Raw genomic sequence first — 114,088 nt, 5'->3', positions numbered from 1 at the left:
TGCCGAAGCCGGCTATATCGCGGCCTACAAGCAGGGTAAGTCAGTCATCGAGGTCAGCAATCTCGAGCCGGTGCTGAAAGCCAAGGGCCTGGTCGTCGATATCTGAGCCTCAGCCACAATCGTCGGCAGGCGACGGTTTCTCTTCGGAAAGAATTTCGATGACTTACGGATTGTTTGATCTTTCGGGTCGGCGTGCTTTGGTGACGGGTTCGTCGCAGGGGATTGGGTTTGCTTTGGCCAAGGGGCTGGCTGATCACGGCGCAGCGATCGTCCTGAATGGCCGCGACACCGGCAAGCTTGAGGCCGCCTCGCGGCAGTTGCAGGAGGCGGGGGCCGTCGTTTCGGTGTCGGATTTCGACGTGACCGATCCCGAGGCGGTCAGGCGGGGCGTGGACGCGATCGAGGCCGGGATCGGGCCGATCGACATCCTGGTCAACAATGCCGGCATGCAGTTCCGCAGCCCGCTGGAGGAGTTTCCGGTGGACCGCTGGGAGCAGCTGATGAAGACCAACGTCTCCAGCGTCTTTTACGTCGGCCAGGCGGTGGCGCGTCACATGATCGGCCGCGGGCAGGGCAAGATCATCAACATCGCCTCGGTGCAGAGCGAGCTGGCCCGCCCCGGCATCGCCCCCTACACGGCCACCAAGGGCGCGGTGAAGAACCTGACGCGCGGCATGTGCACGGACTGGGCAAAACACGGCCTGCAGGTCAACGCGATCGCGCCGGGCTATTTCAGGACGCCCTTGAACCAGGCGCTGGTCGACAACCCGGAATTCTCGTCCTGGCTGGAGAAGCGGACGCCGGCGGCGCGCTGGGGCAATGTCGAGGAACTGGTGGGGGCCGCGGTGTTTCTCGCCGGCCGGGCGTCCTCCTTCGTCAACGGCCACACGCTCTATGTCGACGGCGGCATCACCACCTCGCTTTAGGAGCCGTCCGGGCCAGCGGCGCTTCCAGGCGGGCAGGGGAAACGTCATGACCGTCGGGACCGGCCGGCCCTGGTGAGGGCCGGCAGCGGTGGCCCGCATCGCATCCATATCGCGTCCATGGCCGTACGCCATGGCGACAAACCATCGAACAACATCACCCTGGAGGACACAATGGCCAAGCCGGACATCCTGCTCGTCGGGCCCTACCCGGAATGGGATCTCGTCGAACTGGAAGCGCAGTACAACGTGCTGAAGCTTTACGAGGCCGAAGACCGCGACGCCTTCGTCCGCGATCATGCGCAGGGCATCCGCGCCATCGCCACGCGCGGCGAGCTCGGCGCCTCCGCCGACCTGATCGGCAGGCTGCCGAAGCTCGAAGTCGTCTCGGTCTACGGCGTCGGTTACGACGCGGTCGATCTCGACGCCTGCCGGGCGCGCGGCATCCGGGTCACCAATACGCCGGACGTGCTGACCAACGACGTCGCCGACCTTGGCGTGGCGATGATGCTGGTCCAGTCGCGCGGCATGATCGGCGCGGAAACCTGGGTGAAGGACGGCAGCTGGGTGGAGAAGGGCCTTTATCCGCTGAAGCGCCGCGTCTGGGGCCGCAAGGCCGGCGTGCTCGGGCTTGGCCGCATCGGCTTCGAAGTGGCCAAACGGCTGAAGGGCTTCGACATGGACATCGCCTATAGCGACGTCGCGGAAAAACCCCATGGCGAAGGCATGACCTTCGTCGCCGATCCGGTCGAGCTCGCCCGGCGCTCGGACTTCCTGTTCGTGACGCTGGCGGCATCGGCCGCCACCCGCCATATCGTCTCGAAGGATGTCATTGCCGCTCTCGGCCCGGAGGGGATGCTGATCAACATCTCGCGCGCGTCGAATATCGACGAGGAAGCGCTGCTCGAGGCGCTGGAAAGCGGCGCACTGGGTTCGGCGGCGCTCGATGTGTTCGAAGCCGAGCCGAAACTCGATCCGCGGTTCCTGAAGCTCGACAACGTTCTGGTCCAGCCGCACCACGCATCCGGCACGATCGAAACCCGCAAGGCGATGGGCAGGCTGGTGCGCGACAATCTCGCCGCCCATTTTGCCGGCGCCGCCCTGCCCACGCCCGTCGTCTGAAGCGCGTTGCGCTTCGGACCTTGTTTTGACGCATGCCGTAATCGCAAGGCCGTTTTACACCCTTGCGCGGCGGCCTGCCTTTAAGAGGAAAAGCCCATGAAAGCCGTCGTCATCCATGCCGCCAGGGACCTGCGCATCGAGGAGCGCGAGGTCGAAGCGCTCGGCCCCGGCCAGGTGGAGGTGGCCATCGAGGCCGGCGGCATCTGCGGCTCCGACCTGCATTATTACAATCACGGCGGCTTCGGCACGGTGCGGCTGCGCGAGCCGATGATCCTCGGCCACGAGGTGGCCGGCACGATCGTCGCCCTTGGCAAGGCATTGGGGGAGGGCGTGTCTGCCCTTGCGGTCGGAGACCGGGTGGCGGTCTCGCCGAGCCGGCCCTGCAATGCCTGCGACTATTGCCTGAAGGGGCAGCAGAACCATTGCCTCAACATGCGCTTCTACGGCTCGGCGATGCCGATGCCGCATATCCAGGGTGCGTTCCGCCAGCGGCTGGTGGCCGAACCGTGGCAGTGCCACAGGATCGCGGACGGCGTCTCGATCAACGAGGCGGCGATGGCCGAACCGTTCGCGGTGACGCTGCATGCGGTCAACCGGGCCGGCTCGCTCGCGGACAAGCGGGTGCTGGTCACCGGCTGCGGCCCGATCGGGGCGCTGGCGATCATCGCCGCGCGTGCCCATGGCGCCCGCGAGATCGTCGCGACCGACGTGATGGCCGCGGTCCTCGACAAGGCGCTGGCGATCGGCGCCGACCGGGTCATCGATGTCGCCAGCCATCCGGAGGAGCTTGCCGCCTATTCGGCCAACAAGGGTTACTTCGACGTGCAGTTCGAGGCGTCGGGCAATGAGCGGGCCGTCCGCTCCGGCCTGGAGGTGCTCAAGCCGCGCGGGGTGCTGGTCCAGCTCGGGCTTGGCGGCGACGTCGCCATTCCCCAGAACGTGGTGGTCGCCAAGGAAATCGAGATGAAGGGCACGTTCCGCTTCCACGAGGAATTCGGCCTCGCCGTCGACCTGATCGGCAAGCGCCGCGTCGACCTCAAACCGCTCCTCACCGCAATCTTCCCCATCAACGACGCCGTCAACGCATTCGAAACCGCAGCAGACAGAACAAAATCAATGAAGGTCCAGCTCGCGTTCTAGCCCCTCGGTTGCCAATGAGCCGGGAGTTGATGCGCATCAAAGAACGCTGTGACGGAAGGGCGCATAGACAGACATGACTGCGCCGTGCCAGTAACGGGTGTCCAAACCGGACATCCGGGGCTGCCGCAGCTGATGAGGGGATCGTGAAAAACCGCAGGACACCTGCCTCAAGTATTGTCTTCACGATGATCGTGGCCTACGCGCTCGTCTTGCAGATGCTGCTTGGGTCCGTGCTTCTCGGCTCGACGGTCGCGGCTCCCGTCCTCGACGATTTTGGAAACCCGCTTTGCATCACCCATGCCGACATCGGCGGCAAGTCCGATCATAAGGACGGATCAAAGCTGCCCGAATGCTGCACCCAGGCGTGCAGTATTCTCGCTCCGGTGCTTGCACCGCAACTTTCCGACAATTTTCTGAGCAACCGGCTGGAAGCCAGTTCCAGACTGGTTCCGATCGAAGCGGATACAGGTCCCTTCGAACGTCCCGAGACCTCCCCCGGAAATCCCCGCGCGCCACCTCAGGCCGCCTGAACGGATGCCGCGCAAGACGTTCGGCGTCTTGCGATATGGCATGCAGACCGGAGATTTAAGCGAGGCCCACGCGAACCTGAAGGCTCGCCAGGCGCTCTCGGTCGGCAATCCCGCGCGCTTCTGTCTCGTGATCTCACCCGAGGGCCAATCGGCAACGGCGCAGTGAAAGCCGTTGCAGCTGCCGGCGACCGGCAGACGGAAGCATGGGCGGGATCGCCCTTTCAAGCCACCAACCCATATCGGACTGGAGCCATGCTGGCTGCCGGCCGCTCGAGACCAGGCCGCCCATGGCGCGGCCACGTACGGAGAATTTACATGTTGAAGAAAATCACCATAGCCGCCGCCGTCCTGATGTTCGGCAGCACCGCCGCGCTGGCGCATATCACCCTGGAAGGAAAGGAAGCTCCCGCAGGTTCGACCTACAAGGCGGTGCTGCGCGTGCCGCACGGCTGCGAGGGCAAGCCGACGAACACGGTGCGCGTCCAGATCCCGGAGGGTTTCTACGGCGTCAAGCCGCAGCCGAAGGCGGGCTGGACGCTCGACAAGGTCAAGGGCGCCTATGCCAAGGCCTATGACAATCACGGCTCTCCCGTTACCGAAGGGGTGAAGGAAGTGGTCTGGAGCGGCGGCAATCTCGGTGACGACGAGTATGACGAGTTCGTCCTGCGCGGTACGATTGCCGCCGATCTGAAGCCCGGCGACATGCTCTATTTCCCGGTGATCCAGGAGTGCCCGGAAGGCCTCAAGGAACGCTGGATCGAGGTGCCGGCCGCAGGCCAGAAGGCTTCGGACCTCGAACTGCCGGCGCCCGGCGTCAAGCTTCTTCAGAAGGCTGGCAACTGAACGATCCGTCCACGCGGGAGCATGAAGGCCGATGACGCCGCTTTGCGACAAGGCAATTTCCCTGACCGGCATCTTGCCGCGGTTCGTGTCCACGATCCTGCTGTGGCTGGTCATGGCGGCGGCGGCATGCGCCCATGCATCCCTCAACACGACCGAGCCGCGGGACGGCTCGGTCGTGTCCACGGCGCCGCGCGTGATCACGCTGACGTTCAGCGAGCCCGTCTCGCCGACCAGTCTCAAGCTCACGCGACCTGACCGGAGCACCGTGGTTCTCAAAAACGTCGTCCTCAAGGACAGGACCATCGAGATCACGCCGCCCGGCGACCTCTCGGGCGGCAGTTATCTCCTCTCCTGGCGGGTCGTTTCGGAAGACGGTCACCCGATCGGCGGTTCGGTCGTCTTTTCCATCGGGCAGCCGAACGGCAATGCCCGGGGGGCTGCGGCCGATATCGACTGGCCGGTCCGCGCCGGTCTCTGGATTGGCAAGGTCGCACTTTATGTCGGTCTCTTCTTCGGCGTCGGCGGCGTTTTTGCGATCCACTGGTTCGCGGGCGGTTCCGGTAAGGCGCTGAGACAGGTCGCGGTCACTCTTGGCGCAGGTTTTGCCGGTGCCCTGCTTTCGGCCGGCTTCCAGGGTCTCGATACGGTGGGTGAGCCTGTCCCGCGGCTTTTCGCGCCCGGGGTCTGGACGGCGGGAATGACCACGAGTTTCGGCCCGACCGTCATCTTTGCGCTTGCCGCGCTGGCGCTTGCGGGGCTTGCCCTGGCCTGCGGGCCAGGCAAGGACGCCCGCTGGATATCCATATCGGCCGTCATGACGGCGGCATTCGCCCTTTGCCTCAGCGGGCATGCGAGCGCCGCAGATCCGCAATGGCTGATGCGCCCGGCCGTCTTTCTGCATGTCGCGGCCATCGCGATCTGGGCCGGTGCGCTGCTGCCGCTCCTCGCCGAGTTCAGAAAGGGCGGTGAAGCGGCAGGCGTGGCACTACACCGCTTCTCGGTCTTCATACCATGGGCCGTTCTGGTGCTTGCCGCGGCCGGCGGCGTGCTCGCGGTCGTCCAGGTCCGCACACCGGCCGGGCTGGTGACGACGGCTTACGGGATCGTTTTCCTCGTCAAGCTCGCGCTGCTGATCCTGCTGTTTGCCCTGGCGGCCTTCAACCGGTGGAAACTCACGTCCGGTTCGGAAAAGGGAGAGCCGGGCGCGATCCGTCTGCTGGTTCGTTCGATCGCGGTGGAAACGGTCGTTCTGCTCCTCATCTTTGCCGTGGCTGCGACATGGCGGTTCACGCCGCCCCCACGCGCCCTGGTCGCCGAAGTCGAAAGGACTGCCGTGGTTCGCCTGCAGACCGGCAAGGCCGTGGCCGATGTCAGGATCACGCCCGCCCGGGTCGGGGACGTGGCGATATCGGCGGTCATCGCCAAGGGCGACGGGTCTCCGCTCGACCCTCAGGATGTGACGGTTGTGCTGTCCAACCCCGGGGCGGGGATCGAGCCGATAAGGCGCAAGGCCGCGAAAGGAAAGGACGGCTGGACGGTGCCCGATATCGTGCTCCCTCTTCCCGGGCGATGGCGGCTTCGCCTCGACGTGATCATCAGCGATTTCGAGATCACCAGGATGGAGGGGGAGGCCGAGATCGCGCCCTGATCTCGGCCCGACGGGCCGCGCCGGACGGGACGGGCCGTCGGGATCGATAGTCCCTATCCTTCCGCCACCCGCCGCCTTACGCGGATCAGCATCGGGCCGTATTCGAGAACAAAAAGGCCGAAAGCGGCAAGCCATGCGATGCCGGACAGCGAATAGATCAAGCTCGCAAATTCGGGGAAAAGGCCGGCGCTGGGTCTCAGGAATGCGCAGAGCACGATCGCCGCATAGGAAGCGATCGTCGTCGGCGAAGCGGTGAGCACCCGTCCGGTATGGCCCCGGCTCGCCCTTGTCATGACGGCGAGCATCATCGTGGTCACGGTTCCGACACTCAGGACGTGGATTGCCGACGTCTCGTCGAAAAGGTTCACGGCTGCCAGGCCGATCGCCAGGAAACCCAGCGGCACGAACAGGTAGGCGACATGCAGCACCGTCACCAGTATTTCCGCCGTCGTCGTCCAGCCCCGCCAGCGTGCGAGCCGGACCGCATGCATGACGGCCGCCAGTCCCGCCGCTCCGGCGACGAGCCTTCCGTCGTCCAGAACGATCCAGGCTGCCAGGGCGGCGACCCCGCACAGGATGGCGGCCGTGTCGAAGCGGTCATAGGCGGCGGGAAAATCCGTCCGGCCGGTCTTGTTGATCCAGTTGCGGGTAAAGCTCGGAATGATTCGGCCGCCGACGACCAGGATCATTGCGGTATAGGCCGAAAGGGCAAGCTTGATCCCCAAGGATGGATGCTGCCCGGCGGTCACCGCCAGATGATAGAGGACGTTTGCGACCGAGAGGGCCATCAGTCCCGCGACGACTTTCAGATCCTTCCACTTCCGGCCGGCGACCACTTCGCGCACGCAGATGAAAAGAAGAAGCGGCAGAAAGACGCTGTCGGCCAGAATGGCGGCCGTAGTCCCGATATAGTCCGACAGAAGCAACGCCAGCCTGCCGGCGACCCAGACGAGGAAAAGAAACACCAGCGGCCACCCGGACACCGGCAATCTGCCGGTCCAGTTGGGCACCGCGGTGAGCAGGAAACCGGCAAGCACCGCGCTTGCATAACCGAACAGCATCTCATGCGCATGCCAATGGACCGTGCCGTAGGTCTCGGCCACATCGGTCAGTCCCGCCAGGCTCGTTATCCACAGCAGCATCGCGACGATCGCCCAGAGCGCCGCGGAGAGAAAGAACGGCCTGAAGCCGTAGGAGAATATGATCGGGGCTGTCGTGGAAAGTCCCCTGGGGACGCCGCCAGGTCGCCTTGCCGCCGGAATTGTCGTCATCTTCGGAGCTCCTTGATTTCCGACAGTCTTATAGCGGCGGCGATGTCACCCTTCTTTGCGGCGTCGCAAGCAAACAGGGAATGTCTGTTGCAGGTGAAGTGCTCGCCGCGCAGTGGGAGCGTCCCCGCGATACCGGTTTGATCGGTGGAATGTCGGGGCGCGGCAATACCGCATCTTCGATCCCGGCACGGGTTATGCTAGGGTCCCATCGACCCCTAGCGGAGCATAAGCCGTTGAAGATCGATAAGAGCCTCGTGAAAAGTTTTCCCCTGTTCGAGAGAATGGAGGATGCCGATACCGACGCCCTTCTCACGCATGCAACCTCCCGCAGGGTGCCGGTCGGCGAAGCCGTGTTCGAGCAGGGCGCGGCCGCGACGCATTTCTATCTGCTTCTGCATGGAAGGCTGAAAGTCACGCAGGTCACCGAGGACGGCCAGCAGATCATCGTCCGCGTCGTCCATCCGGGTGATCTGTTCGGTTTCGCCAAGGCGCTTCAACGGATGGACTATCCCGGCACGGCCATGGCCGTGGCCGAAAGCATCGCGCTTTGCTGGCCGACCGAGCTCTGGCCCCAGTTCGTCGATCGCAATCCCCGCCTTGCGGTCACGGCGATGCAGACGATCGGGCAGCGCCTGGAAGAAGCCCATGCCCGGATCCGCGAAATGTCGACGCAGGAGGTCGAGCAGCGTGTCGCCCATGCCGTGCTGCGGCTGATCAAGCAGGCCGGCCGCAAGGAGGGGGACGCGGTGCGCGTCGATTTCCCGATTTCCCGGCAGGACATCGCCGAGATGACCGGCACCACGCTTCATACCGTCTCCAGAATCATGAGCGCATGGGAAGCGAAGGGGCTGGTCGAAGGCGGGCGCCAGAAGCTGCTGGTCAAGGATGCCGACGGCCTGCTGGCCCTGGCGGAAAGCACGAAGGACTAACGGGAGCGGGACAGAAGGCCACCAAGGCCTTCTGAAACGGATGATGCGGGATTAAAGGGGCTGTGTCAGAAATCCCGGGCGACCGACTCGCTCAGACGCTCGATTTCATCGATGATGAACAAGGCCGGGTCGTCCGCTGTGCCGGCCGCGATCATCTCGTAGACGGCAAGACGCTGGTCCTGGACATTTTTCGCATCCGGGGAAAGCCGCGACATATCCTGGTCCCGCGTTTCTTTCCACCGCCTGATCAGTTTCGGAAGCTTCATGACGTCATCATCGAAGGGTTCCACGGCGGAGTGTAGGTCAGCGCCACCTCGACACTCCGGACACCCGAGACCGACGCGGCACAGGCCTGGACTGCTTGCGTCAGAAAGGTCGAGGCGGGGCAGCCTCTTGTCGTGGTGGTCATCATTATGTGCATGTCGCCGGCCTGATCCGCCTCGATGAGGTAGATCAGGCCCATGTCCACGACGCTGCGGCCCATCTCCGGGTCGATGACCATGGAAAGCTGTTGCCTGACGCGCTCGGTCAGGTTGGCGTGGCCGGATGCGTCAGGCATTGGACGCCTCCTTGCCGATGCGGATCATGATCCGGTAGGCGCTGCCGTCCCGGTCGAAATTGCCGACCCATTGGTGGCCGCGGCGCGTCAATTCGGGGAACAGGAAGACCGGTTCGCGGGCAAGCACCGCGAAGATCACCTTGCCCGGGCTCAGTGCCTCGGTCTGCGCCAGAATTCGCTGCATCGGTTCCGGCGGATCGAGGTCGGAAAGGTCGAGCTGTACGGACGGTTCCGCCCACAGTTCAGGCGAGACCGCGTTTTCGGAGAGTGCGACCGCTTCTTCCTGGCGCGGCGTGAAGCGCACTTCGAAGTCCCCGCCCTCGAGTTCCAAGACGGCGTGATCGAAGCCCTTGGCATCCATGACGCGATAGAGCGGTTGCGGCTTGAAGGGCGCAAACAGCTTCAGCCCCTGGCCGGGCTGCAGCGCACCGACCGCCGTCATGATCGCTTCGAACGGCTCGCCGCCGTTTTTCAGAATGGGCCTGACGTCGAGTTCCTTGAATTCCTGGGTCATCGTGACCTCCCGTTGAAGCTTGGTAAGAAGAGCCGTCGTGCGGCGATGCCGGACGGAAGTCTGGTTGCGGCCGGAACCATGGCGAGGCGGCGGGCCTGGATGAACTCGAAGCCCAGCGCGCAGACGGCCGTGAGCTGGACGAGGGCAGCCCCCCTGACCATGTCCGGTCTGTCGAGGAACAAAGCGGCGGTCGCTGCGGCAGTGGCTCCGAAATAGAGCAGGAACCATGCGGATGCGCGCCGCTCGTTGACCAGGTCCTGGACGCGCGGGACTGGCGCCCGCCCGAGAACGGGACCGTAGAATTCCAGCCAGGTCATGAATGCCACGATCTTGTAGAGCTGCCCGAGGCCGAGCCCGGTCAGCCAGCCGAACGTGAAGAGATAGGCAATCGGCATCATCATTTCGGCCGGATTTCCGACCGCGATCGAGGCGGCGAAAAGAACGAAGCAGAAGACCAGCATGCCGATCGCAACGAGGCTCGCCATCACGTTCAGTTCCACGGATTTCCGTTTCCGTTCGCGGAAGATCGCGTGGACATCCGCCGCGTAGAGAAGAGCGGCAAGCCCGGAGAGGGCGATCGCCAGGTAAAGCGGCCAGTCCGCGGGCAGGCCGGCTCCATCGAGGACGATACTGCAGCCGACCGTGAGAAGAGCGGCAGCCAGCAGCCAGCCGATCGCCCGACTTGTTCCGCGCGTCCTTTCAGGCGACAGCAGGAACATGGTCAGGAGGCGGTAGCTGACGCCGATCGCGGTGACGGTCATCCATCCGTAAAGGCCGAGATAGGCATGTGCCCGCCCGGCCGAAAGCACCAGGCCGACGAGATGCGGATTGTCGGTAAGGCCCGAGAGGGGAAGGGTGAACAGCATCCCGAGCACGGCCGTGCCGATCATGGCCAAGCAGCCGAGTGCCACGAACTTTGCCGGCAGCGAGTACGGCCGGGCTGCTGCGAGCGTACCCGCGACCATCCAGCAGAGGCCTGTGAATGCCAGCGTCAGGAGGATGCCTCCGGCCGGGAGTGTCCATGTCCAGAAGGGCGCGATATCGGCCATCCCCAGGAACCCCGTCAGCAGCAGGAGCAACCCGATCACGGTCAGGAGCAGCGCGGGCAGGGCGAGATAGGGTGATCGCAGCTGCTGCGAGGCGATCACCGGCACGAACTGAAGCAGCGATCCGGCGAACAGGAGACCGAGCCAGCCGATCGCGATCAGATGAACGATCACCAGCGAGGCCGGATCCTCGATGGGAGCGGATGGATATCCGAAACCCGATGTCATCAAGGCCAGCCCGGCGACCAGGCAGACCAGCGCCGTCGCGAAATAGGACATTGTCCAGCGGGAAAGGGTGGCGCCGGGCATGGCTTTCGTCTTTCAGTGACCGCAGCAGCAGTCGCAGCCGGAACCCTGCGCCCGCTGGATTTCGACGCGCCAGACATCCGGGCCCTGTTCGAGATATTGCCAGTCGAACTGTTCCGGATACCGGCTCTCGATCTGGTAGTGCAGCGGACGAGGATCATGGTCGCTGGTGACATGCATGATGCCGCCCGGGATGAGGGACGTCAGCACGCCAAAAATCTTCGGGTGGCGTTCGGCGGGAGCGAGCGTCCTGACATCGATGGAAGGGATCTGAATATCCGACATGGTGTGTTCTGGGCCTTTCAAGCTGGGGCTGCGGCCTGGCCGATCCCTGCCGCCTTCCTGATTTAGCAGCGGCGCATCCGGGGAAATTTGCGTCGGGACAAATATTTTGCAAAAACGCGGCGCTGTCGTTGACTTTGCACAAAGAGGGGCCGGCGCCGGGCAGATAAATGCTTTCCGATGAAAACCGGAAAGGAGCCCGACATGTCCGCAGCGATAATCGAGAAATATGGCGATGCACGGCTGCCGCGCTACACGAGCTATCCTACGGCTCCGAACTTCAGCCCGGAGTTCGACGCCCTCGATTATCTGTCCTGGCTGAAGGCCTTGCCCGAGGGACAACCGACTTCGCTCTATATCCACATCCCCTTCTGTCGGTCGATGTGCTGGTATTGCGGCTGTCACACCACGATTACCGAGCGCGACCGGCCCATCCTCGACTATGTCGAGACATTGCACCGGGAGATCGAACTTCTGGCATCCGCTCGAGCCGACAGTTTCAGTGTCGGCGAAATCCATTTCGGCGGCGGCACGCCTACCATCATCAAGCCGGAGGAATTCATCGCGCTGATGGATGCGTTCCGCAGCCGTCTCGGCTTTGCGCCGGTCGTCAATGCGGCGGTCGAAATCGACCCGCGCACCTTGACCGGGGAGATGGCGGCTGCGCTCGGTCAGTCGGGCGTCACCCGCGCAAGCCTTGGCGTCCAGAGCTTCGACCCGAAGGTGCAGAAAGCGATCAACCGCATCCAGAGCGTCGAGACGACGATGGAGACGGTGGAACACCTCCGCCGCAACGACATCAACGCGATCAACTTCGACCTCATCTACGGGCTGCCGTTCCAGACGGTCAGGTCCTGCGTCGAGACCGTCGAAGCGGCCGTCCGCATGCGGCCGGATCGGCTCGCGGTCTTCGGTTATGCGCATATACCGAGCTTCAAGAAACACCAGCGGCTTATCGACGAGGCAGCGCTTCCCGATGCGCGGGAGCGCGCGCTCCAGGCATCCGCGATATCAGATGCCTTGGTGGCCGCGGGTTATGTGCGGATCGGCCTCGACCATTTCGCTCTCCCCGGCGACGACCTTGCCGTGGCGCAGACCGAAGGCCGGCTGCACCGGAATTTCCAGGGGTATACGACGGATGCGTGCGAGGCGCTGATCGGGCTCGGCGCGTCCTCGATCGGCAAGCTGCCGCAGGGCTATATACAGAACGAGGTTCCGCCAGGCCTCTATGCGACCCGGGTATCGAAAGGCGAACTGCCGGTTGCCAAGGGTTACCGCCTGACAGCGGAAGACCGTCTGCGCGGCGACGTGATCGAAAGGCTGATGTGCGATTTCGCGGTGGATATTGCCGCCCTTGCGGCGGCGCACGGCTTCGATGCCGACCTGCTGCTGCAGGGCAATGATCGGCTCGACGAACTGGAACGGGACGGGCTGATCGAGCGCCGAGGCGGGGATATTCGCGTCTCTGAGGATCACCGGTTCATCGTCCGGGCCGCAGCTTCGGCGTTCGATGCCTATCTGAACAAGACCGGCAGGTCGTTCAGCAAGGCGGCATAGGTTCTGAGCGGATAAATGGAGGTCCGGCGATCCGCCGAGCCGGACCTCCCGCGCGGCCGGGATCCCCTTATCCCGTCAGGCCGCGATAGATGGCGGGCAGAGCCGCCGGAAGTTTCGAGATGTCGGCCACGACCGCATAACCGTTGCGGCCGAACATCGTCGGCAGATAGGATTTCGCATCCTTGTCCACCGTCACGGCGAATACGTTGACGCCGAGGCGCTTCGCCTCCTGCACGGCGCGGCGGCTGTCCTCCATCGCGAAACGGCCCTCGTAGTGATCGATGTCGTTGGGCTTGCCGTCGGTCAGCACCAGAAGCAGGCGCGTCCGGTTGGGACGTTTCGCCAGATCCGCGGTGGCGTGCCGAAGTGCTGCGCCGAGGCGGGTGTAATATCCGGGCTTCAGGCCGGCGATGCGGTCTTCCACGGCTGGCGAAAGCTGCTCGTCGTATCCTTTCACCGTCTCGACCCGCACCCAGGAGCGGCGGCGGGAGGTGAAGGTGAGGATGGAGTGGTCCGTGCCGCAGGCGCTCAAGCCCTGCGAGAGGACGAGAAGCGCTTCCTTCTCGACATCCAGAACCCGCCGGTTGTCGATCCAGGCATCGGTGGAAAGCGAGACATCGACGAGGATTGTGACGGCGAGATCGGGCGTGCGCGGCCGGCTTGCGAGATGAATACGGTCGGTTGCCTGCCCGCCGGCCAGGAGATCGGTCCGGCGCCGGACGACAGCGTCGAGATCGAGTTCCACCCCATCCAGCTGCGATTTCAGCATTTCCTGGCGCGGCCGCAGGATCTCGAACTGCTTGCGCACCTTCCTGACCAGGGCCTTGGTGTCATCGGATGTTTCAAGGTGTTCCCCCGTCGCCGATGTCGGGACGGCGAGAACCCGGCAATGGCTCTTCAGATAGGTGGCCTTCCGGTAGTCCCATTCGGGATAGGTGAGTTCGGCGGCGATTTCCTTGAGGTCTACCATTTCCGGCGGAAGATCGAGGTCGAAGTGGAAACGGGAAGAGGGGCGTTCCCTCCGATGCCCGAGAACCATTTCGTCCAGGTCCTCGGCCGCCTTGCCGTCCTCCTCGGGCTTGTCGTCGGTCGGCCGGTCGACATTGACCATTTCCGTCATCGCCAGGATTTTCTCGAAGCGGTTGAGGATGAAGGGGCTCCGCTCGGAACGCGCCTCGTCCTCCCGCTGTCGCTCGGCGCTGAACCGCCTCTTGCCGGCCGCACCCTGCGGATCAGCGAGCGGGCTTTCCGAATCCTCCGCCGAGGAACGGCTTTCCTCCCGGGGGAGGAATTCCGGCCAGAGCGGCACGTCCATCATCGGCTGATAGCCGGGCGGGGCATGGCGGGGGAAGATGGCGCTCAGTGTGTCGTCCGGCAGGCCCGCGCCTGCCCGCAGAAGGCTGACGATCCTGCTTTCCAGCAGCCGTTCCACCGAGGGAAGCCGGCCGCGGTGACGCTCGGCAAGCACCGCCTGGCAGAGGCTCCGGTAGACGGATCGCAGGCCGGGAAATGCGGCAAGCGTCGCCTCCACATTGGAGATTGCCATATGCAGCCGCTCTCTATCCCTTGCGAGAGGATCCAGCGCGGTCGGCCTGGTCTCCGGCAGCGTGGCGATGGCTGCCGTCAGCCAGATGTAGAGGGCCCGGTTGAGGCCGAGGTCCGGAAAGAAGTCGATGACATCCGGAAGCATCGCGCGGGCGAAATCCCGACCCGACCGGGCAATCCGCTCCTCGCCCAACCCGACGAGCTGGCGAAGCTTCAGGCGATGTTTCGAGGTGCGCTGGTGGGCCGCCACGAGCTGGACCGCGTGATCGCCTCCGAAGCCGCGGAAGCAGGATGCGAGGACGGGTTTCATGTCGTCCAGCGCCACCGCCTGCTCGGGATAGCGCGGCAGGCTTCGTGTCTGGCCGACCAGGCGATGCCAGGCCTTGCCGACGGTTTCTTCCAGCTCGAGAAAATCCAGCATCAGAGCACCTCAGGCAACAATGGCATTCGCCACTTCGATCAGCGCGGCGCGCACGTCCGGATCGTCCGTCAGCGGCTCGATCATGGCAGCCCGTATCGCATGGCGCGGGGCAAGACCGCTTTCGATCAGGGAGGCGCAATAAACGAGCAGGCGTGTCGAAACGCCTTCCTCCAGGTCGTGACCTTTAAGGGCCCGCAGGCGGTGGGCAAGGGTGACCAGCGGCACGACATGCCGTTCGGAAAGACCGCTTTCGGCAGCAACGATCGCCACTTCCTGTTCCCGGGGAAGGAAATCGAACTCGATCGCCACGAAGCGCTGCTTGGTGGAAGGCTTCAGCGCCTTGAGGATGTTCTGATAGCCGGGATTATAGGAGACGACGAGCATGAACTCTTTTGGCGCCTCCAGCACCTCACCGGTTCTTTCGAGCGGCAGGATGCGGCGGTCGTCGGTCAGCGGGTGGATGACGACGGCGACATCCTTCCGCGCTTCGACGATTTCGTCCAGATAGCAGATGCCGCCGCCGCGCACCGACTTCGTCAGCGGGCCGTCCACCCAGATGGTCTCGCCGCCCTTCAGGAGGAAGCGGCCGGTGAGATCGGCGGCGGCCAGATCGTCATGGCAGGAGACGGTGGCGAGCGGCAGTTCGAGACGCTCCGCCATATGGGAGACGAAACGGGTCTTGCCGCAGCCGGTCGGACCTTTCAGGAGCAGCGGAAGCTGCCGCTTCCAGGCCATTTCGAACAGTTCGCATTCGTTGCTGGCGGGGATGTAGTGCGGAATCGCGGCTGCCTCGACGGGCTTTATCGGAGAAGCGATGGTCATCGGGATGTCCTTGGTCTCAAAGGATGGGGATCTTGAAGGGGTGGAAAGCGCGGCTCCGCCGGCGAGACGGAGCCGCGTCACGTCATTCGGCGGGCTGGACGCTCGTCGTGCCGGCGGGCTGCCGTTCACGGCCGGGGACGAACAGGGCCCAGAGGAACATCAGCGCCGAGATGAGCACGAAGACACCTGAGCCGAGCCGGATCCAGTAGAAGATCGCCAGCTGGTCCTGGACATCCATGTAGCCCTGGCCGAGGACGCGCTGCAGGTGAACCTGAAGGACGCCGGCAAAGGTCAGGGCGAAGGTCATGACGGACATGGCCGTGCACATGATCCAGAAGCTGACCATCGAAAGCCACTGGTTATAGGGGCTGCGGCCGCGAAGTTCCGGCACGGCATAGGCCATGACGGCGAGGTTCAGCATCACATAGGCGCCGAAGAAGGCGAGGTGGCCATGCGCTGCGGTGACCTGGGTGCCGTGGGTGTAATAGTTGACCGACGACAGCGTGTGCAGGAAGCCCCAGACCCCGGCGCCGAAGAAGGCCATGACCGAGCAGCCGATCGACCAGAGAAGGGCGGCGCGGTTCGGATGCTTGCGGCCGGCCTTCCAGGTCATCACGAAGGTGAAGATGACCATGGTGAAGAAGGGCGCCACTTCCAGCGTCGAGAAGAGCGAGCCGATCCACTGCCAGTAACCGGGAGCGCCGATCCAGTAGAAGTGGTGGCCGGTACCGAGAATGCCGGAGAAGAGGGCAAGGCCGACGATCACATAGAGCCATTTCTCGACCACTTCGCGGTCGATGCCGTTCAGCTTGATCATCAGGAAGGCGAGCACCGAGGCCATGATCAGTTCCCAGACGCCTTCGACCCACAGATGGACGACGTACCACCAGTACATCTTGTCGAGCGCGAGGTTGGCCGGGTTGTAGAAGGCGAACAGGAAGAAGATCGCCACGCCCCAGAGGCCGAAGATCAGGATGTTGGTGACGACCGTCTTGCGGCCCTTGAGCACGGTCAGCGTCACGTTGAACAGGAACATCAGCGCGACGACGACGATGCCGACCTTGATGACGAACGGCTGTTCGAGAAACTCGCGGCCTTCATGATAGTGGAACAGGTAACCGACCACGGCGATCGCCGCCGCGATGAGGAAAAGCCAGAACTGCACGACCGCGATCCTGGTGCTGAACAGCTCCGTTTCCGCCTCCTCTGGCAGGAGGTAATAGGTCGATCCCATGAAGCCCATCAGCAGCCAGACGATGAGCGCATTGGTGTGGATCATCCGCACGATGTTGAAGGGCAGGAGTTCGGACAGCGTGTTCGGCAGGACGTAGATCGTTCCTGCCAGAACACCGAACAGGACCTGGGCGATGAACAGGCCGAGCGCGCCGTAGAAATACAGCATCGCGACCTTCTGGGTTTGATATTTCATGTGTTTTTCCCTTCCCGTGAGATCAGCCGGCATCGTTCGGCGGCCAGTTCTGGGTCTTGATCCTGCTGGTCCATTCGAGGAAGTCGGCCAGATCGTCGAGTTCCTGTTCCGTCAGGTTGAACTGCGGCATCTGCCGCCTGCCCTCGATGCCGCTCGGCTGCGCGGCCATCCAGGCCTTCAGTGTCGAACGGGCGGTGTCCGGATCGGTATCGCCGCCCCAGCGCTTCCACACATTGCCGAGCTCGGGGGCGAAATAGGCGCCTTCCCCGAGGATCGTATGGCAGTTGATACAGGCGTTCTTTTCCCAGACGTGCTTGCCGCGCGCGACGGAATCGGTGAGCGTGGCCTCGTCGGTGGACGTGGTTCGCATGTAATAGTGACTGTGGGCGGTCAGCCCGAGAAAGATTAAGAAGAAGAACGCGGAGCCGCCGTAAAAGACGTTACGTGCCCCGGTCTTTGTGAGGCGTTCTGCCATCCTCATGTCCCCTTTGTGCGGATGCCTTGCGGGTTGCTGCGGGGCCGGTCGACATTAAGGCGACCAGACCCCCGGGGACTTCTATGAAGGGATTTTCGCCGGCCTTCTTTGCGATTTACCAAACAAAAAAGCGGTGCCGGAGAAGCCCGCCAGTTTTTGAAATGTAAGTATTTGCTTTCCAATCGGCGCGGGCGACCGTGGGCCAGGCTTGTGTTCAGGCAGGGAAAGGCGAGAGGAAGGCCGGGCCTAGAGAATGGCGGCCAGGACGACCTTGCCGAGCGAGAGGGCGGAGAAAAAGACCGGCCAGACCATCAGCGCCCTGGCGAGATTCGGCCGCATCCCCCGCAGGCCCATGAAGTCGAGCACGATGAGCCTTATCTTCGCAACGGCCATGACGAGGATGACGGCAAGTGCGACCGCCGGTATCACCTCGTGCTTCCATTGCGCGGCGATCAAAGCGCCGGCAATGCCGAGCATCATCACCCAGTTGGCGCTGCCGAAAAGTCTTGAATCGTCCATGGGAATGTCCTTTGCTCTAGCTCAGGTAGATCAGCGGGAACATCACCAGCCAGACGATGTCGATGACGTGCCAGATGGTTGTCAGCGTGACGATCGTCGAACGCTCGAGCCTGATTGCCGCCAACACGAAGAGAAGGCCGACGAAGGCGACATGGGCGAGGTGAAAGCCGGTGATGAGAAAGTAGAGTTCGAAAAAGGTCTGCAGGTTCTGATCGCCCGTCGCCGCCCATTCGGACCGGTATTCGGCGAATTTGAGGGCGACGAAGAGGAAACCCAGAAATGCGGCCCCGAGCAGGAAGAGGCGTTGCCGGCGAGGTTTTCCCTGGGAACCGACGGCCAGCGCCGCCAGCCAGCTGCTCGCCAGCAGCACGACAGTATTGAGCCCGGCCAGCCGCGGCGCGAGATGCAGCCTTGCGAGCGCAAAGCTTTCCGGATGCAGCATGGACATGACGACATAACCGGTCAGCAGGATACCGAAAGCCGCGAGTTCGCCCCAGACGAGCACCCAGAGAAGAAGGTCGCCGCCTTCATCCCTCTCCTCGGTCGTCGTGATTGCCGCCATTCCGAAACCTCCGGTATTGTTCCGCAAGGGAAGATGAAGGCAATACAGATCCGGCTCTTTGTCATATCGCAAAGAAACGGCCGATAGAGGGGTTAGGATGGCGGTAAACCAAGGATTTGCCATGTCTGATGCACAAGTCGGCCTGCTGATGGCCGCCCCGATCATTGTCATATTCGCCATCGCCCTGAAACGGATGGGCGTCCTGCAGGGTTACAGCTCGCTCGCCGCGGTGGTCTTTTCGGTCGCCATCGCGGGCGTTCTCTTCTGGCAACAGTAGCGGCCTTGCCATGGCGCAGTTTCTGCTGGCTTTCGGGGCCTTCATCGCCCTGCATTCCATCCCTGCAATCCCGAAGATCCGCGGCACGCTGATCGGGTGGACGGGGCATGGGAGCTATATTGCCGGTTATTCCGTCGTTTCCACGGCTGCCCTTGCCTGGCTTATCCTGTCCGCGCTGAGCCTCGACTATGTGGAAATCTGGCAACCCAGGCCATGGCAGGCCTGGCCAACCTTCGTGCTTTCGCCGATCGGGCTTTTCCTGGTTCTGGCAGGCCTCTTCAGCCGCAATCCCTTCTCGATCTCGTTCCGCAAGGGAGGCGAGGCGGATGCGATCGTGGCCGTCACGCGCCATCCGGTTCTCTGGGGTTTCCTCTGCTGGTCGGTCGGGCACATTCCTCCAAACGGAGATCTGCGTTCGCTGCTTCTGTTCGGCGGCTTCGCCGCCTTTTCCGCCGGTGGTTTCTTCATGCTCGAAAAGAGGGCGCGTCGGTCGCTGGGGTCGGCCTGGCCATCGGCCTCTTCGCGAACCTCCGTCATTCCATTCGCAGCGGTCATCAATGGTAAGGCAAAAATTACAATAGACGTGCCGATGGCTGCTGCCCTGCTTTGCACGGTGGCGTCACTGGTCTGGCTTCTCGGCGGCGGGCATGCGGCATTGGTGGGTGCGGACCCGCTTCTCTTTCTTGGCGGCTGATCGGCACTCGGGGGAAGCGCCGTAGTCCCTCAAGCTTGCCCATGGGCCGTATCGCGGGCACGTGCGACCCAGGCCGCCCCTTCGCGGGCATGGTGAAAACCGTTCGACAACGGAGCCGCCGGATAGATTTCGCGCAGCTGCATGATCGCCTCGTCCGCGTCCAGCGCGTCGTCGAGCACGGCGCGATAGAGCTTTGCGACCGCCACCATGTCGCAGTCCTGCGGCGACAGGCGGATCGCCGAGATGCCGCAGGCGGTGAGGCCGGCGAGTTCGCCCAGCAGGGCCTGGCAGGTGTGCGACACGGTTTGCACACCGTTGAGCGCGAGGAATGATTGCCGGTCGAGGGTCTTCACCGGCAGTCCGTCCGGGTCTTCGCCGCAGACGAACTGGCAATTGTCCTTGATCCTGCCCTTGGACCTCGCATGCGCGCATCGCGCGGAGGTGGCGAGCGGCATGCGGCCGAAGGCGAAGACCTCGAATGCGATGGCCGGCGCCTCGGCGACGATCTTCTCGACCGACGTGAAGGGCAATTCTGGCGGCAGGCAGATGCTGTTCGCTCCGCGTCCGGCAAGCAGCCTGGCCGTCGGCGCGTTATAGACATTGACCAGCGGACCGATGCTGTGGGGCCTGCCGTTCAGCAGGCCGAGGGCGGAGAGGTCGTTGGCCTCGATCAGGTGTTCGCTGTCGGCGACGAGCTCCCGGATCTGCCGGCTCTCCCGCTCCAGGGTGACGAGCGACAACGTCGAGAGGACCACGGTCTTGCCGGCGGCTTCCAGCCTCTCGATGACCTCGGCGATATGCGGCTCGATGAAATGCTGGCGCTTGGAACAGACGGTCTCGCCGATCACCACCCGATCGACCGGCGCCTCGTCGGCGATGCGGAAATGGAAATCGCGCCATTTGGGGCCGTCCCAGAGATAATAGACGGGTCCCATCGTCAGGGATGGGGAAGTGGTGCGGCTCATGCTCATCTCCAGCGCTTCTCATAGGCGCCCGACGTGGTCTTCTGGCCTTCGCTCAGGCCGCGCAGGCGCGCGAGCAGGGGCGCTCGCTGGGCGGGGCTCACCGACAGGGCCTTTTTCAGGGTCGAGACGACTTCGGCGACATAGGCCTTGCCGCGCTGGCGGCCTTCGATCTTCAGGGCGCTGACGCCCGCTGCCGAAAGTGCGTCGATCTCGCCCATCACATCGAGGGAAACCGGGTCCTCGAACGCGTAGGCGGGGCTGTCGGCAATGTCGAAACGGCCCTTGCACAGCGTGGGATAGCCCGCCGCTTCGCCGGCAGGAAAGCGGTTGATCGTATAGTTTCCGAGTTCGGAAACCAGTTCCTTGCCCTCCTGGCGGTAGCGCACATGGCTTGCCGGCGAGCAGACGCCGTTCATGTTCGGCGACTTCCCCGTCGCGTAGGAGGAGAGGGAGCAGCGGCCTTCTGCCATGACGCAGAGCCCGCCGAACACAAAAACCTCGATCTCGCAGCGGATCTTTGGCGCGATACGGGCGATGTCGGCAATGGTGAGCGTTCGCGGCAGGACGACGCGCCTGGCATGGAAGGCGTCGACGAGGAAGTTGATCGCATCGACATTCGAGGCGGAAGCCTGGACCGAGACATGCAGGCGCTGCTCGGGATAACGCTCGGCCACATGCGCCATCAGGCCGAAATCCGCGAGGATCAGCGCATCGGCCCTGAGGGCGACGGCGTCCGCGGCGGCGCGATACCAGATTTCCTCGTCGCCGGCGCGCATGAAGGTGTTGAGGGCGACGAAGGTCTGGGTGCCATGCCGGCGGGCGTAGGCAATGGCGTCCCGCAGTTCGTCGCGGCTGAAATTGAGGCCGGGAAAATTGCGGGCGTTGGTTTCGTCGCGGAAGCCGCAATAGACGGCGTCGGCGCCTGCATCGACGGCCTCGCGAAAGGCGGCCGGCGTTCCGGCGGGGCAGATCAGTTCCATGAAGAGGTCTCGTTGTTCAATGCACGGCGCCGGACGTCTTGCGCCATCCGTCCGAAGAGGGGCGCAAGAGGACCGGCGAGCTTCGACAGGTCGCGCGGGAGATCGATGTCGGCGCCATCGAGCGCATTGCGCATCGCCAGCATCGCCTCCATGTCGCCGGTGACGGAAAGGTCGCGGGAGAAGAACAGCGCATCCGCATCGCAGCGGCCTTCGAGCAGCGCAAGCAGCAGAAAGAGCGGCCCCTCGACGGAAGCATCGGCGAGGTCCTGCGTTGCCGGTTTGCGCATCACGCGGATGGATGGCCCTGCCGGCTCCACGATGAAGGCAAGCGGCAGGTCGCTCGGAAGAAAAGCAAAGCGCTTCGCCCTGTATTCGCCCAGCCGCTCGAACAGGTCCGGATGTTCCTTCAGGACCCGCGTGAACAGCAATCCCGTCGCTCGTTCGATCGCCGCCAGCGGCATGTAGTTCAGGGGGACGGCGAGCAAGCGGGGAAATTCCATATTCATGCATCCTGGCAATATGCGGATGCAGGCTATCGGCTGCGGGGATTACCGTGTTTGACCTGGCGCAAAGAGGATGACGGTTCTTTCGAGAGAACCGGCAGGGCTGACCGAAGGACGCCCGTGGGCGGCCGCGTCGGCGTCAGGAGCCGCCGGATCGGCCTCTCCCGCGAACGAAGGTCACGGTTTCGTTCTGAACCTCGCCTTCGCCGTTCAGGACGGCGCGCCACAGGCGGTTTCCGAGACGAACGCTCAGGCGGGACGTTCCGATATCCTCGGCTTCGCCCCGCTCGACCGTGCTCGTCACGAGACCTTGGCGAATTCTCAGCCGGAAATCGTCGCGGGAAAGCCCAAACCGGGCGGCGATCTCGCCGGATTCCAGGATAAAGTCGCCGTTCGGGTCACATTCGATATGCATCGCTCCTCCTCAGATCGACGATGTCGCGGCGAGGTTCGCCGCTTCCTCCACGTTCTACGATACCGGTTGAAATCTCGGAAACAGCACTTCGTTTTCGAGATGCATATGGACGACGAGGTCATCGGTGAATTTGCGCAGCCCCGTATAAAGCGCCGTCCACGATCTGCAGGCGTCGTCGGGCAGGGTAAGGCCGCGCGTCACATGCTCGATCGTCTGCAGATGCTGCGCCTCATCCTCGTGTTCGTTTCGCATTTCGGCGATCGGATGGGCAATCATGGCGCTGCCTCCGCGTCGCATCATCGGAAAGAGCATCTGCTCCTCCTTGATCATGTGGTCTTCGAGTTCGTCGCGGACCTGTGCCAATATCTCGGAAAGTCCGATCGGAGCGGAGGGGTGGCTGGCGTGTACGCGCTCGACTTTCCGGGCGAGAGGAATGAGCCAGTCCAGTTCCTCGCGATGGGCGGCGTGATATCTGGTGAGAATGTGCGCGATCAACGCCAATGTTTCCTGCGGCGCATCCCGTCCCGATGCCTGTTCGAGGGCCTTGAGATCGGCGATCAGCGCGGCCGGCGCGAGGCCTGCCTGCTCTGCGGCCATGGAGAGCGGTATATCGCCGCCGCAGCAGAAGCTGATGCTGTGCCGGCGGAAAAGTTCTGCGGCTCCCGGCAGTTCCGTGGCGATCGCTGCGACCGTCGTGTCCGGGGCAATGTCAGTCATGATGTACTCCTCGTCGATGATGGTTTCGGGATTGGTTTGGCGTCGGCGATTGGCCGGCGGGCAGCTTCGGCTCGGTGCTCCGCAAATGATGTGTCATGACGAGCCCTCGCCGAGGCCGAGCGAGGCCCATATCCGGTCGACCTTTTCGATGATCTCGGGAGACATTTCGAGAACCCGCCCCCATTCCCGGGTCGTCTCGGAACCGATCTTGGTCGTAGCGTCCAGCCCGAGCTTGCCGCCGAGGCCCGATTGCGGAGAGGCGAAGTCGAGGTAGTCGATCGGCGTATTGTCGACGACCATGAGGTCGCGGCTGGCATCGAAGCGAGTGGAAACCGCCCACATGACATCCGGCCAGTTTCGGACATCGATGTCGGGATCCACGACGATGATCAGCTTGGTGTAGCTGAACTGCGGCAGCATCGACCAGAGACCCATCATGATCCGCCGGGCATGGCCCGGATAGCGCTTGTCGATCGAAACCACCATGGTCCGATAGGAACAGGCTTCAGGCGGCAGCCAGAGATCGCGGATCTCGGGGAACTGGCGCCTGACCAGCGGGATAAAGAGCTCGTTCATGGCTTCGCCGAGCCGCGACGGTTCATCGGGAGGGCGGCCTGTGTAGGTGGAAAGATAAAGCGGATTGCGGCGCATGGTGATCGCCGAAAGCGAAAGCACCGGGAAACGCTCGACGGCGTTGTAATAACCGGTGTGGTCGCCGTAGGGACCTTCCTCGGCCGTCTCGGTGGCGGAAACCGTGCCCTCGAGGACGATCTCCGCCTCTGCGGGAACCGGCAGCGGCACCGAAAATCCGGGCGCGACCTGCTGACGCCTGCCTTTCAGCACGCCGGCGAAATTCAATTCGCTGATCGCGTCCGGCAGCGGCATGACGGCGGCGAGGATCGTCGCCGGATCGGCGCCGATGACGACCGCCACCGGCATGTCGCGCCCGAGCGCCTGCCACATCCTGTGGTGTCTGGCACCGCCGCGATGGGCGAGCCAGCGCATGATCAGGCGGTCCTTGCCGAGTTTCTGCATCCGGTAGACGCCGACATTGACATCCGTCGGATCGTCCGGCGCCTGCGTGATCACCAGCGGCCAGGTGACGAGGGGGGCGGGCTCATCGGGCCAGCAGGACTGGATCGGCAGCCGGTCGAGATCGAGATCAGCGCCTTGCCAGACGATCTCCTGGCATGGCGCGTTCGAGACTGGACGGGGGTTCAGCGCGAGCGCCGCCTTCAGCTGCGGAAGCTTCCGCCATGCATCGCGCATCGATTTCGGCGGCCGCGGCTCGCGCAATTCGCCGAGGAAATCGGCAAGGCCGGAAATGCCGCCGGCTGCGAGCCCCAGGCCCCACTCGATCCTCTCGCGGGTTCCGAACAGATTGGCGAGAAGCGGTATTGCGAGCGTATTGCCGCGGGCATCGACCGGTTTTTCGAAGAGCAGAGCCGGTCCTTCCTCCAGAAGCACCCGGCGGTGGATCTCGGTGATCTCGTGAACCAGCGAGACGGGCTGCGATATCCGCTTCAGCCGGCCCCTGCTTTCCAGCAGGGCGGCAAAATCCTCAAGATTGGCGTAGCGGCGGGGAATCGGGACATCTGCTTTCATCCCCCCAGATTGATGGGAAAGAGACGGCTGTCTTTGCGCTCGCGCAAACGGCCTGACGCCGCCCGGGTCCCTCAGAGCCTCTGGCCGGTTGCCTTGTCGAAGAGATGGACCCGTTTCTCGTCGATCGAGACGCCCACCGTGTCGCCGAAGCGGATGTCGATGCGCTCGCGGAAAAGGCATGAGAGTTGCTCGCCGCCGCAATCGAGCTTGGCAAAGATTTCCGAGCCGGTGCCTTCGACGATGGTCGCTCGGCCCTGGATGCCCTGGTCGCTGGCGCGGATGTGCTCCGGCCTGATGCCGTATACGAGCGGACGGCCGCCCGCGCTGGCGGGGGAAAGGTCCGCCGGGAGCGGCAGGATCAGCCCCTTGTCGGTGCGGAAAACGCCTTCTTCGATCCTGCCGTCCAAAAAGTTCATGGCCGGCGATCCGATGAAACCGGCAACGAAGAGGTTGGCCGGCCGGTCGTAGAGTTCCAGCGGGGCGCCGACCTGCTCGATATTGCCGTCGTGCAAGACGACGATCTTGTCGGCCATGGTCATCGCCTCGATCTGGTCGTGTGTCACGTAGATGGTCGTCGTGCCGATGCGCTGGTGCATGGCCTTGATCTCGCTGCGCATCACCACGCGCAGCTTGGCGTCGAGGTTCGACAGCGGCTCGTCGAAGAGAAACACCTGGGGATTGCGGACGATCGCCCTGCCCATGGCGACGCGCTGGCGCTGGCCGCCGGAAAGCTGGCGAGGGTAGCGGTCGAGCAGGTTTTCCAGGCCGAGGATCGCAGCCGCCTTCTTCACCCGTTCCGCGGTATCGGCGGGATCAGCCTTCTTGAGCTTCAGCGCGAAGCCCATGTTGTCCTCCACCGTCATATGCGGATAGAGCGCGTAATTCTGGAAAACCATGGCGATGTCGCGGTCGCGGGCCGGCAGGTTGCTGACCTCGCGTGCGCCGATGAGGATCTCGCCGCCGCTGACCTCTTCGAGGCCGGCGACCATGCGCAGCAGCGTGGACTTGCCGCAGCCCGAGGGGCCGACGAGAACCACGAATTCGCCGTCGGCGATATCGACGCTGAGGTTCTCGATGACGTTGACCGCGCCGAAGCGCTTCTGGATGTTCTGGAGAGTGACGGTTGCCATGAAATTCAATCCTGTTTGTCTTTGCGCCGGCGCATGGCGTTGTCCCGAAACCGGCTTCCACTTTCGGGCGCCATGCGATGTTCAGCCGCCCTTGACCGCGCCGGCCGTCAGGCCCGCGACGATCTGCTTCTGGGCGAACATGGTGAGTACCAGCACGGGGAGGGTGACGATCAGCGCAGCGGCGGCGAGCGGCCCCCAGCTGACCTGTTCGAAGGAAAGCATGTTGTAGACGGCGACCGGCAGCGTTCGCGTGGTGCGGCTGGCGAGCACGATGCCGAAAACGAAGTTGTTCCAGGAGAAGATCAGCGCCAGGATGAAGGCGACCACGATGCCGGGCTTGGCGATCGGCAAGGCCACGAGGCGGAACACCTGCCAGGGCGTGGCGCCGTCGATGCTGGCGGCCTCCTCGAGTTCCATCGGCGTCGTTTCGAAATACCCGATCATGATCCACACGACGATCGGCACGGTGACGACGAGATGGATGATGATCTGCGGCCACAGCGTGCCGAGCAGGTTCAGCCACTGGAACAGCAGGAAGAGCGGAATGAGGAAGGAGAGGCCGGGTGTCATGCGGGCGATCATGATGACGATCGCCGCCTTCTCGGCCTTCAGCCGGGCGATGCCGTAGCCGGCCGGCACGCCGATGATCAGCGCCAGCAGGGTGGCCGCGCCGGTGACCAGCACTGAGTTCCAGAAATAAAGGAAGAAGTTGTTCTCCTTGAACACCTGCACATAGTTCGCCCAGGCAAAGTTTTCCGGAATGAGGATCGGCGGGTAGGCGCCGTTGTCGATCTCGTATTTGAGCGACAGCGAGATCATCCAGAGGAAGAACAGCACGACCGGCGACACCATGACGAGGGCCGCGAACAGAAGGCCGACGCGATCGAGCGTCCTGCGTTTGATAAACGGGCGTTTGAGGGGGGTGCGTTCCATCAGCGCGTCTCCATGTCCGACCAGTTCGCCCGTGCGCGCACCATCATCAGAGCGAAGGAGAGCGCGACGATGATGACGAAGAAGACGACCGCCATCGCCGAGCCGTAGCCGATGTCGTAATAGGAGAAGGCGGTGTTGTAGAGGTAGATGTTGATCGTCTCGGACGCCGTGCCCGGCCCGCCCTGCGTCATCGCGTAGATGATGTCGAAGCTCTTGATCGCGTCGATCGAGCGGATGATGACGCCGATCATCAGGAAAGGCGCGATCATCGGAAGCGTCAGGTAGCGGAATTTCTGCCAGGCGTTGGCGCCGTCGATCTCGGCGCTTTCATAGGGTTCGCGCGGGAGGGCGGCGAGGCCGCCGAGCACGATCAGCATGATCAGCGGCGTCCATTGCCAGGTCTCGACGAGGACCAGCGAGGGGATGACGCTGTAGCGGTTATAGATCCATTCCTGCGGGCCGATGCCGACCAGCGACAGGAGATAGTTGAGCACGCCGAGCTGCGGGTGGAACATCATGGTCCAGACGAGGGCGATGGCGACCGGGGTCGCCATCATCGGCATGACGAAGACGCCGCGCAGGAAACCCCTCCCCGGGAACTGTGCATCGAAAATCAGGGCTGCGAGCGTACCGAGAAACAGCGGCGCCACGACCGCCAGCACCGTGAAGATCAGCGTGTGCCAGAGCGATTCCCAGAAGCGGAAATCGGTCGCCAGCCGGATGTAGTTGTCCAATCCGGCAAAGGTCTGTTCCTGTCCCAGCGTCCAGCTGTTCACGCTCATCCAGAGGGTGAAAACCCACGGGAAGACGATGACCGCGCCGATGACGATCAGGGCCGGAACAACGAAAGGCCAGTAGTTGGGAGCAAGCCGGCTCGGCTTGCTCCCCTTGTTACCGGTTTCCGTCCGTGCTGTTTCGATGCTCACGGAGGCCATTATCCCTCGCTCTTGGCAAGGACCGGTTCGAACTGCGCCGTTGCGGTCTTCAGTTCCGTCGCAGGGTCGGCGCCGCCGATCATGTTGGTCAGGCCGACGCCGTAGATGTCGCGGAATTCCGTGACCGGAATGATGACCGGCAGCGCGAGCTGCGAGACCTTGCCGGACGCGGCGACCGCATCCACCCAGGCGCCCGGCATCGTGACACCCTTGCGGACTTCCGCATCGGCGAGGATCGACTGGCGGAAGGGAACGCCGGCACCGGCCTGCAGCAAGCGTGCGCCCATCTCCTTGGAGATGACCCACTGGCAGAACAGATAGGCCGCTTCCTTTTTCTGGCTGGCCGCGGTGACGGCGATGCCGTCGCCGGTGGTGGCGGCTGCCTGCGCCTTCGGTCCCTTCGGCATGACGCCGTAGCCGACCTTACCGACCACGCGGGACTTGGTCGGGTCTTCGAGCGGCGGGGCGAAGCCGACGCCATCCAGCCACATGCCGACCTTGCCCTGCAGGAAGGCCGACTGGGATTCCGCCCAGTTGAAGCCGGAAATGCCGGCCGGTGCCGACTTGGTCATCAGGCGCTGGTAGAGCTTGGCAGCTTCGACGGCCTCGTCGGAGGTCGTGCGCAGCTTGCCATCCGGACCGAGCGGCGTCGCGCCGTAACCGAGCATGAGCGTCGTCCAGACCGGAACGTTGGCGTTCTTCAGGCCGCGGGCGACGAAACCGTAGGTATTGGTGCTCTTGTCGGTCAGCGCTTCGGCTGCCGCCGCCATCTCATCGAAGGTCTTCGGGTAGGCGAGGCCCTTCTTCTCGAAGAGTTCCTTGTTCCAGTAGACGATCCAGTAATCGACCGAGAAGGGCAGGGAGCGCAGCTTGCCGTCCTTGTCCTTGGCAAAGGTGAGGCCGGCCTCGGCGAAATCACTTTCCGTCAGCGACGGGTCGGTGAGCGACGGATCCTTCAGGAAGCCGCTGATATCGGCAAGCCAGCCGCCCTTTTCGAACTGGCGCTTCTGGACGTGGTAGCTCAGATGGATGACGTCGAAGCTCGGCTTGCCGGACGAGAGCTCGATCGTCGCCTTCTGGCGTTGCTGCTGTTCCGGGGTAGCTTCGGCATTGACCTTGATGCCGGTCAGGGCCTCGAACTCGGCCAGGTACTTGATGATGGTGTCGCCGCGCGGGCTCTTGACGAGGTTCACTTCCAGCGTCGTGCCGTTGAAGCGCTTCCAGTCGACGGCCGCCGACGCCGGGCGCGAACCGACCAGTCCGGCTGCGCCGAGCGCGGCCGAGCCGGCCAGGAAGCCGCGGCGGGTGGGATTCCAGAACGAAGATGACATGCTATTCCTCCTCCTATTGTGCCGGATACCCTTGTCTCCGGCTGCTTTTTCTAAAGTCTGATCGCGCGATCCCTCGCGTGATTGATATGGGCGATGAGTGCCGCGACCGCTTCCTCCACGGAGCGCCGCTCGATCGCTTCGAGCACTTTCAGATGCTCGCTCATGACGGGGCCGACCCGGCCGTCGATGCGGAACCGCTCCTGCCTGATCAGCCGCATCTTGATGGAATTGACCCGGTAGACGTTCGAGATGATCGTGTTGCCGAGCGCGTCGATGAAGGCGTCGTGCATGCCCCAGTCGACGGCCTGCGCGCGCAGTTCCAGCTCCCGGCTGTCATTGCCGCCCTGGATCGCCTCGGCGATCTCGCGATGCTCCCTCAGCAGTTTCCCGACCGTCTCTTCGGAAGCCGTATGCACGAAGAGCGCGACGGCCTCCTTTTCGAGAAAAAGCCGAAGCTGGAAGGCCTCACGGATGAGGTTCAGGTCGATATGGGCGATCTGCAGGCCGCGTTGCGGTACGGTCTTGATCAGCCCCTCGGCCTCCAGCCTCGGAACGAGTTCACGGATGGCGCCGAGCGTCAGGCCGGTCAGTTCCACCAGCCGGCGCTGCGAGACGAACTGGCCCGGGCGAACGTCACGGGCCAGAAGATGGCGCGTGAAGCTCTCGTAAGCCTTCTCCCTCAGCGTCGACGGCTCCTCGACCGGACTTTCCGTGGGGCGCGCCTGATCCATGACCTCAGGCCGCCTTCGAACGGAACAGGGTGTCGAAAGCCGAACCCAGGAGGCGCTGTCCTTCTTCCGTGATCGACAGAAGCGGCGGCCGCACCCTCAGCCAGGACGGATCGCCCGACAGATGGGCGATCATCGCCTTGACGGCCGGGGTCACGGGATATTTCAGCAATTCGAGGACGAGATCGACGATCCGCTGATCGTCCTCGCCATCGACGGCCATGCGGCGGACTTCGCGCGGGGCGAAATTCGCGACGCCCGAAATCGCGCCCTGTCCGCCGAGGCGCACGCCCTGGGCCAGATGCCGCTCGTCACCGATCAGGATGATGAGGTCGCCATGGTCCTTGAGCAGCTTTTCGGTGAAAGCCCATTCGCCGCCGGAATCCTTCACGCCGGTGACGACGCCGGGAAATGCCTGGCGGAGCCGGCCGATCAGCGCGTGGCTCAGCGGCACCATCGTGACCGAGGGGATGTGGTAGACGATGATGTCGCGGGCCTTGTCGCCCAGAAGCCCGAACACGGCGGAGTACCAGCCGAACAGGCCTTCCTCGCTGACATTCTTGAAATAGGATGGCGGCGCCAGCAGGATGTTGCGCGCTCCCCTGGACAGGGCGTGCGCGGCCTGTTCGGCGGCATCCTCCGCCGCATCGACGAGCACGCCTGCCACCATCTGATGCGGCGCGATGCCGCCCGAAATCATGGCGGAAAGGACCGCCTCCCGCTCACGATTGCCGATCGAGCAGCCTTCGCCGGTCGTGCCGAAGATCGTGGCGCTGGCGCAGCCGGCATCCAGGCTGCGGCGAGCCTGGGCGACCATGGCGTCGAGCGCAATCCGGCCGTCTTTGTCAAAAGGAGTCGCGAGTGCGACGGAGAGCCCGAACCTCATATTGGATTATCTATCCTCCCAGTGTTGGAATTAACATTGGCATACTGACATGTCAGAAATCAACTAGGTATTTTAGGGGATTTGCGCGGAATGCGGGCTGGAGAAACTAGGTGGCCGGTTTGTCCTCTGCGCTCAAGCCAACCGGCTCTGGCTCTGGCCGCAGAAACTCACCTCGATCCCGAGTTCCGCAGCCAACGCGGCCTTGGCAAGGGCGGCGCGATCGGCTTCGCGCGGCGAGTTGGCATAGGCGACCTGGATGTGGTTCGCCTTGTGGCGGGCCATCATCTGGTCGCGGCTGACACCGGTCAGCACGCCGTGCATCATCGGCCATTGTTCGTTGGTGGATTTCCAGCGGCGTTCGGTTTCCTGCCTCGGCAGGGAAATGGCCCGGCCGCGGCCGATATCCATCTTCAGCCTGCTGTCCTCGACGAAGACGCGCGACCAGACGATCTCGCCCGGGCGGGCGATGCCGCGCAGCGTGCCGCCGCCGGCCGGGAAGAACATCGCCGGCTGACGCAGGCTGTCTGAGCCGGCCCAGCCGCCCTCGTTATGCGACGGGGGAACCGCGCCGGAAATCTCGAACACCCAGACGAAATCGTCGACGGAGCCGGAGGCGTCGCGGTCGCCCCAGCGCAGGTCGTGCAAGGTGTTCTCGACCGGCTGGCCGAGCGCGCGGTGCAGCCGGTTGGTCATCAGTCCGTCGAGGCCGGCGCATTCGTCCACCTCGTTGAAGTGGACGATCGCCTGGCCCTTGCGGATCACCTGTCCACGCCTGTTCCTGACATCCGGCCGGCCGTCATCGTTGAGGATGCCTTCCACCAGGTCGGAGGCGGGGAGAAGATCCTTCAGCCCCTGCTGATACTGGATTCCGATCGCCTCGCAGCCGAACTCTTCCGCCATGCGGACCGCGGCGATGTACATGCGGCACTGGTCGATCACCTGCGTCTCGGTCAGCTCGGTCTTCGGATCCGAGCCGAGATGGAAGGTCATGCCCTTGGCGACGAGGTCCCGGTAGATGGCCCTGCCTTCCTCGACCGGCACCTGGGTGGTGGCGTAATAGAGGCTGGATTGCGACAGGCGCTCCTTGAAGATGCCGAGCGGCATCAGCAGTTCGTCGGGAATGATGGCGTTGTACATGCCCATGCAGCCCTCGTCGAAAATGCCGAGGATGACCTTGTTGCGGCGGAAATCGTCGGCGATCTCTCTCGCCAGCGCCTTGAGGTCGGCGGGCAGGGCCGCGGCATCGAGGGGCGTCACATGGGACGCGTCGTGCCGGATCGTTTCCGTCTCCAGCCATTCCTTCAACCCGTCGAGGAAGAAGGTATCGTCGAAGGCTTCGCTCCAGAGGGTGGAATAGGGGACACCGGCCTTGGTCAGCGATCCGTTGAGGTTCAGCATGCCGACTAGGCCCGGCCATTGGCCGGACCAGTTGGCGACCGTGAGGATCGGTCCCTTGTGCGAGGTCAGGCCCGCGAGCACGTGGTGGGAATATTGCCAGACGGCTTCGGCGACGATCACCGGCACATCCGGGTCGATCGCCGCGAAGGCATCCATGCCCTCGCGCTGGGACGAGAGGAAACCATGCTTTTCCTCCGGCTTGTAGGGATGGGCGCGCCTGACGGCGTAACCCATCCCGGCGAGCACGTCAGCGAGCTTTTTCTCCATTGCCTCCTGGGCCGCCCAGCATTGCTGGTTGGCGCTGAGCCGCAGGTCGCCGCTGGCAAAGAGCGCAATTTCCTTCGTCATATCCTCATCCTCATTCGATCACGAACCGGCTGGTCGTCGTTATCCCGCCATCAGCGCCGCATAGGCGGCAAAGTCCTCCTGCATGCGGCGGAAGACCCGGTATTTGCGGTCATGGTAGGCGGCGATTTCGCCGCCGCGCGGTTCGACCACCGTGCCTTCGCCACTCATCGCGGCCATGGCTTGGGGCAGGTCGGCGTAGTGGCCCGCAGCCACTGCACCGAGCATGGCGCTGCCGGCGAGCACCGGTTCCTTCTGGTCTGGCACGACGATCAGGCAGCCGGTGGCGTCGCCATGTTCGCGCAGGAAGAGGCGGCTCTGGGCAAGCCCGCCGCTCACCACCAGGGTCTCGACCGTCACGCCGTTGGCGCGCATCTCCTCGATGATGTGGCGGGTGCCATAGGCAAGGGCCTGCAGCGTGGCCAGGTAATCGAGGGCGAGGTCGTCGACGCCGCTATCGAGCGAGAGCCCGACGATCGCGCCCTTGCGCAGCGGATCGGCAAGCGGCGAGCGGTTGCCGTGGAAATCCGGCTGGACATGACGGCCGGCCGTCAGGAGCGCGGTTTCTCCCTCGTCGCCTTCCGTCGCCATGGCTTCCAGACGCCGGTCCAGCAGGTCGAAAAGGCTGACGCCCTTTTCGGATGCAAGCCTTTTCGCCTCGGCTGCGGCGCCATGGCCGTCGATCACCCTGTCGATCAGGGCGCCGGCAGCGGACTGACCCGCCTCGTTGGCCCAGAGGCCGGAGAGCAGCACGGAATAATAGGGGCCCCAGACGCCCGGCACGAAGGGCGATTCCGGGCTGACGGTGATGTGGCAGGAAGAGGTGCCGGCGATCAGGGCCAGGCGGGTGTCGAGAGGGCCATGTTCCATGCCGACACCGAGCGTGCCGAGGGCGCCGGAATAGGCATCGATCAGGCTCGCGGCCACCGCCACCCCCTCCGGCAGGCCGAGTTCTGCCGCTGCCCTGGCCGACAGCACGCCGACCTTGTCACCGGGCGCGGCGAACCGCTGCCCGATGGCCGCGAAGCCGTCCTTCGCCAGGTCGCCGAGGCCTATCGTCTCGAGGAAACCCCGCCCCCAACCTTCCCCGCTCAACCCTTCCTGGCCGAGATAGGTCCATTTGCAGACCGTGCTGCAGAGCGAGCGGGTTTGTGAGCCGCTGGCCCGATGGACCAGCCAATCCGGCAGGTCGAAGAAGGCGGCGGCGCGCGCCCAGCTTGCCGGCATTTCCCGCTTCAGCCAGCGGAGCTTGGGCATTTCCATTTCCGGGGAGATGACGCCGCCGACATAATCGAGCACCCGTCCGCCGAAGCCGTTGATGGCTTGCGCGTCGCCGATCGCCCGGTGGTCCATCCAGACGATGACGTTCCAGTCGTCCTCGTCGGTCGGGCTGACCGTCACCGGTCCGCCGTCCTCATCCACCACGACCAGCGAGCAGGTGGCGTCGAAGCCGATGCCGGCGACCTTGCCGACATCGATCGCTGCTTCGGCGCAGGCGCGGCGCACGCAATCGCATACCGCGTGCCATATGTCGCGGGACGACTGTTCGACGAAATCTTCCGCTGGCTTCAATGTCGCGATCGGCCGCGATGCCGATCCCAGCAGCCGGCCGGCCGCGTCGAACACGCCCGCCCGCGCACTGCCCGTGCCGACATCGACGCCCACGAAATACGTCATCGCCAAATCCCCCGATGTCGCCTCAGTTCAGGTCGAGGACGAATTGTTGCCCGCCCATGTTCACTTCGATCCTGCCCGGCTCCGCGACCGGGATCAGTCCGCACAGCGTCCCCGTCGTCATCACCTGTCCGGCCTTGAGCATGGAGAAGGAGGAGAGCTGCGTCTGGTTCGCCAGCACGACCATGGTCTTCAGCGGATCGCCATCGGCATGCGCCGCGGGCTTGTCGAAGCCGATCTGTCCGTTGATGATGACCGACAGCTGACCGATCGATGCGCCCTCATCGAGCAGGCTCCGATCGAGCGACGGGCCGAGGACATAACCGATATTGCTCATCATGTCGGCCGCGGCGAGGGCCGGGTCGCCCCGGGAGCCGCCCTGGTAGCGGCTGCGGAGAAGCTCCACGCCGATCCGCACCGAGCCGATCGCGTCGACGATATCCTGGCGGGTCACGCGGCCGTCGCGGGCCACGACATCCTTGCCTAGCACGAAGGCAAGTTCGACCTCCAGCGAGATGCCCGGCTGGTGGGCATGGGCGGTTTCCTCGCTGACGGACAGGAGCGGCGCGCTCTGGCAGAAATCGCCCTTGAGGGTCAGCTTGGCGCCCTTGAACGGCTGGCCGAGCGCGCGAAACACGTCGGTCTGAACCGCGTAGGCATCCGCCAGTGGCAGACCCAGGAAAGGTTCCGGATCGAGCACGGTCCTCGACTGGATGGCATTGCGAATCGCATCCGCGAGGCGGGTCGGGCGGGTGTCGGTGGACGTATCAGGCATGGGCTCAGTTTCCTTGGTTCGAGATGGACGCCGCGTGGCGTTCACAATCAGTACCAATAGCCGAATTCTCGGGCATCCCAATAAAATCAATGGATTTGGCGCGCCTAAAAAAGCGCCTGCCGTGGTCGGGCATCCGTTCCTCCATCCCATCCTGCCGCAACATGCCGCAGCGGAGGACTGATGTAAATAGACATTTGACGACTGATTATGATACTGATTATATCAGTCCTATAACGAGGAGCCCATTATGTCGAATGCTGCCCTGAAAGGCATTGTCGCCGCCTCCGTCACGCCGGTGACGGCCGATTTCCGTATCGATACCATCCGGCTGAAGGCGCATGTCGATCATCTCCTGGCAAACGGCTGCAGCTTCATCTCGACGTTCGGGACGACAGGCGAGGGTGCCTCCTTTTCGACCGCCCAGAAGCTCGCGGCTCTCGAAACCCTGAAGGCGGGAGGGGTCGACATGGGCCGCCAGCTGCCGGCGATCATGACGGCCAGCTTCGATGACGCGGTCACGTCGCTGATCGCCTATGGAGAGCTTGGCTGCCGGGCGGCTCTCGTACTGCCGCCCTTCTATTATGGAGCGAGCGAGGACGGCGTCGCGGCTTTCTTCGATGCGCTGATCGAGCGGACCAAGGCGCAGACGCAAATCGATCTCGTGCTCTACAACATTCCGCAGCTCAGCCGGATCCGCTTCACGCAGCCGCTGATCGCGTCCCTGTTGCGCAAGCACGGTCGTCGCATCGCCGGGATCAAGGATTCGACCGGAGATCTCGATAACGGGCTGATGCTGGTGAAGTCTTTCCCCGAGCTCGCCGTGTTCACGGGCGACGACCGGGTTCTGCCGACCCTCGTCAAGGCCGGCGGCGCCGGCATGATCGGCGGCATGCCGAACGTCTTTGCCAGCGACCTGAGGGCGCTTTACGACAATCCCGACGATGCCGGTCGTCTGGAGAAGCAGTCGCGGCGCATCGAGGCAGTGGATGCCTACGGTTCGCTCGTTGCCCTCAAGGCCGCTCTTGCCCATTATCGCAAAGACGAAAGTCTAGCATATGCGGTGCCGCCGCTGGTTGCTCTCAACCAGCGGGATCGTGTTATGCTCATTGAATTGTTTGAGCGGACGGGTTATCGCGCCGCTGCTTGACCCGCCCGGCGCCTGCCGGCGATAGGAGACCGATGAGCGCACGTACTGCACCGCCCGGCACCGAACAGCCAGAGCTCCGCTCGGTAAAACAGGTCGCCTACGACCGTTTTCGCGAGGCGCTGTTCGACGGCCGGCTTCGGCCGGGTCAGTTCGTGTCCCAGCGGGAGCTCGTCGCCCTGCTCGGCCTTTCGATCGGCGCGTTGCGCGAGCTGCTGCCGCGGCTGCAATATGAAGGCCTTCTGGTCGTCATGCCGCAACGGGGCATCCAGATCACCCAGATCGATCTCTCGATCATTCGCCAGGCTTTCCAGGTGCGCATGGCACTGGAGCGCGAGGCGGTGCTGACCGCCGTCCGGCGCATGCCCGACGCCATCCTCGACGAACAGGCCAGACTCCACCAGTCCATTCTCGACGAGGTCCGCAACGCGCCGTCGCCGGATGTGTTCGAGCGCGGCCAGAAGGTCGATGACGGGTTTCACAACCTTCTCGTCGATTCGACCCAGAACGACCTGCTGATCCAGGCCTATGCCGTCAACGCGATCCGCATGCGGCTCATCAAGCTCGACAGGATCAGCCTTTCCGAACAGGTCCTGCCGCCCGCGTTTGCGGACCATCTGGCGATCATCGACGCCATCAAATCCCGCGACGCGCATGCGGCTGGCGACGCCATCGACCGGCACATCATGCATGCCCGAGAGCGGGCGATCGAGCTCTGACGCGGCTCCCTTCGAATTTCCCTCGCTCCGGTACGCGCAACCGCTGCGGCGCCAAAACCCAGCGTTGCCGTCATCGTACTTGATGTATAACTGATCATATCAGTTTATGGAGAAGTTGTCGAACAACCTGTTTACAGGTCTGTTTTTTTGATGCATGGTGAAGCTGTCAGGGTATCTGACACAGTGGGAGAGGCAATCAGGGAGGACCGAGCTTTGGCACGTCTGGAGCTATCCAACGTCTCGAAAAGCTACGGCGCGTTCGACGCCATCACGGACGTATCGCTTGCCATCGAGGACGGAGAATTCGCGGTTTTCGTCGGCCCGTCCGGCTGCGGCAAGTCCACGCTGCTGCGCCTGATCGCGGGGCTCGACCCGATCAGCGACGGTGCGATCACGATCGGCAGGGACGACGTGACCCGCAAGCCGGCCGGCACGCGCAGCGTTGCCATGGTCTTCCAGTCCTATGCGCTTTACCCGCATATGAGCGTTTACGACAATATCGCCTTTCCGCTGCAGATGGAGCGCCGCTCGAAGGGCGACATCCGCCAGCAGGTCGAGAAGGCGGCCAGCACCGTGCGCCTTTCCACCCGGCTCAAGGACAAGCCGGCGAAGCTTTCGGGCGGACAGCGGCAGCGCGTCGCGATCGCCCGCGCCATCGTCCGCAAGCCGAAAATCTTCCTGATGGACGAGCCGCTCTCCAATCTCGACGCTGCGTTGCGCATCGAGATGCGCACCGAACTCACCCAGCTCCACAAGGAGCTCGGCGCCACCATGGTGTACGTCACCCACGACCAGCTGGAAGCCATGACCATGGCCGACCGGATCGTGGTGCTGAACGGCGGCCGGGTCGAGCAGGTGGGCAGGCCGATGGACCTCTATCACCGCCCGGTCAATCGTTTCGTCGCGGGCTTCATCGGCAGTCCGCCGATGAACATGCTGCGCGGCAGGGTGAAGGCGATCGAAAGCGAATACCATTCCTTCGACGTTGCCGGCATCGGGACGATCGTGATCGACGGGCTGGCGGAACGTCTCAAGATCGGCGAGGAGGTCGTCCTTGGCATTCGCCCGGAATTCCTGGCGCCGCATCCGGCCGGCAGCGAGCCGTTGATAAAGATCGGCGTCGTTCCGCGGTCGGTCGAGAGACTGGGCGCCCAGACGATCATCCACGGCGCCATCGAAGGCCAGAATTTCACCTGCGTGTTTGCCGGCGACCAGGCGGTCGAGCCGGGCAGGGAGCTCAGCGTTTATTGCGATGCGGCGAACATCCATGTCTTCGATGCCGCCGGGACTACCGTCAGTCGGAAATAATCGTCGTCGATAAATCGGGAGGAGTTTACGATGAAGAACGATGTCATGCATGCCATCAAACCCACGCGCCGGGCATTCCTGTCAGGCACCGCGGCCGGTCTCGCCAGCCTGCCGGTCCTGATGTCGGCTTCCGGCCGGGCGCTTGCGGCCGACCAGCAGCTGGTTTTCTGGTCGCAGCTCGCCGGCAGCAAGAAGGCCGCCGGCGAGGCGCTCGAAGCCGCCTTCAAGACCGCGCGTCCGGAAGTCGCGCTGCAGTCCAGCCTCTATGCCGAGCCGTCGCAGCTCAATGAAAAGATGCTGACGGCGATCAACGGCAATACCGGCCCGGACCTGATCGTCCAGCATTGGGACTATAACCTCACCTATGCGTCCGGCAAAAAGCTCGTCGAACTCGGCAAGGCATTGCCGAATGTGAAGACGGCGGATCTCGACCCGTCGCTACTCGCCTATGGTCGTATCGACGGCGGCCAGTATTCCATGCCGCTCTACGGCACTTCGCGCGGTCTTGGCATCAATCGCAAGCTCATCAGCGAAGCGGGCCTCAATCCGGACAAGGGACCGCAGAACTGGGCCGAACTTCGCGAATGGGCAAAGGCCGTCACCAAGCGGCCGGGCGGCGGCATGTTGCAGGTCTCCGGCATCCAGCTCTACCAGAACGACCTCGAGGCCTTCGAACTCTTCACGCTGCTGCTGCAGGGCGCGGGCGGATCGCTGCTGACGGCGGACCTGTCGGCACCGGGCTTTGCGGGGCCGGAAGGCATCAAGGCGCTGACCTTCCTGCGCGATCTCGTGGTTACCGACAAGATCACCGATGCGGGCTTCGGCGTCGGCCCCGGCGGCATGGCGAACCCGTTCAACCAGGGACGCGCCGCGATGCTGGTCGCAGGCAACTATTCGACCAACAACGCGCTGAAGGCGGGGATCGAATTCGACGTCGTTCCCTTCCCGAAGGAGAGCGGCGGGTTCACGTCTCTCGTCGATCCCTTCTGCTTCGCCGTCCGGGCGGGCGCGCCGAACCAGGAAGCGGCCCTCAAGTTCGTCGACTTTGCGATGTCGCCGGAACAGCAGGTGGCTTTCGCGGTCGCCAGCAAGAACGTGCCGACCCTGAAGTCCGCCCAGCAGAACAAGGATGTGCTGGCCGACCCCTATCTCGCCAAGTTTATCAAGACCGCGAGCTACGCTCCGCCGACCGCGCCGGCAACGCCGGTATTCCCCCGGATGATGACGCTCGTCGCCCGCGGCGTGCAGGAAGTCATCTTCCAGAAGAATACGCCCGACAAGGCGCTGAAGGCGGCGGCCGACGAAGTGCAGACATTGCTGAAAAAGGGCTGAGGACGAGGTTATGGCGCTTCGGAACTCGACATCCGGACCGGTCAAAACGGTCAGTTTTCATCAGAACTGGAGCGCCTACGCATTCCTCGCCCCCGCGCTCGTCATCCTGTTCCTGTCGCTGCTGCTGCCGGCAGCGGCGACGCTTTTGATGAGCTTTACCGACGTCTCGTTCCTGAAGCCGACGAATTTCGTCGGCTTCGACAATTACGTCAAACTGTTCAACGACACGCGCTTCCAGCAGGCGGTGGGCAACACGATCCACTATACGATCGGCGTGACCTTCCCGACCATGGTTCTCGGACTGCTGGCAGCGGTGGCGCTCAATCAGAAAGTGCCGGGGCGCATGGCGTTCCGGACGATCTTTTACCTGCCGGTCCTGACGTCGCTGATCGCGGCCGCCGTCGTCTGGGCCTATGTCTACGAACCCTATGCCGGTCCGCTGAACGGACTTCTGACGCGGGTCGGCCTGCCGCCGCAGCCATGGTTGCAGAACCCGGGTCTTGCAATGAACGCGCTGATCATCATGGCCATCTGGCGGGACTTCGGCACCGCGATGATCATCTATCTGGCGGGTCTTCAGGATATCCCGAACGACCTCTACGAGGCGGCGCGTCTCGATGGAGCCAAGGGCAAGGATATCTTCCTGCGTATCACCGTGCCGATGCTGAGTTCCGTTACCTTCTACCTGCTGATCATCCTGATCGTGCAGACCTTCCAGGTGTTCGGTGCGATCTATGTGATGACCCAGGGCGGGCCGCTCGGTTCGACCGAAACGGTGGTCTACCAGATGTACCAGACCGCCTTCGGCTACACTGAATTCGGCTACGGCGCGGCCATGTCGACCGTGCTTTTCCTGACGATCCTGGTGTTCTCGATCATCGGTACCAGGATCATGCGGAGGAAAGACGCATGACCGATCTTGCACAGCCGGCAGCGATGGAACGGCAGATCGCCACCCGGGGCCGGGGGCGGGAGTTCCCGCGGTTCGACGTGATGAACGTCATCGGTTACCTGCTGCTCCTGTTTGCGGCGCTCGCCACCGTGATGCCCTTCCTCTGGATGGTGTCGACCTCCTTCAAGGGCGATCAGGAAATCTTCCGGTTTCCGCCGAGCTTCATTCCCGACGGCCTGCGGTGGCAGAATTATATCGATGCCATGGCCTCGCCGGATGCCGGGCGGCAGCTGGTGAACAGCCTGATCTATGCACTCGGCTCGACGGTCTCGAACCTCGTCTTCTGCTCGCTCGCGGGTTACGCGCTCGCCCGCATGCAGTTTTCCGGCCGCAACGTCATCTTCGCCCTCGTCGTCGGCCTCCTGATGGTGCCGGCCCAGAGCCAGATCGTGCCGGTCTTCCTGATCGTCCAGAAGATCCCGTTCGCCGGCGGCAACGACTGGCTCGGCAATGGCGGCACGGGCCTGCTCAACACCTATTGGGGCATGATCCTGCCGACCGCGGCAACCCCGTTCGGGATCTTCATGATGCGGCAGTTCTTTACCCGCATCCCGATGGAATACGAGGAGTCCGCCAAGCTCGACGGCGCATCGCCGTTCACGATCTTCCGGCGCATCCTGCTGCCGCTTGCCCGGCCGTCGCTTGCAGTCCTCGGGGTGCTCAGCTTCCAGAGCGCCTGGAACGACTTCGTCTGGCCGCTCATCCTCAATTCGCACCGGGAGATGGCGACCCTGCAGATCGGCCTGCAGCTCTTGCAGAGCGGACCGGATGCGCGCTGGAACGTCGTCATGGCGATGGCGACCCTCATCACCCTGCCGGTCATCATCGTTTACCTGCTGGCGCAGCGGCACGTGATCGACGGCGCCGTGACGAGCGGCGTCAAGGGCTGATCATCGACAAAGACATGAACGAGACCGCTTCCGCGGCAAGGAGGATTCCTGTGACCAAGCCAAATTCGATCAAGAATATCGAAGTCTACCGGAAAGAGGGTGAATTCGCCGCGTGGCCAGCGAATTACGGTCTGTGGCTGTGGGGCGACGAGGCGGTGACGATCTTTGTCCAGGGCTTTCGCGGCGAGGCGGAGAACCTGCATGCCCGCGACAAGACGCGGCCTTTTATTCCCGTTCAGGCCCGCAGCATGGATGGCGGCGAGACCTGGACGATCGAGCGGTTCAACGCCTTCGTGCCCGGTAGCCAGACGCTTTCCGGCGACGAGCATGTGCTTCCGGAACTCGAGGCCCAGCCGAAGATCGATATCGAACGGGATCTGCGCCCGCTCGATCAGCCGATCGATTTCACCGATCCGGAAACGATCGTCATGTGCGCCCGCACCGGCCTCTTAGGCGGGGCGATCAGCTGGTTCTATGTCAGCAACGACCGGGCAAGGACGTGGCGCGGGCCTTACCGGCTCGGCGATTTCGGCCTGCCGGGCATTTCGGCGCGCACCGACATCGTGCCGCTCGGCAAGCATGACGCGCTCTTCCTGCTCAGCGCCGCCAAGCCGAACGGCAAGGAAGGCCAGGTCTTCTGCGTGCGCACCCGCGACGGCGGCAAGAGCTTCAGTTTCGAGAGCTTCGTCGGCGAGGAGCCGGAAGGTTTTGCGATCATGCCCGCCTCGATCCGCCTGAAGGACGGCAAGGTGCTGACGCTGGTGCGTTGCGCAACCGCCAGCCGTGGGCCGGATCGCAAGGCCTGGATCGACGCCTATGTCTCCGGCGACGAAGGCAAGACCTGGGAGCCGATCGGCCGGCCGGTGCCGAACACCGGTTATGGCGGCAACCCGCCGACGATCAACCGGCTGCAGGACGGCCGGCTGGCGCTGGTCTTCGGTTATCGCGATGCGCCCTTCGGTTTGCGGGCGCGGGTAAGCTCCGACGAGGGCAGGACCTGGAGCGACGACATCATCATCCGTGACGACGGCGGCATGTCCGATCTCGGCTATCCCCGCACCGTGGTGCGGCCGGATGGCAAGCTTCTGAGCGTCTATTACTACAATTACGGCAGCGATCAGGATCGCTTCATCGCCGCCTCGATTTACGAGATCGCACGCTGATCAGGCTTGACCGGCGCAGACTAAGCGGCCGGCAGGACAATCGCCTACGGGGTGCGCGGTGGCGCATCGTCCGTAAGTCTTCCCAACAAGGGCAGGGCAATCCCATGTGGGAACGCGAGCACTATTGGGCAGGAAGTGCCACCAATTCGATGACCAGACATTCTAGAGAGATGTCGTCGGCTTTCGACTTTGCTCGTATTGCTGTAGGCTCGTCGTAGGAGATTGAAGTCCCGCATGAACAGGATGGACGCACTTACGGTGAGGAGACGGGAAGCCCGGCACGAACGGGCGTCCGCAGCCGTCGCGCGTATTCTGCATGCCGCTGAAAGGAACGGGATCGAAATAACTATTATAGGCTCTTTGGCGAAAGGTGATTTCCGCTCCCATTCGGATGTCGATTTTCTCGTCCGCGGGCCGATCGAACCCAAGCGCCGTCATCTGGTTGAACGATTGGTTGCTGACGGCATGCGGCCATCTGCAGTTCCTTACGATCTGATTTTTGAGGACGATCTGACCGAAGATCGTGTCTTGGAGTTACTGCATGACATCATTTAGCCTGCCAGAGTTCGCGAAACTTTCCCCAAGAATCGCCCGCGCAGAGCGTGAGTTGGCACAGATGGAACAGTATTACGCAAGCCATTCGGCTGAGGTGGCAGATGGAGACTGGGGAGCCGTGGCGGCGGTCTCATCGGGCATCCACAATGTCTATAATGGAATTGAGGACATTCTTCTCAGTATCGCGAGAGATGTCGATGATTACGTCCCCACAGGCGGTTCCGCCCACCAAGACATTCTCGATCAGATGGCAGCCGAGATTACTGGAACGCGTCCGGCACTACTCGATCTCGAACTTTATGACGCTCTTTTTGAACTCAAGGGATTTCGCCATCTCGTGCGCCACAAATACGGTTTCGACCTGAAGCCCGATAAGGTCGCCACAAACCTCGAGCTTCTCAAGTCTGCCTTTCCCGCGTTCATTGACGCGGTGATCCGGCTGGAGAGGGCAATGACGAGCGGTGACGATCACGACGGCGGAAATGGCGAGACGTTCAGCGCCGGACGCTAGCGCACCATTTGGTGGCAATGCTACCTAATTCTGGACGCGAGGTGGTGCGGCATTCTTAACCCTCGCCGGTGGTGGCCGGCAGGTGGGGAGGGTCTTTTTCCGTTGAAGGAAGATAACTCCCCAGCCCCTCCGCACAGGGGAGAGGGCTCCATGCGCCGCCCCATGCTCTTAAATACGGTTGCCTGTCGCGCTTCAAAGCAGATCCGGAAATATAGATGACGCTTGTTCGCGACGACTTCGCAAGGAGTCGGCGAACACGGGCATTTCGGATTGACACGTGTCGTAAGACATCATATCTCTTGGATCGCATTGTCCATCAGCCGGGAGGAGAACCGGCGACCCAAGGGAGGATCGGCCATGAAGCCGCTACTGAGAATGATGGGACCCGTATTGCTCGGTTCCACACTGCTTTTCCAGCCCGCCTATGCCGAAACCCCGCCGAATATGCTGGTCGTCGGTTTTTCGATGACCAATATCCTGACGCTCGATCCCGCCGCCATTACCGGCAAGGAGACCGTACAGGTCCTCACGAACATATATGATAACCTCGTTGCGCTTGACGCCGTCAACCGCGCCCAGGTCGATCCGCAGCTGGCGGAAAGCTGGACGATCGCCGACGACAACGGCTCGATCACCTTCAAGCTGCGCAAGGGAGCGACGTTTGCCTCCGGAAATCCGGTCACCTCGGCGGATGTCGTCTGGTCCTTCAAGCGCCTGATGAAGCTCAACCTCGCCCAGGCGTCGTTCCTCAAGACACACGGCTTCTCTGCGGCCAATGCCGATCAGAGCTTTACCGCTCCGGACGATGGCACCGTCGTCATCAAGCTGCCGAAGAAGGTCGATCCGCAGATCGTCGTGCAGACGCTCGGCATCGTCGGTCCGGGTTCCATCCTCGACATGAAGACGGTGATGGAGCACGACAAGGGCGGCGACATGGGGGCTGCCTGGCTTACCAACAATTCTGCCGGTTCCGGCCCGTTCACGCTTGGCCAGTGGCAGTCGAACGAGCGCGTCACGCTCGAGCAGAACCCGAAATACTGGGGTGAGAAGCCGGCCATGCGCCGGATCATGATGCGCCATCTGGCGGAATCGCAGAGCCAGCGGCTGATGCTTGAAAAGGGCGATATCGACATCGCCTATTCCATGTCGGCAGCCGACCTCAAGGCTCTCGAGAGCAGCAAGGACGTCAAGATCCAGACCAACGGCGGCAGCGGCTTCTATTATCTGGCCGTTTCCATGAAGGACGAGAAGTTCCAGAAGCCGAAGGTCCGCGAGGCGCTGCGTTATCTGATCGACTACCAGGGCCTGAACGACAGCGTGTTGCCCTATTTCGGCAAGCTGCGCGATCGTCCCGTTCCGGCCGGCATTTTCGGCGCCCTGCCGAATGCGGGCTACAAGCTCGACGTCGCCAAGGCCAAGGCGCTGCTCGCCGAGGCCGGGTATCCGAACGGCTTCTCGACCTCGCTGCGCGCCATTTCCGACGTGCCGTTCATGAGCCTTGCGACCGCCATCCAGGCGACGCTTGCGCAGGCGGGCATCAAGGCCGAGATCATCACCGGCTCCGGCGACCAGATCTACGGCGCGATGCGCGAGCGCAAATACGAGCTTGTCGTCGGCCGCGGCGGCGGCGGCCAGCTGCCGCATCCCGACTCGAACTTCCGCGCCATCGTCTACAATCCCAACAATGCGGACGAGGCGAAGCTCACCAACTTCCAGGGCTGGCGCACCTCCTTCTATGATGAAAAGATCAACAAGATGATCGACGATGCTCTCGTGGAAGGCAACAAGGACAAGCAGATCAAGGACTACGAGGCCATCCAGACCTATTACGCGGATATGGTTCCGGCCATCCAGCCCTTCTCCGAAGTGGTCGACAGCGTCGGCTTCCGGGCCGACATCAAGGGTCTCGAACTGAACCCGTCCTGGTCGACCCAGCTTCGCACGGTCAAGAAAGCAAGATAATCGTCAGCCGCCGCGGCGCTTGTCCCGAAGCGCCGCGGCGGCTGGTACGATCCTGAGGAAGCCCCATGACAAACGAGCGTCTCACCGCTTTCACGCGGCAGGCCGGCACCATATTGGCGACCCTTCTCGGGTTGCTGGTCCTGACTTTCTGCATCGGACGGCTGATGCCGGTCGATCCGGTCCGCGCCATCGTCGGCGAAGAGGCCGACCAGGCTACATACGACACCGTCGCGGAACGGATCGGCGCGAACCTTCCTCTCTACCAGCAGTTCTTCCGTTATGTGAACGACCTGGCGCATGGCGATTTCGGGACGTCGATCCGCACCGGGCAGCCGGTCATCAACGACATCCTGCACGTCATGCCGGCGACGATCGAGCTTGCGACCTTCGCGATCATCGTCGGGGCGGGGCTCGGCATTCCGCTCGGCATTCTGGCGGCCGTGCGCCGCAACCGGCCGATCGACCACGTCATCCGCTTCCTCACCCTCATCGGGCATTCCATGCCGATCTTCTGGACCGGCATGATCGGCCTGATCATCTTCTACGCGGCGCTCGATCTGGTCGGCGGCGGCGGCCGCCTGTCGGATTATTACATCGGCCTCGTGCCGGAGACGACGGGTTTCCTGCTGATCGACGCGGTGCTGGCCGGCGACTGGGAAGTCTTCCGGGATGCGATCAACCACCTGCTGCTGCCGGCGAGCATCCTCGGTTATTCGTCGATGGCCTATATCACCCGCATGACCCGCAGCTTCATGCTGGACCAGCTGAACCAGGAATATGTCACCACCGCGCGGGTGAAGGGCCTGTCGAAGAACCGCACCATCTGGCATCACGCATTCGCCAATATCCGCGTGCAGCTGGTGACGATCGTGGCGCTCGCCTATGGCAGCTTGCTCGAAGGCGCGGTGCTCATCGAGACCGTGTTCTCCTGGCCGGGCTTCGGCCAGTACATCACCAACAACATGCTGATCGGCGACATGAACGCGGTGATGACCTGCGTGCTGCTGGTCGGTATCATCTTCATCGCGCTCAACCTGCTTTCCGATGCGCTCTACAAGATCTTCGATCCGAGGACGCGTTGATATGGCGGCTCAATCTCTCGATATGCAGGACGTGGCCATGAACGGTACCCGCTCAAATCCCAACTCGGCGTTGCGCCGTCTGCTCGCAGTCATCCGCGAGCTTCTGGGCAACCCGTCTTCGGGTTTCGGTCTCGTGGTCATCACCATCCTGCTCCTGACGGCGATCGTCGCGCCGCTGATCGCGCCCTACGATCCGAATATCGTCAATCTGAGCAACACGCTGAAGCCGCCGGGCGCCGAGCACTGGTTTGGGACCGACGAGCTCGGCCGCGACATCATGAGCCGCATCATCTACGGCACGCGCATCAGCCTGACGATCATCACCATCGTCTCGGTCATCGTCGGCCCGATCGGGCTTCTGGTCGGCACGACCGCCGGTTATTTCGGCGGCTGGTACGACACGATCATGATGCGCATCACCGATATCTTCCTGTCCTTCCCGAGCCTGATCCTGTCGCTCGCCTTCGTGGCGGCGCTGGGGGCCGGCCTCGAAAACGCGATCATCGCCATCGGGCTGACCACCTGGCCGCCGATCGCCCGCCTCGCCCGCGCCGAAACGCTGACCTTCCGCAATGCCGACTATATCTCGGCCTCGCGCATGCAGGGGGCGTCGGCGCTGCGCATCATCGTCAAGTCGATCATGCCGATGTGCCTTCCCTCGGTTCTGGTGCGCATCACGCTGTCGATGGCGACCGTGATCCTGACCGCCGCCGGCCTTGGTTTCCTCGGTCTCGGCGCCCAGCCGCCGCTTCCCGAATGGGGCGCGATGATCGCCACCGGCCGGCGCTACATGCTGGACAACTGGTGGCTGGTCGCCTTCCCGGGCGGCGCCATCCTGCTCGTCAGCCTCGCCTTCAATCTTCTGGGCGACGGCCTGCGCGACGCGCTGGATCCGAAGCAAAGATAGGCCCGAAACAGCGTTAGGATTCCGCCATGGACAACAGCCAAGCACTCCTGAAGGTCGAAAATCTCCGCGTCAGCTATCGCGCCGGCAAGACCTACAACACCGTCGTCAAGGGCGTCTCCTTCGATCTCGGCCGCGAGCGGCTCGGCATCGTCGGCGAATCCGGTTCCGGCAAGTCGACGATCGGCCGCGCGCTGCTGAAGTTGCTGCCGACCGCCAGGATCGAGGCCGACCGGATGGATTTTTCCGGCACCGATCTCATCTCGGCGAGCGAAAAAGAGATGCTGACGATCCGCGGCCGGCGCATTTCGATGATCCTCCAGGACCCGAAATTTTCGCTCAACCCGGTGCACCGCGTCGGCGACCAGATTGCCGAGGCCTACCGCGTCCACACCAGGGCGTCGGCCCAGGCGGCGAGGCAGAAGACGCTGGAAATGCTGGAAGCGGTGAAGATCCGCGACCCGGAACGCGTCTTCAGCCTCTATCCGCATGAAGTCTCCGGCGGCATGGGACAGCGCATCATGATCGCCATGATGCTGATCCCCGAGCCGCAGATCATCATCGCCGACGAGCCGACCTCGGCGCTCGACGTCACCGTGCGCATGCAGGTCCTCAACATCCTGAACGAGCTGGTGACGAACAAGGGCATCGGCCTGATCATGATCAGCCACGACCTCAACCTGGTGCGCAATTTCTGCGACCGTGTTCTCGTCATGCGCCATGGCGAAGTGGTCGAGGAACGCGCCGCCCGCGACATGCGCAACTGCACGCATCCCTATACCCAAGGCCTGCTTGCCGCACAGCCGCATATCGGCGGCAGCCGCAAGCCGCTTCCGGTGCTGAACCGTGAAGTCATCTCGCAGAATACCAAAGAGGTGCCCGCATGACCGCCATCGACGTTCGCAATCTCTCGATCGATCTCGGTTACGGTTCGGCGAAGAAGCGCATTCTCGGCGATGTCTGCTTTTCGGTCGAGGCCGGCGAATCCTTCGGGCTCGTGGGTGAATCCGGTTCCGGCAAGTCGACCATCCTGCGCTGCATCGCCCGCCTCCTGAATGTCTGGGAGGGCGATATCCAGCTTCAAGGGCGGTCGGTCAACGACATGCCTTTCGTCGAATATTGCCGCACGGTCCAGATGGTTTTCCAGGATCCCTACGGTTCGCTCCACCCCCGCCAGTCGATCCGCACGGCGCTTCAGGAGCCGCTGCGCATCCATCGCATGGACCGCCAGCTCGAACGCATGGAACGGGCGCTGATCGATGTCGGCCTCGATCCGGCTTTCCTGTCGCGTTATCCGCACGAACTTTCCGGCGGCCAGCGGCAGCGCGTGGCGATCGCGCGCGCGCTCATTCTGGAACCGCGCATCCTGCTTCTCGACGAGCCGACCTCCGCGCTCGACGTCTCGGTGCAGGCGGAAGTGCTCAATCTGCTCGCGGACCTGCGCGTAAAACGCAAGCTGACCTATCTCTTCGTCTCCCACGACCTTGCGGTGATCGACCATATGTGCGAGCGGCTGGCGGTGATGCAGCACGGCCGCGTGGTCGAGGTGATGAGCCGGGACGTGCTGGCGACGGGCCAGGCGGCGGACCCCTATGCCCGTGAACTGATACAGGCGAGCCTCGAATACGACCACGCTGTCTGAATTTCCCGTCTTTGACGCCATGGAGGTGCCCCGATGACAGCCGAAGCCCAAGCCTCTACCTGGCGTCGCAGGGAGACCCTGAGTTCGCAGGTGGTGCGCATGATCACCGAGCGCATCAAGCTCGGGGAATATCCGCGCGGATCGAAGCTGCCGACGGAGAAGGCGCTGATCGACGAACTGGGCGTCAGCCGCACGGTCGTCCGCGAAGCGATCGCCAATCTGCGCGCGAGCGGGCATGTGTCCATCCATCACGGCATCGGCGTGTTCGTGCGCGAGGATGCCGGCGTCGCGCCGTTCCGGCTCACCGATGAAAATATGATGCGGGTCGAAAGCGTGCTGAAAGGGCTCGAACTGCGCATCGGCATCGAATCCGAATCCGCGGCTCTCGCCGCCGAACGCCGGACCGCCGTCGATGTCGCGGCGATGCATGCCGCTTTTGAATCGATGGACCGCTCGATCCGGCAGCTCGACCGCAGCACGCAGTCGGACTTCGAATTTCACTGCGCCGTCGCCGCTGCCAGCCAGAACGAACATTTCATCGGCATCTTTAATTATCTCGGCGAAACGCTGATGCCGCGCATGCGCATGCAGGCGCATCAGGTCAATGACGAAACTTTCGCCGGCCACCTGCAGCGCGTCAACGATGAGCACAGGGCGATTTTCCTGGCCATCGAGGGCCAGGATGCCGAGGGCGCCCGCGCGGCCATGCGCAGACATCTCTCCGATAGCCGCGACCGGCTCATCGCGAGGTCGCGGAATACGCCATGATCGACGGCGACAACATGTCGGGCCTTGCGAAGAGGCTTCGGGATACCCTCTCGTTCGGATGGAATTTCGATCCTGCAAAGGACGATTTTTCGGCCTGGAGAGAACGGACACGCGACAAGGTCCGCGCGGCGCTCGGCGTCGAACGCATAACTCCCGCCGGCGCTTTCGTGGTGGGCGAATGGAGGGAAGAGGGTTGCAGGGGCCAGGAACTGCAGCTTCATTTCTCCAATGGCGAAATCGCTGGAGCCTATCTGCTGCGGCCGGACACCGACGCCCGGACGCCGGCCGCACTTCTGCTGCACGACCACGGCTCGTTCTTTTCGATCGGCAAGGAAAAGATGATCGGCCGGCCCGGCGAACTTCCCGAGATCGCCGCGGACGTGGACCACTGGACGGCGAGGCTCTACGGGGGCCGGCAGGTGGGCAACGAACTCGCCCGGCGCGGTTACACGGTGCTTTGCGCCGACGCGCTCGGCTGGGGAGGCCGCAAAGGCAACGGCTACGAGGCGCAGCAGGCGCTGGCGGCCAATCTCATGCAGTTCGGCGTTTCCCACGCCTCCGTCATCCTGCGCGAGGACCTAGAGGCGATGGCGTGGCTCTGCCGTTTGCCGGGTGTCGACGGAACCCGTGTGGCGAGCTTCGGTTATTCGATGGGCGGCTCGCGCGCCTGGCAGGTGGCCGCGCTTTCGGACGACGCAAAAGCCTGTGTCGCCGGCGGCTGGATGGGGACGCTCCAAGGGCTCATGCAGCCGGGCAACAACCAGCTTCGCGGCCAGTCCGCCTTTTCCATGCTGCATCCGCCGATCGCGGGAAAGCTCGACTATCCGCATTTTGCGGGGCTCGCCGCACCAAAACCCGCCCTGATCTTCAGCGGTGCCGAGGATCGGCATTTTCCCGAGCCTGCGGCGCTGGCGGCGCAGGAGCAGCTTCATGCGATCTGGCTGGCGGCGGATGCGGAACATTGCCTCGAAACGCGGCTTTGGCCCGGTGCGGCGCATGCATTCCCGGTCGACCAGCAGGACCATGCGATGGATTGGCTCGGGCGGGTGATATGAGGCGAGCAAGCCCTTCGCGAAATGCGGGCTTGGATTTGGTCGAGGCTTGTTTTCCCCTACAGCCTTCCTGAGTGGCGGGGATTGTGCCGTGTGGCACCCCCTCTGTCCTGCCGGCGTTCGGCACTGCGATCGATTCACCGGATCGCGCCTTACTCCCTCAAGGGGGGAGATCGAAGGAGGCTTGCTCAGCGGTTCCTCTCTGATTTGTGCAAGGGCAGGAAGCCGGCAGGAAGTGGAGTTCGGCAATCTCAAGGCTTTTGGTCGGCCAAGACCTTGCTTCTGGCCGATCTCCCCCCTTGAGGGGGAGATGTCCGGCAGGACAGAGGGGGGTAGGCGGGGGACGCCTTCCAATGCTGTCTTTCCATGCTTGTCCCGTGGACAATTCATCATCCCAGCGTAGCGTCTCCAATAACTTGACCTCATCATCATCCCCGCCTTCCAAACCCATGCCTACAATCCTCCCGCTTCCGTCGCCGGAGTGTTTCGCGAGACGTTCGCGGGCAGGCGGGGGCCGGCGCTTCCACCCGAACCGTAACGTGCGGGGATGGTGGAAGAGGTGAAAGCCATGGAGTGCTCGTCGAAAGGCGAACATTCCTATCAAGCCTCCCCCTGGCCGCCGGGCCGGGTTCGGTTGAGCCGTCCAAGTGGCAGGGTTTCCCGAAAGGAAGCCGCGAATAAAGCCACGCAGCGAGGCGAGGTGATCACCTGTAGGGGCCGGAAGCCCCGACAAGACGCCGAAGGCCACGCGAATGCGGAGCCACCTATTAAAATCTATATGAGATTCCGCATTCGTGTGGGCTCTCCGATCTTTGAAAAGCCACGGCGGGAGACTGCGCGGGGCTCTAGAATGCTGGCCGAAGGCCGGAAATCGGTGAATTTACCGAGGGTTTTTGATCGTTGGTGGGTGGATCCTCGGGTCGAGCCCGAGGATGACGAAGGAGAGAGGGGCTATCAGGCGTGCCCCAAGTCGTGGTTTCAGCAAGCGGACGGCGGCTGTTGTCGCAAGCCACTCCCACACACTCGTCATCCTCGGGCTCGACCCGAGGATCCACTCATCGGCGACACCGATGGTAAAACAAAAAGCCCGGCTCCAAAAAGGGACCGGGCTTCTCTTTCCTGCTTGGGAGGCAGGGTCGGTATTATCCGACCAGATTGGCGTTGATGAAGTCGAAATTGATGTCTTCGCCCATGCCGGGCTTGTCGGAGATATGCACGAAGCCGTCCTCGTCCATCGGATCGACCAGGGCGTTCAGGTATTCGAAGCCGTCGTCATATTCGAGGAACGGGTGCAGCAGGCCACGTTCGTACCATTTTGCATTCTTGGTGCAGGCCGCGACGATCAGGTTCGGTGCGCCGTTGCCGTGAATCTCGCAGTTCATGCCGAAAGATTCGGCGAGATGCATGCTTTTCATCGCCGGGCTGATGCCGCCAACGTCGTGGACGCCGGTGCGCAGGATGTCGCAGGCCTTCGAGGTGATCCATTCGGCGCGGCTGAAATGCTTGCCGCCGGCGCTTTCCGGGCCGAGGACCGGAATGTCGAGGTTTTCCGCAAGCCAGGCATAGGAGGCCGAGCTCTGCTCGTCCATCGGCTCCTCGATCCAGGCGAAGCCGAGCTTTTCGAGGCCCTTGCCGAGTTCCAGCGCTTCGGTGCGGGTATACCAGTGGAAGGCATCGATCATCAGGTGGATATCCGGGCCGACCGCCTCGCGGACCGCGGCGCAGGCCTTCAAGTCCATCTTGACGTCGGGTGCCCAGGAAACCGGCGGCATCCAGGTGTGCAGCTTGATGCCCTTGTAGCCGCGCGCCACGAGCTTCTCGCCGAAGCGGCCGTAATCTTCCGGCGTCGCGAGGCCGTTTTCCAGCTCGTCGCCGCACATGATCGAGCCATAGGCCGGGATCTTTTCGCGGTAGCTGCCGATCAGCTTGTGGACCGGCATGTTGAGCTTGCGGCCGGCGAGGTCCCAGAGGGCGCAGTCGACGATCGCGAGCGCGCGGTCGGTCAGCTGCATGGCGCTGCCACGCTGCCAGTGGGCGAGGTCCTGCCACAGGCGCTCTCGCGCGAACGGGTCTTTACCGATCAGCACTTTCTTGACGAACTTGTCGATCACGTGCGGGCGGATGACTTCCGGCGGCGCGAAGCAATAACCTTCGGCGCCGTCGTCATCGACGATGGTGAGCAGCGCCAGGTTGACCTTGTGCGGCGGGCCGGGATGAGCATGGCCGGCGGTATCCTGGTGGCGGCGCGTGGTGTGGGAGAATACCCGCACATTGACGTCTACGATCTTCACGAAATTCCTCCTGTCAGAAGCGGAGGGACGAGCCCTCGCCATTTCATTTCGGGGACCCGGCCGAGGCCGGATCGGCGCCGCCAAACGGGCGGCAACAATCTGTCGTTCACGCCTCGTCGGGGTGGCCGGCCGAGGCGAAGGCACCGCCCTGGTAGATGACGGCCGGATCGGTCGGATCCTCCCTGCCGGCTGCGGCTTCCACTTCCACCCGCCATTTCGCGGATGTATCCTCGGGCTTCCAGCCGAGGAAGGCGGCATTGCGATTGTCCCACCACTGCTCGTCATTGGCCGAGGCGCCGTAGACGATGGTGTGGGCGATCCGCGGCGCCGCAAAGGCGCGCCGGCAGAGCGAGAAGAAATCGCGATAGCTGAGCCAGGTCGCCAGCATGCGGGTGTTGGCCGGTTTCTCGAAGCATGAACCGATGCGGACCGACAGGGACTCCTGCCCGAATTTCTCGAAATAGAGGCTGGCGATCGCCTCACCGAAAACCTTCGAGGCCCCGTAGAGCGAATCCGGTTTCGGCACGACCGTGCTGTCGAGCCGTTGATCGCGCCGGTAATAGCCGATGACGTGGTTGGAACTGGCGAAAACGATGCGCGGCAGGCCGTTGTGGCGCGCGGCTTCGTAGATATTGTAGAGGCCGACGATATTGCCCTGGACAATGAGGTCGAAGGTCTTTTCGACGGAAATGCCGCCGAGGTGAATGATCCCGTCGACGCCCTCGACCAGCCTTGCGACACCCGCGGCATCCGCGAGGTCGCATTGGATGAAGGTTTCGTGCGCTCCCGCATCGGTGATTTCGCCGATATCCGACAGAACGACGTGTTCGGCGATTTCCCTCAGCATCGGCCGAATTGCCCGGCCGACCCCGCCCGCGGCGCCGGTTAAAAGCAGTCTCTTGAGCATTCTTCCCTCGCGGGCGGATCAACGGTGAAAAAGCGCCGATCCGCGACGTCGTAATACCTCATAGGTCATGTCATACTATAGGTCCAGTCCTCGGCGTCAATTAATTTCTTGCCGGACGCTTGACAAGACACTGCGGTTTTACCCCTCTAAGTGACTGAAATGCCAGAGCGACGGGAACGGTGCACCTTGAAGAGAGCTGATAACATGACCGGGGAGACGCCCTCGCGGAAAGGCCGCAATCTGGTCGAGACTGTCGGCCGCCGCATGCGGGACGCGATCGCCAATGGTGAGCTGAAACCCGGCGACAAGCTGCCGACGGAAAGCGGGCTGACGCTGCAATACCAGGTCAGCCGCACGGTCATCCGCGAGGCGATCGCTTCGCTGCGCGCCGACAACCTCGTCGAGGTCCGCCATGGCGTCGGCGTTTTCGTCCTGGCGCCGCAAGGCGGGCTGCAGAGCGGCTTCCGCAGCGTGGATGCCAGCCGCGTTTCGTCGATCATCGAAATGCTGGAAGTCCGCGCGGCCATCGAGATCGAGGCGGCGGGCCTTGCGGCCATCCGATCGTCGCCGGCGCAGCAGGAACTGATCTTCGAATGTCTGGAGACGATCAAGCGCCAGATCGCCGCCGGCGCGGCAACGGTCGAGAGCGATCGGGCCTTCCACCTTGCCATCGCGGACGCCACCAACAACCCGCGTTTCCGGGAACTCCTGGAAGCGATCGGCAAACAGATGATCCCGCGATCGCTGCTGCAGGAGGGCGATGTCGACATTTCGCCGGCTGAATACCTGACGCAGATCCAGAATGAGCACGCCCATATCGCCCGAGCAATCACCGATGGCGATGATTCGGCCGCCCGCGATGCCATGCGCATGCATCTCAAGGGGAGCCAGCAGCGCTACCGGTCGCTGATACGCCGGGCCTGAGATTTCCATAAAGATAATATAAGTATTGACAGTCATAATATGACTTGGTAGCCTTCCGGAAATCAACCAGGAAGGGACAGCCATGTCTATGGATCCAAATGAACTGAAGCGTGCGCTCGGCGCCGGCCTCTTGTCGTTCCCCGTCACGCCGTTCGGCAAGGATGGCCTCTTCAACCGCGAGCCCTATGAAAAGCATGTCGGCTGGCTTGCCGGTTTCGATGCTACGGTGCTGTTTGCCGCCGGCGGCACGGGCGAGTTCTTCTCGCTGGAGCCCTCCGAAATTCCGGAGATAATCGCCGCCGCCAAGGCTTCTGCCGGCAGCACGCCGATCGTTTCCGGCTGCGGTTACGGCACGCGGATCGCGGTCTCGATCGCCAAGTCCGCGGAAAAGGCCGGTGCCGACGGCATTCTTCTGCTGCCCCACTACCTGATGGATGCCAGCCAGGAAGGCCTCTACCAGCATATCAAGACCGTCTGCCAGTCGGTCGGCATCGGCGTGATGGTCTATAACCGCGACAATTCGATCCTGACGGCGGAAACGCTGGCGCGCCTCTGCGAGGCCTGCCCCAATCTGGTTGGCTTCAAGGACGGTTCCGGGGATATCGGCCTGGTGCGCAAGATCACCGCCGTCATGGGCGACCGCCTGACCTATCTCGGCGGCATGCCGACGGCCGAGCTTTTCGCCGACGCCTATCTCGGCGCGGGCGTCACCACCTATTCGTCGGCCGTCTTCAACTTCGTGCCGGCGCTGGCGCAGACGTTCTACAAGGCGCTGCGGGCCGGCGATACGGCCACTACCAACCGGATCCTCATCGACTTCTTCTATCCGTTCATGGAAATCCGCAACCGCCAGAAGGGTTACGCGGTGTCCGCGATCAAGGCCGGCGTGCGGCTGATGGGCTTCGATGCCGGTCCGGTCCGCACCCCGCTGACCGACCTGACCGCGGAAGAGGTCAAGATGATGGAAGCTCTCTGCGAGCCCTATCGCAACAACGCTCTCGGGGCGCAGGCGGCTGAATAAGCGTCCTCCTCTCCACCCTCTCTCCGGGAGCAGCCGGCAGGTCCAACCTGCCGGCTTTTTCGTGTGCTTTGCCCCTGCCTTGCCGCGCCCTTGCCGTCATGCCCGGGCCTGTCCCGAGTATCTGTCCACGTCTCCGGTGTTGAACCGGGAGGAGTTCGCCAAGGAACAAAAGCTTACAAGCGATCAACGCAAAAACGCCCGCAACCGGAGTCGCGGGCGCCGTCCTGGGAGGGACTTGGGTAGCTTCTGATCAGCGCTGCTTGGAGACGGTGCGCAGGCGGACCGTCCAGCCGTAGTGGTTCACATAACCCTTCACGTCGGCGCGATAGACGACGCTGTCGACAACCGCGGAGATCGGCTGGAGTGCAGGAACGAGTTCCTCGTAGCGCTTCTGGATGTCTTCATAGGCCGTCTTCTGCTTCGCCGCGTCGCGTTCCACCAGTGCCTTGGCGGACATGTCGTTCAGCTGCTGGTCGAAGAATGACGTGCGCCAGCCGATGATGCCGCTGAGCTTGGCGTCGTCGGCATTGTTCGGGTTGATGACGAGGGCGCGCAGGTTGGAATGCGGATGCGGCTCCTGGCCGCCGCCGCCGCGGCCGACGATCATTTCGAACTTGCGCTCGCGCATCGGGCCGTAGATCTGGTCGCCGGCGCCCTGGACGATTTCGGCCTTGATGCCGGCCTGGGCCAGCGTCGCCTGGATGGCGGTGGCGGTGTCGGTAAACGGCGGCTCGTTGAGCGTCAGCAGCCGGACCGGGAAACCGTCGGGATAACCCGCCTTGGCGAGCAGCTGCTTGGCCTTGGCGACATCGACCTTGTAGTCCGGATCGGCCAAGCTGCCGACGACGCCTTCGGCGACCGGGCGAAGACGCTTGGTGCCGTAGTTCGGCATGATCGTCTTGTTGATGCCGTCATAGTCGATCAGGTGGCGGATCGCGAGCCGGACATCCGGGTTCTTGAAGCGCTCGTCCTTCATGCTCACGGCCAGGAAGTAGAAGCCCGAGCTCGGCGTGCTCTGCACTTCGACGTCCTTGTTCTTGCCAAGTGCTGCGATATCGGGAACCGACAGGCCGATGGCCACGTCGACGTCGCCCTTTTCGAGCATCAGCCGCTTGGTCTGGGATTCCGGCATGTGGCGGAAGATGACCCGTTTCATCTTCGGCTTTTCGCCCCAGTAGTCGTCGAAACGCGTCAGAATGAGCATTTCGTTGGAGGCCCAGCGCGTCAGGCTGAAGGCGCCGGAGCCGGCGACGTTGATCTTCAGCCAGGCCGCGCCCTTGTCGCCGTTGGTCTCGTGGCTCATGGCGGTCTTCATGTCGACGACCGCGCTGGCATCCGGCTTGCCGAAGATGTCGAGCGTGAGCTGCGGATCGGTCGGCTGGGCGGGCTTCAGGGTGATCTTGTTGCCGTCGGCCGTCAGCAGCTGGTCGATATTGTTGGCCTTGTAACCGAAGGACGACCAGACGCCCGCGCCGACCAGGCCAAGGCTGATATTGCGCTTGATCGACCAGACGACGTCTTCCGCCCGAACGGGATTGCCCGAGGTGAACTTCGCGCCGTCCCTCAGCGTGAAGGTGATCGAGCCGTCGTCGGCGATCGTCCAGGAGCTGGCGAGGCCCGGATTGACGGTCTTCTTGTCCGCCGCGAGCTCCACCAGCGTGTCGTAGAGGTTGGCGATGACGCCTGTCGCCTCGCGGCCCGAAATCGCCGCCGGATCGAGGGTCAGGATATTGTTCATGCTCAGGCCGACGATCAGCTGGTCGGCGGGGGTATCGGCGAAAGCGCCAACCGGCGCAGACAGCGTCAGCGCCGTGGCGAGCGCCACATGCTTCATCCATTTCATTTGGGGTTCCTCCATTCGAGGCACTCATATGAGAGTATGACGTCACATGAGATGCCGCGTTGTATGAAGACTGAAAAGGAAATCTTCGTCAACCGATATGGCGACAGGAAAACGGATTTCGCATCATCTTCGCAGGAATCCTGATACTAAAATTCGAGGAAGTTCTCTTTCCGTAACGGATGTCATATTATGAGTTGACGAGCATTCGGGGCGCCTTCTAGATTGCCGGCGCGATGTCGAGGAGGAGGATGGGCATGAAACGGCTTCTGATCACCGGGGCGGCCGGCAACATGGGCAAGGCCATGCGCCAGCGGCTTGGGCACCTGGCGGAAATGGTCCGCATTTCCGATATCGCCCCTCTCGACGATGTCGCGGCCAACGAAGAGCCGTTTGCCTGCGATCTTGCCGATCCGGATGCGGTCCGCCGCATGGTCGAAGGATGCGACGGCATCCTGCATTTCGGCGGCATTCCCTCGGAAAACACCTTTGCCAGCATTCTCGACAGCAATATCCGCGGTCTGCACAATCTCTACGAAGCGGCGCGCGAGCACGGCAAGCCGCGCATCCTGTTTGCCAGCAGCAACCACACCGTCGGCTTCTACCGGCAGGACCAGTTCATCGGCGTCGATCAGCCGACCAGGCCGGACGGCCTCTACGGCGCCTCGAAATGTTTCGGCGAGGGGCTGGCGCAGATGTATTTCCACAAATTTGGCCAGGAAACGGCGATCGTCCGTATCGGCGCGTGCTGGCCGAGGCCGACCACGGTGCGGATGCTGTCGATCTGGCTGAGCTTCGACGACATGGCATCGCTCGCGGAGAGGGTCCTCAGGGCGCCCTATCTCGGTTGCCCGACGATCTGGGGCGTTTCGGACAATCAGCCGAAATGGTGGGACAATTCCGCGTCCGCCTATCTGGGATGGGTTCCGAAGGACAGTTCGGAGATTTATCGAGCCGAGGTGGAGCGCAATCCCGGCATTCCGGATAAGGGCTCATCCCAGGCGAAATGGCAGGGCGGCGGTTTCGTCGACGATCCCATCTATACCGAGCCTCCCCGCTCCCTGAACCGGTAACGATCCCATGAAAATCACCGATCTCACCACCACCGCCGTCAGCCTGCCGCTTGCCGAACCGCTCGGCAATGCCACGGCGACCATTCATCAGTTCTCCTGCATCGTGATCGATCTCGTCACCGACGAAGGATTGCGGGGCGAAAACCTGATCTTCACCATCCGGCCGGAACAGCTGAAGCTTCTGGACAGCATGGTTCATGTGCTGCGGGATGCGGTGATCGGGCGGGATCCCGACGATACCGGCGCCTTCTGGGCCGATGCCTGGCGGCGCATCAACTTCATCGGCTTCACCGGCGTCTCGATCATGGGCATTTCTGCGATCGACGGCGCCATGTGGGACCTGAGGGCCAAGCGCGCCGGGCTGTCGATCTCGCGGATGCTGGGACGCAGCCGGGAAACCATCCCGGCCTATGCGAGCGGCGGCCTGTGGCTCACCCAGGACATTCCTTCACTCGTCCGCCAGGCGGAAGGGTTTGTCGCGGCCGGGTTCAAAGCGATGAAGCTGCGGCTTGCCGGGCGGATCGACGTGGACCTGCCGCGGGCGAAGGCCGTCCGGGCGGCAATCGGCGGCGAGATCGGACTGATGATCGACGCCAACCAGGTGCTCGACGTCGATTCAGCGATCAAGCTCGGCGATGCGCTGGCGCCGCTCGATATTGCATGGTTCGAGGAACCGGTGCCGGCCCACGCGCTGGAGGATTCGGCAAAGGTCGCGAAAGCCCTGCGCATGCCGGTCGCTTCCGGTGAGAACGAATATACCCGCTACGGTTTCCGGCGGATGATCGAGACGGGTGCCGCCTCCATCCTCATGCCGGATCTCCAGCGGGTCGGCGGCGTCACCGAATTCGCGCGCGTCGGCGCGCTGGCAGCGAGCTTCGACCTGCCGGTCTCGTCGCATCTTTTCCCCGAAATGAGCCTGCAGCTGCTGGCGCATGTGCCGACGGCTCATTCGCTCGAGCATGTGGACTGGTTCGCGCCGCTCTACGACGAGAAGATAGAGCTCGTCGACGGAACGGCCCGGATCCCGGACGCCCCCGGCTGGGGGATGTCCCTGAACCGGGATGCTATTCAGCGCTACGCGATTTAGAGGAACAGGAAACTCGGGCCGGAGCGGGACACAGTTGTCCTTCACGGGACCACGTTTCCCCGCATTTCTTGCGAAAGCGCAAGTAAAAGGCCATGCCCTGTTTGTTTCGGGTCAAAGAGCAGAGGGCGGCCTGGACATAAATTCTCTTTCCAGAGGACGGCGATTTACTCCGCCCCTTGTTCCGAAGGAAAGAAACCATGACCGACAAGATTCAGATGACCAGACGCTCGATCCTTGCAGGGGCAGCCTTTGTGGGCGCCATCGCACCGGTCGTACAGGCTTCTTTCGCCCATGCGGACGAAGCGCCCCCGGCAAAGATGAAGCCGGCGGACCTTTCGAAGCTCCGGCGCGAAAAGGTCGAGCTCGTCAAGCCGCCTTTCGTCCACGCGCATACCCAGAAGGCCGACGGCCCGCCGAAGGTGGTCGAATTTACCCTGACCATCCATGAGAAGAAGCTCGTCCTCGACAAGGAAGGCACCGAGATCAATGCGATGACCTTCAACGGGTCGGTTCCGGGCCCGCTCATGGTCGTGCATCAGGACGACTATGTCGAACTCACCCTCATCAATCCCGATACCAACGAGCTCCAGCACAATATCGATTTCCACTCGGCGACCGGCGCGCTTGGCGGCGGGGCGCTGACCGTGGTCAATCCCGGCGAGAAGACCGTTCTGAGGTTCAAGGCAACCAAGGCCGGCGTCTTCGTCTACCATTGCGCACCTCCCGGAATGGTGCCGTGGCACGTCACCTCGGGCATGAACGGCGCCATCATGGTGCTGCCGCGCGACGGCCTCAAGGACGGCAACGGGAAACCGCTGACCTACGACAAGATCTACTATGTGGGTGAACAGGATTTCTATGTGCCGCGCGACGAGAACGGCAAGTTCAAGACATACGCCAGCGCCGGCGAAGCCTATGAAGACACGCTCAAGGTCATGCGGACGCTGACCCCGACGCATATCGTCTTCAACGGTGCCGTCGGTGCCCTGACCGGCCAGAACGCCATGACCGCCGCTGTCGGCGAGAAGGTGCTGATCGTCCATTCGCAGGCAAACCGCGATACGCGACCCCACCTTATCGGCGGACACGGCGACTATGTCTGGGCGACCGGCAAGTTCGCCAACCCTCCGGAACTCGACCAGGAAACCTGGTTCATCCCGGGCGGCGCTGCGGGTGCGGCGTTCTACACCTTCCAGCAGCCGGGCATATACGCCTACGTCAACCACAACCTGATCGAGGCCTTCGAACTGGGCGCTGCGGCGCATTTCAAGGTCACCGGTGATTGGAACGACGACCTGATGACATCGGTGGTCGCGCCGAGCGGCAGCTGATCGGAAACGGCCGGGAGTATGTCATGAGCCTGCTCCCGGCCGCTCTTCATCCCCTGCAAGCGCCAGATTTCGCCTCGGGAGGCGAACATGCCATGCACACACGACGGGCCAAAGCTCTCGCTCCTCCATACCGGGCTTCCGATCACGCTGATCGCCGTGCTGGCGGCGGGTATCTTCCATCAGGCGGGTTTCATGAAGCCTGCACCCCCAGAGGGCGCGGTCTATGAGCCGGCGACGGTCGTCGTTCCGCCCCGCAGCTACAGCTACAGAAGCGACGGGGAGTATCTGAAGGGCACGGTCCCGATCGATGCGCCGATGAAGACGGTGGCCGCAGGGCCGAGCCTGACGATCATGAAAAATCACGTCACGGCCTCGCAATACCGGGCATGCGTCACCGCAGGCGCCTGCAGATCGCCCGAAGCGGCGACATCGAGCAGGGAGGTTCCCGCTACCGGCGTCAGCTTCGACGACGCCACGGCCTATGCCCGCTGGCTCTCCGAGGTGACCGGAGAATACTGGAGCCTGCCGACCGACGAGCAGCTGGCGCAGGCAGCCGGCAAGAGATTTCCGGACGATGCTCTGGGCCTCGACCCGGACAGCAAGAACCCCGCGCTGCGGTGGCTCGCCGATTACGAGCGCGAAGCGCGCGAGCGGGCCGCGGGCGATCCCGCACCCCGGCCGACCGGCAGTTTCGGAGAAAACGAATACGGCCTGGCCGACTTCGGCGGCAATATCTGGGAGTGGACATCCACCTGCCATCGCAGGGTCCATCTTTATGTGAACGGCTCCCTTCGCGCCGCCGAGGACATTTGCGGCGTCTACGTGACCGTGGGCAGGCACCGCTCGCCGATGAGTTCGTTCATCCGCGATCCGAAAGGCGGCGGCTGCGCCGTCGGAACGCCGCCGGACAATCTGGGCTTTCGCCTGGTCAAGTCCACCCGCTGGTATGCGCCGCTCTTAAAGACACTTCGCCAGGCGGGCTGGACAACATGAGCATCCGGGCGGCCGAGAGCAAACTCCAAACCGTTTGTCGCAGGTCAAAGAGCGGCGGTCCTTTTGCTCTAGTGTGAATTCCAACGAAGCCGAGGGCTTCTCAGAACAGGAGTTAAGAAAATGAAGAAGATTTTGGCATCCCTGCTCGGCGCGGCGATGGTCACGGCTGTCTGCGGGACGGTGGCGTCGGCGGCCGACTTCGAAGTGCATATGCTCAACAAGGGCAAGGACGGTGCGATGGTCTTCGAACCGAGCTCCCTCAAGATCGCCAAGGGCGATACCGTGACCTTCATCCCGACCGACAAGTCCCACAATGCCGAAACCATCGACGGCCTGATCCCGGAAGGTGCAAAGCCGTTCAAGGGCCAGATGAACGAAAGCGTGAAGGTCACCTTTGACGTTGAAGGTGCCTATGCCGTGAAATGCTCGCCGCATGTCGGCATGGGCATGATCGGCCTTGTCGTCGTCGGCAACGCGCCTGCCAATCTGGAAGCCATCAAGACCGCGAAACTGCCCAAGAAGGCTCGCGAACGTCTCGATGCGGATATCGCTGCTTCCGGCGTTTAAGCCGGGAGCGTCTGGCGGCGGCCATTCCCTCTCCCCCTGGCCGCCGCCACGCTTGTTCCTTCATGCCTCATCCTTGCGCGACGAAAGCGAGGTCCAGCCGATCAGCGCATCAGGCCGGCCATACGAAGCGCATTCTCGATGATCTGCTGGATACCTTCAGGCTCTTTGGCCTGGCGGGAAGAGGTCGAGGCCCGCGTGGGGCGGTCGCTCTTCGCCTGCCGCGGCTCCTCGCCTTCGCCAAGCAGGCCCCAGCTTCTTGCCGAATGAAGCGTCGATGATATGCCGACATCCAGCAGATAGGGTGCGGCGTTCTCGTCGCCGAGCGCGGGGTCGATCGGCGTTCCGTGACCCATTCCGGCAATGCTGTAATATTCGATGACCTGCCTGCCGCGGGCATCCTTCCAGACGGTTTTCGACTGACCGTCCACCATTTCATCGACATCCGGCCGTGAGCCGACCTCGTGAACGGCGCGCCACTGATCGATGATCGCCTGCGCGTTGGCCGCGGCGACCGTATTGTCCTCAGTGCCCTGCCACACGGAAATGGTCGGCCAGGGGCCCTGATGGGTGGAAGCGGCTCTGAGCCGCGACTGAAGTGCCGCCGCTCCCGGCAGGCCTTGCCCGCGCATCCGGTCGAAGGCCTCGGGAACCGTCGCGGCGACGCCATAGGGCAGGCCGGCGATGATCGCTCCGCCGGCGAAGACCTCGGGATAGGTGGCGAGCATGACATTGGCCATCGCGCCGCCGGCGGAGAGACCGCTCACATAGATGCGCGAGGTGTCGATCCCGTAGCGGGAGACGACGGTTTCGATCATCTGGCGGATCGAGTGCGCTTCACCCTGGCCGCGGCGCGTGTCGCCCGGAAGGAACCAGTTGAAGCAAAGATTGCCGTTGTTGGCGCGGACCTGTTCGGGAAAGAGGACGACAAAGCCGTGCCGTTCGGCGAGCTTCGACCATCCGGTTCCGTGGTCATAACCGGACGCGGTCTGGGTGCATCCGTGCAGGACGACGACGAGGGCGGGATGTTCTGGCAGCAGGGAGGGGACGTATATCCTGGCGGCCAGAGTACCGGGATTGGACCCGAAACCGCTCAGTTCCTCCAGATGGCTGGGTGCGCCGGTCTGTTCGCGACCGAGTGATTTCAGGCGGGCAAGCCGCTCCAGCGTATCCGACAACGATCTCATAACGCCTCCTGGCCATCATTGCCGGGACGGCAGTGATCAGTGACAACGTCCCCTATATGGGGAACGTTGCTGCGCTGCACAATTATTTTTTGGCGGGGTTCGTTTCATCACGAGCCGGCAGGAGCTGCAAGGTTCGCTGCCCGCGAGGTTTTGCGTCCGCTTTCGATCAGCGCCTTGGTGTATTCGTGCTGCGGCGACAGGAAGAGGCGTTCGGTTTCGCCCTGTTCGACGATCTCGCCTCGTTTCATCACGATGGTCCGGTCGCAGATCTGCCTTATGACGGCGAGGTTGTGCGAGATGAAGACATAGGTGAGGTCCAGCTCGGCGCGCAGCTCCTGCAGGAAGTCGAGCACCTGCGCCTGCACCGAGATGTCGAGCGCCGAGGTCGGCTCGTCGAGGATCAGCAGGCGCGGATTGAGCGCGATGGCGCGGGCGATGCAGATGCGCTGCTTCTGGCCGCCGGACAGTTCATGCGGATAGCGGTACTTGAACATCTTCGGCAGCTGGACGATGTCGAGCAGCGCTTCGACGCGTGCCTCGATATCGCGGCGGCTCATCGCCGTCTGGATGCGGAGCGGCTCGCCGATCGCATCGCCGATCGTATGGCGGCCGTTGAGCGCCGAATGCGGGTTCTGGAAGACGAACTGCATGTGCCGGCGCATCAGCCGCAGGGGTTCGCCGGCCAGGCCGGAGATATTCCGGCCGTCGAAGATGATGTCGCCGGAGGTCGGCTCGATCAGGCGCAGCAGCATGCGCGCCAGCGTCGACTTGCCGGAACCGGATTCGCCGACCACGCCGAAGATCTCGCCGGTCGCGACCGACAGGCTGATGTTGTTGACGGCGACGACTTCCGAACCGGACTGGCTGCGGTAGACTTTCTTGAGATCGACTGCTTGCAGAAGTGTCCCCGGTTTCTCCGGCTCGGCGACCGCCGGCTGGGCAGAAACCTTGGTTGCCGCGGTATCGATGTCGGGGACGGCGGCGAGCAGCCGCTTGGTGTATTCGTGCTTCGGGGCGCTCAAAATGTCCGCTGTCAGGCCCTGTTCGACGATCTCGCCCTTGTACATGACCGCGCAGCGCTTCGCGATCGTGGCGATCGCGCCGATATCGTGGCTGATCATGATGACGGTAAGGTTGAGTTTTGCGACCAGCGAATTGATGAGGTCGAGGACCTGCGCCTGGACGGTGACGTCGAGCGCCGTCGTCGGCTCGTCGGCGATCAGAAGGTCCGGCTTGCCGGACAGGGCCATGGCGATCAGCACCCGCTGGCGCATGCCGCCGGAAAGCTGGTGGGGATACTGGTCGAACAGCATGGCCGGGTTCGGCAGGCCGACCTGGTCGAGCAGTTCCTCGGTGCGGGCGCGGCGGGTTGACTTCAGGGAAACGCCGTTGCCGGCCGCCTTTTCATGGGCGGCGATGACATCGGAAATCTGCCGCCCGATGGTGAAGAGCGGATTGAGATAAGTCATCGGATCCTGGAAGATCATCGAGATGCGGATGCCGCGGATCTTCGTCCAGTCCTTCTCCGGCAGCGCGGTAATGTCCTGGCCGTCGAAGGTTATGCCGCCTCCGACGACTTTCGAGTTCCGCGGGCCGATGCCGAGCACCGAGCGTACCAGTACCGTCTTGCCGGAACCGCTTTCGCCGACGATGCCGAGCGTATCGCCGCGGTTGACCGTCAGGTTGATGTCTTTCAGCACATGCACGGGGCCGTCGAAGGTGCCGATGTCGAGCCGGTAATTCTTGATGTCGAGAAGAGGTCCGGTCATCGGTCGCGGCTCCGGGGATCGAGAATGTCGCGCAGGCCGTCGCCCAGCAGGTTGAAGCCGAGCACGGTGAGGAAGATCGCGGCGCCCGGGAAGAGCGAATACCACCACCAGTCGGGCATGTAGGTGCGGGCGACCGAGATCATCGCGCCCCATTCGGGTGCCGGCGGCTGGGCGCCCAGCCCGATGAAGCCGAGGCTGGCGGCCGACAGGATCGCCATGCCCATGTCCATGCTCATCTTGACGATGATCGGCGACATGCAGTTGGGCAGGATGTGATGCCAGAGGATCCAGGGCGTTTTGGCGCCGATCGAGCGGGCGGATTCGACGAACAGTTCTTCCTTGACCGAAAGCGTCTTCGCCTCCACCAGCCGCACGTAGCCCGGCCACCAGACCAATGACAGAGCCAGCACGCAATTGGTGATGCCGGGGCCGAGGGCTGCGACGATCGCCAAAGCGAGGGCAAGCCCCGGTACCGCGAGGAAGAGTTCCGTGATGCGCATGATGACGGCGCGCACCCAGCCGCCGCGATACCCGGCGATGATCCCGAGCGGCACGCCGATGATGGCGCCGACGCCGGTGATGATCAGGCCGATCCAGAGCGAAGTGCGGGCGCCGATGATGACGCGCGAAAGGATGTCGCTGCCCATTTCGTCGGTGCCGAACCAGTGGGCGGCGCTCGGTCCCATCAGCTTGTTGGCCATGTTGAAGGCGCCGGTCGTATCCGCCGGGTAGGGCGCGAGCCATGGGCCAAGTGCGGCGAGCAAAAGAAAGAGCACGACAAGGCCGAGGCCGAGCATGGAGGAGAAGCTCTTGCCGAACATGTGGGCATAAAGCCGCCATTGGCGGATCTTGCTTTCATGCCGTTCACGGAAGGTGAGGGGGCGGGAGAGTTCCACGGGCGTCGTCATCAGGCGCTCCTGAGGCGGGGATCGATCCAGGCATAGGCGAGATCGACGAGGGTGTTGGCGACGATGAAGAAGAAGCCGATCACCAGCGTAACGCCGATAACGGGCTTGAAATCCGACGAAAGCGCCGAGGAAACGGCATAAAGCCCGATGCCGGGCCAGTCGAACACGGTTTCGACGAGCACGGTGGAGCCGAGCATCCAGCCGAAGCGCAGGCCGATCATCGCAAGCGTCGGCAGCAGCGCGTTCTTCAGCGCATAGACGGCGACGATGCGGAACGAGGCGATGCCGTGGGCGCGCGCCGCGACGATATAGTCGGACTGCAGCACTTCGATCATCTCGGCGCGGTTGACGCGCAGGATCGAGGCGAGACAGGGGAAGGAGAGCACGATCGCCGGAAGAATGATGTGCTGCAGCGACGTCCAGAACGTATCCAGCCGGCCGGCGAACAGGCTGTCGACGAGAAGCAGGCCGGTGACGGTCTGCGGCGGGCGGGTGACCAGCGGCAGGCGGCCGGAGACCGGCAGCCAGCCGAGATCGACCGCGAATGTCAGCTGCAGGATGATACCGAACCAGAAGGCGGGCAGTGCAACGCCCGATATCGAGAAGATGCGGGTGACGTGGTCGATCGGGCCGTCCTTGTAGACGGCCGACAGCATGCCCATCGGCACGCCGACGATGATGCCGAGCGCCATGGCGACGAAGACGAGCTCCAGCGTTGCCGGCGCATAACGCAGCACTTCTTCCAGCACCGGCCTTGTGGTGACGATCGACTGGCCGAGATCGCCGGTGACGAGATCGCGCATATAGACGACGAACTGTTCGGGCAGCGACTTGTCGAGACCGTATTCGGTGCGGATCGTCGCCACCATGTCCTCGGTCGCATTGGGACCGGCGACCAGGCGGGCCGGATCGCCCGGCGCGACATTGGTGATGACGAAGGTGAGTGCCGCAATGCCGATCATGGTTCCGACCAGCGTCAGCACTTTGCGGAAGGCGAATGTCAACATCGTCTTCTCCGGTGGCTATTCTCTAAAAAACTGCGCATGGCCCGGCCGGTTGGGATGGTCCGGGCCATGCGCATCATGCTGGCTGCAGGAGGAGACGCAAGCCAGTTGTTATTGGGCCTTGACCCACATCGGATAGAGATCGACTTCGCCGGTGAAACGGACCGGGCTGAACTGGAAGCCCTGCAGATAGTCGCGATGCGCCCAGCGGCGGTTCTGCAGCATGCCGAAGACTTCCGGCTGGTCGGCAACGATCTGCTTCTGGATGTCGGCATAAAGCTTGGCGCGGTCATCCCAGCTGGTGGCGGCGCGGGCCTGATCGATCATCTCCGAAACCTTCGGATTGTCGTAGAACATCATCGCATAATACTGGCCCCAGCTCGCCTTGTGGTACTGGTAGGCGACGGCGTCCGGGTCGGTCGAAACCGGGGTGGTGAACACCGAGGTCATGGCCGGCGAGGTCTCGACCTTGGAGCCGGCGGCGACCATGTTCGGCCACTGTTCCGGCTTGACCTCGACGGTAATGCCGAGTTCCTTCAGGTTGTCGAGCAGCACGAGGCCGATGCGGCGGGCTTCTTCGAGGCCTGCGACATGCACGTAGGGAAGGGTGATGCCGCCGTTCGGATAGGCGGATTTCGCGAGATATTCCTTGGCCTTGGCAAGATCCTTGCGCGGGATGCCCGGAACCGAGACGAAGCCCTTCATGGCGTCCGGCAGGGGGCTCGTTTCGAGCGAGGCGGCGCCGTTGTAGATCTGGATCAGCGCATCGTAGTCGACCGCATAGGCGATCGCCTTGCGCAGGTTGATGTCGGCGGTCGGGCCCTTCTGGGTGTTGAACTTGATCCCGAAAGTGGTCATGCCCTTGTGGTCCTGGATGACCACGCCGGGGACGCGCTTGATCTGGATATAGTCGTCGGGCGTCAGTCCTTCGACGATGTCGGCTTCGCCGCGCTGCAAAGCAGCCTTCTGAGCGGCCGGTTCGCGGATGATCTTGTAGATCACGCCGGCGGGACGGTTCTTCTCGCCCTGCGGCCAGCCCTTCCAGTAGCCGTCATTGGCTTCGATCTCGTAGAGAACGTTCGGTTCCCAGCGGCCGAGCTTGAACGGGCCGGAGCCGGCAGCATGGTCGGTCAGCCACTTCTGGCCATAGTCGCCATCCACTTCATGGGCCTTCACCTCGGCCGGGTTGACGACGAACCACCAGGGCAGGAAGGAGAGGAAGGGAGCATAGGGCGCCTTGAGGTCGAAGCGGACGGTGTTGGCGTCCACGGCGACGATGTTTTCCGGCGCCAGGAAGTCCTTGAGCATCCAGGCGACGCCCTTGTTGAGCTTCAGGCCGCGCTCGAAGGAGTAGCGCACGGCTTCGGCAGTCACCGGATCGCCGTTGTGGAATTTTGCGTTCTTGGCGAGGTGGAAGGTCCAGCTCTTGCCGTCGGCGCTGGTTTCCCACTTCTCGGCGAGCCAGGGCTTGATCTCGGCCGGGTTGCCTTCGTACTTGACCAGCGCATCATAGACCGACTGCTGGATCATGCGCGTCGACCAGTCATAACGGACATGTGGATCGAGGACCGGGATCGCCTGCCGGCCGCCGAAGACGATCACATTGCCCTTGTCGGTGCGTTCGAAGGCGTTCGCCGGCGAGGCGAGGATCGAGGAGGCGAGAAGCCCCGCGACCGCGACGGTTTTCAGGATTTTTCCGAACATGTGGTTCCCTCTGTTTTTCATGTGGCTCGGTAATCAGATCATTTGGCGGACGACGCCCGCGACGACGCGGCGCGACAACAGAACCGGGGCGTCGACGGCGCGGCGCACCTCGTCCAGCATCGCGGCGGAATACCCCATGCAGTGCATGACGATGAGGTCGCAGCCTTCCAGCGTCTTCGCCCGCTCGCCGACATCGTCGCCGGCATAGGGCGAGGCGGCCACGAATTTCGGCTCGCCGCTGAAGACATGGCGATCGGCGAAATCCTTCACCTGCCGTTCGAGCGGCAGGATGACTCCGAGCTTGCGGGAGGAGGCGGCGAGCGCCTCGACGGTCGAATCGACGATCCGCTGGGCCTCGACGACCAGCGTGTTTTCGAGCGGATCGATCGCGGTGCCGGTGCAGAGAAGGACGACGAGGTCGAAACCTTGCGCATCGATCTCCCTCAAGAGGACATTCAGCTTTTCTTCGGTCCGCGCCTTGGAGGTGACGATTTCTTCGCCGCTCTTCAGACGCGTCGCGAAGGAATGTTCGCCGTCCACGGCCCGCATCGCGTCCAGTTCAGCCGGGTTCAAACCGTCGAGCACGCCGAATTCACGAAACTCGACGCGACCTTCCGGCAGACCGATGCCGATCTCGGCCATCATTTCCGGAACGACGTCGACACGCGGCGTCTGGCCGATGGTCACGAAGGCGATCTTGGATGTGGAAGGCATGCTCTTGTTCGTTCCCTGCATGGCATTATCGACAGGGAGCCTAACGCCCGGAAGCGCGGCTTCACTATAGGGTAATGCCCCTAGAACGACATGATTCTGACATGGTCAAGACGATCATTTTTTAGGCAAAGACGCCTTTTGGCGCAATTTTCTTGCGCGAGCGACGCTGTTTTCGATCACGGATGGCCGGCGGCGACGACCATGCGGATGAGCGCGTTGGAGGAGGTGACCTCCATCTTGCTCATCACATTCGAGCGGTGGATCTCGACGGTCTTGGGGCTGATGCCGAGCTGGCGGGCGATCGCCTTGTTGGAAAGACCTTCGGCCACCAGCGACAGGACCTGCCGCTCGCGCGGCGTCAAACGAAGGACTTTTTCGGCAAATTCCGGGGAAACGCCCGGCAGGGTGACGGGCTGCGACCGATGCAGGAGAAGCCGGATGGCGCTGGCGACGATACGGCGGGCGAGAACCACGGGCTTGCCGCTGGCCTTCGCGACCATCTGCCGGTCGGCCTCGGTAAAACTCACGGAATTCAGGACGATGATTTCCGCATCGGCGAGATCGACCAGCGCGCTGGCCAAGAGCTTGCGGTCTCCGTCGGCGGCGTAGCTGGCGCAGATCTTGTAGGGGGCGAGCGCGGGGATATCGAGTTCGGCTATCTGCTGCTGCAGCGGCTGGATGAGGCCGACGGAAGAACCGTGCGCCGCAAGCGAAATCACCGCCGATTCCATGGCCCGCTGGGCGTTGACGGTTGGGCAGGTGCTTTCGAAATCGCGGAACAGGCCGGTCGAGAGGATGACGACCAGATCGAATTCGTTGGGCTGGAAGGCGGCGGCGATCTTCGCCATGCGCTCGGCGATGCGCGGCTTGGAGACGACCACGTCGGTATTGTCGGAAAGCCGGGTGACGATGCTCTGTTCGCCCGGCCGCACTTTCAAATCGTCGATTTCGGCCTTGGAAAGCCCGTCCAGCGCGCCGATTTCCAGCGCTTCGATGGGAACGTCGAGATTGGTCAGCATATCCCCGATCAGATCGGCTCGCGGCGTCTGGCCGACGCTCAGGAACATCACCCGATGGTGCGGTTCAGCACCTTCCGGCGAGGTCGGGGCCAGCGCATAGGGGCTCTTCGTCATGTGCAGGGAATCGGTCCTTTTCGATCGTCAAACATGATTGCGCGGGCCATGCCCAAAATCAAGGCAAGCTCATTCTAGGGGCAGTCCCCTATAGGCATCCTTCGTCACTCATGGCTAGGTTCTAGCACATTCTTCGGAGGTAAACATGATCCGTGATTTCGAAGCGGGCGAGATCGACCCGCTTGCCGTTGGCGCCTGGATTCTCGGCACCGGCGGCGGCGGCAGCCCCTATCTGGCGCAGCTCAACCTGAAAAAGCTCTACAAGGACGGCAAGCGCGTCAAGCTGATCGACCCGCAGGCGCTCGATGACGGCGATGCCGTTGCGGTCGTCTCCAAGATGGGCGCGCCGCTGGTCGGCCAGGAGCGTCTCGTCGATCCCGCGCACCTCGCCCGGGCCATGCAACTCATGGAAGAATATACCGGCCGCAAGTTCCGCGCCGTGATGAGCGTCGAGATCGGCGGCGGCAATGCGCTGTCGCCATTCCTCGCCGGCGCCATGCTGGACATTCCGGTCGTCGACGCTGACGCGATGGGTCGTGCCTATCCGGAAGCGCAGATGACGAGCTTTGCGATCGGCGACCTGCCGATGTATCCGCTGACGCTGGTCGATTGCCGCGACAACGAGGCGGTGGTCGCCAAGGCCGCGTCCTGGAAGTGGATGGAGCGCATCTCCCGCAAGATCTGCACCGAAGTCGGCTCGACGGCCGCGACCTGCAAGGCGCCGCGCACCGGCCGCGAAGTCAAGGACTGGGGTGTGCTCTATACCGTCACCAAGGCGGTCAGCCTCGGCCGCGCCGTGCTCGACGCCCGCGCCGCCCATACGGATCCGGTCGAAGCGGTGCTTGCCCATGAAGGTGGCAAGGTGCTGTTCAAGGGCAAGGTCGCCGATGTCGACCGCACCACGACGGGCGGTTTCCTGCGCGGCTCGGCGATGATCGAAGGCCTCGACGGCGATCGCGGCTCGAAGGTGGAGCTCGCCTTCCAGAACGAATGGGCGGTCGCCTTCCGCGACGGCCAGCCGATTGCCATGACGCCGGACCTGATCTGCCTGCTCGACACGGTGTCGGGCGAGGCGATCGGCACCGAGACGGTGCGTTACGGCCAGCGCGTCACGGTCGTGGCGCTTCCGGCGCCGGAGGTGCTGACGAGCCCGAAGGGCCTCGAACACGTGGGCCCGCGCGCCTTCGGATATGACCTGGATTTCAAATCGGTGTTTGCAGCATGAAGCGGATCGGAATTGACGTCGGCGGCACCAATACGGATGCCGTGCTCATCGATGGCGAGAAGGTTCTCTCGGCCATCAAGTTTCCCACCACCTCGGACGTGATGCAGGGCGTGGTGAACGCCATCGGCCATGTGGTCGCCTCGCAGCCGCCGGGTTCGGCGCCCGTAGACGCAGTGATGATCGGCACCACGCATTTTACCAATGCGGTGGTCGAGCGCGCACGTCTCGACCGGGTCGCGGCGATCCGCATCGCCATGCCGGCCGGTGCTTCCCTGCCGCCGATGGTCGACTGGCCGGACGAGCTGCGCGATGCTGTCGATCCACTCTCCTTCATGGTGCATGGCGGCCATGAATATGACGGCCGGCCGCTGGTGCCGCTCGCCCGCGACGAAGTGCGCGACGCGGCGATGAAGATCCGCGATGCGGGCGTCGATTCGGTTGGTATCACGGCGCTTTTCTCGCCGTTGACGGCGGAATGCGAGCTTGAGGCGGCGGAGATCGTCCGTTCGATTATCCCCAACGCGCGGATCACGCTTTCTCATACGCTCGGCCGCATCGGCCTTCTGGAACGCGAGAACGTTACCCTTCTGAACGCCGCGCTGCAGGGGCTCGGCCGCAAGACGATCGATGCCTTCAAGGACGCACTGAAGCAGGCCGGCGTCGATGCGCCGTTCTACCTGACCCAGAACGACGGCACGGTGGTGCTTGCGGATGTTGCCGCCGCCAACCCGGTCTACAGCTTTGCGTCCGGCCCGACCAACTCGATGCGTGGCGCAGCCTTCCTGACCGGCCTCAAGGAGGCGATGGTCATCGACGTCGGCGGCACGACCTCGGATATCGGCTGCCTCGTCGGCGGTTTTCCGCGCGAGGCGAACAATGTCGTCGAAGTCGGCGGCGTCCGCACCCTGTTCCGCATGCCGGACCTGCTGCCGATGGCGCTCGGCGGCGGTACGATCATCGATCCGGAAACCCGCAAGATCGGGCCGCGCTCGGTTGGCTACCGGATCACGGAAAAGGCGCTGGTCTTCGGCGGCGATACGCTGACGACGACGGATGTGGCAGTGGCTGCAGGCCTCGTCGATATCGGCGACCGCGACCGGGTCAAGCATCTCGACAAGGCGCTTGTCGCCGACCTCCTGAAGCGCGTCGAGGCGATGGTGGAAGACGGCGTCGACCGGATGAAGACCTCGGCCGAAGGCGTGCAGCTGATCGCTGTCGGCGGCGGGGCGTTCCTGATCCCGGAAAAGCTGAAAGGCGCGAGCGAAGTGCTGCGCGTCGAACATGCCGGCGTGGCGAACGCGCTCGGTGCTGCGATGGCGCAGGTGTCCGGCGAAGTCGACCAGGTTTTCTCCGACATGTCCCGCGAAAAGGCGATCGCCGAGGCCGACCGGATTGCCCGCGCCCGCGCGGTCGAAGCCGGCGCCAGCCCCGATACGATCGTGACGCTCGATACCGAAGACATTCCGATCGCCTATCTGCCCGGCGACGCACGTCGCGTGCGCGTGCGCGTCGTCGGTGACATCGCCTTCATGAAGGACGAACGGAAACGCGTGGCCGGGGCCTCGCGCTGAAACCCAAAACTCCTCCCAGGGAGCATCGGCGGGCCGGCTTTTTGCCGGGCCGCCGATTTTATTTGGGCTGTCCGGAATTTTGCAAGCGGCGATAGCAGTGCGATCCTGCCCGCCATTCTTCTTCGAAAGAAAGTCCAAAGGTATATTCACTTTACCATAAACGGTAGATAAGCTGACCTCCATCGACGGTATTTCGAGGGACGGCTTGCATGACCGATGAATTCATCCAGGCGCTCAGGCGCGAACTCGCCTCCGATGTCGTTTTTGGTGAGGACATCCCGGTCCGCTTCCACAACGATTGGGGCGGTCTTTCGCCGGTCGTGCCTTTGGCTTTGGTGCGGCCGCGCACGACGGAGCAGGTCTCGGCAACGCTGCGTCTCTGCAACGAATTCAAGGTGCCGGTCGTGCCGCAGGGCGGGTTGACGGGTCTTGCCGGGGGCGCACGGCCGATCGAAAATGGCGTGGCGCTGTCGCTCGACCGCATGAACGGCATCGAGGAAATCGATACGGTGATGGCGACGATGACGGTTCTGGCGGGCACGCCGCTCAGCGTCATCCAGGCGAAGGCGGAAGAGGCCGGGCTGTTCTTCGGGCTGGATCTCGGCGCCCGCGATTCCTGCGTCATCGGCGGCAACCTTGCCACCAATGCCGGCGGCAACCGCGTCATCCGCTTCGGCATGGCGCGTGAGCATGTGCTCGGCCTCGAAGTGGTGCTGCCGGACGGCACGATCGTCACGTCGCTGAACAAGATGCTGAAGAACAATGCCGGCTACGACCTGAAACAGCTGTTCATCGGCTCGGAAGGCACGCTCGGGGTCATCACCCGCGCCGTGCTGCGGCTGCAGGCCAAGCCGGCGGAACTCGCCAGCGCCTTCTGCGGCTGCCCGGATTTCCCCTCGCTTCTGGAGCTCCTGAAGAGCGCTCGCCAGAACATGGGATCGGCGCTGACCTCGTTCGAGGTGATGTGGCCGAGCTTTTACGACTTCATGACCGGCAAGCTGCCCGACCTGCGCCGTGCCTTCAAGGAGCCGCACGGGATCTATGTGCTGATCGAAACCGGTGGGCGCAATGCCGAGGAAAACCGGGCATTGCTGGAGCAGGTGCTGTCCGATGCGCTGGAAGCCGGCTGGGTTTCCGATGCGGTCCTGCCGTCCTCCGAACGCGAGAGCAAGGATCTCTGGGCGGTGCGCGAAAGCGTGTCTGAATACGGCAAGCTGATGGGGCCGCTGACCGCCTTCGACGTCGGCCTGCCGACCAGCGCCGCCGGCCGGGTGGTGGAGGAGATCGAGGCCGCGATGAAAGCCCGCTGGCCGGATGCGATCGCGGTCAGCTACGGCCATATCGGCGACAGCAACCTGCATCTCGTCTGCAACATTCCGTCCGCCGGCAATGACCAGCCGCACAAGGAGATCACCGAACTGGTGTTCGGGTCGATTGCGCGGGAAGGCGGCACGATTTCCGCCGAACACGGGATCGGCCTCCTGAAGAAGCCGTATCTCAAGCTGTCGCGCACGCCGGAGGAACTGGCGCTGATGGCGCGCATCAAGCTGGCGCTCGACCCGAACAACATTCTGAACACCGGCAAGGTGCTTTCGGTCTGAGCGGGACAGGAGATGCCGGTGGATCGACATTTTCAGCCCGTCAAGGTTCTGCTCCCGAGCGAAGAGGTGGCGCGCCGGCTGGCGGATGCCATCCGGGCGGGATTTTTCCGTCTCGGCTCCCGGCTTCCTTCCGAACGCAGCATCGCCGAGCAGATGCAGGTGAGCCGCCCGACGGTGCGTGAGGCGGTGAAGCTGCTGGTCGAGGCGAATATCCTCACCGTCAGGCCGGGGGCGGGTGGAGGCACGTTCGTCAGCAGCGAGATCGTGCCGCTCGACCTGATCGTGCCGAAGCCGGACATGCGGCCCGGCGATATCGACGAGGCGATCGAGGTGCGCCGGCTGATCCTGCCCTGGGTGGCGCAGATCGCTGCGCAATATGCCGAGGATGCGGATTTCGACCGGATGCGGGAGGCGATCCGGTTCGGCCGCGATGCGCTGCCGCCGCCCGAGGTCACCAGGAGCAGCCCCGAGCACATCAGTTCGATCATCATTGCCTCGATGCGTTTCGATCTTGCCCTGGCGCAGGCGACCCGCAACGGCCTCGTCCTGGAACTGATGGAACTGCTGCTGCAATGGGTAGAGCCGATGCGGCACCGGACCCTGCACACACGGGCGGATCTTGCGCTGTCACTCGAATTGATCGAGATCATGCTGCAGGCGATCGAATCCGGCGATCCGGGCCGGATCGCCGCGATCACCGAACGGCGGCTCGGCATTCTGGAAAATGCCCTGGAAGAACAGACGGGACGGCGGCTGCGGCGCAACCGGCGGCCGGCGACCGGAGGCTGATCAGGCGCCCAGGCTTTCGTGCCAGGCGGCGCGATAGGCGTCGATCGTCCAGGACGGCGTGGGCACGGCGCGGCCGGGCTTGGTTTTCGGCGAGATGGCCGCCAGAAGTGCTGCGCCCTGGCTGGTACCGGTCGAGCCTGGAAGCGCCATGACCTCGCGGCCGAGCAGCGCGGTCAGCGCCTGCAGATAGGCCGGGTTGGCGGAAAAGGGGCCTTCGACAAGAACCGGTCCTTTCGCCCCGATAAGGTCGAGACAGGTCTCCGTCATCAGCGCGAGGTAAAGGCAGGCGGCGGCCCAGCGCTGATCGGTCGAGGCGTCGGTGTCGTTGATCCATTGCCGCTCGCGGCCGGGGAAAGGGCCCGAACCGCCCGCAATGTTCGGCAGGAGCATCAGGCGTCTGGCGATGACATCCGGCATGGCCGCCAGCGCCGCTTCCGGCGACAGCGGGCCGAGTTCGGCCGTCAGCATCTCGAATTCGCGGCCGCCCATGAAGCGGCTCGAGGGGACGGCGCGCCCATAGGCATCGACATTGGCGAGGGCATCTCGCCGCGGGTCGAGATGATCGAGATCACCGCCGACCGCGAAGTTGATGACCCACGTGCCGGTCGAGACGACCGCGAACGGCGGCTCGCGCCCGACCAGATGCGGCAGCAGGGACGCGTTGGAATCGTGGATGCCGCAATGGACCGGGACAGGCCCTGCAAGGCCGGCCCGGGCCGCGGTGTCCGGCAGCAGCGGGCCGAGCGTGTCGAAGGCGGAGCGCACCGGTGCCATCCGGTCGCGGATGCCGAGCGCATCGACCAGTGATGAATAGGTCCCTTCACGTGGCCGCCAGAGATCCGTGTGGCAGCCGAGCGAGGTGACTTCGTTCACCGCCACGCCGGTCAGCCGGAATGCCCAATATTGCGGGTAGGTGAGGATGGTGCGGACGCGGGCGAACGCTTCGGGAAAAACCGTCTTCTGGTAGTGAAGCTGTGCACCGACATTCAGGCCTGCGGAGAGCGGCGGAGAAAAGGTTTCCGAAAAGGGCGGGCGCAGCGTTTGATAGGCACTGCGGATCTCCGCCGGATATTCGTGTTCGTAATCGAGCACCGGCAGCGCCAGCTCTCCCTCGGTATCGAGAAGCGCCGCCGACGCGCCGTGTGTGGTGATGGAGATGGCGTCGAAGCCGGGCTGTGCGGCAAAGGCGGACAATGCTTCGAGCACGAAAGCCCACAAGGCTTCGATATCGTAGTGCGGGTAAGGCGGGCCGGGCAGAACGCGGTTCGGCGTGCGCTTTTCGGCGATTTCCTCGCCGGTCGTGCAGTCCAGAATCACGACCTTGGCGTTGGTCTTGCCGATATCGAGGACGGCGATCTTTTCCGGCGTCGTCATGGCAGGTGGAATACCGTCACCAGATCGCTCTGGACCGGCGAATTGTCCGGATTGGTTTCCATGATGTCGGCCATATGCGCCCACCATTTCTTCATCACCGGATGATCCGGCAGGCTTGCCATCGTGTGATCCGCCGGCCGGCTCAGCACGCCGAACAGCGTATTGGTCTCCCGGTCGAGGTGGATCGAATAGTCGCTGGCGCCAGCCTGGTGCAGGAGATCCACAAGCTCCGGCCAGATCTCGTCATGGCGCTTGCGGTATTCCGCTTCCATACCCGGATGAAGCTTCATCTTGAAGGCGTGTTTCTGAAGGCTCATCAGCTCATTTCCTTGATGCGGCGGGCGATGATCGGGATTGCGATGGTGACGATCAGCAGCAGGCCGACGAAGATCGACATGACGATGCCGGGCACGTTGAGCAGTCCCAGCCCGAAGGTGACGAGGCCCATGACGAAGGCGGCGATGACGACGCCGGCGATGGTGCCCGCGCCGCCGAGGATGGAGACGCCGCCGAGCACGACCATGGTGACGACTTCCAGCTCCCAGCCTTGCGCGATCGATGGACGGGTCGAGCCGAGGCGGGAGGTGAGGCAGACGGAGGCGACGCCCGCCATCAGCCCGGTCAGCAGGAAGAGGGTGAACTTCACGCGCTCCACCGGAATGCCGGAAAAGCGGGCGGCGAATTCGTTGTTGCCGATCACATAAACCTGCCGGCCGAAATTCGTGGCGTGCAGGAGAACGCCGAAAGCTGCGGCGAGCACGATGAACAGCACGAATTCGAAGGAAAACACCCAGGCCACGTAGCCCTGGCCGAAATAGGCGAAGCTTGCCGGATATTTGCCATAGGCCTGGTCGCCCAACACGATATAGGAAATGCCGCGGAAGAGGCTCATCGTACCGATCGTGACCACGATCGACGGCAGTCTGAGGCCGGCGACGAGCAGGCCGTTAAACGCGCCGCAGACGAGGCCGGTGCCGATGCCGATCGCGACCAGGCCGGGCGTGCCGATGCCGGCCTGGGCTGCTGCACCCATGGCGGTCGAGGCAAGCGCGATGATGGCGGCCACCGACAGGTCGATCTCGCCGGCGATGACGAGCAGCGCCATGGCAAAGGCGATCATCGCCTTTTCGGTGAAATTGAACGTGGCGTCGGAAAGGTTCCAGGCGTTCAGAAAGTAAGGCGAAGCTAACGAATTGAAGACGAAGATCAGCACCGCCACGCCGAAGAGCAGGACTTCCCAGCTTGCCAGGAGGCGCGAGGTCCTGCTGCCGAGACGGTCGGGGATGATCCGTTTTGACGATGCGGCGTCGCTCATGCGGAGACCTCCTTTGCACCCCGGTCACGCAGGATGATGCGGCCGGCCTTGCGTTCGGCGCGGGCGTTGAAGACGACGGCGAGCACGATGACGATGCCGGAAATGGCCATCTGCGCGAAGGGCGAAATGCCGATCACCGGCAGGGCGTTCTTGATGACGCCGAGGAAAAGCGCGCCGAGCACGGCGCCGGCGACCGAGCCGATGCCGCCGGCGATCGAGATGCCGCCGATGACGCAGGCGGCCACCGTATCGAGTTCGAAGCCTGCGGCAATGTCCACATAGGCGACCGCATAACGCGACACCCAGAGATAACCGGAGAGACCGGCGAGCGCGCCCGATACCACGAAGGCGATGAATTTCGTCCAGCCGATATCGATGCCGGCATAGACCGCGGCCGTCGGATTGCCGCCTGAGGCATAGGCCGCGCGGCCGAAGGGCAGCCGGGTCAGCACGAACCAGGCGCCGAGCACGATGAGGAGCGCGATCCAGGAGAGGATCGGCAGGCCGAGCACGGGCAGGCGCGGCACGTTGAGGAAGGTGGCCCCCATCTGGTGGGCGTTCACCCAGCCGCCGCCCGACAGCACGAAGGCCATGCCGCGATAGATGGTGAGCGTCCCGAGCGTCACGACGATTGGCGGTATCCGCAGCGCCCAGACGAGGTAGCCGTTGATCGCGCCCAGAAAGGCGCCGATGCCGATCGCCATGACGATGAGCAGGGCGAGCGGCAGCTCGGGATAGGCGGTATTGGTCATGGCGACCGCCATGCCGGTGAAGGCAAGGTTGGCGGCGACCGAGAGATCGATCGACTTGGTCAGGATCACCGTCATCTGGCCGAGCGCAAGGATGATCAGGATCGAGGTGTCATTGAAGATGTTGGCGAGGTTGCCGGGCGCCGCGAAACCCTGCGCGCGGGCGGAGAAGCCGGCGATCATGATCGCGATGATGACAGTAAGCAGGATCTCGCGGTTCTTCAGGAGGCGGTTCATCGGTTTCTCCTCACTGGTTGCCGGTCGCGGCGCGGACCAGCGCTTCGGCGCTCAGGGCCTCGCGCTCGAACATGCCGGCGGCGAGGCCCTCGCGCATCACCATCACCCGGTCGGACATGCCGAGGATTTCTGGAAGCTCCGAGGACACCATGATGATCGACAGGCCTTCGGCTGCGAGTTCGCTGATGAAGGCGTGCACCGCGGCCTTGGAGCCGATGTCGATGCCCTTGGTCGGTTCGTCGAGAATGATCACCTTCGGCTGCGTCGCCAGCCATTTGCCGATGACGACCTTCTGCTGGTTGCCGCCGGAGAGCGTGCCGACCGGCACGGAAAGGGCGGCGGCGCGCAGGTCCAGCCTCTCGGCATATTTGCGGGCGAGCGAGAGTTCGTTGGCGGCTTTCAGGAAGCCGGCCCGGGACGTCTTGCCGAGCGACGGCAGCGACATGTTCTGGAAGATCGGCATCGGCAGCGCCAGTCCGTGACGGCCGCGTTCCTCCGGCACGTAGACGATGCCGGCACGGATCGCATCGCCCGAGAAGCGCAGGTCGAGGGGGGTACCGTCCAGCACGAGCCGGCCGGACGAGGGCCGCGTCATGCCGAACAGCGACTGGCAGAGTTCCGAGCGACCGGCGCCGATCAGGCCATAGAGGCCAAGGATTTCGCCGCGGCGGAGCTCGAAGGAAATGTCGCGGAATTCCGTCGGGTGGCAGTAGTTTTCGACGCGCAACACCGGGGCGCCGATCTTGACCTCGACCTTGGGGAAAACGTCCTTGACGTCGCGGCCGACCATCAGCCGGACGATCTCGTCCTGCGGCGTCTCCTTCAGCCGGCCATGGCCGACGGCGCGGCCATCGCGGAAAACCACGAAATTCTCGGCGATCTCATAGACCTCGTCGAACTTGTGGCTGATGAAGAGGATCGCCTTGCCCTGCCGCTTCAGGCCCTCGACGATGCGGAAGAGGTCGTCGATCTCCTTGCGGGAGAGGGCGGCGGTGGGCTCGTCCATGATGACGATGCGTGCTTCGACGGAGAGCGCCCGGGCGATCGCCACCAGATGGCGCTGGGCGATGGAGAGGTCGCGGAGGCGGATGGTCGGGTCGATCTCGCTTTCGAGCTGAAGCATCAGCGCCTTGGCGCCGGAATTGATCTTCCGCCAGTCGATCGTGCCGAACCGGGTGCGGGGGGCATGCCCGAGAAAGATGTTTTCCGCGACGCTCAACTCATCGAAGAGTACCGTTTCCTGATGGATGGCGGTGACGCCGACGTCGATCGCGGCCTGCGCGCTCGAAAACGTGGTAGCCGCGCCGTCGATTAGGATCTCGCCCTCGTTGGGGCGGTAGATGCCGGTCAGGATCTTGACCAGCGTCGACTTGCCGGCGCCGTTTTCGCCGATGAGCGCCGTCACCTGGCCCGGATAGAGCTTGATGCTGACGCTATCGAGGGCTTTGACGCCCGGAAAGATCTGGCTGATGCCGCGCATTTCCAGGATCGGCGTTTCCGCGGCAAGCGGGGGCACTTCGGGTCTCTGGTCGGCCGTGGGTGCGACAGCGTTCATCATAAATCAGCCAGTAAAATCGGAAAAAGAGGTCCGGCGGTCATTCGCGGCCGCCGGCAGGAGTAGTTCAAAGATCAGAAGATCTTGGAGAACTCGTCGATGTTCTTGGCATTATAGACGAACGGGTCGGCCATCGCGGCTTCGCCATTGTCGCCGACCTTGATCGAGCCCATGCGGCCGGCCTTGATGGCGGAGCCGGGCTTGGCGTCGGTATCGCCCTTGACCAGGTGATAGGCGATCTGGGTCGCGGAATAACCGAGGTCGATCGGATTCCAGATGGCGAATTCCTTGGTCGCGCCGGACTTGATGGCGCCGGCCATTTCAGACGGCAGGCCAAGACCGGTCACATAGACCTTGCCGATCATGCCGGCATCCTTGACGGCCTGCGAAGCGGCGAGCACGCCGACCGTGGTCGGGGCGACGATGACCTTGACGTTCGGCTGCGACTTCAGCAACCCTTGAGCTTCGCGATAGGACTTGTCGGCGAGGTCGTCACCATAGACGGTCGTGGCGAGGTTGAGGCCGGGGAAGTCCTTGAGCTGCTTCTTCATCTCGGCGATCCAGGTGTTCTGGTTCGTCGAAGTGGTGGTGGCGGACAGGATGGCGAAATCGCCCTTGCCGCCGTCCAGGTGATCCTTGGCGAGCGTCAGGCACATCTTGCCGATCAGTTCGTTGGAAGACGGGTTCAGGTGCATGATGCGGCCTTCCTTGGCCACTGCCGAATCCCAGGAGATCACCTTGATGCCGCGCTGGGCGGCCTTTTTCAGCGCCGGGATAACGGCATCCGGATCGTTGGCGGAGATGGCGATCGCATCCACGCCTTGGGCGATCAGCGAGTTGATCACTTCGATCTGGCCTTCGGCCGTCGTGGAGGTCGGGCCGGTATAGATGACCTGGACGCCGCCGAGTTCCTTGGCGGCTTCCTGGGCGCCCTTATTGGCCGCTTCGAAGAAGCCGTTGCCAAGCGATTTGACGACGAGCGCGATCTTCACGTCGGCGGCGCTTGCCGCCGTTGTCATTGCGGCGAAGGCGAGCGCCACGCCGATGGCGAGTTTCTTTGCAAGTTTCATGTTGGTCCTCCCGGTTGATAGTTCGATCTTCCTCCCGCCGGTCGCTCCTCACGCGGCCGACGAGGAATCCTCCTTGGCCATGTCCGCTGCCGCGGCACCGGCGATAATCAGCTTGACGCCCGCATCCTCGATCATCCGCGCGGCGTCGTCGGTCACGCCGTCATCGGTGATGACGGTGGTCACCCGTTCCAGCGGGCACAGGATCAGGCTCGATCGGCGCGAAAACTTCGACGAATCCACCATCACGATCAGTTCCTCGGCCTGGTGCATCAGCTTCTGCTCGCTCTGGATCACCAGCGCATCGGCTTCCATCACGCCGAGCGGGCCGACCCCCTGCGCGCCGATGAACATGCGCCGGGCATAAAAATTGCGGATCGCGTCATTGTCGAAGGGCGACAGGATCAGGCTCTGCTCGCGGTAGATCGCTCCGCCCGGTATCGTCACGGTGTTCTTCGAATGCTTGACCAGATGTTCGGCTATCGCGAATGAATTGGTCATCACCTGCAGCCGCCGCGCCGACATGAAATGCACCATCTGGAACGTCGTCGTGCCGCCGTTGATGATGATGGAATCGCCTTCGTCGCAGAGTTCCACGGCACGGCGGGCGATTGCGCGCTTCTTGTCGATATTGACCGATTCCGACACCCGGAACGAGCGGGCCGCCAGCTGGCCGATCTGCGGCGGATGTACCGCCTCGGCGCCGCCCCGGACCCGCCTGAGCTTGCCCTGAACGTGCAGCGAGGCGATGTCGCGCCGGATCGTCGCTTCCGAGGCCTCGGTCAATTCGGCGATATCCTGCACCGTGATGACGGGCTTTTCCTGGATAGCGCTCAAAATGATGCGATGGCGTTCACGTTCGTGCATGGGGTTCCTCCTGGCCGACAACTATTGCTGGAAAATTTACGATGTCAATCAGAAACGATCAAATTCGCTTTTATTGCGCTGCACAATGAAAGTTTATGATCGTTTGTGATTGACAGATAGCGCGGCAATGCGCGATACCCACAGCATGGAGATGGCGGCTGCACCGTCGCCGTGAGCCGAAAACACGTTGGGAGGACAAGCGATGTCGGGCCAAACCCGCCTTCTCGAAAACCGTTGGAACGATGCGCAGGCCGCCAAGCTCGACGAGCCGGGCAAGCTGCTCTATCGCTCCAATCTTCTCGGTGCCGACAAGCGCATCACCAATTACGGCGGCGGCAATACGTCTGCCAAGGTGATGGAAACCGATCCGCTGACCGGCGAAAAAGTGAAGGTCATGTGGGTCAAGGGCTCGGGCGGCGATGTCGGCACGATCAAGCTCGACGGTTTTGCCACTCTCTACATGGACAAGCTGGAAGCGCTGAAAGGGCTCTACAAGGGCGTCGAAGACGAGGACCGCATGGTCGGCTTCCTGCCGCACTGCACCTTCAACCTCAATCCGCGCGCCGCTTCCATCGATACGCCGCTGCACGGCTTCGTGCCGTTCACGCATGTGGACCACATGCACCCGGACGCGATCATCGCGATCGCGGCTTCGAGGAATTCGAAGGAACTGACGCAGCAGATTTTTGGCGCCGAGATCGGTTGGCTGCCGTGGCGGCGGCCGGGTTTCCAGCTCGGGCTCGATCTCGAAGCCTTCGTCAAGGCCAATCCGACCGCCAAGGGCGTCGTGCTGGAAAGCCACGGCCTGTTCACCTGGGCGAATGACGCCAAGGCCTGCTACGAGCTGACGCTCGACATCATCAACAAGGCGATCGAATGGTTTGCCGAGCAGACCGAAGGCAAGACGATCTTTGGCGGAGCGGTGGCGAAGAGCCTGCCCGCCTCGGAGCGCCGTGCGATCGCGGCGCGGCTGATGCCGGAAATCCGCGGCCGGATCGGCAAGGCGGAGCGCAAGCTCGGCCATTTCGACGACCAGGACGCGGTGCTGGAATTCGTCAACTCCAATAATTTGAAGCCGCTCGGCGCGCTCGGGACCTCCTGCCCGGATCATTTCCTGCGCACAAAAATCCGTCCGCTGATCCTTGATCTCGATCCTGCCAAGCCGGATGTCGACGCGGTTCTTTCCGGTCTCGACAAGGCGCTTGAGGACTACCGCGCCGACTACACGCGCTATTACGAGGCCTGCAAGCACGACAATTCGCCGAAGATCCGCGATCCCAATCCGGTCGTCTTTCTCATTCCCGGCGTCGGCCTGCTGTCGTTCGCGCGTGACAAGGCGACCGCCCGCATCGCCGGCGAGTTCTACGTCAACGCCATCAACGTGATGCGAGGCGCCTCCACCGTTTCCGAATATCAGGGCCTGCCGGAACAGGAGGCCTTCGATATCGAATACTGGCTGCTCGAAGAGGCAAAGCTGCAGCGCATGCCGAAGCCGAAGAGCCTTGCCGGGCAGGTGGCCTTCGTCACCGGCGGCGCCGGCGGCATCGGGCGGGCGACGGCCGCAAGGCTGATGGGCGAGGGTGCCTGCGTGGTGCTTGCCGATATCGACGGCGGTGCGCTCGAGACGACCAAGGCCGATTTCGAAAAGTCCTTCGGCAAGGATGCCGTGCGCGGTGTTCTGCTCGACGTGACGACCGAGGACGCTGTAATCACCGCGTTTGCCGAGGCCAGCGTGGAATTCGGCGGTGTCGATATCCTCGTCTCGAATGCCGGGATCGCGTCTTCCGCATCGGTCGAGGAGACGACGCTTGCCATGTGGAGCAAGAATATCGACATCCTGGCGACGGGTTATTTCCTCGTTTCGCGGGAGGCCTTCCGGCTGTTCCGGCGCCAGAATCTCGGCGGCAACGTCGTGTTCGTCGCGTCCAAGAATGGCCTTGCCTCGTCGCCGAACGCGTCGGCCTATTGCACGGCCAAGGCTGCCGAAATCCATCTCGCTCGCTGCCTGGCGCTGGAAGGCGCCGATGCCGGCATCCGGGTCAATACCGTCAATCCCGATGCGGTGCTGCGCGGCTCCAAGATCTGGAACGGCGAATGGCGCGAACAGCGGGCCGCTTCCTCGAAGATCGAGGTGAGCGACCTGGAAGAGCACTACCGCAAGCGTTCGATGCTGAAGCTCAACGTCTTCCCGGAGGATATCGCCGAGGCGATCTACTTCCTGGCGTCGGATGCCTCGGCGAAATCGACCGGCAATATCATCAACGTCGATGCGGGGAATGCGCAGAGTTTTACGCGTTGAGCAAGTTCTGCCCCTCACCCTGACCCTCTCCCCGTTCTGACGGGGAGAGGGGACGTGCCCCACGCAACGTCGGAGAGGGTTGTAGGCGGCGCGGCATATGTCCTTCTCCCCGCATGCGGGGAGAAGGTGCCGGCAGGCGGATGAGGGGCCACCAGAGCCTATGGGAGGGAATACATGACTGAACAGAAAATCTCCGCGGACACTATCGCCGCCGAAAATGACAAGCGCTTGAGCGCGCTCAAATCCGATTACGACGCGCTCGGAGAAAACCTGTCGCGGCGCGGGATCGATATCGAAACGATCACCGGCGAGGTTGAAAAGTTCTTCGTGGCCGTGCCCTCCTGGGGTGTCGGCACCGGCGGCACGCGATTTGCCCGTTTCCCCGGTCAGGGAGAGCCGCGCGGCATTTTCGACAAGCTCGACGACTGCGCCGTCATTCACCAGCTGACCCGGGCGACGCCCACCGTTTCGCTGCATATCCCCTGGGACAAGGCGGATGCGAAGGAATTGCGGGCCAAGGGCGATGCGCTCGGCCTCGGCTTCGACGCGATGAATTCGAACACGTTTTCCGATGCGCCGGGGCAGGCGCATTCCTACAAATACGGTTCGCTCAGCCACACGGACTCTGCGACGCGCGCTCAGGCGATCGAGCACAATCTCGAATGTATCGAGATCGGCAGGGCGATCGGCTCCAAGGCGCTGACGGTGTGGATCGGCGATGGCTCGAACTTTCCGGGCCAGAGCCATTTTACCCGCATGTTCGAGCGTTATCTCGCCTCGATGGCGGAGATCTACAAGGCGCTGCCGGATGACTGGCGGCTGTTCTCCGAACACAAGATGTACGAGCCGGCCTTCTATTCGACGGTCGTGCAGGATTGGGGTACCAACTACCTGATCGCCAACACGCTCGGACCGAAGGCCTTCTGCCTCGTCGATCTCGGCCATCATGCGCCGAACACTAATATCGAGATGATCGTCGCCCGCCTGATCCAGTTCGGAAAGCTCGGCGGCTTCCACTTCAACGATTCCAAATATGGCGACGACGATCTCGATGCCGGCGCGATCGAGCCCTACCGCCTCTTCCTCGTCTTCAACGAACTGGTCGATGCAGAGCATCGGGGGGTGAAGGATTTCCGGCCGGCGCATATGATCGACCAGTCGCACAACGTCACCGACCCGATCGAAAGCCTGATTTCCAGTGCCAACGAGATCCGCCGCGCCTATGCCCAGGCATTGCTGGTCGACCGGGGCGCGCTCGACGGTTTCCAGCAGGATAACGATGCGCTGATGGCGTCGGAGACGCTGAAGCGGGCTTACCGCACCGATGTCGAGCCGATTCTGGCCGAAGCCCGCCGTCGTGCCGGCGGCGCGATCGATCCGGTCGCGGCGTATCGCGCCAGCGGCTATCGCAAGCGGGTCGCGGCAGAACGTCCGGCCTCCGCCAGCGGCGGCGGCGGGATCGTCTGACCTTCAGGGCCGCGAGGATGCTGGCGGAGGGCCCCGCCAGCAACTAGGGAAAAGCCACTGGCTTCTGGCCGTGGCCAACCTTTTTTCCGCTGGGCGAACTCCGATCAGGTGTTTCGGCCGATTGCGCGTTCCATGCGGCTCAGGCCTTCTTCCAGCAAGGCTCGCGGGCATCCGAAATTGACGCGGACGAAGTTGCCGTAGGCCTCGCCGAAGTCTGATCCGGCGTTGAAGCCGACCTTGCCGTGCTCCAGGAAATAGCTCTGGGCATCCGGTTTGAGATCAAGTGCCGTGCAGTCGAGCCAGGCGAGAAACGTGCCCTCTGATTTTACGAGCTTGATCTTGGGGAAGCGGCGGGCGATTTCGGCCGACAGGTAGTCGCGGTTGGCCTCGATATAGGCGAGCATCCGCGTCTTCCAGTCGCCCGCCTTCGAGAAGGCCGCAAGCGTCGCCTCGAGCCCGATGATATTGGCGTTATCGACCATGCCGAGCCGTGCCCGGTTGAACTTCTCGCGGATCTCCCTGTTGCCGACGATCGCGAAGGCGGTCTTGAGGCCGGCAATATTGTAAGTCTTGCTGGCGGCCATCAGGGTGATCGTGCGGTTGGCGGCATCTTCCGAAAGCGTGGCGATCGGCACGTGGCGGCGACCGTCGAACAGAAGGTCGCAATGGATCTCGTCGGAGATGATCAGCGTGTCGTTCTTTCGGCAGAGATCGGCGATCGTCTTCAGCTCTTCCGTCGTGAAGACCTTGCCTGTGGGGTTGTGCGGGTTGCAGAACAACAGCGCCTTCGACTTCGCCAGTTCCGTCGCCAGAACGTCGTTATCCATCACATGGCCTTCGGCGGTCGGCACAAGCGGTGCTTCGCGACGGATAAGCTTCCAGTCCGCCGGAGCTTCGAGGATGGGACGATAGACCGGCGTCTGGACCAGCACGCCGTCACCGGGCTGGAGCATCGCATGCAGCGCCATGTTGAAGCCGGGCACGACGCCCGGAAGGAAGACGATCTGGTCGGGCGAGACCGTCCAGTCGTATTTGTCCTGCATGTCGGCGACGATCCGGGCGCGCAGTTCGTCGCGAGCGACGCCATAACCGAGCAGCGGATGTTCGAGCCGGTTGCGGATGGCATCGACGATCTCCGGTGCCGCGGGAAAATCCATGTCGGCGACCCACATGGGCAGCACGTCGTCCGGATACTTGCTCCATTTCGAGCTGCCGGTGCCCCGGCGTTCGTGTACGGCATCGAAATCGGTCATGCGATCAAAGCCCCTTTTCATGCTGCCGGTCGAAGTCGATCGACCACCCTTCGTTGACGCCCGCCGCGAAGAGGGCAAGGCGTCCTTCAGCTTGTCCCCAACCAACCGCGCGGCTGTCAACGCCTTTCTTCGCTCTGGTTGGCCGTTCGGTGGTTTCCGCATCGGGGCCAAGCTATCCAATTTGTAATCCGGGGCCGCTGAAAGCGCCTTCCATTGCGGGCGGCGGAGCGGTAGCGTCAATCCGGTTGATTTTTCAAGCATTCAAGAAGTTACGGTCGATGGCGCGTAGGCATTGGGTCCTGGTCTCTGTGATAATCCTGGGCGCAGCGGGCTTTGGAGCCTATACGCTTCGCGATCGCTGGCTCGGCCGTGTGGAAACCATGCTCGGGTTGGCGCCGACCGAGGCGACGACCGCGCAATCTTCGGGACGCCCGGCAGGCGGCGGGCGCCGGCGCAATGGCCGGCAATCGGGACAATCGGAGCCGGTTCCGGTGCTGGTGGCTGACGCCAAGGCGAGCGACGTACCTGTGTTCATCGATGGCGTCGGCTCCGTCCGGCCGCTGAACACGGTCACCATTCGCCCGCAGGTGAGCGGCAAGCTCGTTGAACTGCATTTCGAGGAAGGGCAGGACGTCAGGAAGGGCGACGTCCTTGTGCGGATCGACGACGCGGTCTATCGCGCCCAGCTCGACCAGGCGATCGGCAAGAAGGCCCAGGACCAGGCGCTGCTCCAGAACGCCGAACTTGCCCTCGACCGTTACCAGAAACTGGTTCAGTCGAGTTCCGGCACGCAGCAGCAACTCGATACGGCGCGTTCCCAGGTGGAGCAGTATCGGGCGGCGGTGCAGTCCGACGACGCGGCGATCGCCAGTGCCCAGGCCTCGCTCGACTATACGACGATCCGGGCGCCGATCGACGGCCGCACCGGCATCCGCAATGTCGATGTCGGCAATATCGTCAGCTCTTCCGATGCGGCGGGTATCGTCACGCTTTCGCAGATCAAGCCGATCTCGGTGGTGTTTTCCATTCCGCAGCAGCAGCTTGCCCGTGTCAACGCGGCGAGTGGCGGCGGGCAGCTAACCGTCGAGGCTCTCGCCGGCGACGGCAAGAGCGTGATCGATAACGGCATGCTGGCCGCGGTGGACAACCAGGTGGATGCGACCACCGGCACCGTCAGGATCAAGGCGAATTTCCCCAACGAAAAGCTGGCGCTCTGGCCGGGCGCCTTCGTCAACGCGCGGCTTCTCGTGGAGACGCTGAAGGGCGTGATCGTCGTGCCGACCGCCGCCGTGCAGCGGGGGCCGAACGGCACCTTCGTCTATCTCCTGAGGCCCGACCAGACCGTCGGCATGAAAATGGTCAAGCTCGGCCAGCAGGACGATGTGCGGACCGTGATCGCCGAAGGCGTGGCGGACGGCGACAAGGTGGTGACGACCGGGTTTTCGCGGCTGAAGGACGGCGAGCATGTGGAGGTGGCGGCCTCGCAACCGCCGCCGGCCGCCGTGCCCGGCAATCCGAATGAGGAGCGCAAACCGAACCGCCGGCCACAGAAGACAGGTGGGGCCGAAGCCGCAAGTGCCGCGCCGGTCGTGTCGCCCGAAGCAAAACAATGAGCACGTCGACGCTGTTCATCAAACGCCCGATCGCGACTTCGCTGCTCGGCGTCGCCGTGCTGCTGGGTGGCATTCTCGGCTATATCAACCTTCCTGTCGCGCCGCTGCCGCAGGTGGATTTTCCGACGATCCGGGTGACGACGCAATTGCCCGGCGCCGATCCCGAGACGATGGCGGCGCTGGTCACCGCTCCGCTTGAGCGCCCGCTCGGGCAGATCCCGTCGCTGACCTCGATGACCTCCTCGAGTGCTTTCGGCATCAGCCAGGTAACGCTGCAGTTTGCGCTCGGCCGGGATATCGACGGCGCCGCGCAGGATGTGCAGTCGGCCATCAACGCGGCCGGTTCCGGCTTGCCGCGCAACCTGCCTTACCCGCCGACCTATGCCAAGGTGAACCCGGCCGACACGCCGATCATCACGCTGGCGCTTCGCTCGACCAGCTATCCGATCCGGGACCTCAGCGATTTCGCCGATACGCTGCTGGCGCAGCGGCTTGCCCAGGTTTCCGGCGTCGGCAATGTCTCGATCCAGGGAGGGGTTCGGCCGGCGATCCGCGTCCAGGCGGATATTCCGCGGCTGGCCGCCTATGGCATCGGCCTCGAAGATCTTCGAACCGCGATCTCCAGCGCCAGCGTTGCCGGCGCCAAGGGCGCGCTCGACGGCGCGCACCAGTCCTTCACGCTCGCCGCCAACGACCAGATCATCGATCCCGAAATCTACGGCAATGTGGTCGTCGCCTATCGGAACAACGCGCCGGTGCGGCTGAAGGACGTGGCGGATATCGTCCAGGGTCTGGAGAATACCCGTGTCGGCGCCTGGTATCAGGGCGAGCCGGCGGTCATCCTCGATGTGATGAAACAGCCGGGCGCCAATGTCATCGATACGGTCGGCAGCATCCTGAGGCAGGTGCCGCGGCTGCGGGAGGTGCTGCCGGCGGGGATTTCGCTCGATATCGTCAACGACCGCACCGAAACCATCCGGGCGTCGATCCATGACGTTCAATGGACGCTCGGGGTCAGCATCGGCCTCGTCATCCTCGTCGTCTTCCTGTTCCTGCGGACGCTTTCGGCAACCATTATCGCGGCGGTGGCGCTGCCGCTTTCGCTGGTCGCGACTTTCGGGTTGATGTGGTTTGCCGGCTTCAGCCTCGACAACCTGTCGCTGATGGCGCTGACGATCGGTACCGGCTTCGTCGTCGACGATGCGATCGTGATGATCGAGAACATCGCGCGGCATATCGAGGAAGGCGAAAACCCGATGCAGGCCGCCCTGAAAGGGGCGGGCGAGATCGACTTCACGATCATTTCGCTGACGGTCTCCCTGATTGCCGTATTTATCCCGCTGCTGTTCATGTCGGGCATCGTCGGCCGGATGTTCCGCGAATTCGCCCTGACGCTGACCATCGCCGTCGTCGTGTCGGCGGTGATCTCGCTGACGCTGACGCCGATGATGTGCGCCCGTATCCTGCGCAGGCCGGCGGAAGGGCGCCGCGGCCTGCTGGCCGGTGCCGATCGCGTCATGGACCGGGTGATTGCGGGTTATCACCGAAGCCTTGTCTGGGCGGTCGACCGCAGTGCGCTGATGCTGATCCTGACGATCGCGACGCTGGCGGCCACGGTCGCGCTCTACGTCTTCATTCCCAAGGGTTTTCTGCCGCCGCAGGATACAGGGCTGATCACCGCCGTCATCGAAACGGAACCGACGACATCCTTCGATGCGATGAAGCGGACCCAGGCGATCGTTACCGACAGGTTGCGGCAGGACCAGGATGTGACTGGCATCGTCTCCGTGGTCGGCGCGAGCGCCAACAATCTCACGCTCAATACCGGCACGCTGAGCCTGGTCCTCAAGCCGCGAAGCGAGCGGACCTCGTCCGTGCCCGAGGTCATCGACCGGCTGCGGCGGGAGGTTTCGCAACTGCCCGGCGTGCGCGTCACCTTCCAGGGCGTGCGCGACATCAGCATCAGCACCCGCGTCAGCCGCGCGCCCTATCAATACATCCTGACCGGTGCGACGGCGACAAGCGTCGCGGATTGGGCCGACCGGCTGGCGAAACGGCTGGAGCAGCTCCCGGAACTGGTCGACGTTTCGTCGGAAGTCGAGATGGGTGGAGGGCGCCTGCTGCTCGATGTCGATCGCGAGACCGCGTCTCGCCTCGGCGTTTCGATGCAGGCGGTCAGCGATACGCTCAACGATGCGTTCGGCCAGCGGCAGATCACCACGATCTATGCGCAGTCCAACCAGTACCGCGTCATTCTGGAGGCCGCGCCGCAATATCAGTCCGATCCGAAATCGCTTGAGCGGCTCTATGTCTCCGGCGCCTCGAACACGCAGATCCCGCTCGGCGCCTTCGCCAAGACCTCGTTTACGGCGGCCCCGCTGGTGATCAGCCATAACGAACAGTTTCCGTCGGTGACGATCAGCTTCGACATCGCTCCGGGCGCCTCGCTCAGCGAGGCCGTCAGCGCCATCAAGGCGGCGGAAGAGGAGATCGGGGTTCCGGCGACGATCCAGCGGGACTATTTCGGGGATGCCGAGGAGTTCGCTAACTCGCTGGCCGGGGAACCCTGGCTGATCCTGGCGGCGATCGTGACGATCTATATCGTGCTCGGCCTGCTCTATGAGAGCGCCATCCACCCGGTCACCATCCTGTCGACCCTGCCGTCGGCCGGCGTCGGCGCGCTTCTGGCGCTGATGCTGTTCGGCCAGGACCTGTCCCTGATCGCGCTGATCGGCATCGTGCTGCTGATGGGCATCGTCAAGAAGAACGCGATCATGATGATCGATTTCGCGCTCGAGGCGGAGCGGACGGAGGGGCTGTCTCCCCGCGATGCGATCCTCAAGGCCTCGATCCTGCGCTTCCGCCCGATCATGATGACGACGCTTGCCGCGCTGTTCGGGGCGCTGCCGCTGGCGATGGCGGAGGGGACCGGTTCGGAACTGCGCATCCCGCTTGGCATCAGCATCATCGGCGGCCTGCTGCTCAGCCAGCTTCTGACGCTCTATACGACACCGGTCATCTACCTGGCGTTCGAGAACCTGCGCAGCCGCGTCGTCGGCCGGCCGACCGGGCCGTTGCCCGCGCCCGGCGGAGAACTCGGGGAGGCCCCGTGAACCTCTCGGAGACCTTCATCCGCAGGCCGGTCGGTACGACGCTTCTGGCGATCGGGCTCCTGCTGATGGGCATCGCCGCCTACAGATTCCTGCCGGTTTCCAATCTTCCTTCGGTCGATTTGCCGACCATCCGGGTGACGGCAAGCCGGCCGGGCGCCGATCCGTCCAGCATGGCGGCGAGCGTCGCTGCGCCGCTTGAACGGCATCTCGGCGCGATTGCCGGCGTCACCGAACTGACCTCGTCGAGCGCGCTCGGCTCGACCAACATCACCATCCAGTTCGACATCGCGCGGACGATCGATGGGGCGGCCCAGGACGTTCAGGCGGCGCTCAACGCCGCGGCGGTCGACTTGCCGGCGGACCTGCCGTCGCTGCCGTCGTTCCGCAAGGTCAATCCCGCCGCCGCTCCGATTCTCAGCCTTGCTTTGACATCCGACAATGTCGCGCCAAGTGCGATCTACGATGCGGCCGATACGCTGGTGGTGCAGCGCATATCGCAGGTGGACGGGGTCGGCGATGTCAGCGTCAGCGGCGCCGACCAGCCGGCGATCCGGGTCCGGCTCGATCCGAGCCGGCTTGCGGCGATCGGCCTGTCGCTCGATGCCGTTCGCACCGCCATCGTCAGCGCGGCTACATTGGGGCCGGTCGGTTCGATCAACGGCAGCGATCTCGCCTTTTCGATCGGTATGAACAGCCAGTTGCGGACGCCGGAGGAATACGGCCGTATCGTGATCCACAGCAGTAACGGCGTCGCGACGCGCCTCGCGGATATCGCGATCGTCGAGCCCGGCGTGCGCAACCGGCGTTCGGACGCCTGGTACAATGGCAAGCCGGCCGTGCTGCTCAACATCACCAAGGGGACCGACGCCAACGTCATCAAGACGGTCGATGCCGTCAAGGCGCTGATCCCGGAACTGCAGGCGCTGATGCCGGCGGGTGTCGATATCGCCATCCTCGCGGATCGCACCACGACGATTCACGCCAGCGTCGACGACATGCAGTGGACGCTGCTGATCACCGTCGTGCTGGTCATGATGGTGGTCTTCCTCTTCCTGCGCCGCTCGACGCCCACGGTTGCGGCGGGCGTCACCGTGCCTTTGTCTCTGGCCGGTACATTCGCGGCGATGTGGGCTTGCGGCCTGTCGCTCGACAATCTCTCGCTGATGGCGCTGGCGGTGTCGGTCGGTTTCGTGGTCGATGATGCGATCGTCATGATCGAGAACATCTATGCCAATCTCGAAACCGGCATGAAGCCGATACAGGCGGCGACGGAGGGGGCGCGGCAGATCGGCTTCACCGTCCTCTCGATCAGCGCCTCGCTGCTGGCCGCCTTCATTCCGATGTTCTTCCTCGGGGGCATCATCGGCAAATTCTTCCAGAGCTTTTCGCTGACGCTCGGTTTTGCGATCGTCATTTCCACCGCGGTTTCGCTGACGCTGACGCCGATGATCTGCGCGCACCGCCTGCGGGCGGGTCAGAAACCTGGCCATGCGCCGGACGGGGAAAGGGGAGGTCTGCTCGGAGCGGTGATCGGCTTTTATGGCCGCAGCCTGAAGGCGGTGCTCCATCATCAGGTCGCCGCCGTCATCGTCATCCTCGCCTGTGTCGGTCTGACCGCCTACCTCTATGTGAAAATTCCGAAGGGTTTTATCCCGCAGGACGATACGGGTTTCATCCAGGGCGGCACGGAGGCTTCGACCGACATATCCTATCCGGCGATGGTCGCCCTGCAGCGCCAGGCGGCGGAGATCGCCGGCCGCGATCCGGCCGTGTCCGGCATCGGTTCCTCGGCCGGTGGCGGCTTTTTCGGCTCGGTCAATCGTGGCCAGCTGACCATCGCGCTGAAGCCGCCTTCCGAGCGTCCCTCGACTGCGGAAGTGATCGAGCGGATGCGCAAGGAACTGGCGACCATTCCGGGGCTGAACAGCTACCTGTTTTCGCCATCCGATATCCGCATCGGCGCCCGTTCGGCGCCGTCGCCCTTCCAGTTCACGCTCTGGGACGAGGATTTCAACGAGCTGATCGCATGGGCGCCGAAGGTGCTCGATGCGCTTCGCAAGGAGCCTGTTCTCACCGACGTCAATTCCGACCGGCAGGCGAACGGGCTGCAGGCGACGGTGAATATCAATCGCGACGAGGCCGCGCGCCTCGGCGTCAGCATCCAGTCGATCGACAGCGCGCTCAATAGCGCATTCGCCCAGCGGCAGGTCTCGACCATCTACACGCAGCGCAATCAATACCGGGTCGTGCTGGAGGCCGATCCGCGCTTTGCGCGCGATCCGTCGGATATTTCCGGGCTCTACGTGCCGGGATCGGGCGGCAAGCTGGTGCCGCTTTCAAGCGTCGCCTCGGTCGAGCGGACGCTCGCGCCGCTGGTGGTCAACCACCAGGGCCAGTTTCCCTCGGTGACAATGTCCTACAACGTCAAGCTCGGGGGAACGCTGCAGGATGCCAACGATGCGGTGCTGCATGCGGTCGGCGAATTGCACATTCCGGATTCGCTTCACGCGGAATTTGCCGGAGATGCCGGGGCCGGGGGTTCGTCGAGCAACCAGCCGCTGTTGATGGCCGCAGCCATCCTGACCGTCTATATCGTGCTCGGCATTCTCTACGAAAGCCTCGCCCACCCGTTGACGATCATCTCGACCCTGCCTTCGGCGGGGCTCGGGGCGCTGCTTGCTCTTGTGATCAGCGGCACGGAGCTGACGATCATCGCCTTCATCGGCATCGTCCTGCTGATCGGCATCGTCAAGAAGAACGGTATCATGCTGGTCGATTTCGCGCTGCAGGCCGAGCGGCGGCTGGGGCTTAGGCCGGAAGAGGCGATCTTTCAGGCGTGCCTGCAGCGTTTCCGGCCGATCCTGATGACGACGCTGGCGGCGATCATGGGCGCCGTTCCGCTGATCATCGCCACCGGGCCGGGTTCGGAGCTCAGGCGCCCTCTCGGCATCACCATCGTCGGCGGATTGGTCATCTCCCAGATCCTGACCCTTTACACGACGCCGATCATCTACCTGATCCTGGCAAAGCTGCATAACCGGCGGTCGCGCCGCCGTGCGCTTGTTCCAGGCGAGGGAGCGGGCGAACCGGTCCGGTAGCGGGGAATGGGTTCGCTCCGGCGGACGGCTTACGCGCGGATCAGGATATGTGCTTCCGTCGCTGCCTGGACGAAGGCTTTTCGCGCCTCTTCCGGCTTGCTCTTTCCGGCGTCCACCGCAGCACAGACCGCCAGCGCCCGATCGAGGGCTGCGCCATCTTCCGTCGGCCAGTCTTCGATCATCGCCCAGGCGGCTGCCTGCGTCGTCTCGATCGCGGTTTCAGCCGGCGGCTCGCCGATCGATATGATGACCGGCTTGTTCCAAGGCGTATTCATTCTTCAGGCGTCCCGTCTCGTCCAAGCCGGTCTCATAGACCGATTTGACGGCCGTGGCGAGGGGCGAGAGGCCGATGGTAGAGCCGATGCGAGAAGGAGGATTGCTCTGTCTAGAGCAATCCCCGGGCGGCGAGGTTCTTCATCAGCGCCGAGATGCCGAAGTTCCAGGGTGGGCACTCGGTGGAGAGACGCACGGTGTTGCGCAGCGTTCCAAGGCCGGGAGACGAGATCTCGACGATATCGCCGATCTTGTGGGTAAAGCCCTGGTTCGGCACGTCGCGATCCTCGGTCGGCGCGAACAGCGTGCCGAGAAACAGCATGAAGCCGTCGGGATATTGGTGATGCTCGCCGCAGGTATGCGTGACGAGTTCGAGCGGGTCGCGGCTGATCTGCGACATGGAGCTCTTGCCGTTGAGCACATATCCCTCCGGCCCGGTGACCCTCAGGTCGAGTTCGGCATTGCGGACATCGTCCAGGCCATAGCTTTCGTCGAAGAGGCGGATGAAAGGCCCGATCGAGCACGAGGCATTGTTGTCCTTCGCCTTGCCGAGCAGCAGAGCCGAGCGGCCTTCGACGTCGCGCAGGTTCACGTCATTGCCGAGGGTCGCGCCCTTGATCTGGCCGCGGCTGTCGACCGCCAGCACGATTTCCGGCTCGGGATTGTTCCAGGTCGATACCGGATGCAGGCCGACATCGGCGCCCCAGCCGACCGAGGCGAGCACCGGCGCCTTGGTGAAGACTTCTGCGTCCGGACCGATCCCGACTTCCAGATATTGCGACCACATGCCTTCCCTGATCAGGGCGTCCTTGACGCTCGCCGCCTGCGGCGAACCGGCCTTGAGGTCCTTGAGGCTGCCGCCGATGATGGTGCTGACGGTCTGGCGAATCGCCGCTGCCCTGTCGGGATTGCCGGCCGCCTTTTCCTCGATGACCCGCTCGATCATCGATTGCGCGAATGTAACGCCACAGGCCTTGATCGCCTGCAGATCGGCTGGAGCCAGCAGATGGGGACGCGACGGGTCGGGCCGGCCGGAACTGTTCTTCGCAATGTCTTCCAACGTGCCGAGGACCGGGCCGGGCGCGTTCCGAACGAAATCCGCGGCATCGGAACGTTCCAGAAGCGCGCTGAGGGTTGGCGCTTCCTTGCTGGTGATGTCGACCAGGCTGCCGTCACGCACCGTGATGACGCTCGGGCCTGATGCTGCCGGATTCCAGGCCCGTCCGACGAAAAGGCCGTTCGCGAAAGTGTCGTTGAGATTGCCGGTCATGTTGGTAAGTCTGCCTCCCAGTAAATGTGGCCCGAATGGGCCACATCTATCCTGTTTTGTCTACCGGATCGACGCGCGTTCCTCAGCTTGCTGCCAGCTTGTCCTGGGTCCTGGTCTCGAAGTCGCTGGCGTCATGGCGTTCGTGAAGCTGCTGGGAGGGATCGCCGCTGACCCGGTTGACCATGCGGCCGCGCTTGACTGCCGGGCGTTCCAGGATCGCGTCGGCCCAGCGGTGGATGTGCGTGTAATCCTGGACCGACAGGAATTCCGCAGCGCCATACTGCCAGCCCTTCACGAGACCTCCATACCAGGGGAAGACCGCGATGTCGGCGATCGTGTAGTCGTCGCCACCCAGATATTCGGCTTCGGCAAGGCGCCGGTCGAGGACGTCGAGCTGGCGCTTGGTTTCCATCGCGAAGCGATCGATCGCGTATTCGATCTTGGTCGGGGCATAGGCGTAGAAGTGCCCGAAGCCGCCGCCGAGATAGGGGGCGCTGCCCATCTGCCAGAACAGCCAGGACAGGCATTCGGCGCGTTTGGCAGGGTCGGTCGGCAGGAAGGCACCGAACTTTTCAGCCAGATAGACGAGGATCGAGCCCGACTCGAAGACCCGGATCGGCTTAGGCCCGGAACGGTCCATCAGCGCCGGGATCTTGGAATTGGGATTGACCTCGACAAAGCCGGAGCCGAACTGATCACCGTCGCCGATCTTGATCAGCCAGGCGTCGTATTCGGCGCCGGAATGGCCGAGCGCCAGCAATTCTTCCAGCATGATCGTGACCTTCTGACCGTTCGGCGTCGCCAGCGAATAGAGCTGGAGCGGATGGCGGCCGACGGGCAATTCCTTGTCATGGGTCGGGCCGGCGATCGGGCGATTGATGCTCGCGAACTGGCCTCCATTGGCCTTGTTCCAGGTCCAAACTTTCGGCGGAGTGTAGTTGGAATCGGTCACTTCTGGCTCCTAGCATTTGAAGAGGATGCGACGGCCATGTCTTTTCGCTGTCGAAGACGTGTTCGTCCAGTCCCACGTAGGAGAGCGGGCGAGATTTTGTTAGGGGGCCGCCCCTCACTTCGAAGAACATTCGGCGCCGCGCCGGCAGGCGTCCGGCGGCACGGCCGCCATACCCGGTTTTCGACTTCAGCATGTTCCGTCTGCCCATTGACAGGGCGGCTGTCTCCTATATTCTGTTATAAAAGCTTATATAACATAATTGTGGAACATAAACGGGAGACTGCCATGAAATTGAAGCTCGCATTCCTTGTCGCAACCGCGCTCGTCGCCACGCCGTCGTTTCTGATGGCGCAGGAAAAGGGCGGCGTCATCAACGTCGCGACCATCGGCGAACCGCCGACGCTCGATCCGATGACGTCCACCGCCGACCTCGTGGGTATCGTCACCCAGCACATTTTCGAGACGCTCTATACGTTCAACAAGAAGTGGGATGTCACGCCGCTCCTGGCGGAAAGCCTGCCGGAGGTGAGTGCCGACGGCAAGACCTACACGATCAAGCTCAGGACCGGCATCAAGTTCCATGACGGCAGCGACATGACCTCGGAAGACGTGGTCGCCTCGCTCACCCGCTGGACCAAGCTCGCCTCGCGCGGCAAGCAGGCGGCCGGCTTCATCGAGTCGATTTCCGCCGCCGACCCGGCGACCGTGACGATCAAGCTGAAGCAGCCCTATGCGCCGCTCGCCTCGCTGCTCGCCTTCAACAACTCCGCCGCGATCATTATCCCGGCTGAGAAGCAGGCCGATACGATGACCGATTTCATCGGCACCGGCCCCTACATGCTGAAGGAGCGCAAGGCCGACCAGTATATCCAGCTCACCCGCTTCAAAGATTACAAGCCGCGCTCCGGCGAGAGCGACGGTTATGGCGGCGCCCGCCACCAGTATCTCGACGAAATCCGTTTCGTGCCGGTCCCGGACCCGAACACCCGCGTCGAAGCCGCCGTTTCCGGCCAGTATGACTATATCGACTCGCTGCCGGTCGAATCCTTCGACAAGGTGAAGGCCTCGAAGGCCACGCAGCCGCTGCTGCTGAAGCCGTTCGGCTACCCCGTCTTCGTCTTCAACACCGCGGAAGGTGCCGCCAAGAGCCTTGGCGTCCGCAAGGCGATCCGCCAGGCGCTCAGCATGGAAGACATGCTTGCGGCCGCCTTCGGCAGCAAGGACTTCTACGCGCTCGACGGCAATATCTATCCGGCCTCCTTCACCTGGAGCACGGATGCCGGCGTGAAGGGCAATTACAACGTCGCCGATCCGGAAGGCGCCGCCAAGGCCGCCAAGGCCGCGGGTTATGACGGCAAACCGATCCGCATCCTGACCAGCCGCCAATACGAGTTCCACTACAAGATGGCGCAGGTGGCAGCCGAATACCTGAAGCTTGCCGGCTTTGCCGTCGACATGCAGGTGGTCGACTGGGCGACGCTCACCCAGCGCCGCACCGACAAGGCGCTCTGGGACATCTACATCACCCACAGCCCGTTCCTGCCGGAGCCGGCCCTGATCGGTTCGCTGGCCCCGACATCGCCGGGCTGGTGGGATACGCCTGCCAGAAAGGCGACCGTGGATGCTTTCTCGGCGGAGTCGGATCCGAAGAAGCGCGTCGAGCTCTGGGCGAATGTCCAGAAGGCCATGTATGACGAGGCTCCGTTCATGAAGATCGGCGACTTCAACGCCGTCTCGGCGATGTCCACGAAGCTCCAGGGCGTCGATCCTGCTCCGTGGCCGTACTTCTGGAACGCGTCGATCAAGAAGTAAGATCCTCCCAGGGAACGCGGATGCCGGTTTGCGGATCGGCATCCGTTCCCGATGATGTCCGCACGGCCGGACACAGGAACACCTTCGAATGATACGATACATTCTCCAACGCCTTGCCGGCATGATCGTCGTGATGTTTCTCGTCGTCACGATCGTGTTCGTCATCGTTCGCGTGACGCCCGGCGATCCGGCCGCAGTCATGCTCGGTCCCGATGCGTCGGCCGGGGATATCGCCGAATTGCGGGCCCGTCTCGGCCTCGATCAGTCGATCGCCGTCCAGTATGTCTTTTATATCGGCCAGCTTCTGAAGGGTGATCTCGGCCAGTCGATCTTCCTCAACATGCCGGTGACGTCGGCGTTGCTCGACCGCGCCGAACCAACCTTCTTCCTGACGGTCTTCTCGCTCGCCATCGCCAGCGTCATCGCGCTGCCGATCGGCATCTATGCCGCCTATCGGCGCGGGTCCTTCGTCGACCAGGCCGCGACGACGGTCGCGATGCTGGCCGCCAGCATTCCGAGCTTCTGGCTGGGTCTCATCCTCATGCAGTTCTTCGCCGTGCGGATGAACCTCTTCCCGGTTTCCGGTTACGGCGGGCCGGGCGCGAGCTTCGCCGAGCGCATGTATCACCTGACATTGCCGGCCTTCGCGCTCGGCCTCGTTTCCTCGGCGCTGATCCTGCGGTTCACCCGCGCCTCGATGCTCGACGTGCTCGGCGATGACTATATCCGTACCGCCCGCGCAAAAGGGCTGATCGAGCGGCGGGTGGTGCTGAAACACGCGTTGAAGAACGCGCTGATCCCGATCCTCACCGTGCTGGGCCTGACCGCCGCCGTGCTGATTTCAGGAGCCGTCGTCACCGAAACCGTGTTCGGCCTGCCGGGTGTCGGCAATCTGGTGGTCTCGGCGGTACTCAGGCGTGACTATCCCGTCATCCAGGGGGCGCTGCTCGTGATTGCCGGCCTTTACGTCCTCATCAATTTTGCGATCGACATGCTCTATCTGCTGGTCGATCCGAGGGTGCGCTACTGATGGCGGAGATTGTTACCAGCAAACCGGCGACCGGCGAGGGGATCAAGTTCTTCCGCCGTTTCCTCAAGCGCAAGACGGTCGCGCTCGGGGTGGCCGTCCTCGTGATCTTCGTCCTGCTCGCCGTCTTCGCGCCGTGGATCGCACCTTATTCACCGTCGAAACTGTCGATCGTCAACCGGTTGAAGCCGCCGGGCGAACTCTACTGGTTCGGGACCGACGAGTTCGGCCGCGATGTCTTCTCGCGCACCATCTATGCCGGGCGGCTTTCGCTGCTGCTCGGGGCTGCTGTGGTCACCCTTTCGGCGGTCATCGGGGTGACGCTCGGCCTGCTTGCCGGCTTCTTCCAGAGGCTCGATACGCCGATCGCCCGGTTGATCGATGCGATGATGGCTTTCCCGGATATCCTGCTGGCGATCGCGCTGGTCGCGGCGCTCGGGCCGTCGCTGGTGACCGTGATCATCGCCTTGTCGATCGTCTATTCGCCGCGGCTTGCGCGTATCGTCCGGGCCTCGACGCTGGTGATCCGCGAACTGCCTTACGTGGAGGCGGCAAAGGCGCTCGGCATCTCGACCTTCCACATCATGACGCGGCACGTGCTGCGCAACCTGGTGTCGCCGATCCTCGTGCAGGGCACGTTCCTGTTCGCCAGCGCCATGCTTGCCGAAGCCGGACTTTCCTTCCTCGGCCTCGGCGTCAGCCCTGAAATCCCGACATGGGGAACCATGATCTCCGCCGGCCGCCAATATGTCGGCCAGGCAGACTGGATGACCTATTTCCCGGGCTTCGCCATCATTCTTTCCGTCCTGTCGCTGCAGATGGTCGGCGACGGATTGCGGGACATGCTCGATCCAAGACTTCGAAAGGACCTGTAAATGACCGGTGAAACAGCGGGGCAGCCGCTCCTCCTCACCAATGTGAAGCCGATGGCCTTCGGCGGCAACGCGGCCTCCGGCACGACCGACATCCTGGTCGGTGGCGACGGCAAGATCTCCGCCATCGGCCCGTCGCTCGCAGCTCCAGCGGATGCGGTCCGGGTGGACGGCAAGGGTGCCTTCATCTCGCCCGGCTGGATCGACCTGCATGTGCATATCTGGCATGGCGGTACCGATATCTCGATCCGCCCGTCCGAATGCGGCGCCGAGCGCGGCGTCACGACGCTGGTCGATGCCGGTTCCGCCGGCGAAGCCAATTTCCACGGGTTTCGCGAATATATCATCGAGCCGTCGAGGGAGCGCATCAAGGCGTTCCTGAACCTCGGTTCGATCGGCCTCGTTGCCTGCAACCGCGTCGCCGAACTGCGCGATATCCGCGATATCGACCTCGACCGCATCCTCGAATGTTATGCGGAGAACAAGGAACATATCGTCGGCATCAAGGTGCGGGCGAGCCACGTGATCACCGGTTCCTGGGGCGTTACCCCGGTCAAGCTCGGCAAGAAGATCGCCAAGATCCTGAAAGTGCCGATGATGGTGCATGTCGGCGAGCCGCCGGCGCTCTATGACGAAGTGCTGGAAATCCTCGGGCCGGGCGATGTCGTTACCCATTGCTTCAACGGCAAGGCCGGTTCGAGCATTATGGAAGACGAAGATCTCTACAATCTCGCCGAACGCTGCGCTGGCGAGGGCATCCGCCTCGATATCGGCCATGGCGGCGCGTCGTTCTCCTTCAAGGTGGCGGAAGCGGCGATCGCCCGCGGTCTCCTGCCCTATTCGATCTCGACCGACCTGCACGGCCATTCGATGAATTTCCCGGTCTGGGACCTGGCGACCACCATGTCCAAGCTGCTGTCGGTCGGCATGCCGTTCGACAAGGTCGTCGAAGCGGTTACCCATGCGCCGGCTTCCGTCATCAAGCTGTCGATGGAAAACCGGCTGTCGGTAGGCGAACGCGCCGATTTCACCATCTTCGATCTCATCGATTCCGACCTCGAAGCGACCGATTCCAACGGCGACGTCTCGCGCCTGCGGAAACTGTTCGAGCCGCGTTACGCGGTCATCGGTTCGGAAGCCATCACCGCCAGCCGCTACGTCCCGCGGGCCCGCAAGCTCGTCCGCCACAGCCACGGTTATTCCTGGCGCTGAGGCGCATTCTTGAAATCGCATGACAGGAGTCGACGTGAACACGTCTTCAGCAAAGGCCGCTCCCACGGCACAGACACCTTACGACCGGCTGACCGAGCTCGGCATCACGCTGCCGCCGCCGCCGCCGCCGATCGCCAATTTCGTCACGCATGTCCGTGAAGGCAACATGCTCTACCTCTCCGGCCAGGGGCCGCGCGAGGCGGATGGCCATCTGCATGCCGGCAAGGTGGGCGCCGATGTCGGCGTCGATCTCGCCTATCAGCATGCGCGGCTGGTCGGCATCAACCTGCTGGCGGTCATGCACGAGGCGCTCGGCGATCTTTCGCGGGTGAAGCGTGTGGTGAAACTGCTCGGCATGGTCAACGCCGTGCCGGATTTCGAGGATCATCCGAGTGTCATCAACGGCTGCTCGGACCTGTTCATCTCGGTGTTCGGCGATGCCGGCCAGCATGCCCGTTCGGCGGTCGGCTTCGGCTCGCTGCCGGGCAATATCACCGTCGAAATCGAGGCGATCGTCTCGCTGAACGACTGAGGAGGCAAGGTCAGTGGTTGCGCCAACCCATCAGCTTCTCGATCCGCTGGGCGGAGGCACGCACGTGCTCCGTATAGTGGTTCTCGTCGGAAAAGACTTTCTGTTCCGGCAGCACGATGGAAATGGTCGCGACACACTCACCGCTCCGGTCGCAGACCGGCGAGGCGATGCAGGCAACCGCGTAATCGGACTCCGCCACCTGGATCGACAGCCGCTCTTCGAAGGCCTTGCCGGCCGAGTCGGAGAGCGTGCGGGCGTCGATCTCGGCGCGGCCGGTCGGCGAGGTGCGGGCGCAGCGTTTGAACAGCTCGATCCGCTCGGCCTCCGGCAGATGGCCGACCAGAAGCCGGCCGGATGCGGTCCAGTTCAGCGGCACCCGGGTGCCGACGCGCGACGCGACCTGGTAATGGCTCGGGCCGTCGGCCATGGCGAGCACCAGCATGTAATCGCCGTCGCGGCCGCAGACCTGCACCGTTTCGCCGGCCTGGCGGCAAAGGTCGTGCATTTCATGGGTGGCAACGCTCATGAAATCGAGCGAGCGGGCGTAGGCGAGGCCGTAGTGATAGAGCCTCGCGCCGAGCCAGATCGAACCGTCGGCATTGCGGGCGAGCATGTTCTTCTCGACCAGATCGTCGATGATCACGTAGACGGTCGAGAGCGGCGCCTTGATCGCCTTGGCGATCGCATAGGCGCCGGCGGGCGCACCCGTTTCGTAGAGATGGTCGATCACCTGCAGCGCGCGGTCGATGCCGCTCACGCGCGAGCGGCGCGCGCCCTTGGCTTCCGTTTCCAATTCGGAACCGGGTCCAGCGGAGAGGTCTGCGGATGAAGTCTTGGCGTCCAATTCAACGCTCCTCGTCTGATTTCGAGAGGCTATTACATTACTATGGCATAGCTGTCGATGGTTATTCGCAGCCGCGATCATTTACAAGAGACAGCACTTTGGAGAACCACAATGACCGATGATATCCGCACGCAGATCGGCCTTCGCCCGGTCATCAACGTTTCCGGCACGATGACGAGCCTCGGCGCTTCCATCGTGGTTCCGGAGGCAATCAAGGCGATGGCGGCGATCCTGCCGCAATTCGTGGAGATCAACGATCTGCAGCGCAAGGCGAGCGCGGTCATCGCGCGGCTGACCGGCGGCGAAGCGGGCTTCGTGACCGCCTCATGTTCCTCGGGCATCAGCCTCGCAGTCGCCGGCGCGATTACCGGCAACAACCTGCTGGCAATCGAGAAGCTGCCGGACACCGTGCCGGAAAAGAACGAAGTGCTCGTGCAGATGGGCCATGTGGTCAGCTACGGTGCGCCGGTGGACCAGGCGATCCGGCTTGCCGGAGGCAAGGTCGTACTGGTCGGCCAGGCGACTTCGACGCACCGCTACCACATGGAAAACGCGATTACTGAAAAGACGGCCGCCGCCGTCTATGTCGTGTCGCATCATGTGGTCGACTACGGCCTGCTGAACCTTGTCGAGTTCGTCGAGATCGCCCATGCGAAGGGCGTACCGGTCATCGTTGATGCGGCTTCCGAATATGACCTGAAGCTGTTTTTGGCGCAGGGTGCGGATATCGCGCTCTATTCCGGCCACAAGTTCCTCGGCGGCCCGACTTCGGGCATCGTCGCCGGCAAGAAGGAACTGGTGCGCAGCGCTTTCCTGCAGAACATGGGCATCGGCCGCGGCATGAAGGTCGGCAAGGAAAGCGTTTTCGGCGTCATGGCGGCGCTGGAAGCCTGGGAAAAGCGCGACCACGCGGGCATCCGCGAGCGCGAGACGGGTTACCTCAATCTCTGGAAAAGGACGCTCGACGGCCGTCCGGGGGTCACGGCGCTGATCGAGCCGGACCCGACCAACAATCCGCTCGACCGCATGCGTGTGATCATTTCCGCGCCGGAAGCGCATATCACCGCCTGGGATCTTACTGCAGCGCTCGGCCGCGGCAATCCGCCGGTCATCGTCCGCGATCATGAGGTGGAGCATCACTACTTCTACCTCGACCCCTGCAACCTGCATCCGGGTCAGGAAACCGTCGTCGCGGCCCGCTTGGCGGAAGAACTCGACAAGGCGCGCGCCTCCAACGAGATCATCGCGACGCCGATCGAAGAGCGCAGCCGCCATCGCTTCGACGGCGCGCTTCGCTGGCCGGACTGAGAGGCAGTGCGATAGTGGGATAATCGCATAGAAAATGTGAGACGGCGCGGCAGTCCTAACCCTCCCCCTTGTGGGGGTCCGGAGGACGGGACGGGGCAAGCGACCCGTCCCCGGTTGGTGGCCGGCAGGCGGGAGGGGTTTTGATGCGGAGCCAAGTCCCCTCCCCAACCCCTCCCCACAAGGGGGAGGGGCTCCACGCGCCGCCCGACAGCCTCGCAGATAACGACAATAACAAGGGAACGATCATGGCCAACTCGCAAGCACCAGCCGTCCAGTCCGCTCAGCCGGTCCTCTCCGTCGAGAACCTGACCACATCCTTCCTGGTGGATGGCGAGTGGAAGTCGGTCGTGCGGGATGTTTCCTTCACCGTCGCGCCTGGCGAGACGGTGGCGATCGTCGGCGAAAGCGGGTCCGGCAAGAGCGTCACCTCGCTCTCGATCATGCGGCTGCTGCAGGAGGGGGCCAGCCGCATCGAAGGCAGGATCATGCTCGGCGGGCGCGACCTTCTGGCGCTTCCTGAACACGAGATGCGCAAGGTACGCGGCAATGACGTGGCGATGATCTTCCAGGAGCCGATGACGAGCCTCAATCCGCTCTTCACCATCGGCGATCAGATTTCCGAGGCGCTGCTCTGCCACAAGGCGATGTCGGCGGCCGAGGCGAGGGCCGAGACGATCCGGCTGCTGGAGAAGGTACGCATCCCGTCGGCCGCCTCGCGGTTCGACGAATATCCGCACCGGTTTTCCGGGGGCATGCGCCAGCGCGTGATGATCGCGATGGCGCTCGCTTCCAAGCCGAAACTGCTGATCGCCGACGAACCGACGACGGCGCTCGACGTCACCATCCAGGGTCAGATCCTCGACCTCATCAAGATGCTGCAGGACGAGGAGGGCACATCGGTCCTGTTTATCACCCATGACATGGGCGTGGTTGCCGAAGTCGCCGACCGGACGATCGTCATGTATCGCGGCGAGCAGGTGGAGACGGGCGATACGCCCGACATCTTCCATCGCGGCAGACATCCTTATACGCGGGCGCTGCTGGCGGCCGTGCCGGTGCTGGGCTCCATGCAGAAATACGAGCGGCCGCTGCGCTTTCCGGTCGTCAACGCGGCGACCGGGGAGTCCGACGTCCAGGTCGAGGTCGCCGATACGGTTGCGGCCAACGAGCGGCCGGTTCTGGAGGTGAAGGGCCTCACCAAGCGCTTTGACATCCATTCCGGCCTGTTCGGTCGCGTCAGTGGCCGTGTGCATGCCGTCGAAAACGTCTCCTTCGACCTCCATGCCGGCGAGACGCTGTCGCTGGTCGGCGAAAGCGGTTGCGGCAAGTCGACGACGGGCCGAGCGATCATGCGGCTGATCGAGCCGGATGCCGGTTCGGTGGTCGTCGAGGGCCGTGACGTGCTGGCGCTCGACAGGCGCGAAATGCGCGAGATGCGCAAATCCGTGCAGATGATTTTTCAGGACCCGTTTGCCTCGCTCAATCCGCGCATGACGATCGGCCAGGCGATCGCCGAACCCTATCTCGAACACAGGATGGGGACGGCGAAACAGGCAAAGGACGTGGTCGCCGACATGCTGCGCAAGGTCGGGCTGACGCCCGACATGGTCAACCGCTACCCGCACGAATTCTCCGGCGGCCAGCGTCAGCGCATCTGCATCGCCCGGGCGCTGGCGCTCGAACCGAAGGTTATCGTCGCGGACGAAAGCGTCTCGGCGCTCGACGTGTCGATCAAGGCACAGGTGATCAACCTGATGCTCGATCTGCAGCAGAGCTTGAACCTCGCTTTCCTGTTCATCAGCCACGACATGGCCGTTGTCGAGCGGGTCAGCCATCGTGTCGCGGTGATGTATCTCGGAGAGATCGTCGAGATCGGCCCGCGCGCCTCGGTGTTCGGCAACCCTCAGCACGAATACACGAAGAAGCTGATGGCGGCCGTGCCGGTACCGGATCCCGATCGCCGGCGCGAAAAACGGATGGTCGCCAGCGACGAGCTCAAGAGCCCGATCCGTTCCGTGGACTACAAGGTCAATCCGCTCGGCTACAAGACCGTTTCGCCGGGCCATCTGGTCGCGATGTAACGGTTGCGCTCCGCAGTGATCAGTCGATGACGGCCTCGATCAGGAACGGTCCCTTGCGGCTGAGCGCGCCGTCGAACAGCTTGACGAATTCCTCGATCGTCGTCGCGCGGCCGGACTCGACGCCGAGACCCTTGGCAAGTGAACACCAGTCGAGCTTCGGCGCGTCGAGATCGAGCATGCGCTGGGCGTTGCGGCCATAGGCGTTGACGCCGACATTGGTCATTTCGCCCTGAAGGATGCGGTAGGCGCTGTTGGCGAAGACGACGGTGACAACGTCGAGCTGTTCGCGTGCCTGGGTCCACAGGCCTTGCACCGTGTACATGCCGCTGCCGTCCGCCTGCATCGCGATGACCTTGCGATCAGGCGCTCCGATCGCGGCGCCGGCTGCGAGCGGAATGCCGATGCCGATGGCGCCGCCGGTGATCGGCAGGTGCTCGTGTGGCGGCAGTCCCGATGCCAGGACCGGATACTGGCCGACCGAGGTCAGGCCTTCATCGATGAGGACCGCATTTTCCGGCAGGCGCCGGCCGATCGCAAAGCTGATGGCGTCGGGCGTCAGCGCGCCGGTCGGCACCTGGATGTCGTTCTGCGTGAGCCGGTTGCGGGCGAAGTCCGCATCCTGCTTAACGCCGAGCGCATCGGCAAGCGTTGCGAGAACCTCCGTGAGATTGTGTTCGTGCTCGGCGAGCTGGATGACCTCGCAGGAGGGCGGCAAAGTCGTGCTCGGCTTTCCGGGATAGGCGAAGAAGGTGACCGGTCGCGGGCCGCCGATGCAGATGGCGATTTCGAAATCCTTGAGTGCGTCGAGCGCCAAGTCGATCTTGTAGGGAACCGGCCTGACCAGCGCACGGCCGGCGCCACGGGCGCTGCGGCCAGAGGAGGTGGAGAACAGCACCGCGCCGGTGGCGGCCGCGATGCGGCCTGCGGTTTCGACCGGCTTTTCCCGAAGGGCCTGGCCTGCCAGCATGATCACGACGCGCTTGCCGCTGCGAAGAGCGGCGACCGAGGCTTTCAGCGTTTCGGGGTCGATCTTCGGCGGTGCCGGGATTACCGCTCTAGCGAGCGTCTCCGGCGAGACCTCGCCCCAGGCGGCGTCGGCCGGCAGGATCATGGTCGAGATGCCGCGGTTGGCCAGCGCTGCGGCATAACCGTCTTCGGTGCAGCGGCGGATATCGGCGGCACCGGCGGCGCGTCCGACCCAATGGGACATCGGCCGGGCAAGGCTCTCGATGTCGCTGGTGAGCGGCGCGTCGTATTGAAGGTGATAGGAGGCGTGGTCGCCGACGACGTTGAGCATCGGCGTGCGGGCGCGGCGGGCGTTGTGGAGGTTGGCGAGGCCGTTGGCAAGGCCGGGGCCGAGATGAAGAAGGGTTGCTGCCGGCTTGTCCGCCATGCGGGCATAACCGTCGGCGGCACCGGTCACGACGCCTTCCGACAGGCCGAGCACGCAGCGCATGGCCGGCTTGCGGTCGAGGGCCGCGACGAAATGCATTTCCGATGTCCCGGGATTGGCGAAACAGACGTCGATACCGTTCACCAGAAGGACATCACAGAGCATATCGGCGCCGTTCATGGGCTTTTCCTCATTTCTTGCGGCACGCCCACATGCGACCGCAGCCAAAATCACCGCGGAACCCGAACGGCCCCGCGGTCGGCATGGCCTGGTTGGCTCAGGCAGCCGCCGAAGCGGTTGCGTCGGAAAATGCCGCTTCGATCGAAGCTTCGAGAATGGCGAGCCCTTCCTCCAGAACCTCCCACTCGATGGTGAGCGGCGGCAGCAAACGGATCACATTGAGGCGTGTTCCGCAAGACAGGAGAATAAGGCCGCGCGCCTCCGCTTCGGCGATGATGCGGTTGGTGAGGACAGGGGAGGCCGCCTTCGACTGACGATCCTCGACCATTTCGAACGCCACCATGGCGCCGAGGCCGCGCACGTCGCCGATATGCTCCATGCCCTGGCGGGAAGCGATCGCCGTCAGCCGCTCGGTGATCCGCCGGCCGACTTCAGCTGCGCGTTCGCAGAGCTTCTCATCCTCGATCACGTCGAGCACGGCATTGGCGGCGGCGACGCTCAGCGGATTGCCCGCATAGGTGCCGCCGAGCCCGCCCGGATGGGCCGCGTTCATGATCTCGGCTCTGCCGGTGACGGCCGACAGCGGGAAGCCGCCGGCAAGGCCCTTGGCCATCGTGATCATGTCTGGCTTCACGCCCGCATGTTCGAAGCCGAACATCCTGCCGGTGCGCGCCATGCCGGCCTGGATCTCGTCGGCGATCAGCACGATACCGTATTTGTCCGCGACTTCGCGAAGGTGGACGAGGAATTCCTTCGGCGCGACGTTGAAGCCGCCTTCGCCCTGGACCGGCTCGACGATGAAGGCGGCGATCCGCTCCGGATCGACATCGGCGGCGAACAGCCGGTCGAGCCCGGCGATCGCCTCTTCGGTCGAGAAGCCGAGATAGGGATTGGGGAAGGGCGCGTGGTAGATATCGGCCGGGAAGGGGCCGAAATTCTTCTTGTAGGGCATGACCTTGCCGGTCAGCGCCATGCCGAGCATGGTGCGGCCGTGGAAGGCGCCCGAAAAGGCGATGATGCCGGCGCGGCCCGTATGGGCGCGGGCGATCTTGACGGCATTCTCGACCGCTTCGGCGCCGGTGGTGACCAGCATGGTGCGGTTTTCGGCCCCGGTCGGCGCCATCGCGTTCAGCCGCTCGGCGAGCCTCACGTAGCCTTCGTAAGGCGCGACGTGGAAGCAGGTATGCGTGAAGTGCTCGGCCTGTTCGGCGACGGCGCGCATCACCGCCGGATGGCGATGGCCGGTATTGTTGACGGCGATGCCGGCGGCAAAATCGATGAAGCGCTTGCCGTCCACGTCCCAAAGCTCGGCGTTCAAGGCTTTCTGAGCGAAGATGCCCCGGGTTCCGACGCCGCCCGCCACGGCGGCTTTCTGGCGGGACTGCAGATCTGCTGAAACGGTCATGACGATATCCCCTGAAATCGATGACCTAGCTATAGTCTTGCTCATTATTTTGAGCAAGCGGGATTTAAAAAATCAAAGATAGGGTGGCGAGCAGGCCGAAATCACGATCGTCTGCCGGTCCGAAAGGTTGCGGAACCGGTGCGGTACGCGGCTGTCGAAAAGATAGGCCTCGCCGGCTTTGAGGACACGCACGTCCTCGCCGACGGTTACTTCGAGTTCGCCTTCGACCACATACCCGCCCTCCGAGGAGGCATGCTGCAAAAGGGTCTCTCCGGTATCGGCATGCGGCTCATAGATTTCGTGGAGGATCTGCAGGTTATGCGCCCGTGCATCGCCGATCTGGCGGAAGATCAACTTGCCGTCGCCGCCCGAGATAGGGGATGTGGCGACCTGTGATGTCAAATCCACCAGCTCATGAGCCGAGAAGAACGGGCCTTTCGGCGGGCTGCGTTCGGGCTCGAAAAAGTCGCCCATGCCGACGCCGAGGCCGCTGAGGATCTTGCGAAGCGTCGAAACGGAGGGGCTGACCTTGTTGGTCTCGACATTGGATATCTGAGCATGCGGTACGCCGGCCCGCTCGGCGAGCTGGCGCTGCGAAAGGCCGGCCGCCACGCGCATGGCGTTGAGGCGCGCACCGATATCGAATTTTTCATCCATCTCAAACGTCCCGGCTGTTCGGATCGGTTATGCCGTGGATCAGGATGGCGATCAACTGGATGATATTTTGAGCAAGGCCGGGCATGCGCAAGATGGCGTCGGTGAGATTGGATGCCATCGTGGCCCGAACCCTATCCGCCAATAGGCTTACGGATATAGCTCGTTTGGCGCAACTGCCTGCGACTCATGCGCATGTTATCCTGTTGCCCTGCGGATCAGAGAGGATTTCGCTGATGTTCAGGTGCAGAGACTGCAAGGATACGGGCTGGGTTTGCGAAGCTCATCCTGCCAAACCGTATACGGGCACCCGATGCTGCGGCTGCGGCGCGGTGGAAATGCCATGTCCGCGCTGCTCGTCGACCTGCGGCCGGGACACATATCACGAGCTGGCGCTGGTTTCGCCACAGCTATTCGGCGCCGATCGGATAAGTCCCACAGTCCAGGGTTTCGCGGATCGCTCCGCGGAAGCAATCCCTCTTTGAAATCGCTCCGCCAGAGGAAGCCGGCGCCGGACTGGATAGCAGACCCGACGCCCGAAAGTATAACTACTCTGGCGAAACTTGTGCCCAGCCCGAAAAACTCCGCCATTTTCCAAATGGAACTTTGCGCATCAATATCTGTTTCCTCCGCCTGGAGGTAAGATACATGGCAGTATTCCTGGTTATCTTGGATTGTGAGAAGGTCGAGGCATATAATCGGGCGCGGAAAAGAATTCAGCCACTCGTAGCCTGCAAATTATCCGGAACGACCTGGCTGGTCGAATTTGATGGGAATGCGTCTGAACTGCAGCAATACCTGCAGGAAATTATTCTCCACAATGACAGCTTGTTCATTGCCGCCCTGAACCATGACTGGGCGAGCATCAACATGCACCTGGCAAGGCGCTGGTTGACCGAAAAGCGTACAGGCGGTTCGGCCGGACCGACGGCGGCCGAACGGGATGCCAAGTGATGAAGATGAATTATTCACCAGTTTCCAAAGCGAGCCGTCAATTCCAGGTTGACCGGTGCCATGGGTAATTTATATATTTGCTAATGTTCTGATCGAGCCCGAGGGCAGATCGGAAGATGGGGAGTAAGCGCTTGGAGGATGTGGGCGCCGCTTCCGCGACGGGTTGGATTTCGCAGTTTCAAGCGGCCGCCAGGCTAACCCCCGGGAGTTGGGTCCATGGTGAAATATTTCCTGAATGTCGATTTGAAAGACGGTTTCATTCCGGATACCGAAGGGCTCGACTTCGTCGATCTCGAGGGAGCCACAGCCGAAGTCATCTCCGGAATGAGAGACATCATCGTCGATCATATTCAGCAGGGAGAAACGCTGGCATTGCGGGCGATTTCCATCACTGACGATGCCGGCCATCTCATCTCGATCGTCACCCTGGCCGATGCGCTCAAAGGCTTCCTGCCCGGCATAACGATGCCGAGCCTGGCGTGAAGCTCCGTCCGGATTTCAGGTTGGGAAGCCGTACCGTTCGGTGATCTGCCAGAACGTCTTGTTGATCGCGACGAGGGAGTTGATGCTTTCCCGGATCCGTCCGATCTCGCGTGCGTCGAGTTCCTCGATCTTTCCGTATTTGATTTCGTCCCTGCTTTCGAAGATCCGCATCGATTGCGTGACGTTGCGGCCGCTGTCGGGATCGAATGAATAAATGCAATGGTTGTATTTGTTGCGAAGCTTCGCCTCGTCGGAAAGACGATGGGTGGCCTCCAGGATTTCCTTGCGGCAGGCCGGTGCGGTCTTGCGCATCTTGGTCAGCCGTTCAACGAGGTCGATGCGGGCCCGTGTGGTGTTCAGGGTCAAAAAGATGACGATCGCCGTTTCCTTGTCCACCCGGGCAAGGCCGGCGATCATATGGATCAACAGGCTTTCCGTATTTGTCCAGGTATAGTTCAGCTGTCCGATCAGGAGC

General features: G+C 63.3%; 106 protein-coding genes (2 of these 106 only partly in view). 53 read left to right on the top strand and 53 right to left on the bottom strand.

Features of this window, described 5'->3' with window-relative positions:
* The 8 genes from J2X76_RS29475 to J2X76_RS29440 form a co-directional block, all read left to right on the top strand.
* Positions 1–106 carry the 3' end of a 4-carboxy-4-hydroxy-2-oxoadipate aldolase/oxaloacetate decarboxylase gene (locus J2X76_RS29475; RefSeq protein ID WP_310221155.1) on the top strand. The gene continues 569 nt to the left of window position 1, outside the view, so 106 of the gene's 675 nt are visible here — the last part of the coding sequence; its start codon lies beyond the left edge, outside the window; the stop codon is at positions 104–106.
* Positions 107–158: 52 nt separating this feature from the next.
* Positions 159–926, top strand: a complete 768-nt coding sequence (locus tag J2X76_RS29470; RefSeq protein WP_310221153.1) for an SDR family oxidoreductase — start codon at positions 159–161, stop codon at positions 924–926.
* 171 nt (positions 927–1,097) lie between these two features.
* The gene (locus J2X76_RS29465; protein ID WP_310221152.1) at positions 1,098–2,045 is read left to right on the top strand and encodes a 2-hydroxyacid dehydrogenase; all 948 of its coding nucleotides are present in this window, start codon (positions 1,098–1,100) and stop codon (positions 2,043–2,045) included.
* 96 nt (positions 2,046–2,141) lie between these two features.
* Entirely contained in the window at positions 2,142–3,185 is a 1,044-nt protein-coding gene (locus tag J2X76_RS29460; RefSeq protein ID WP_310221151.1) for an L-idonate 5-dehydrogenase, read from the top strand.
* Between the two features lie 143 nt (positions 3,186–3,328).
* Complete coding sequence (locus tag J2X76_RS29455; RefSeq protein WP_310221150.1) at positions 3,329–3,715, top strand: hypothetical protein; 387 nt, start codon at positions 3,329–3,331, stop codon at positions 3,713–3,715.
* A gap of 4 nt (positions 3,716–3,719) precedes the next feature.
* Positions 3,720–3,881 carry a hypothetical protein gene (locus tag J2X76_RS29450; RefSeq protein ID WP_310221148.1) on the top strand — a complete coding sequence of 54 codons (162 nt, stop codon included), beginning with the start codon at positions 3,720–3,722 and terminating at the stop codon, positions 3,879–3,881.
* Positions 3,882–4,030: 149 nt separating this feature from the next.
* Positions 4,031–4,558 carry a YcnI family protein gene (locus tag J2X76_RS29445; RefSeq protein ID WP_310221147.1) on the top strand — a complete coding sequence of 176 codons (528 nt, stop codon included), beginning with the start codon at positions 4,031–4,033 and terminating at the stop codon, positions 4,556–4,558.
* A gap of 31 nt (positions 4,559–4,589) precedes the next feature.
* Positions 4,590–6,206, top strand: coding sequence for a copper resistance protein CopC (locus tag J2X76_RS29440; RefSeq protein ID WP_310221146.1), 1,617 nt, complete (start codon positions 4,590–4,592; stop codon positions 6,204–6,206).
* 53 nt (positions 6,207–6,259) lie between these two features.
* On the opposite strand, the gene J2X76_RS29435 is transcribed toward J2X76_RS29440, so the two are convergent.
* Complete coding sequence (locus tag J2X76_RS29435) at positions 6,260–7,477, bottom strand: NnrS family protein (protein ID WP_310221145.1); 1,218 nt, start codon at positions 7,475–7,477, stop codon at positions 6,260–6,262.
* A 233-nt stretch (positions 7,478–7,710) separates the two neighbouring features.
* Between J2X76_RS29435 and J2X76_RS29430 the strand changes: the two genes are divergently transcribed.
* Positions 7,711–8,406, top strand: a complete 696-nt coding sequence (locus J2X76_RS29430) for a Crp/Fnr family transcriptional regulator (RefSeq protein ID WP_113285535.1) — start codon at positions 7,711–7,713, stop codon at positions 8,404–8,406.
* Between the two features lie 65 nt (positions 8,407–8,471).
* Here J2X76_RS29430 and J2X76_RS29425 read toward each other — a convergent pair whose 3' ends face one another.
* Genes J2X76_RS29425 through J2X76_RS29405 form a run of 5 tightly spaced genes read right to left on the bottom strand, consistent with a single transcriptional unit; the run spans position 8,472 to position 11,116 of the window.
* Positions 8,472–8,672: a hypothetical protein gene (locus J2X76_RS29425; protein ID WP_310221144.1), complete on the bottom strand. Its 201-nt coding sequence runs from the start codon at positions 8,670–8,672 to the stop codon at positions 8,472–8,474.
* Positions 8,669–8,965 carry a metal-sulfur cluster assembly factor gene (locus J2X76_RS29420; RefSeq protein WP_310221142.1) on the bottom strand — a complete coding sequence of 99 codons (297 nt, stop codon included), beginning with the start codon at positions 8,963–8,965 and terminating at the stop codon, positions 8,669–8,671. The genes J2X76_RS29425 and J2X76_RS29420 overlap by 4 nt, the downstream gene beginning before the upstream one ends.
* Positions 8,958–9,479, bottom strand: coding sequence for a DUF2249 domain-containing protein (locus J2X76_RS29415; protein WP_310221140.1), 522 nt, complete (start codon positions 9,477–9,479; stop codon positions 8,958–8,960). Before J2X76_RS29415 ends, J2X76_RS29420 begins: the two co-directional genes overlap by 8 nt.
* Positions 9,476–10,834: a hypothetical protein gene (locus J2X76_RS29410; protein WP_310221138.1), complete on the bottom strand. Its 1,359-nt coding sequence runs from the start codon at positions 10,832–10,834 to the stop codon at positions 9,476–9,478. Before J2X76_RS29410 ends, J2X76_RS29415 begins: the two co-directional genes overlap by 4 nt.
* Positions 10,835–10,846: 12 nt before the next feature.
* On the bottom strand, positions 10,847–11,116 hold the full coding sequence (locus tag J2X76_RS29405; protein ID WP_113131024.1) for a DUF2249 domain-containing protein: 270 nt from the start codon (positions 11,114–11,116) through the stop codon (positions 10,847–10,849).
* Positions 11,117–11,317: 201 nt separating this feature from the next.
* On the opposite strand from J2X76_RS29405, the gene hemN reads away from it, so the two are divergent.
* Positions 11,318–12,670 (top strand): oxygen-independent coproporphyrinogen III oxidase, encoded by a 1,353-nt coding sequence (hemN, locus tag J2X76_RS29400; protein WP_310221135.1) that lies wholly within the window; start codon positions 11,318–11,320, stop codon positions 12,668–12,670.
* 67 nt (positions 12,671–12,737) lie between these two features.
* Here hemN and J2X76_RS29395 read toward each other — a convergent pair whose 3' ends face one another.
* The 6 genes from J2X76_RS29395 to J2X76_RS29370 all read right to left on the bottom strand — a co-directional run bounded on the left by J2X76_RS29395 (position 12,738) and on the right by J2X76_RS29370 (position 18,443).
* A complete protein-coding gene (locus J2X76_RS29395) occupies positions 12,738–14,636 on the bottom strand; it encodes a VWA domain-containing protein (protein ID WP_310221134.1) in 1,899 nt (632 codons plus the stop codon).
* Between the two features lie 9 nt (positions 14,637–14,645).
* Positions 14,646–15,458, bottom strand: a complete 813-nt coding sequence (locus J2X76_RS29390) for a CbbQ/NirQ/NorQ/GpvN family protein (RefSeq protein ID WP_405030121.1) — start codon at positions 15,456–15,458, stop codon at positions 14,646–14,648.
* Between the two features lie 82 nt (positions 15,459–15,540).
* Positions 15,541–16,887, bottom strand: a complete 1,347-nt coding sequence (locus tag J2X76_RS29385) for a cbb3-type cytochrome c oxidase subunit I (RefSeq protein WP_310221132.1) — start codon at positions 16,885–16,887, stop codon at positions 15,541–15,543.
* Between the two features lie 22 nt (positions 16,888–16,909).
* Positions 16,910–17,362, bottom strand: coding sequence for a cytochrome c (locus tag J2X76_RS29380; RefSeq protein WP_113131020.1), 453 nt, complete (start codon positions 17,360–17,362; stop codon positions 16,910–16,912).
* Positions 17,363–17,608: 246 nt separating this feature from the next.
* Positions 17,609–17,881, bottom strand: a complete 273-nt coding sequence (locus J2X76_RS29375) for a cytochrome C oxidase subunit IV family protein (RefSeq protein ID WP_113131019.1) — start codon at positions 17,879–17,881, stop codon at positions 17,609–17,611.
* 16 nt (positions 17,882–17,897) lie between these two features.
* Positions 17,898–18,443, bottom strand: coding sequence for a cytochrome c oxidase subunit 3 (locus J2X76_RS29370; RefSeq protein ID WP_310221129.1), 546 nt, complete (start codon positions 18,441–18,443; stop codon positions 17,898–17,900).
* 121 nt (positions 18,444–18,564) lie between these two features.
* Between J2X76_RS29370 and J2X76_RS29365 the strand changes: the two genes are divergently transcribed.
* Together J2X76_RS29365 and J2X76_RS29360 are read left to right on the top strand one after the other, a co-directional pair.
* The gene (locus J2X76_RS29365; protein WP_167551678.1) at positions 18,565–18,720 is read left to right on the top strand and encodes a hypothetical protein; all 156 of its coding nucleotides are present in this window, start codon (positions 18,565–18,567) and stop codon (positions 18,718–18,720) included.
* A 10-nt stretch (positions 18,721–18,730) separates the two neighbouring features.
* On the top strand, positions 18,731–19,414 hold the full coding sequence (locus J2X76_RS29360; protein ID WP_310221126.1) for an NnrU family protein: 684 nt from the start codon (positions 18,731–18,733) through the stop codon (positions 19,412–19,414).
* Between the two features lie 29 nt (positions 19,415–19,443).
* On the opposite strand, the gene J2X76_RS29355 is transcribed toward J2X76_RS29360, so the two are convergent.
* The 15 genes from J2X76_RS29355 to J2X76_RS29285 all read right to left on the bottom strand — a co-directional run bounded on the left by J2X76_RS29355 (position 19,444) and on the right by J2X76_RS29285 (position 34,734).
* A complete protein-coding gene (locus tag J2X76_RS29355) occupies positions 19,444–20,379 on the bottom strand; it encodes a U32 family peptidase (RefSeq protein ID WP_310221124.1) in 936 nt (311 codons plus the stop codon).
* Positions 20,380–20,381: 2 nt separating this feature from the next.
* The gene (locus J2X76_RS29350) at positions 20,382–21,359 is read right to left on the bottom strand and encodes a peptidase U32 family protein (protein ID WP_113131015.1); all 978 of its coding nucleotides are present in this window, start codon (positions 21,357–21,359) and stop codon (positions 20,382–20,384) included.
* On the bottom strand, positions 21,350–21,859 hold the full coding sequence (locus tag J2X76_RS29345; protein WP_113285524.1) for an SCP2 domain-containing protein: 510 nt from the start codon (positions 21,857–21,859) through the stop codon (positions 21,350–21,352). Before J2X76_RS29345 ends, J2X76_RS29350 begins: the two co-directional genes overlap by 10 nt.
* 142 nt (positions 21,860–22,001) lie before the next feature.
* A complete protein-coding gene (locus J2X76_RS29340) occupies positions 22,002–22,277 on the bottom strand; it encodes a DUF6522 family protein (RefSeq protein ID WP_113131013.1) in 276 nt (91 codons plus the stop codon).
* Between the two features lie 54 nt (positions 22,278–22,331).
* Positions 22,332–22,994: an iron-sulfur cluster repair di-iron protein gene (gene ric, locus J2X76_RS29335; RefSeq protein WP_310221121.1), complete on the bottom strand. Its 663-nt coding sequence runs from the start codon at positions 22,992–22,994 to the stop codon at positions 22,332–22,334.
* Between the two features lie 93 nt (positions 22,995–23,087).
* Positions 23,088–24,599 carry a UbiD family decarboxylase gene (locus J2X76_RS29330; RefSeq protein ID WP_310221119.1) on the bottom strand — a complete coding sequence of 504 codons (1,512 nt, stop codon included), beginning with the start codon at positions 24,597–24,599 and terminating at the stop codon, positions 23,088–23,090.
* Between the two features lie 71 nt (positions 24,600–24,670).
* Complete coding sequence (locus J2X76_RS29325; protein ID WP_310221117.1) at positions 24,671–25,729, bottom strand: sn-glycerol-3-phosphate ABC transporter ATP-binding protein UgpC; 1,059 nt, start codon at positions 25,727–25,729, stop codon at positions 24,671–24,673.
* An 81-nt stretch (positions 25,730–25,810) separates the two neighbouring features.
* Entirely contained in the window at positions 25,811–26,632 is an 822-nt protein-coding gene (locus tag J2X76_RS29320; protein WP_310221184.1) for a carbohydrate ABC transporter permease, read from the bottom strand.
* Between the two features lie 29 nt (positions 26,633–26,661).
* Positions 26,662–27,597, bottom strand: a complete 936-nt coding sequence (locus tag J2X76_RS29315) for a carbohydrate ABC transporter permease (protein ID WP_113131009.1) — start codon at positions 27,595–27,597, stop codon at positions 26,662–26,664.
* Positions 27,597–28,928, bottom strand: coding sequence for a sugar ABC transporter substrate-binding protein (locus tag J2X76_RS29310; protein WP_310221115.1), 1,332 nt, complete (start codon positions 28,926–28,928; stop codon positions 27,597–27,599). Before J2X76_RS29310 ends, J2X76_RS29315 begins: the two co-directional genes overlap by 1 nt.
* A gap of 50 nt (positions 28,929–28,978) precedes the next feature.
* A complete protein-coding gene (locus J2X76_RS29305) occupies positions 28,979–29,659 on the bottom strand; it encodes a GntR family transcriptional regulator (protein ID WP_113285517.1) in 681 nt (226 codons plus the stop codon).
* Between the two features lie 4 nt (positions 29,660–29,663).
* Positions 29,664–30,542, bottom strand: a complete 879-nt coding sequence (locus tag J2X76_RS29300; protein ID WP_310221112.1) for a dihydrodipicolinate synthase family protein — start codon at positions 30,540–30,542, stop codon at positions 29,664–29,666.
* Between the two features lie 132 nt (positions 30,543–30,674).
* On the bottom strand, positions 30,675–32,288 hold the full coding sequence (locus J2X76_RS29295; protein WP_310221111.1) for a fucose isomerase: 1,614 nt from the start codon (positions 32,286–32,288) through the stop codon (positions 30,675–30,677).
* Positions 32,289–32,327: 39 nt separating this feature from the next.
* The gene (locus tag J2X76_RS29290) at positions 32,328–33,962 is read right to left on the bottom strand and encodes an FGGY-family carbohydrate kinase (protein WP_310221109.1); all 1,635 of its coding nucleotides are present in this window, start codon (positions 33,960–33,962) and stop codon (positions 32,328–32,330) included.
* A 22-nt stretch (positions 33,963–33,984) separates the two neighbouring features.
* Positions 33,985–34,734 (bottom strand): hypothetical protein, encoded by a 750-nt coding sequence (locus tag J2X76_RS29285; protein ID WP_310221107.1) that lies wholly within the window; start codon positions 34,732–34,734, stop codon positions 33,985–33,987.
* Positions 34,735–34,981: 247 nt separating this feature from the next.
* On the opposite strand from J2X76_RS29285, the gene J2X76_RS29280 reads away from it, so the two are divergent.
* The 16 genes from J2X76_RS29280 (at position 34,982) to J2X76_RS29205 (ending at position 50,721) form a co-directional block, all read left to right on the top strand.
* Entirely contained in the window at positions 34,982–35,881 is a 900-nt protein-coding gene (locus tag J2X76_RS29280) for a dihydrodipicolinate synthase family protein (protein WP_310221105.1), read from the top strand.
* A gap of 32 nt (positions 35,882–35,913) precedes the next feature.
* The gene (locus J2X76_RS29275; RefSeq protein ID WP_113131001.1) at positions 35,914–36,597 is read left to right on the top strand and encodes a GntR family transcriptional regulator; all 684 of its coding nucleotides are present in this window, start codon (positions 35,914–35,916) and stop codon (positions 36,595–36,597) included.
* A gap of 213 nt (positions 36,598–36,810) precedes the next feature.
* Positions 36,811–37,905, top strand: coding sequence for an ABC transporter ATP-binding protein (locus J2X76_RS29270; RefSeq protein ID WP_310221103.1), 1,095 nt, complete (start codon positions 36,811–36,813; stop codon positions 37,903–37,905).
* A gap of 30 nt (positions 37,906–37,935) precedes the next feature.
* Complete coding sequence (locus tag J2X76_RS29265) at positions 37,936–39,237, top strand: extracellular solute-binding protein (RefSeq protein ID WP_113130999.1); 1,302 nt, start codon at positions 37,936–37,938, stop codon at positions 39,235–39,237.
* Between the two features lie 10 nt (positions 39,238–39,247).
* A complete protein-coding gene (locus J2X76_RS29260; protein ID WP_113130998.1) occupies positions 39,248–40,150 on the top strand; it encodes a carbohydrate ABC transporter permease in 903 nt (300 codons plus the stop codon).
* Positions 40,147–41,079, top strand: coding sequence for a carbohydrate ABC transporter permease (locus tag J2X76_RS29255; RefSeq protein WP_310221100.1), 933 nt, complete (start codon positions 40,147–40,149; stop codon positions 41,077–41,079). The genes J2X76_RS29260 and J2X76_RS29255 overlap by 4 nt, the downstream gene beginning before the upstream one ends.
* A 50-nt stretch (positions 41,080–41,129) precedes the next feature.
* Positions 41,130–42,242 (top strand): sialidase family protein, encoded by a 1,113-nt coding sequence (locus tag J2X76_RS29250; protein ID WP_310221099.1) that lies wholly within the window; start codon positions 41,130–41,132, stop codon positions 42,240–42,242.
* A 234-nt stretch (positions 42,243–42,476) separates the two neighbouring features.
* Entirely contained in the window at positions 42,477–42,797 is a 321-nt protein-coding gene (locus J2X76_RS29245) for a nucleotidyltransferase domain-containing protein (protein WP_310221097.1), read from the top strand.
* Entirely contained in the window at positions 42,784–43,308 is a 525-nt protein-coding gene (locus J2X76_RS29240) for a hypothetical protein (RefSeq protein ID WP_310221095.1), read from the top strand. The genes J2X76_RS29245 and J2X76_RS29240 overlap by 14 nt, the downstream gene beginning before the upstream one ends.
* Before the next feature lie 357 nt (positions 43,309–43,665).
* Positions 43,666–45,270 carry an ABC transporter substrate-binding protein gene (locus J2X76_RS29235; protein WP_405030120.1) on the top strand — a complete coding sequence of 535 codons (1,605 nt, stop codon included), beginning with the start codon at positions 43,666–43,668 and terminating at the stop codon, positions 45,268–45,270.
* A gap of 65 nt (positions 45,271–45,335) precedes the next feature.
* A complete protein-coding gene (locus J2X76_RS29230) occupies positions 45,336–46,352 on the top strand; it encodes an ABC transporter permease (RefSeq protein ID WP_310221093.1) in 1,017 nt (338 codons plus the stop codon).
* A gap of 37 nt (positions 46,353–46,389) precedes the next feature.
* Entirely contained in the window at positions 46,390–47,259 is an 870-nt protein-coding gene (locus tag J2X76_RS29225; protein WP_113131034.1) for an ABC transporter permease, read from the top strand.
* Positions 47,260–47,285: 26 nt separating this feature from the next.
* A complete protein-coding gene (locus J2X76_RS29220; protein ID WP_113130992.1) occupies positions 47,286–48,143 on the top strand; it encodes an ABC transporter ATP-binding protein in 858 nt (285 codons plus the stop codon).
* The gene (locus tag J2X76_RS29215) at positions 48,140–48,898 is read left to right on the top strand and encodes an ABC transporter ATP-binding protein (RefSeq protein WP_310221090.1); all 759 of its coding nucleotides are present in this window, start codon (positions 48,140–48,142) and stop codon (positions 48,896–48,898) included. The genes J2X76_RS29220 and J2X76_RS29215 overlap by 4 nt, the downstream gene beginning before the upstream one ends.
* Positions 48,899–48,931: 33 nt before the next feature.
* Positions 48,932–49,666 (top strand): FadR/GntR family transcriptional regulator, encoded by a 735-nt coding sequence (locus J2X76_RS29210; RefSeq protein ID WP_310221088.1) that lies wholly within the window; start codon positions 48,932–48,934, stop codon positions 49,664–49,666.
* Positions 49,663–50,721, top strand: a complete 1,059-nt coding sequence (locus J2X76_RS29205; RefSeq protein ID WP_310221086.1) for a dienelactone hydrolase family protein — start codon at positions 49,663–49,665, stop codon at positions 50,719–50,721. Before J2X76_RS29210 ends, J2X76_RS29205 begins: the two co-directional genes overlap by 4 nt.
* A 1,139-nt stretch (positions 50,722–51,860) precedes the next feature.
* On the opposite strand, the gene J2X76_RS29200 is transcribed toward J2X76_RS29205, so the two are convergent.
* Both J2X76_RS29200 and J2X76_RS29195 read right to left on the bottom strand, forming a co-directional pair.
* Positions 51,861–53,051 (bottom strand): mandelate racemase family protein, encoded by a 1,191-nt coding sequence (locus J2X76_RS29200; protein WP_405030119.1) that lies wholly within the window; start codon positions 53,049–53,051, stop codon positions 51,861–51,863.
* Between the two features lie 64 nt (positions 53,052–53,115).
* Positions 53,116–53,916 (bottom strand): NAD(P)-dependent oxidoreductase, encoded by an 801-nt coding sequence (locus tag J2X76_RS29195; protein WP_310221083.1) that lies wholly within the window; start codon positions 53,914–53,916, stop codon positions 53,116–53,118.
* A gap of 204 nt (positions 53,917–54,120) precedes the next feature.
* On the opposite strand from J2X76_RS29195, the gene J2X76_RS29190 reads away from it, so the two are divergent.
* The gene (locus tag J2X76_RS29190) at positions 54,121–54,840 is read left to right on the top strand and encodes a FadR/GntR family transcriptional regulator (RefSeq protein WP_310221081.1); all 720 of its coding nucleotides are present in this window, start codon (positions 54,121–54,123) and stop codon (positions 54,838–54,840) included.
* Between the two features lie 88 nt (positions 54,841–54,928).
* Complete coding sequence (gene kdgD / locus J2X76_RS29185; RefSeq protein ID WP_310221180.1) at positions 54,929–55,861, top strand: 5-dehydro-4-deoxyglucarate dehydratase; 933 nt, start codon at positions 54,929–54,931, stop codon at positions 55,859–55,861.
* Positions 55,862–56,111: 250 nt separating this feature from the next.
* Here kdgD and J2X76_RS29180 read toward each other — a convergent pair whose 3' ends face one another.
* Positions 56,112–57,695 (bottom strand): ABC transporter substrate-binding protein, encoded by a 1,584-nt coding sequence (locus tag J2X76_RS29180; RefSeq protein WP_405030122.1) that lies wholly within the window; start codon positions 57,693–57,695, stop codon positions 56,112–56,114.
* Positions 57,696–57,958: 263 nt separating this feature from the next.
* Here J2X76_RS29180 and J2X76_RS29175 point away from each other — a divergent pair, with 263 nt between their 5' ends.
* The 5 genes from J2X76_RS29175 to J2X76_RS29155 all read left to right on the top strand — a co-directional run bounded on the left by J2X76_RS29175 (position 57,959) and on the right by J2X76_RS29155 (position 62,752).
* Entirely contained in the window at positions 57,959–58,774 is an 816-nt protein-coding gene (locus J2X76_RS29175) for an NAD(P)-dependent oxidoreductase (RefSeq protein ID WP_310221079.1), read from the top strand.
* Between the two features lie 7 nt (positions 58,775–58,781).
* Positions 58,782–59,861 (top strand): mandelate racemase/muconate lactonizing enzyme family protein, encoded by a 1,080-nt coding sequence (locus J2X76_RS29170; protein WP_310221077.1) that lies wholly within the window; start codon positions 58,782–58,784, stop codon positions 59,859–59,861.
* 197 nt (positions 59,862–60,058) lie between these two features.
* Positions 60,059–61,192 carry a copper-containing nitrite reductase gene (nirK, locus tag J2X76_RS29165; RefSeq protein ID WP_113131610.1) on the top strand — a complete coding sequence of 378 codons (1,134 nt, stop codon included), beginning with the start codon at positions 60,059–60,061 and terminating at the stop codon, positions 61,190–61,192.
* Between the two features lie 87 nt (positions 61,193–61,279).
* Positions 61,280–62,185: a formylglycine-generating enzyme family protein gene (locus tag J2X76_RS29160; protein WP_310221075.1), complete on the top strand. Its 906-nt coding sequence runs from the start codon at positions 61,280–61,282 to the stop codon at positions 62,183–62,185.
* A 120-nt stretch (positions 62,186–62,305) separates the two neighbouring features.
* A complete protein-coding gene (locus tag J2X76_RS29155) occupies positions 62,306–62,752 on the top strand; it encodes a pseudoazurin (protein WP_113131612.1) in 447 nt (148 codons plus the stop codon).
* A 101-nt stretch (positions 62,753–62,853) separates the two neighbouring features.
* Here the strand turns inward: J2X76_RS29155 and J2X76_RS29150 are convergent, their stop codons facing one another.
* The 7 genes from J2X76_RS29150 to J2X76_RS29120 all read right to left on the bottom strand — a co-directional run bounded on the left by J2X76_RS29150 (position 62,854) and on the right by J2X76_RS29120 (position 71,168).
* The gene (locus J2X76_RS29150; RefSeq protein ID WP_310221071.1) at positions 62,854–63,936 is read right to left on the bottom strand and encodes a PHB depolymerase family esterase; all 1,083 of its coding nucleotides are present in this window, start codon (positions 63,934–63,936) and stop codon (positions 62,854–62,856) included.
* 107 nt (positions 63,937–64,043) lie between these two features.
* Positions 64,044–65,705, bottom strand: a complete 1,662-nt coding sequence (locus J2X76_RS29145; protein WP_310221069.1) for an ABC transporter ATP-binding protein — start codon at positions 65,703–65,705, stop codon at positions 64,044–64,046.
* Positions 65,702–66,613 (bottom strand): ABC transporter permease, encoded by a 912-nt coding sequence (locus J2X76_RS29140; RefSeq protein WP_113131615.1) that lies wholly within the window; start codon positions 66,611–66,613, stop codon positions 65,702–65,704. Before J2X76_RS29140 ends, J2X76_RS29145 begins: the two co-directional genes overlap by 4 nt.
* Complete coding sequence (locus tag J2X76_RS29135; protein ID WP_310221067.1) at positions 66,613–67,620, bottom strand: ABC transporter permease; 1,008 nt, start codon at positions 67,618–67,620, stop codon at positions 66,613–66,615. The genes J2X76_RS29140 and J2X76_RS29135 overlap by 1 nt, the downstream gene beginning before the upstream one ends.
* 108 nt (positions 67,621–67,728) lie before the next feature.
* Positions 67,729–69,321 (bottom strand): ABC transporter substrate-binding protein, encoded by a 1,593-nt coding sequence (locus J2X76_RS29130; protein WP_310221065.1) that lies wholly within the window; start codon positions 69,319–69,321, stop codon positions 67,729–67,731.
* A gap of 33 nt (positions 69,322–69,354) precedes the next feature.
* Positions 69,355–70,035 (bottom strand): AroM family protein, encoded by a 681-nt coding sequence (locus J2X76_RS29125; protein WP_162732505.1) that lies wholly within the window; start codon positions 70,033–70,035, stop codon positions 69,355–69,357.
* Between the two features lie 176 nt (positions 70,036–70,211).
* Positions 70,212–71,168 (bottom strand): AroM family protein, encoded by a 957-nt coding sequence (locus J2X76_RS29120; RefSeq protein WP_310221062.1) that lies wholly within the window; start codon positions 71,166–71,168, stop codon positions 70,212–70,214.
* 145 nt (positions 71,169–71,313) lie between these two features.
* On the opposite strand from J2X76_RS29120, the gene J2X76_RS29115 reads away from it, so the two are divergent.
* From J2X76_RS29115 to J2X76_RS29100, 4 genes are all read left to right on the top strand, one after another.
* Positions 71,314–72,393, top strand: coding sequence for a DUF917 domain-containing protein (locus tag J2X76_RS29115; RefSeq protein ID WP_113131619.1), 1,080 nt, complete (start codon positions 71,314–71,316; stop codon positions 72,391–72,393).
* The gene (locus tag J2X76_RS29110; protein ID WP_310221059.1) at positions 72,390–73,964 is read left to right on the top strand and encodes a hydantoinase/oxoprolinase family protein; all 1,575 of its coding nucleotides are present in this window, start codon (positions 72,390–72,392) and stop codon (positions 73,962–73,964) included. Before J2X76_RS29115 ends, J2X76_RS29110 begins: the two co-directional genes overlap by 4 nt.
* Before the next feature lie 209 nt (positions 73,965–74,173).
* Positions 74,174–75,565 (top strand): FAD-binding oxidoreductase, encoded by a 1,392-nt coding sequence (locus J2X76_RS29105; RefSeq protein WP_310221057.1) that lies wholly within the window; start codon positions 74,174–74,176, stop codon positions 75,563–75,565.
* 18 nt (positions 75,566–75,583) lie between these two features.
* Positions 75,584–76,354, top strand: a complete 771-nt coding sequence (locus tag J2X76_RS29100; protein WP_310221053.1) for a GntR family transcriptional regulator — start codon at positions 75,584–75,586, stop codon at positions 76,352–76,354.
* On the opposite strand, the gene J2X76_RS29095 is transcribed toward J2X76_RS29100, so the two are convergent.
* The 7 genes from J2X76_RS29095 to J2X76_RS29065 form a co-directional block, all read right to left on the bottom strand.
* On the bottom strand, positions 76,355–77,728 hold the full coding sequence (locus tag J2X76_RS29095) for an FGGY-family carbohydrate kinase (protein WP_310221051.1): 1,374 nt from the start codon (positions 77,726–77,728) through the stop codon (positions 76,355–76,357).
* Positions 77,725–78,045 (bottom strand): L-rhamnose mutarotase, encoded by a 321-nt coding sequence (gene rhaM, locus J2X76_RS29090; protein ID WP_310221049.1) that lies wholly within the window; start codon positions 78,043–78,045, stop codon positions 77,725–77,727. Before rhaM ends, J2X76_RS29095 begins: the two co-directional genes overlap by 4 nt.
* Positions 78,045–79,043: an ABC transporter permease gene (locus tag J2X76_RS29085; protein WP_310221048.1), complete on the bottom strand. Its 999-nt coding sequence runs from the start codon at positions 79,041–79,043 to the stop codon at positions 78,045–78,047. The genes rhaM and J2X76_RS29085 overlap by 1 nt, the downstream gene beginning before the upstream one ends.
* Positions 79,040–80,029, bottom strand: a complete 990-nt coding sequence (locus tag J2X76_RS29080; protein ID WP_310221046.1) for an ABC transporter permease — start codon at positions 80,027–80,029, stop codon at positions 79,040–79,042. Before J2X76_RS29080 ends, J2X76_RS29085 begins: the two co-directional genes overlap by 4 nt.
* A gap of 10 nt (positions 80,030–80,039) precedes the next feature.
* The gene (locus tag J2X76_RS29075) at positions 80,040–81,509 is read right to left on the bottom strand and encodes a sugar ABC transporter ATP-binding protein (RefSeq protein ID WP_310221178.1); all 1,470 of its coding nucleotides are present in this window, start codon (positions 81,507–81,509) and stop codon (positions 80,040–80,042) included.
* A gap of 149 nt (positions 81,510–81,658) precedes the next feature.
* A complete protein-coding gene (gene rhaS / locus J2X76_RS29070) occupies positions 81,659–82,654 on the bottom strand; it encodes a rhamnose ABC transporter substrate-binding protein (RefSeq protein ID WP_113131515.1) in 996 nt (331 codons plus the stop codon).
* 48 nt (positions 82,655–82,702) lie between these two features.
* Positions 82,703–83,518 (bottom strand): DeoR/GlpR family DNA-binding transcription regulator, encoded by an 816-nt coding sequence (locus J2X76_RS29065; RefSeq protein WP_113131516.1) that lies wholly within the window; start codon positions 83,516–83,518, stop codon positions 82,703–82,705.
* 202 nt (positions 83,519–83,720) lie between these two features.
* Between J2X76_RS29065 and J2X76_RS29060 the strand changes: the two genes are divergently transcribed.
* Both J2X76_RS29060 and rhaI read left to right on the top strand, forming a co-directional pair.
* Positions 83,721–85,817, top strand: a complete 2,097-nt coding sequence (locus J2X76_RS29060) for a bifunctional rhamnulose-1-phosphate aldolase/short-chain dehydrogenase (protein WP_310221045.1) — start codon at positions 83,721–83,723, stop codon at positions 85,815–85,817.
* A 174-nt stretch (positions 85,818–85,991) separates the two neighbouring features.
* Positions 85,992–87,284 carry an L-rhamnose catabolism isomerase gene (rhaI, locus tag J2X76_RS29055; protein ID WP_310221043.1) on the top strand — a complete coding sequence of 431 codons (1,293 nt, stop codon included), beginning with the start codon at positions 85,992–85,994 and terminating at the stop codon, positions 87,282–87,284.
* 104 nt (positions 87,285–87,388) lie between these two features.
* Here the strand turns inward: rhaI and J2X76_RS29050 are convergent, their stop codons facing one another.
* Positions 87,389–88,537 carry a PatB family C-S lyase gene (locus J2X76_RS29050; protein WP_310221042.1) on the bottom strand — a complete coding sequence of 383 codons (1,149 nt, stop codon included), beginning with the start codon at positions 88,535–88,537 and terminating at the stop codon, positions 87,389–87,391.
* A gap of 278 nt (positions 88,538–88,815) precedes the next feature.
* Between J2X76_RS29050 and J2X76_RS29045 the strand changes: the two genes are divergently transcribed.
* From J2X76_RS29045 to J2X76_RS29035, 3 genes are read left to right on the top strand one after another with little or no spacing between them, the layout of a single operon-like run.
* Entirely contained in the window at positions 88,816–90,150 is a 1,335-nt protein-coding gene (locus J2X76_RS29045; RefSeq protein ID WP_310221041.1) for an efflux RND transporter periplasmic adaptor subunit, read from the top strand.
* Complete coding sequence (locus tag J2X76_RS29040; RefSeq protein WP_310221039.1) at positions 90,147–93,263, top strand: efflux RND transporter permease subunit; 3,117 nt, start codon at positions 90,147–90,149, stop codon at positions 93,261–93,263. Before J2X76_RS29045 ends, J2X76_RS29040 begins: the two co-directional genes overlap by 4 nt.
* Entirely contained in the window at positions 93,260–96,361 is a 3,102-nt protein-coding gene (locus tag J2X76_RS29035; protein WP_310221038.1) for an efflux RND transporter permease subunit, read from the top strand. Before J2X76_RS29040 ends, J2X76_RS29035 begins: the two co-directional genes overlap by 4 nt.
* A gap of 29 nt (positions 96,362–96,390) precedes the next feature.
* Here J2X76_RS29035 and J2X76_RS29030 read toward each other — a convergent pair whose 3' ends face one another.
* The 3 genes from J2X76_RS29030 to yghU all read right to left on the bottom strand — a co-directional run bounded on the left by J2X76_RS29030 (position 96,391) and on the right by yghU (position 98,856).
* Positions 96,391–96,636, bottom strand: a complete 246-nt coding sequence (locus tag J2X76_RS29030) for a DUF982 domain-containing protein (RefSeq protein ID WP_113131524.1) — start codon at positions 96,634–96,636, stop codon at positions 96,391–96,393.
* 110 nt (positions 96,637–96,746) lie between these two features.
* On the bottom strand, positions 96,747–97,904 hold the full coding sequence (locus J2X76_RS29025) for a fumarylacetoacetate hydrolase family protein (protein ID WP_310221036.1): 1,158 nt from the start codon (positions 97,902–97,904) through the stop codon (positions 96,747–96,749).
* An 82-nt stretch (positions 97,905–97,986) separates the two neighbouring features.
* A complete protein-coding gene (yghU, locus tag J2X76_RS29020; RefSeq protein ID WP_113131526.1) occupies positions 97,987–98,856 on the bottom strand; it encodes a glutathione-dependent disulfide-bond oxidoreductase in 870 nt (289 codons plus the stop codon).
* A 285-nt stretch (positions 98,857–99,141) separates the two neighbouring features.
* On the opposite strand from yghU, the gene J2X76_RS29015 reads away from it, so the two are divergent.
* The 5 genes from J2X76_RS29015 to J2X76_RS28995 all read left to right on the top strand — a co-directional run bounded on the left by J2X76_RS29015 (position 99,142) and on the right by J2X76_RS28995 (position 104,311).
* On the top strand, positions 99,142–100,668 hold the full coding sequence (locus J2X76_RS29015; protein WP_113131527.1) for an ABC transporter substrate-binding protein: 1,527 nt from the start codon (positions 99,142–99,144) through the stop codon (positions 100,666–100,668).
* 88 nt (positions 100,669–100,756) lie between these two features.
* Positions 100,757–101,698 (top strand): ABC transporter permease, encoded by a 942-nt coding sequence (locus tag J2X76_RS29010; RefSeq protein WP_162732493.1) that lies wholly within the window; start codon positions 100,757–100,759, stop codon positions 101,696–101,698.
* The gene (locus J2X76_RS29005; protein ID WP_310221032.1) at positions 101,698–102,570 is read left to right on the top strand and encodes an ABC transporter permease; all 873 of its coding nucleotides are present in this window, start codon (positions 101,698–101,700) and stop codon (positions 102,568–102,570) included. The genes J2X76_RS29010 and J2X76_RS29005 overlap by 1 nt, the downstream gene beginning before the upstream one ends.
* Positions 102,571–103,779: an amidohydrolase/deacetylase family metallohydrolase gene (locus J2X76_RS29000; RefSeq protein ID WP_310221030.1), complete on the top strand. Its 1,209-nt coding sequence runs from the start codon at positions 102,571–102,573 to the stop codon at positions 103,777–103,779.
* Between the two features lie 19 nt (positions 103,780–103,798).
* Positions 103,799–104,311 carry a RidA family protein gene (locus J2X76_RS28995; RefSeq protein WP_405030118.1) on the top strand — a complete coding sequence of 171 codons (513 nt, stop codon included), beginning with the start codon at positions 103,799–103,801 and terminating at the stop codon, positions 104,309–104,311.
* Positions 104,312–104,321: 10 nt separating this feature from the next.
* Here J2X76_RS28995 and J2X76_RS28990 read toward each other — a convergent pair whose 3' ends face one another.
* On the bottom strand, positions 104,322–105,155 hold the full coding sequence (locus J2X76_RS28990) for an IclR family transcriptional regulator (RefSeq protein WP_405030117.1): 834 nt from the start codon (positions 105,153–105,155) through the stop codon (positions 104,322–104,324).
* A 111-nt stretch (positions 105,156–105,266) separates the two neighbouring features.
* On the opposite strand from J2X76_RS28990, the gene J2X76_RS28985 reads away from it, so the two are divergent.
* Together J2X76_RS28985 and J2X76_RS28980 are read left to right on the top strand one after the other, a co-directional pair.
* Positions 105,267–106,463, top strand: a complete 1,197-nt coding sequence (locus J2X76_RS28985) for an aminotransferase class V-fold PLP-dependent enzyme (RefSeq protein ID WP_310221026.1) — start codon at positions 105,267–105,269, stop codon at positions 106,461–106,463.
* Positions 106,464–106,708: 245 nt separating this feature from the next.
* On the top strand, positions 106,709–108,544 hold the full coding sequence (locus tag J2X76_RS28980) for an ABC transporter ATP-binding protein (RefSeq protein WP_310221025.1): 1,836 nt from the start codon (positions 106,709–106,711) through the stop codon (positions 108,542–108,544).
* Positions 108,545–108,563: 19 nt separating this feature from the next.
* Here J2X76_RS28980 and J2X76_RS28975 read toward each other — a convergent pair whose 3' ends face one another.
* The 3 genes from J2X76_RS28975 to J2X76_RS28965 form a co-directional block, all read right to left on the bottom strand.
* The gene (locus J2X76_RS28975; protein ID WP_310221023.1) at positions 108,564–110,117 is read right to left on the bottom strand and encodes an acetolactate synthase large subunit; all 1,554 of its coding nucleotides are present in this window, start codon (positions 110,115–110,117) and stop codon (positions 108,564–108,566) included.
* Positions 110,118–110,214: 97 nt separating this feature from the next.
* A complete protein-coding gene (gabT, locus tag J2X76_RS28970) occupies positions 110,215–111,522 on the bottom strand; it encodes a 4-aminobutyrate--2-oxoglutarate transaminase (protein ID WP_113130509.1) in 1,308 nt (435 codons plus the stop codon).
* 72 nt (positions 111,523–111,594) lie between these two features.
* A complete protein-coding gene (locus J2X76_RS28965) occupies positions 111,595–112,179 on the bottom strand; it encodes a cupin domain-containing protein (protein WP_113130508.1) in 585 nt (194 codons plus the stop codon).
* A gap of 645 nt (positions 112,180–112,824) precedes the next feature.
* Here J2X76_RS28965 and J2X76_RS28960 point away from each other — a divergent pair.
* Positions 112,825–113,130, top strand: coding sequence for a hypothetical protein (locus J2X76_RS28960; RefSeq protein WP_113130507.1), 306 nt, complete (start codon positions 112,825–112,827; stop codon positions 113,128–113,130).
* 216 nt (positions 113,131–113,346) lie between these two features.
* Positions 113,347–113,613, top strand: coding sequence for a DUF6894 family protein (locus J2X76_RS28955; RefSeq protein ID WP_113130506.1), 267 nt, complete (start codon positions 113,347–113,349; stop codon positions 113,611–113,613).
* A gap of 15 nt (positions 113,614–113,628) precedes the next feature.
* Here J2X76_RS28955 and J2X76_RS28950 read toward each other — a convergent pair whose 3' ends face one another.
* Positions 113,629–114,088 carry the 3' portion of a hypothetical protein gene (locus J2X76_RS28950; protein ID WP_113130505.1) on the bottom strand. The gene runs 74 nt beyond the window's last position, so only the last 460 of its 534 coding nucleotides appear in the window; the start codon falls outside the window, past its right edge; it ends in the stop codon at positions 113,629–113,631.

This window comes from Neorhizobium sp. 2083 (assembly GCF_031455615.1).
Classification (GTDB): domain Bacteria; phylum Pseudomonadota; class Alphaproteobacteria; order Rhizobiales; family Rhizobiaceae; genus Neorhizobium.
This window is presented reverse-complemented; position numbering and strand designations above follow the sequence as displayed.

Bases quoted from the DNA above. Each gene is read 5' to 3' on its own strand.
- J2X76_RS29010 (WP_162732493.1), top strand. From the start codon at position 100,757: ATGATACGATACATTCTCCAACGCCTTGCCGGCATGATCGTCGTGATG.
- J2X76_RS29215 (WP_310221090.1), top strand. From the start codon at position 48,140: ATGACCGCCATCGACGTTCGCAATCTCTCGATCGATCTCGGTTACGGT.
- J2X76_RS29275 (WP_113131001.1), top strand. From the start codon at position 35,914: ATGAGCGCACGTACTGCACCGCCCGGCACCGAACAGCCAGAGCTCCGC.
- J2X76_RS29150 (WP_310221071.1), bottom strand. From the start codon at position 63,936: ATGAGATCGTTGTCGGATACGCTGGAGCGGCTTGCCCGCCTGAAATCA.
- J2X76_RS28995 (WP_405030118.1), top strand. From the start codon at position 103,799: ATGACAGGAGTCGACGTGAACACGTCTTCAGCAAAGGCCGCTCCCACG.
- J2X76_RS29325 (WP_310221117.1), bottom strand. From the start codon at position 25,729: ATGGCAACCGTCACTCTCCAGAACATCCAGAAGCGCTTCGGCGCGGTC.
- J2X76_RS29115 (WP_113131619.1), top strand. From the start codon at position 71,314: ATGATCCGTGATTTCGAAGCGGGCGAGATCGACCCGCTTGCCGTTGGC.
- J2X76_RS29380 (WP_113131020.1), bottom strand. From the start codon at position 17,362: ATGGCAGAACGCCTCACAAAGACCGGGGCACGTAACGTCTTTTACGGC.
- J2X76_RS29085 (WP_310221048.1), bottom strand. From the start codon at position 79,043: ATGAGCGACGCCGCATCGTCAAAACGGATCATCCCCGACCGTCTCGGC.
- rhaM (WP_310221049.1), bottom strand. From the start codon at position 78,045: ATGAGCCTTCAGAAACACGCCTTCAAGATGAAGCTTCATCCGGGTATG.
- J2X76_RS29180 (WP_405030122.1), bottom strand. From the start codon at position 57,695: ATGAAGCATGTGGCGCTCGCCACGGCGCTGACGCTGTCTGCGCCGGTT.
- J2X76_RS29065 (WP_113131516.1), bottom strand. From the start codon at position 83,518: ATGCACGAACGTGAACGCCATCGCATCATTTTGAGCGCTATCCAGGAA.
- J2X76_RS29210 (WP_310221088.1), top strand. From the start codon at position 48,932: ATGACAGCCGAAGCCCAAGCCTCTACCTGGCGTCGCAGGGAGACCCTG.
- J2X76_RS29345 (WP_113285524.1), bottom strand. From the start codon at position 21,859: ATGGAATTTCCCCGCTTGCTCGCCGTCCCCCTGAACTACATGCCGCTG.
- J2X76_RS29155 (WP_113131612.1), top strand. From the start codon at position 62,306: ATGAAGAAGATTTTGGCATCCCTGCTCGGCGCGGCGATGGTCACGGCT.
- J2X76_RS29305 (WP_113285517.1), bottom strand. From the start codon at position 29,659: ATGGATCAGGCGCGCCCCACGGAAAGTCCGGTCGAGGAGCCGTCGACG.
- J2X76_RS29420 (WP_310221142.1), bottom strand. From the start codon at position 8,965: ATGCCTGACGCATCCGGCCACGCCAACCTGACCGAGCGCGTCAGGCAA.
- J2X76_RS29160 (WP_310221075.1), top strand. From the start codon at position 61,280: ATGCCATGCACACACGACGGGCCAAAGCTCTCGCTCCTCCATACCGGG.
- J2X76_RS29365 (WP_167551678.1), top strand. From the start codon at position 18,565: ATGTCTGATGCACAAGTCGGCCTGCTGATGGCCGCCCCGATCATTGTC.
- J2X76_RS29175 (WP_310221079.1), top strand. From the start codon at position 57,959: ATGAAACGGCTTCTGATCACCGGGGCGGCCGGCAACATGGGCAAGGCC.
- hemN (WP_310221135.1), top strand. From the start codon at position 11,318: ATGTCCGCAGCGATAATCGAGAAATATGGCGATGCACGGCTGCCGCGC.
- J2X76_RS29080 (WP_310221046.1), bottom strand. From the start codon at position 80,029: ATGAACCGCCTCCTGAAGAACCGCGAGATCCTGCTTACTGTCATCATC.
- J2X76_RS28955 (WP_113130506.1), top strand. From the start codon at position 113,347: ATGGTGAAATATTTCCTGAATGTCGATTTGAAAGACGGTTTCATTCCG.
- J2X76_RS28965 (WP_113130508.1), bottom strand. From the start codon at position 112,179: ATGGATGAAAAATTCGATATCGGTGCGCGCCTCAACGCCATGCGCGTG.
- gabT (WP_113130509.1), bottom strand. From the start codon at position 111,522: ATGACCGTTTCAGCAGATCTGCAGTCCCGCCAGAAAGCCGCCGTGGCG.
- J2X76_RS29230 (WP_310221093.1), top strand. From the start codon at position 45,336: ATGACAAACGAGCGTCTCACCGCTTTCACGCGGCAGGCCGGCACCATA.
- J2X76_RS29105 (WP_310221057.1), top strand. From the start codon at position 74,174: ATGACCGATGAATTCATCCAGGCGCTCAGGCGCGAACTCGCCTCCGAT.
- J2X76_RS29170 (WP_310221077.1), top strand. From the start codon at position 58,782: ATGAAAATCACCGATCTCACCACCACCGCCGTCAGCCTGCCGCTTGCC.
- J2X76_RS29140 (WP_113131615.1), bottom strand. From the start codon at position 66,613: ATGACGACGCCCGTGGAACTCTCCCGCCCCCTCACCTTCCGTGAACGG.
- J2X76_RS29330 (WP_310221119.1), bottom strand. From the start codon at position 24,599: ATGAAAGCAGATGTCCCGATTCCCCGCCGCTACGCCAATCTTGAGGAT.
- J2X76_RS29470 (WP_310221153.1), top strand. From the start codon at position 159: ATGACTTACGGATTGTTTGATCTTTCGGGTCGGCGTGCTTTGGTGACG.
- J2X76_RS29375 (WP_113131019.1), bottom strand. From the start codon at position 17,881: ATGGACGATTCAAGACTTTTCGGCAGCGCCAACTGGGTGATGATGCTC.
- J2X76_RS29095 (WP_310221051.1), bottom strand. From the start codon at position 77,728: ATGACGACGCCGGAAAAGATCGCCGTCCTCGATATCGGCAAGACCAAC.
- J2X76_RS29190 (WP_310221081.1), top strand. From the start codon at position 54,121: ATGACCGGGGAGACGCCCTCGCGGAAAGGCCGCAATCTGGTCGAGACT.
- J2X76_RS29385 (WP_310221132.1), bottom strand. From the start codon at position 16,887: ATGAAATATCAAACCCAGAAGGTCGCGATGCTGTATTTCTACGGCGCG.
- J2X76_RS29025 (WP_310221036.1), bottom strand. From the start codon at position 97,904: ATGACCGGCAATCTCAACGACACTTTCGCGAACGGCCTTTTCGTCGGA.
- ric (WP_310221121.1), bottom strand. From the start codon at position 22,994: ATGACTGACATTGCCCCGGACACGACGGTCGCAGCGATCGCCACGGAA.
- J2X76_RS29240 (WP_310221095.1), top strand. From the start codon at position 42,784: ATGACATCATTTAGCCTGCCAGAGTTCGCGAAACTTTCCCCAAGAATC.
- J2X76_RS29450 (WP_310221148.1), top strand. From the start codon at position 3,720: ATGCCGCGCAAGACGTTCGGCGTCTTGCGATATGGCATGCAGACCGGA.
- J2X76_RS29200 (WP_405030119.1), bottom strand. From the start codon at position 53,051: ATGGCGAGGGCTCGTCCCTCCGCTTCTGACAGGAGGAATTTCGTGAAG.
- J2X76_RS29285 (WP_310221107.1), bottom strand. From the start codon at position 34,734: ATGCCTGATACGTCCACCGACACCCGCCCGACCCGCCTCGCGGATGCG.
- J2X76_RS29405 (WP_113131024.1), bottom strand. From the start codon at position 11,116: ATGTCGGATATTCAGATCCCTTCCATCGATGTCAGGACGCTCGCTCCC.
- J2X76_RS29110 (WP_310221059.1), top strand. From the start codon at position 72,390: ATGAAGCGGATCGGAATTGACGTCGGCGGCACCAATACGGATGCCGTG.
- J2X76_RS29300 (WP_310221112.1), bottom strand. From the start codon at position 30,542: ATGAGGTTCGGGCTCTCCGTCGCACTCGCGACTCCTTTTGACAAAGAC.
- J2X76_RS29360 (WP_310221126.1), top strand. From the start codon at position 18,731: ATGGCGCAGTTTCTGCTGGCTTTCGGGGCCTTCATCGCCCTGCATTCC.
- J2X76_RS29440 (WP_310221146.1), top strand. From the start codon at position 4,590: ATGACGCCGCTTTGCGACAAGGCAATTTCCCTGACCGGCATCTTGCCG.
- nirK (WP_113131610.1), top strand. From the start codon at position 60,059: ATGACCGACAAGATTCAGATGACCAGACGCTCGATCCTTGCAGGGGCA.
- J2X76_RS29235 (WP_405030120.1), top strand. From the start codon at position 43,666: ATGAAGCCGCTACTGAGAATGATGGGACCCGTATTGCTCGGTTCCACA.
- J2X76_RS29315 (WP_113131009.1), bottom strand. From the start codon at position 27,597: ATGGCCTCCGTGAGCATCGAAACAGCACGGACGGAAACCGGTAACAAG.
- J2X76_RS29120 (WP_310221062.1), bottom strand. From the start codon at position 71,168: ATGACGAAGAGCCCCTATGCGCTGGCCCCGACCTCGCCGGAAGGTGCT.
- J2X76_RS29390 (WP_405030121.1), bottom strand. From the start codon at position 15,458: ATGACCATCGCTTCTCCGATAAAGCCCGTCGAGGCAGCCGCGATTCCG.
- rhaS (WP_113131515.1), bottom strand. From the start codon at position 82,654: ATGAAACTTGCAAAGAAACTCGCCATCGGCGTGGCGCTCGCCTTCGCC.
- J2X76_RS29000 (WP_310221030.1), top strand. From the start codon at position 102,571: ATGACCGGTGAAACAGCGGGGCAGCCGCTCCTCCTCACCAATGTGAAG.
- J2X76_RS29410 (WP_310221138.1), bottom strand. From the start codon at position 10,834: ATGCCCGGCGCCACCCTTTCCCGCTGGACAATGTCCTATTTCGCGACG.
- J2X76_RS29050 (WP_310221042.1), bottom strand. From the start codon at position 88,537: ATGACCGATTTCGATGCCGTACACGAACGCCGGGGCACCGGCAGCTCG.
- J2X76_RS29075 (WP_310221178.1), bottom strand. From the start codon at position 81,509: ATGCGCGGCATCAGCCAGATCTTTCCGGGCGTCAAAGCCCTCGATAGC.
- J2X76_RS29255 (WP_310221100.1), top strand. From the start codon at position 40,147: ATGACCGATCTTGCACAGCCGGCAGCGATGGAACGGCAGATCGCCACC.
- J2X76_RS29280 (WP_310221105.1), top strand. From the start codon at position 34,982: ATGTCGAATGCTGCCCTGAAAGGCATTGTCGCCGCCTCCGTCACGCCG.
- J2X76_RS29290 (WP_310221109.1), bottom strand. From the start codon at position 33,962: ATGACGTATTTCGTGGGCGTCGATGTCGGCACGGGCAGTGCGCGGGCG.
- J2X76_RS29195 (WP_310221083.1), bottom strand. From the start codon at position 53,916: ATGCTCAAGAGACTGCTTTTAACCGGCGCCGCGGGCGGGGTCGGCCGG.
- rhaI (WP_310221043.1), top strand. From the start codon at position 85,992: ATGACTGAACAGAAAATCTCCGCGGACACTATCGCCGCCGAAAATGAC.
- J2X76_RS29045 (WP_310221041.1), top strand. From the start codon at position 88,816: ATGGCGCGTAGGCATTGGGTCCTGGTCTCTGTGATAATCCTGGGCGCA.
- J2X76_RS29015 (WP_113131527.1), top strand. From the start codon at position 99,142: ATGAAATTGAAGCTCGCATTCCTTGTCGCAACCGCGCTCGTCGCCACG.
- J2X76_RS29425 (WP_310221144.1), bottom strand. From the start codon at position 8,672: ATGAAGCTTCCGAAACTGATCAGGCGGTGGAAAGAAACGCGGGACCAG.
- J2X76_RS29310 (WP_310221115.1), bottom strand. From the start codon at position 28,928: ATGTCATCTTCGTTCTGGAATCCCACCCGCCGCGGCTTCCTGGCCGGC.
- J2X76_RS29340 (WP_113131013.1), bottom strand. From the start codon at position 22,277: ATGCATATCGAATGTGACCCGAACGGCGACTTTATCCTGGAATCCGGC.
- J2X76_RS29040 (WP_310221039.1), top strand. From the start codon at position 90,147: ATGAGCACGTCGACGCTGTTCATCAAACGCCCGATCGCGACTTCGCTG.
- J2X76_RS29135 (WP_310221067.1), bottom strand. From the start codon at position 67,620: ATGTTGACATTCGCCTTCCGCAAAGTGCTGACGCTGGTCGGAACCATG.
- J2X76_RS29245 (WP_310221097.1), top strand. From the start codon at position 42,477: ATGAACAGGATGGACGCACTTACGGTGAGGAGACGGGAAGCCCGGCAC.
- J2X76_RS29415 (WP_310221140.1), bottom strand. From the start codon at position 9,479: ATGACCCAGGAATTCAAGGAACTCGACGTCAGGCCCATTCTGAAAAAC.
- kdgD (WP_310221180.1), top strand. From the start codon at position 54,929: ATGGATCCAAATGAACTGAAGCGTGCGCTCGGCGCCGGCCTCTTGTCG.
- J2X76_RS29260 (WP_113130998.1), top strand. From the start codon at position 39,248: ATGGCGCTTCGGAACTCGACATCCGGACCGGTCAAAACGGTCAGTTTT.
- J2X76_RS29395 (WP_310221134.1), bottom strand. From the start codon at position 14,636: ATGCTGGATTTTCTCGAGCTGGAAGAAACCGTCGGCAAGGCCTGGCAT.
- J2X76_RS29220 (WP_113130992.1), top strand. From the start codon at position 47,286: ATGGACAACAGCCAAGCACTCCTGAAGGTCGAAAATCTCCGCGTCAGC.
- J2X76_RS29145 (WP_310221069.1), bottom strand. From the start codon at position 65,705: ATGACCGGACCTCTTCTCGACATCAAGAATTACCGGCTCGACATCGGC.
- J2X76_RS29125 (WP_162732505.1), bottom strand. From the start codon at position 70,035: ATGCCTTCCACATCCAAGATCGCCTTCGTGACCATCGGCCAGACGCCG.
- J2X76_RS29370 (WP_310221129.1), bottom strand. From the start codon at position 18,443: ATGGCGGCAATCACGACGACCGAGGAGAGGGATGAAGGCGGCGACCTT.
- J2X76_RS29465 (WP_310221152.1), top strand. From the start codon at position 1,098: ATGGCCAAGCCGGACATCCTGCTCGTCGGGCCCTACCCGGAATGGGAT.
- J2X76_RS29435 (WP_310221145.1), bottom strand. From the start codon at position 7,477: ATGACGACAATTCCGGCGGCAAGGCGACCTGGCGGCGTCCCCAGGGGA.
- J2X76_RS29060 (WP_310221045.1), top strand. From the start codon at position 83,721: ATGTCGGGCCAAACCCGCCTTCTCGAAAACCGTTGGAACGATGCGCAG.
- J2X76_RS28985 (WP_310221026.1), top strand. From the start codon at position 105,267: ATGACCGATGATATCCGCACGCAGATCGGCCTTCGCCCGGTCATCAAC.
- J2X76_RS29005 (WP_310221032.1), top strand. From the start codon at position 101,698: ATGGCGGAGATTGTTACCAGCAAACCGGCGACCGGCGAGGGGATCAAG.
- J2X76_RS28960 (WP_113130507.1), top strand. From the start codon at position 112,825: ATGGCAGTATTCCTGGTTATCTTGGATTGTGAGAAGGTCGAGGCATAT.
- J2X76_RS29445 (WP_310221147.1), top strand. From the start codon at position 4,031: ATGTTGAAGAAAATCACCATAGCCGCCGCCGTCCTGATGTTCGGCAGC.
- J2X76_RS29460 (WP_310221151.1), top strand. From the start codon at position 2,142: ATGAAAGCCGTCGTCATCCATGCCGCCAGGGACCTGCGCATCGAGGAG.
- J2X76_RS29265 (WP_113130999.1), top strand. From the start codon at position 37,936: ATGAAGAACGATGTCATGCATGCCATCAAACCCACGCGCCGGGCATTC.
- J2X76_RS29130 (WP_310221065.1), bottom strand. From the start codon at position 69,321: ATGTTCGGAAAAATCCTGAAAACCGTCGCGGTCGCGGGGCTTCTCGCC.
- J2X76_RS29205 (WP_310221086.1), top strand. From the start codon at position 49,663: ATGATCGACGGCGACAACATGTCGGGCCTTGCGAAGAGGCTTCGGGAT.
- J2X76_RS29295 (WP_310221111.1), bottom strand. From the start codon at position 32,288: ATGACGAAGGAAATTGCGCTCTTTGCCAGCGGCGACCTGCGGCTCAGC.
- J2X76_RS28980 (WP_310221025.1), top strand. From the start codon at position 106,709: ATGGCCAACTCGCAAGCACCAGCCGTCCAGTCCGCTCAGCCGGTCCTC.
- J2X76_RS29355 (WP_310221124.1), bottom strand. From the start codon at position 20,379: ATGAGCCGCACCACTTCCCCATCCCTGACGATGGGACCCGTCTATTAT.
- J2X76_RS29350 (WP_113131015.1), bottom strand. From the start codon at position 21,359: ATGGAACTGATCTGCCCCGCCGGAACGCCGGCCGCCTTTCGCGAGGCC.
- J2X76_RS29225 (WP_113131034.1), top strand. From the start codon at position 46,390: ATGAACGGTACCCGCTCAAATCCCAACTCGGCGTTGCGCCGTCTGCTC.
- J2X76_RS28975 (WP_310221023.1), bottom strand. From the start codon at position 110,117: ATGAACGGCGCCGATATGCTCTGTGATGTCCTTCTGGTGAACGGTATC.
- J2X76_RS29030 (WP_113131524.1), bottom strand. From the start codon at position 96,636: ATGAATACGCCTTGGAACAAGCCGGTCATCATATCGATCGGCGAGCCG.